We start from the raw sequence: 83823 nt of genomic DNA, 5'->3' as shown, positions 1-83823 counted from the left end.
GCCTCCGTACTCTCCTGAATTGAATCCAATCGAACAAGTTTGGCATTGGATGCGGGATAATGAAATCGCGAATAGATGCTTTGACGGTTATAACGATATTGTCAATAAATGTTGTGATGCTTGGAATCGCTTCAGTGAAGACAAAAATAGAGTCATCTCACAATGTTATAGAGACTGGACTAATCTGGAAACTTAATTATCGGAATTGGTATTATACCAATAGAATTAAATAAGTGATCAGAGATTGCGCAGGAAAAATTAACACTAATAAGGCGTGAGTTGTAGGGGATAGTTGTTCTCACTTCAAAACTCACAACGCAGTAGGGGTGATTTTAACCAGCAAGAATGATCACTTGGTATAACGATATTGTCAATAAATGTTGTGATGCTTGGAATCGCTTCAATGAAGACAAAAATAGAGTCATCTCACAATATTATAGAGACTGGACTAATCTGGAAACTTAATTACCGGAATTGGTATTGTTTTTCGAAATGAAACTTTTTAGCTGTATTGATTGTCTTATGTTGAATAGCAAAATTGACGAATTTTTAAAAAGTGAGTTTTAAATTTTTTTGTTCAAATTAATTACAGCTTTATATTTATCAATGACAGACTAATACGAATCACATTAATTAACTGATCTATTTTACTTGTTAAAAGAACTTATTTTTACGTTGTAAATTTCGTAAAGGGAACAATCATTCAGCTTAATTTACGCCTTAAACTAAGTCATTTTTTCTACGCAAAATTTAGATCACTTATTTAACGTAATCGGTATAACTTTGAATCGCATAAATATGATCTAAATTAACAAATATATCTTCTAGTAAGTCATAAACTTAACTTCAATAAATCGTTATTGCATTACTCCTAAAATTTGTGAACATAATAAAAGGAATTCTTATGAAAACATTAACGACTAAAATATCTGTCATTTCTTTTTTACTGCTATTTATTACTCTTCATAACCCTGCTATAGGGGCTCCAATAACAAGTATCGTTGATCAGGATTACACAACATCAACAATACTTAATGGGTCTAAAAATAATGATAAGCTTAAAAAGAGTGGATTTAAACAAGATGCTGAACTTATCCGCCGTACTTATGAAGCAAATTTATATACTTTACCTGCTTTCAAGTCTGGGCATTACGGACTAAGAATGTATAGGCAAACGCTAGATAATAAATATGCAGCCTCAGTATGGTCAGATATGGCACGTGTTGCTAGTCGGCTCAATATGATTACTAGTGAGATTTATACTGCAGAGGAAATAGATATTTATTCTAAAAAACGAATTATCGATTATCGAGATGAGGCGAATGAGCGCAAAGAGCTACGTTATCAAGCGACTATAGCTATGCCTGAGTATCTTTATCTTGGTGTTGGTTTATTAGGTTCAATGGCGCGTGCTGATGAATATGGACTTAAACATCGTGAAGATAAAAAATTACGAGAGGTTATTCGTCGTTATGATTTTACTAAGTATGTTACTGATGAAAAGATGGTAAAAGCGTGGGCTGCACAGTTAGCGAATCAAGTGTACTGGTTAAGGCAGTTAGGTGAACAAAATGTTGTTGAAGACTTTATTACTACGCTTAGGAAGGTTTATCCTGATAACAATGATAGTAAGCTTTCAGATCAACAATTTGGTAATAAAATTTATGGATTAACACATATTATATTTGCTGCATCTGGTTATTACCAACATCCTATTAATGAGCAAGATTACCAGTGGCTATATGATTATTATCGTAACAATATTGATATCATTATTGAGCGTGCTAAAGAAGACGTGATTGCAGAGGTTGGTATTAACTTTTTACTCGCTGGGTTAGACGATGATCCTGTTGTTTTAAAAACAAGAAAGGCTATTCAGAAAGCATTAAATAGAGAGCATGGTTTAGTTCCTTCAGTGACTGGAGAAGTAGATTTGAAAAAAGGTGAACATCGTAATGTATTAGCAATTATGTTACTTGATTGGAAAGGCATGCATGTGGCACCGACAATAACTAAACATCCTGAGGTATTCAATTCTATTCCTTATGGTTTAGTAGAAAAGTAGCTATTAATTTTCATTATGAAAAGTCGATTATATATAGCTAAAGATACTTTAGTTATATTGCTCAATTAATAAATATTTCGAACTCACGAACTCAGATACTCACGAATTTAGAGGTTTAGATAGTAAGGCATGTAATACTGAAACATTATATAACTACAAACGTAAGCCTATTAACTATATACCTTATTACAATAAGACTATTTATAATCGCTGAATACTAAGATTGTTAATCTAAAGCTTTCTAACGATAAATTTAAATTTCTGATCTTAATCTTTCTATTTTTTGTATATTATTAAGTAATACCAATCTGGATAAATAAATGCTCTATTTAGGCGTTAGGGAAAGTGTCTTAGTTTAAGACCTTCGAAGATTAATTTCATTATTCATCTGCCGAAGCATTAACATAAAATATGTTAATGCTTGTACCCTTTACGAAGTTTACAACGAAAAAATAAGTTGTTTTAACAAGTAAAATAGATCAGTTAATCAGTTAATTAATGTGATTGATATAATATATATTCTTTAAATTATGAATAAACAGTCCACTGTTTTTAATTAAAAATATCATTAAGGCTTATATGAAATACAGTTTTAATACTGAAGATGCTGGTCAGATTTTTGTAGGTGCATTTGCGCTTGCAGTACCTGTTTCATTCTCAGAGGAGGCTTGGAAGTTAGGTGAAACGTTACCTACGCAAAATCTCTTATTGTTGTTAACGTTATCAGTTATCTTTTTAACGTTATATACCTATCAAAGCGTTTTCCAGAAAGAAATTAAAAGTAGGAAAATGATATTTATATTGCGCATTGTTATTGCCTATTTAATGACGGCTTTTGTTGTTGCATTAGTCTTACTCTGTTTGAATAAGTTACCTTTTGTCGATGATCCATTAACCGCGTTAAAGCGGATTATAGTGATCAGCATGCCTGCTTCAATGGGGGCGATTGTCGTTGATAGCTTTGACAAAGAATAAAGTGTTAAATGTGTCCATTAAATTACTAGCTAAGCGATTTTAGCCTACAATCGTTTAGCTCAATAAGGCATTACCAAGGAATGGCTTTACCTTGCCAATCTAAGAAACTTGCCTCTCCATCAACTTTATTATCTTCCACTATTTGTAGCAGTTGTTTTGCAACAAACTCACTCGTAAATAGCTTATTTTCAGGTACGTTTTTCTGAAAAGGTTTAGAAAGTGGTGTATCCGTCGTTCCCGGATGAAAGGAAATAAGTTTAATATTTTTAGCCGTCCTTGAAAACTCCACTGCAGCAGATTTTAATAACATATTAATCGCTGCTTTTGATGCGCGGTAACTGTACCACCCCCCTATTTTATTATCTGAAATGCTGCCAACTCGCGCACTAAAAACAACGACTTTACAGGCTTGCTTACCTTTTAAAGTTGGCAGCAAGTTTTTTAGCCATAACATCGGGGTAATGGTATTCGCTGTTAATATTTCAGTGAATGATTCTGCTGAAAATTCTTGTAAGCGTTTTTCAGGGGTAATAACGTCGTTATGTAACAAACCATGACAAATGAATACTTGGCTTATTGATATTGCTTCATCTTCACCTATTGCTTGTACAACTGTTTTTATCGAAGACTCTTGATAATCTTTGATGCTAATAACTTTACAATGACTAAATTTTTCATGTTGATAGAAGCTAATATCACGTGTGACAACAATTAGGTGAGAGTCATTGTTGTCTATCACTTGTAACGCTAAGGCTTTAGCTATCGCGCTATTTGCCCCTATTATTAGTGTTGTTTGGTTTGTCATAACAAGTTCCTTCGTTGCATTGTTTTATACCGATTCCAAAACGCTTGTAAATAAACTGAGAAATAGGATAACGGTACTTGGCTAATTGTAGATACGCGAGGTGTGATAGAGGTTTGATGATTGGCCACTGTAATGGAGCGACCATCCATCCTTTTCCTACTAATGCCCAAGCTCGATGAGTTACATCTAAGCCTAATAACAACTTACCTTGGTATTCACCATGTAAAATGGCTAATGCTTTATCGACATTGATATGTGGATACTGCTCATCGAAGTTAGCTTGGTGTAAATCAATTAATAGAATATTTTGTTGATCATCCTTCTCCTTTAACCTTTGCATTTCTAAGCTACATAAAGGGCAGTTACCGTCATAGAAAATGGTTAGTTGATTGTCTGTCATTTTATTTCAACTTATGGTTTAAATCATGTGGGATAGTATTGGGTTTTGCATAGCTTAAACGTGATAAACGTTGGCTTGTATGGTAACTATCAAGTCCGGATACGCTCACCGTTTGTAATGACTCTATATCGATATAACCATCATCTTTAATTACCTCTTGATCACAAATAATATCGGTTATTTCACCAATAACAAACAAAGTATTATTGAGTGGAATAGGCAGTATTTCTTTTAATGTGACAGCGTATTTCAAACGGCTTTCTTTTACGAAGGGAGCATTGATCGAGTCTAAATGAAAAGTAGATAAACCAACTTCGTCAAATTCACTTTTTTCTCTTGGGTATCTTGCTGATGTCTGATGCGCTTTTTCATAAAAGTCTGCGGACACTTGGTTAATCGTATACTGCTTGCTCATACTAATATTATCAAGAGTATGTCGGTCGTTATTATCTGGGCGCATAATGAAACCAACTAAAGCGGGTGATGCTCCTAGATGCACCACTGAACTGAATATAGCAAGATTGGTTTGTCCATTTACATCTTGTGTTCCGATTAAATTAGCACTCTTAAAGCCAGATAAGCTATTAATGAAGTGAGCACGTTGTCTGGTTGGCATTGCTTCAACATCATGTTGAGTAAAATGTTTAATAGTAATAATAGACTCCTAGAATTTCACTTCATACTATTGTGTATGATGTTCAATACGCCAAGTTTAGTATTAAAGATCTATATTGTTCAAAAATAACCCCTATTTCATATTAGTTTAGATTTCATGTAAATTTATGATTTAACAACGCCGGTGAGAGCAATGAAAAAACGATTTCTATTAGGATTATTTATTTCGTTAAGTGCAATTGCTTATTCTAAATCAGATGATTATTTAACTTCACTTGATTATGTACAAGTTCAATATGTAGAGGCGACTCAATGTCAAAATGGTAGTTGGTGCTTTTCGACACAAGTAAAGCATAACGATCAAAGTTGGAAGCATTATGCTGACGAATGGCAAATAACAGATTTAGAAGGCAACGTGTTAGGTAAAAGAGTATTTTTACATCCTCACGATAACGAACAACCTTTTACACCAATCGCATTAATTAACTGATCTATTTTAACAAGAAAAATAAATCAGTTAATTAATGCGATTGGTTTGAATAGTATAAGTTTTATACTGTTTCTACGTGTTTTTATTTCAATCTCCAGTTAAAACAATTATTTATTAACTGGGTTAGTTGAGTCAATTAAACTACGTTAGTTTGCTTATTTAGGTCTTAATTATGATTTTAAAACTAAGTAATTCAGTAAAGTAAATATTCAATATATTAATGGATAGGTAATCATTTCTCTAAGGGCTTATGTTATTTCATTTAAAGTGATGAGTTTTAATCACTAATAATACAGTAAACATTAGGCTGGATAATATTGATTTTAAAGATCACTTTGGTTATGCTGCGCAGCTATTCTTCAGAGTACCTACTTTTTACAAGTGATTAGTATTAAGAAAAGTGTATTTCAATGTATATAGTGAATTTTGTAATAATTTATTATTAATCATTATCATTTGTTTTTTAACAACTTAATTATTATAGGTCTCATACATCTTTATATTTATGATAAAAACAAGTGTTTGAATGATATTAGTTGAAATCATTTTTATATAAATACTAAAATTTAGGTTATTTTACTGAAAATACCACTCAATGTAATGAAACGGCAATAGTTGTAATCATTGTATTTTAAAGCTTTTAACAATCACTATAATCCATACAGTAATGAATAATAATTATTATTGGTATTAGCCACTTTATATTAGGTAAGTAAATTATGTCAAAGCGCGTCATCACTTTTGGAACATTCGATGTTTTTCATGTAGGGCACATTAATATTCTTGAACGTTGCGCTAGTCTTGGTCACACTTTAATTGTTGGGGTATCCAGCGATGCTTTGAACTTCAGCAAAAAACAACGTAATCCTATTTACAACGAACAAGACCGTTTAAAAATAATCCAATCATTGTCTTTTGTTGATGAAGTCTTTGTAGAGCATTCGTTAGAAAAAAAACGTGAATACATTGAATACTACCGTGGTGATATATTAGCAATGGGTGATGACTGGAAAGGTCGTTTTGATGAGTTTTCAGATATTTGTGAAGTCGTTTATTTTCCTCGTACCCCTTCAATTTCTACATCAGAAATTATTGAAATTGCAAAAAATATCTAACTTCTACAGAATTGCTTTAACTAAAATGAAGCCTAAAATATTAAGGTGCTTTTTTGTAAAAAGAGTGTCTATTTTTTTGTTTTAAAAGCGCTTAAGTAAATTGATGTCTACTTAGAACAACGTAAGCAGGAAATAATTAAGCATAAGTTAAACGTCAAAAACATTATTTTACTTGTGATTAATATGTCAAGTATTTACCATTTTATAATGGAAAATGTTGGGCTGCAATAATGCATCAATAGTTTTGGGATTTATTTAAATATACTCTCTCCACGAGATATAAAGTTTTAAGTTAAAATAACTTTACCAGTAAATGTTGTAATCATTTTTTAGATACTAAGGTAATCGGTTATTACTTATCAATAGATGGTAATGAATAAATTTAATGATTAACGATGTAAGCCTATAAGCTTAATTAACTGGCATTTATTCACCATTTAATATGAGTATTAAGATACTCAGTTTTTACTGACCAAAATAAACAACTTCAGCAAAATACGAATTTAATGTGTACACTCATTAAAAATCATAAATATTAATATTTTTTAAAGATAAATTAATAGGTAACAACTTGAATACAAAAGCAATATCAAGAAATATGTATATCCTTTACACATTGGCACATTTAAAGAAAAAAGCAAATATTCGAGGTACCTTTTTAGGTTATCTATGGTGGATAATCGAACCTCTGATGTTAATTGCTTTATACAGTTATGTTGTCGGGGTTATTTTTGGACACAGTGGCGCAGACCAACTTTTAATGATTGCAATAGGGGTTACACTTTGGAAATGGTGGAGCTCTAGCATGTCTAGCGCAACAAAATCTTTTCGCCGTTATAAAGGTATAGTGTGCCAAGTAAAAATGCCGCTTCCCATTTTACCAACTTCCGAAGTGTTTGGTGAGTGTTACACGTTTTTCTTTGCTTATTTAATTTTGCAATCGATATTACTTTATTTAGGGTTTGTGCCTGATTTCTTTGCACTTGCTATTACATTCCTCACTTCTCTCGTTGCTGTGAGTGCATTATCTTTATTTTTAGCCGTATTGAATGTATTTGTAAAAGATACTGCATTTTTAGTTGGTTTTGGACTGAGAATTTTATTTTATCTCACGCCAATTATTTATCCAGCGGATAGAGTGCCTGAAAACTTTCGTTTCTTAGTTGATTTAAATCCGTTTGCTCATTTAATTAATTATTACAATAACGCACTAATTTATACGGACAAGGTGCAATATGAAAATATGCTTTACGGACTAGTCTTTTCATCATTTGCATTATTTATATTAATTAGAGTCTGTAAAAAGCTTACTCCTCAAATCATCAGGAATGTTTAATATGAGTAATGATAAAAACTTAGTCGTCGAACTTAATGATGTCACTTTAAAATATGCAAATAGTACGAGTTTTAACTTAAAGCGTTTATTCTTATCTAAACATGAAAGGCAACGTGTCGCCTCAAATTCGAACGCAAATAGAGAAGCTGCGTTAAACAACGTTTCTTTAAAGTTTTATGAAGGAGATATTGTTGGTATCGTTGGGCGTAATGGCGCAGGGAAATCAACTATTTGTAAGGTATTATCTGGAGTTCTCGAGCCAACGAGTGGTCAATTTTATTCAAAATTAGATGTTGGGTCTCTGCTGTCTCTTAATTCATTTTTTGCACGTGAACTAAGTGGATTAGATAATATTTATTTAGCTGGTGCTTTGCTTGGCCGAACAAAGAAAGAGATAGAAGATAAGATTAAAGATATTATAGATTTTTCAGAGCTTGATGATTCAATTAACAAGCCAATTGAAACGTATTCAAGTGGCATGGTCTCTCGATTAGCTTTTTCTATTGCAACAACATATCGTAGCGATATTTTGATTATTGATGAGGTATTGAGTGTTGGCGATAAATACTTTAAAGAGAAATGTAACAAACGAATGCGCGAGATAATGAAGTCATCAAGATTGATTATCATTGTTTCACATACAGATTCAGACATTAAAAGTATGTGTAATAGGGCTGTATATCTAGATAAAGGTAAAGTTATCTTAGATGGTACTGTCGATGAAGTTATGAATAAATATAAATAGTAATTAGGTATTTTATGTTTTCTAAAGTAAAAAAGTTTATTCGTTTAGTTCTAAAAAAAGAACAAAAAAAAGCTAAAATATATTATTCGATTGAATTTAAAAAACAAAATAAGATTAAAAATATAGCATTATTTGAGTCATATCATGGTAGTCAAATTGCTAGTAATGAATTTTACTTGTTGAAAGATCTCTATTCTAGGAAGGATAAAGATTTAAGTATTTATGTCGCTTGTAAAAAAACAACCAAGGCAAAAATTCAAGAAAGATTAAACTATTATGGGTTGAATGATGTTAATTTGATTGAAATTCATTCAAAAAAATATTGTGCTGTTCTTTGTATAGCAAAATACTTGATTAATAGTACAAGTTTCCCTGATTATTTTTTAAAAAAAGAAGGGCAAATTTATCTTAATACGTGGCATGGCACACCATTCAAAAATATGGGGAGGTCAGATATAGATGAACCTCATATGATAACAAATATACAAAGAAATTTTTTGATGTGTGATTATATATTATTCCCTAACGAGCATACAAAAAAAGTTATGGATAGAGATTATATGTTGACTAATCTATATAAAGGTCAATATGTTCTAGAAGGTTATCCTAGGAATGATGTTTTTTTTAGCGATAATGATGCATTAAGAAATGAGTTAGGATTGTCGGATAAAAAAATTATTGTTTATATGCCTACATGGAGAGGGAAGTTAGGTAGAAAGAACAATATGTTTACAATGTCACATGTCTATCTTTTTATTGAAGAGCTATCAAAATCTTTATCAGAAAATGAAGTGTTATATGTAAGTTTTCATTATTTAATGAAGAAAAATATAAGTTTAGATGATTTTTGTAATACTTATGAGCTTCCTGCCCATATAGAAACTTATGACTTTTTAAATCTGTCTGATGTCTTAATTACTGATTACTCTTCTGTTATGTTTGATTTTTCTAATTCAAATAAAAAAATTGCTCTTTATCAGTTTGATTATGAGGAGTATAAAGAATATCGAGGAATTACAATTAATGAAGAAGATATCCCATTTTATAAATCAAATGACATAAGTGAAATCATTAATTATGTAAAAGATGAGGGTACATGTCTATACGATAGAAATTCATTATCTTTTTCATCTTTGGAATCAGAAAATAGTGCTAAAAACCTGAATGATCTTCTGTTTTTTAATAAAAAAGACTCAGTTCGTTTAGACTCTCCATTAAATAATGGAAAAGAAAATATATTAATTTACCCTGGGAACCTTGCTAAAAATGGCATCACTACCTCCATAACAAGTCTATTAGGGAAAGTTGATAAATCAAAATTTAATATCTTTTTAACGTTTTCGCAATCTGCCGTTAAAGCTAATAAAAATACTATTCTAGAGCTGGATGAAAGTATAGGGTATCTTCCGTTTAGAGCTATGCTTAATTATACTTATTATGAAGCGTTAGTTTTATTCTTATATTTTAATATGAACGTATCTTTTTTAAGTCCTATTGTCTCTAAAATATACAATGGTAACTTTAAGAAGGCATATCCTAATTGTGATTTTGTACATTTACTGCAATTTAGTGGCTATGATCGTCATGTTATTAATTTATTTGCATCTTCGGATATAAAAAAGACTATTTATGTACACAATGATATGTGGAAAGAATATAAAATAAGAGGTTTTTGTCATAAACCTACGATGGATGTCGCATATAGTAGTTTTGATAATATTGCGTTAGTTAATGGCGTTCTTTCAGAGTGTTTTGGGGAATTTAAGGTAGATAAGTCTAAGTTAAGAGTTGTAGAGAACTTGCATCCTCATGATACTGTAGTTGTTAGAGCACATGAAAATATAGTTTTTAATCCAGAAACAAAATCAACAATAGAACTAGATAAACTTAATTTAATCTTAAATGATAATACGAAGAAAAAGTTTATTAGCATTGGTAGATTTTCACCTGAAAAAGGACATGATAGATTAATATCTGCTTTCGAAAGAGCTTGTATTAAAAATAATGATTTATATTTAATTATTATTGGTGGGCCTGGTAAAATCTACAAGGAAACACTTAAGTTAGCCCAAGAGTCTAAAGTTGCTGAAAAAATTATAATAATTAATTCGATAAGAAATCCTTTCCCTATTTTAAAGCATTGTGATTTATTTTTACTATCTTCTCATTATGAGGGGTTAGGGTTAGTAATGCTTGAGGCTATTTCTTTAGGCGTACCTGTTATTTCTACAGATATACCTGCACCAAAAGCATTTTTAGAGCAAGGCTATGGGACTATTGTCGATAACAATGAAAATGGTCTGTACCAAGGTATGTTAAATTTCATCGATGGCGGAATTAGCCCTGTTAATATTAATTGGGAAAAATATAATAAAAATGCACTTGAGCAATTCGAGGGGTTATTAAAATAAACAGACTAGGCATATCAAATCTATCTAATATTTATTGAGGTAAGTTTAATTAGGTAGTTATCCTTGATTATTGATGGGCGGGATATTGATACAAGTTTACTCTTGAATTTTTTATTTATAAAAATTACCGTTCTAATAAGTTATCAACTGTTCATAAGCTTAACTAAGTTAGTTAAGCTTATGAAAGAGTGATTTTAAGTGTTTTTATTCAACATATGTTCAACAAACCTCTTTGTATTGCATGCATCGTTATATTTAAAAAATAGTTTAGAAGGTTGAATTTTTTGTGTGCTGTCAATTTCAATCATCTTATTCAATGAAAATAATAACTGTGTAAAGTCATAAGATATCTCACCTGTTACTACTTCTTCTAACGGATAAATCATCCCTCTTTCATCATCATATTCTTGAGCATCAAACAAGTATAAGCAAATATTTTTAGATATTAATGAATAGTCTAGCCAAACGCTTGAATAGTCAGTAATTAATACTTGAGTATGTTTTAATAATGTATTGGTGATCATATACTTTTCTAAATTTACTAAAAGATTATTCTCTTCAAGTAAGAGTAAAGGTTGTAGCTTACTAAATTTGTGCGGGCGAACGCCTAGTACGGCATTATTCCTTTTTAAGAATTCACTCATAAGGACTTCTTCTTCATAGCTGAATGCAGTAATTTCATTAAGCTCTTCCCATGTACCGCGATAGGTCGGCATCCATGAAATCAACTTTCTGCCATTCAAGTCTTTAATCAATTCTTGTTCTTGGTGGTCTGTGAACCACTCTAGTCCATTTGACTCTAATAAATCAGCACGAGGTAAGCCTGAAAGAATACATTTAGATGTAGGTACGTTAAAGCAGGCTGCCATTACACCTTTATCTAAAGGTGAAGAGCAAACAAGACCAGTTAAATTTTGAGATTCAAAATCTAGAAAACCTCCTGTAAATCGTTTTTGGTCGAAATGACGAATTGTTTTTAATGGAATACCATGCCATACATTATAAATTTCACGTTTGTTATTGGTAATAAAGCGTGGAATCGCATGATCTACAATGACATAATAACTTGTAAAAAACGTATATAAAAAACAAATGATTTTTTGAGAATTATTTTTTATTTTCCCTTTTAATACAACAACTTTAATGTTTGGGTAGTAAAAGTATAAATAGGCTTTTACACATTCTAAATTTGCATCAAGCACGCCTGTTGAAGAATAAAGGACGACTTTATTTCTATTTTTTAATAATAGAGGATCAACTATTTTTCTTAAGATCAGAAGGGTTATATTATAGATTTTTTTTTTCATGGTAATTTTTATCTTTTTAAGAACAAACGTGCATTTAACTGCTTTTGTTTGTTTCATTTATGGGCGTTAATTACTAATATTACTTTTGAATTGTTATTTTTGATACTTCGCTTTTAAAAACACTTGCCTAGTTGATCTTATTCAAGAATATTTTACATCCAATTAGTGATTGTCCATGATTAATTGAATCTAAGTTTCACCATTGTAAGGGGTTATTGTATATTATTAAATTTTAAATCTAATAAGAAATTGAATAATAATATGACTTTTTCCTTCCTAAAAGAAGATGTTTTTAAATACCACATTTCATTTATCAATAACTTACTTTTAATCTAGTTTGTATTTTAGTTCTCTCTTCATGAGTAATTACACTAAATTATAGTGAGGCACTTTGACACTTAGCTCTTGAGTTGAAATAAAGGACGCAATATTAGTATGTGGTTATAGTTATGATGTTGGTTGAGCTTGACCATGATTATGCTATCAATTACTATCAGGCTCTATTTTTTGAATATATGATGACAACTTTTTTGGTTAAATTAATAGTTTAAAAAGCGAATGTTGATAAAATTATATCTACTCAATAATATAAAAATATTACCTTAAACTGTAACTAAAACGCATTCTCCATTTTACTAAACCTTTGCAAGAATGATGGTTTTAGTCATTGTTGTGGGTCTTTTATCAGTATATAGATTTTACTCATTACGGTGACTCGTTAATGAGATTAAAAGTAAAAACCTAAAGTCTTTACTCAATGACTGATGACGTGAAACCACTGGCTACCTTTCTAAATAGCGAATAATAATGATGCGCTTTATTGTATATTTAAAAACGTCTATTAAGACATTATTTGCTAAATCCCCTCTCTTGGATTATTTATCTAAAGTCATTTATGTTACTTTTAGTAGAGCAATTTATTTCCAAAAATATAAGAAAGCCTCTGTGGTAAGTAATTCTTTTTTATTTGAATGCTTTAGAGGGAAAATGGTTAATGACTCTCCCCTGGCAATATATGAAGCATTATTAAAACAAGATAATAATAATACTTATACTTGGGTGCTTTCTTCTAGTTCACATCCCTTGTATTCAACGCTACAGGAACACTCACAAACAAACGTTGTTTTGTATGGAAGTACGAATTATTACTTGGCTTATGCAACTCATCAATATTGGATTGTAAATTGTCGAATCCCTTTTTGTATCATAAAAAAAGTAGGTCAAGTCTTTACACAGTGCTGGCATGGGACGCCATTGAAAAGGATAGGCCTGGATATTAAAGGTGATAATAATGCATTGGCGAGTCAAAAGGGGACTCGATATCTATATCAGATAGAATCTAAAATGATTGACTACTTTATATCCCCTAGCCAATATGCCTCAAGTTGCTTTATTAGTAGCTTTGCTTTGAGACCATCGCAAGTGCTTGAGTTGGGGTACCCTAGAAACGATCAATTAGTCAAATATAGAGATAATTTCCACTATATTAATGCAATTAAAAAAAAGCTTAATATCGCCATTGGAATCAAAGTTATACTTTATGCGCCAACTTTTAGAGATAATATATTTTGTAATAAATCTAATTCTCATATTTTAACTAATCCTCTAGATTCTAAAGTATTTTTGGATTGTTTTGATGAGAGAATTATCTTTCTTTATCGAGGTCATTATTTTACATCCCGCGATAAAGAAGATAGTCAATTTATAGACGTCTCTGATTACGATAACGTCAATGATCTATTATTGATTTCAGATCTTTTGATAACGGATTATTCAAGTTTATTTTTTGATTATTCTATTTTAAATAAGCCTTCATTATTTTTTATGTATGACAGAGATACTTATGAAAATGAAACTAGAGGTTTTTATTTAAATATAAATCAACAGCTTCCAGGGGCAATCAGCTCTTTACCATCAACCTTAGCTAATGATATATTGCATGCCTTTAATCGAACGTCGGATATGAGTAAGTTTAATACTTTATACAATCCACATGAAGATGGTTTGTCGGCGGATCGTGTTATTAATACAGTCGTTGACAGCGGTAAATTAACGCTATAAAAACCATAATATTTGGCAACCTTATCTATTTCATATTGTCATATTAATATCTGATAAAGATGAGCTTTCTCTTTTTGATGAGAGTGCTTTTTACTCATCGTAAAAATTTTTATTCATCGGGAAAATATCGATGAAGTTGGATATTATAAAACGCATGTATTAATGATACCTGCGGGCTCTCTACTTTATACGTCACCTTTTTAATATTTAGAACAGATATTATTGTAATAGTAAAAAACGACTTAAATTAAAATAGCTTAACAATATTACCTTAGGTTTGTTTTTTAAACTGCCATAAATTAGGTCACGGATTTTCAAAAAACTATGAATAAAGATCGTTACCTCTTTCTGAGATTAAAGCTGTTAATCACAGGACTAATACCCTCCTTGTTATTTTTATTTATACCTAAGTTAAAAAATAGGGTGATTTTCTCATCAGAGTTTAATTTAACTTATAAGCATAATTCAAAATTTTTGTTTGAATATTTCATTAAACATTATCCTGAAAAAGAAACCAAGTTTGTCATTAATGATGCCAACTTAAGAAGCCAACTAACATCAGAAATCGGGGATTACTTTATAGAAAGTGAAAGCTTTTTAGGGATGTTATATGTGTTGAGAGCAAAAACGTGGGTGGTATCTTCTTTGGAAACTCCTGTTGGTGGTTTATTCTTAAATGTAAGGCGATATGTATATCACCTTGGACACGGTACACCAATCAAAAATATTGGACTACTTGAAAAATATACAAACGTTAAGAAAAAAATGTATTTAAAATTAATACGTAATAACTTCTCTTATTTCTTTTCAACTTCTGAAGCTTTTCGTTCTACTTGGGCAGGTTTTACTGGCGTAAAGCTTAATAAAGTGGTGATTATGGGGCAAGCAAGAAATGATGTTTTGTATACGCCAGATGAAGCTCTTTTTGATCGAGTAACTGGTGGTGGTTCGGGCAAACGAGTACTTTATGCTCCCACATGGCGTGCTTTTGGGGAAACGAATCTATTTCCGTTCGATGGGGTAGACATAAAGCGTTTATTTGCATTTTTACAACAAAATAATATTACTATTTTTTTGAGGTTACACCCTAATTTTGAAACCTCTGTCCCAAATGAGTTATTAACTTCAGATAGAGTTAAGCTACTTTCAAGTAAAGACGTTGTTGAAATAAATGATATTTTAGGCGCTTTTGATCTATTGATCTCTGATTATTCAAGCATCTATATTGACTTTTTGGTTACTCATAAACCGATACTTTTTTTACCTTATGATTATAGTAAGTATAAACAAGAGATTGGTTTTACTATTCCTTATCAACAATACACTCCTGGACCTAAACCGACGACTCAAGATGATTTTGAGTTTGAGTTAAAAAAATTGATTTTTAGTAGTGATTATTACCATCACCAGAGAGTACAAACAAATAATGAACTTAACCCTTTAGATGGGGATAACTGCCAACGTAATTCAGAGTTCATTGTTAATCACCTTCAATAAACACCTAGTATTATATTGAAAAGGGTGGCTATAGTGTCGAATATTAATGGGGAGGGGGAATTAAGATGAAAAAGGTTTTATTAACGGGTTATTCTGGCTTTATTGGAAAACATTTAGTGAGTAAGTTAAAAGATACTTATCTGCTAACTGGCTTGGGCCGTACACCTAGTCTAGATTTAGAGTATGTTAAAACTGAAATATCCGCCTCGACCTATTATGAACAGGTCCTTAATGGTATTGATGTGGTTATCCATGCAGCAGCAAGAGTCCAGGTAATGGGTGATAATGCAATTGACTCATTGTCAGAATTTAGAGGTATTAATCGTGACGGTACGTTAAATTTAGCTAAGCAAGCAGCCAAAGCAGGTGTTAAGCGCTTTATTTTTATTAGCACTATTAAGGTCAATGGTGAAAGCACGTCAAATAAAGAAGCCTTTACAGCAAAAGATGCCCCTCTGCCTCAAGATTCTTATGGAGTATCTAAAGCTGAGGCTGAAAAAGAGTTATTGGCTTTAGGTCAGCAAGGCGAAATGGAAGTTGTTATTATTCGTCCACCACTTGTTTACGGTGCAGGAGTTAAAGCAAATTTTTCAGCTTTAATGAAGTTAGTAAAAAAAGGCATTCCTTTGCCTTTTCATTTGATTAAATATAATCAACGAAGCTTAGTCTCAGTCTATAACTTGGTTGATCTGATCGGTGTTTGCATTACACATCCTAAGGCTGCGAATAAAATTTTTTTAGTGAGTGACGACCACGACCTATCTACGGCTGAAATGGTTGTACTTATGGCAAAGGTACAAAGTAAGCGCAATATTGCTTTACCTATCCCTAATTGGTGTTTTAAAGTCGTAGGCAATATATTAAATAAAAATGATGTAATCGAAAGACTGACAGGGTCTTTACAGTTAAATATTACTGATACTAAAAACACACTCAATTGGCAGCCACCATATTCAATAGAATACGGTTTTCTGCAAGCTGCGAAGTCAATTTCAATGGACAAAACATGATACGTTGTTTAGATATTTTTTTCTCTCTGTGTGGGCTTATATTCGCCTTCCCCTTCTTAGTTATTTTATTTGTTATTGGACTATTTGATACTGGTTCTCCAATATTTAAACAAAAACGTGTTGGGCGTTATCAAAAACCATTTACATTAGTTAAGTTTAGAACCATGTCTGTTGATACAAAATCGGTAGCAAGTCATTTAGCAAGTAGTGCATCTATTACTTCTTTTGGAAGCTTTTTACGTAAAACTAAGTTAGATGAATTACCACAACTATGGAATGTGCTTAAAGGGGAGATGAGTTTAGTTGGACCTCGGCCTGGTTTGTTCAATCAAATTGATTTAATTTCAGCGAGAGAGGAAAAAAATGTATTTTATGTTAGACCTGGCATAACTGGACTTGCTCAGGTTAACCAAATTGATATGTCAACACCGGAATTATTAGCTGAAATAGATCAGGAAATGATTAATAATTTTAATTTAAAAAATTACTTTACTTATATTCTACAAACAGTAATAGGGAAAGGTAGTGGCGATCGTATTAAATAATGTTTCAATCAACCAAAGGTTATCATCATTTATGGCCGTGCTATTCTTTAAAAAATTATACATTAATACTAACTACTAAACATGACTCATTACAGTAATTTTAATCTTCTAATAATTTTTTGTGTAAAAATAACAATAAATTATTAGAAGAATAAATGTTATTTGAACTATGGTTTAATTTCATCTAAAATTTTTTTTTTTGGTTGTGTTAAAATCAACTTGTCTATTGGTACTCAAAAATAGCTAAAAACTTCTTCAGTCCCACCTCTAATTGTAAGAAAAACATGAAATTTTTAAATTATATTTCCCAATTGTCTCGTCCTAAAAAACGTATTATTAGTTTGTTATTTGATTCAATTTTTATTTGTATTGCTTTTTATTTTTCTTTTGCTTTGCGTCTAGGGCAAATTGAATTATTTATGGACATTAAAAATGTTTATGTGCTGCTGGGGACTTTAGTTATCACTCTAGTTACCTTCGTTCGTTTAGGTTTATACCGTGCTATCTTACGCTACCTTACTTTTCATGCCTTATTTGTTATTTTTATTGGGGCGCTAATATCAGCAATGATGTTGGCTCTTTTATCTTTTTATTTACAAGCCTTTATGCCACGTACAGTACCTATTATTTATTTTGCTTTTTTGTCACTACTTTGTGGGAGCTCTCGCTTAATTGTGAAAAATTTGGTGGTTCAAGGTAAGAAAAAGGGACAGAAATGTATTTTGATTTATGGAGCAGGAGGAGCAGGGCGACAATTAGCTTTATCTTTGAAATCTTCTGAAGAATATCGACCCGCTGCCTTTATCGATACCGATAAAACATTAATTGGCACTGTCATACAAGGGTTATCTGTTTGTAATGCAAAAACTGCAGAGTCATTAATTACAAAATATAGCGTTAGTAAAATATTTCTAGCGGTACCAAATGTATCTCGTGCTAGTCGTAAAGAAATCATTGATTCATTAGTTCATCTACGTGTAGAGGTACTGAGTGTACCTTCGATGGAAGACATTGTTTCTGGTAAAGCGAAAATTGATCAATTAGGCGACGTTCCTATTGAAGATTTATTAGGACGAGATCCTGTCGCTCCTCAAAAAGTTTTGCTTGAAGCTGATATCAAAAATAAAGTGGTCATGGTGACAGGAGCTGGAGGTTCCATTGGTTCTGAGTTATGTAGACAAATTATTAAAGGTAAACCCTCGGATATAATCTTATTTGATCGCTCTGAGTTTTCATTATATGAAATTGAAAAAGAGTTAACGCAACTTATTGAAAAAATGGGAGGGATAACTAAGGTAGTACCTTTACTAGGCTCGGTACAACATATTAATCGATTAAAAATGGTAATGGGTACCTTTAAAGTGAATACAGTTTATCATGCTGCGGCCTATAAACATGTCCCATTGGTAGAGTTTAATGTGGTAGAAGGTATGTATAATAATGTATTTGGCACGTACAATACGGCGAAAGCTGCAATAGAAAGTAATGTTGGATCTTTTGTTTTAATTTCTACCGATAAAGCTGTACGCCCTACTAATGTAATGGGAGCAACGAAACGCCTTGCTGAGCTTGGATTACAGGCTTTAGCTGAAGAAGAAAACAAAAAGCTCAATGGAACACGCTTTTCTATGGTGCGTTTTGGCAATGTGTTAGGTTCATCTGGGTCTGTTATTCCTTTATTTAAAAAACAAATTACTGAAGGGGGACCATTAACGATCACTCACCCTGACATAACTCGTTATTTCATGACGATACCGGAGGCTGCACAATTAGTTATCCAAGCTGGAGCTATGGCTAAAGGCGGGGATGTGTTTGTATTAGATATGGGAGAGTCTGTAAAAATTACTGATCTAGCAAAAAATTTAATTCAATTATCCGGCCTTGAAGTAAAAAATGATAAAAATATTCATGGAGATATTGAATTGAAATTTACCGGATTAAGACCAGGTGAAAAACTTTATGAAGAATTACTTGTAGGAGAAAATGTTGATGATACTGCACATGAACGAATTATGACAGCCAATGAGTCATTTTTGCCATTAGTAGATTACATGGTTTTATTAGAGAAATTACATGTAGCATGTCAACATTTTGACCATAATTTGATCCGTGAAATATTGTTATTATCGCCTATTGGTTTTAATCCAACTGATAATATTGGTGATTTAGTATGGAATGCTAAGTTAGCATTCATAGGGACTATCGAGGAAAAAACCAGTTGAAGATATGAGCAATAATAAATAATAATATAGAAAGCTTTTAATTTGCTTGAATTCAAGTGATAAGTGCAATCGTTTATGCGGCAACCAGAATCTCTGATTGCCCCGTAAATAATTCGTGAGGGGTTTTATAGTCTCTCGTTTTTCTTGGACGGTGATTAAGCTTATATACCACGTCCTCTATTTCCTCTTCACTAAGTGTCATAAAGTCAGTTCCTTTAGGAAAATACCGCCTAAGTAATCCATTAGTATTCTCATTTATACCTCGTTCCCAAGAAGAATAAGGATGGGAAAAATAAACATCCGCGTTAAGCTTTTCCCCAATTTTTTCATGTTGAGCGAACTCTTTACCATTATCTAAGTAAGCGTCTAGCAAAGCACACCTAGTATCGATTTTCTGATTGTCTAAGAATACCTGCTCAATGATAAATTCGGAGCAGATAATGCAAACTTACAGAACAAGCGCACAGTGGCAACAACTCTTTCAACTACGTAGCCATTTCAGTGGCACTAATGTTGAATTCTGCCAACACCATCATGTCTCTATTGCCACTTATTATAAACAGCGCACTTTATTGACAGAGGGCTTGCCTAAAACACCTTTACCAACACAAACGCCAAGACCCACAGCATCACGCTTTGTCCAGGTAAAACAAACCACTGAAATCAGCGCTCAAACTCACCAAAACAACATACAGTTTGATATGCGTACAGGCCAACTTACCCTGCCAGTCGATTTAGCAACAACCGATATTGTGGCTATCGTTAAGGGGCTAGCAGTATGAGAATGTTTGTCGATGTGCCCACCGTTTATTTATGTGCCGATGCCGTCGATTTTCGTAAATCGATTAATGGCTTAGCGGCCTTGGTGGAAGCAGAGCTTGAATTACCTGTGCTCAGTGGGGCGCTATTTGTGTTTTGTAATAAAGGCCGTGACAAACTCAAACTACTTTATTGGGATAATACCGGCTTTGCACTCTGGTATAAGCGGTTAGATAAGCATAAGTTCAAATGGCCCAAACTTATATCTCCTACCATGACCTTAAGTCAGCAACAATTACATTGGTTATTATCGGGTTATGACGTCATCGGTCATCGTAATATTGATGTTACCGGTAAGCAAGTACTCTAATTAAAAGGATCAATTGATGATCATCAACACTTGTTCACTTAATACTGGAAAGCCTGTAGTGATGCCTTAATATAGGCGTCATGAAAAATGAACTTGCCCTTAAGCAGCGTATTGCTGAGCTTGAAAGTCTCCTCGACTATGAGCGACAATTATCTTTACAGAAAGATGCCCACATTGCGGCATTGGAAGAGCGCTGGCGTTTAGCCCAACAAAAGCAATTCGGCAAAAGTGCTGAAGGCTTTGTTGGCCAAGGTGAATTATTTAATGAAGTAGAAGAGATTGTTGAAGCCCTGAAGGCTGAGCAACAATCGGCTAACGCGCCCCGTAAAAAGCCTATACGTAAGCCGCTACCAACAGATTTACCGCGTGAACAAGTGATCCACGATATCGAGGATAAAACCTGTGGTTGCTGTGGCGGTGAGCTACATAAAATGGGTGAGGATAAGTCAGAAAAGCTTGAGTTTATCCCCGCTCAAATTAAAGTGATTGAACATATTCGTCCTAAATACGCCTGTCGTCACTGTGATAAATCGTCGACTCACACACCGATTAAACAAGCTGTCATGCCCGCGATGCCGATAAATAAAGGGATAGCAACAGCGAGTTTGTTAGCTCAACTTATTACTAGTAAATACCAATATGGTTTACCGCTTTATCGCCAAGAAGCGATGTTCAAGCAATACGGTATCGAGCTCAGTCGCCAAACCATGAGCAGTTGGATAGACAAATCAGCCACCCGCTTCGCCCCATTAGTTGAAAGACTGAAAGACGAGCTGCTAAAGCAGTCCACGCTGTTTGCCGATGAAACGCCATTAAAAGTGGTCAAATCTGATAAAGTGAATAGTTACATGTGGGTCTATTGCTCAGGGCAAGACTCACCAGTCCCGAATAATTCTATCCCTAATATCGTGCTTTACGACTTCCACAATAGTCGCGCAGCCACCTGCGTAGTCGATTATCTTAATGGTTATAAAGGCTACTTGCATGTTGATGGCTATCAAGCTTATGGTAAAACACAGGCTACCCTCGTAGGTTGTTGGGCGCATGCTAGACGTAAATTCATTGACGCGAAAAAGCTACAAGGTAAACATAAAGCAGGTAAAGCCGATGTAGTATTGAGTCTCATCCAGAAACTGTATGGCGTTGAATCCCGTATTAAAGATAAAAGTATCGATGAAAAATACACCGCAAGGCAAGCAGATAGTTTGCCTATTCTTAATAAGCTAAACACATGGCTTGAACAGAATCAGCGACAATTAGTCGGTAACAGCAAGCTAATAGAAGCGGCTAACTATCTAGCCAATCAATGGCACAAGCTGATACGCTACCTAGATGATGGTCGATTAAGTATTGATAACAATCGGGCAGAGCGTGCAGTAAAACCGTTTGTGATAGGACGAAAGAATTGGTTATTTAGCCAAACGACCAATGGTGCCCATGCTAGTGCGACACTTTACAGTATTGTAGAAACCGCCAAGGCAAATGGTCTGATCCCATTTGATTACGTCAATGCTTGCCTTGATGAACTGTGCAAACCAGAGCCCGATATCGATAGCTTGTTACCATGGAATGTTAAAAAGTAGGTGTGATTCGCTAGACGCTTACTTATCTAATGGTCAGAATATGCGATTGTAGAGGCTTCATACTGCTAATCAGTGCATCAGCCGTTATATCAGCATGTTTACTCTCAATACGTTTAACCACGGTAAATAATGTTTTTCTTGCAACCATAGTAACGAACGCATTCTTTCGACCTTTACCGATAACAGTATCACCTTCCCAATCACCAATACGGCTTTTGGTATCAACAATATCTGGGCGCTCATCAATACTGACGGGATTAACTAATTGCCCGTATTTATCATAACTACCATAACGCTTTTTATACTTCTTACAAGCACGTGTTAGTTTCTTGTATAGAGTGCCACCACTGGCTTTATCTTGATAGATATAGCGATACACACTCTCATGATGAAGCGTTATTTTTCCTTCTAGAGCCAGACGACCAACGATTTGCTCAGGCGTGAAGTCTTTCCATAATAAATCGTGGATCCACTTTTTAACATGGTCGGTTATTTTCACTGATTTAGCCGCTGTAACGCGTCTTTTAACTGCTAAACTTTGAGCTTGTTTAGGGCGATAACCTCTAAGGTCTTTATTACGTTTTAACTCTCTTGATATTGAAGACGCAGAGCGTCCAAGTATCTTAGCTATTTCTTTTTGATTATGATTTGCTTTAATCAACACGTAAATCTGGTATCGTTCTTCTTGTGTCAGCTGTTTATAATTCATTTGCAATTTCCTTTGGCGAGAAGATAGCAAACTATAACAGCTGACCACCTTTCTCAGAAATTGCACTTATTATGCGAATTTAGGGTTGTATATGAGAGGATTCTATTTCATTTACCATTATCCTTCGTTAAATCTATATTGAAATGGCTACGTAACAATACTTGAAATAAACTCAAAAAATCATCATATAAGATAAGTCACCTATTCTATTACGATCGAGTTTAACGTAGAGATTCTTATTATGTCTACATTCCATCTTTTAAGTATTAAATGTTAAGTCTGAGTTAAAGGTTTAACTGTAAATTTAAAAACTTAAGTATATGCTGCGCCGTAATAAAAGCCTCTACAATGGTATCTGTAAACTGTACGACACCTTAATTTTTTCTCATATCTAAGATACAGATCTTTATATTATGAGATAATGCCATGTACTCCGGTCTATTTAGTGAAAAATAATGGTCAGGGGAGAGAACTATAGGAATACTTGATTAGTAATTCACTTAGAGGTTAATGCATTAACAGTTCGTAAGCTTACAATTAAGATGACTATGAACAACCTTTTATACGTGGTGTATGTAATTTACACTAACTAAAATGTTAGTCAGTGTCTTAGTCAATGCTAAATGTAATCTACATGGAGTTGGCGGTATGGAGTTGGCGGTGAAAAAGTGATCATAGATTTAAGAAAATCTAAAGGTAAGAGATTTATAGTTAAGAAAGTAAACTGAGTTTGAAATAGTTTAGTAGAGTAGTGCAGAAATAGGTAGAAAGATGGTCTGATAAATACTTCGTTCATAAACTTAAAAAGCCGTGTTAGTAATATTAATGACTAATACGGCTTTTAACATTTCTTAACTATCTCCTTTTAAGGTGATAGTTAGTAGTTCATTATTGTTCTACTGCTTCAATCAGTAATTTACCGATATCAGTATGGTGAGATAATCGAGAAAATTTCTCAGAAAATGTTTTAGGACCGACAGCAACAACCGCTACTGGTGTATTTGTATGTGTTCCTGTTCCCCAAACAATATTTTGTTCCTGACCTAGTTCACGTCCAATTAAGTCACCACGAATATCTTGACCGTATACATAAAAGGCTTCGAAATCGTCAACTTTAGGGAACGTTTTAAGTTTTAGGTAAGTATTATCAGGATCATAAAACTTGTTTTCTTCAGTTTCTAAAATCTTTTTAGCTTGTGCTAAGTCGATTTTAAATTCACTGCTAGCGTTAACAATTTTTAATAATGATTCTGGCGTTTTATCTGTTTTATCGAACTCAGCTAGCATGTCGCCAAAGCTTTCTTTTTGTCCGTATAATCTATCTAAAGTCGGTAATGTACCGAAGTTAAAGTTTGGTTTATAGTCATGATCTTTAAATGTAGAACCGCTTAATTTTTTAGCTTCTGGTACATTAGCGCGTGAATAACTGAATCCAAAACCGCCTGTTTCGTGGTCGGCTGTTACAACTAATAATGTATCGTCACGATCTTTTATCCAATCATAAACATACTGAATTGCTTCATCAAATTTAAGCATTTCATGTAGTGCTGTACCTGCATCATTACTATGAGATGCCCAGTCAATTTGACCACCTTCAACCATTAAAAAGAAACCATCAGGATCTTTAGCAAGCACATCAAGTGCCTTCATCGTCATCTCTTTCAGACTTGGCATAGTACGATCAGCTGAGTCTTTAGTTTGGCTATAAGTAATACCATTTTGCATACCTGAATAAGCAAATAAACCAAGTACTTTATCGCCTTCAACATCAGCTAAACCATCACGAGTATAAGCAAGTGAATAACCTGCATCGCTAGCTTCTGCCAATAAATTTCTTTCATCTTTACGTTTAGATTTTATTTCAATTGTACCGCCAGTTTGCTCCATAAGTTGTTTATATAAAGCACCTTTTTCATTAACTGATTCTGGAATAAAATAGCGAATACCACCTGATAACATGACATCAGGGCCTGTTGCTAACATATCTGCAGCGATTTCATTTTCAAGTGAACGATGTCGTTGATGTGCAGCAAAAGCAGCCGGCGTTGCATGAGTTAAACGAGTATCAGAAACTAACCCTGTTGCTTTTCCGAGTTTTTTAGCAATTTCTAGTACTGTTTCAGCAGGGTTACCATCTTTATCGATACCAATACCTTCTGAAGGAGAATCAACACCAGTAGCAAGGTGTGATGCTGAAGCAGCTGAATCTACAACTAGGGCATTAAATGGGCTGTGCATTGACATGCCTAAAGCACCATTATCAATTATCGTTTTCATCGCGGTATCACGACCCTTGTAGATTGAATTCGGTGCCTTAGTTGCATATTCTTCTAATAAGCTCATTTGGCCAGGGCCCATACCATCGCCAATCATTAAAATAACATTTTTTATTTTAGATTCAGCGTAACTAAGATTGCTTACAAGTCCTAGTGATAACGCAATGGCTACTCTCGTAAGTCCTTTACTATTTTTCATTGTTATTTCCTTTTAATATAGATTAATCGTTTTGATATGGCTGGCATGCTAATACTGTAATGTGACAGTTTTATGACGGCATACTTTGCTTTATGGAAGCTAACACCTTTCTAAATATTCTTTTCATCTAACTCAATTATTTTGTGAGCTAGCTTTAAATACATTTAATGCTTTTGTGAGCCATCTTTCATTTTTGATGAGTGGGGTGCTCTCATTAATTAGATCTATGACTCATTTTTTATATCAAAGACAATGCTTACAACCAAAAAGGAGTAACAGATCTCCTTTTTTATAGTGACTAACGCAACTATCGCTATTAGGTTTTAAATTAAAACTGTTTAATAATCAGTTGTTTGTGTTTAGATAAATAGGGAGGAGGTGCAGGCTAACGAAAATACAACGATTACATTTTTGAATATATTTAATTATTACAGTGTGGCTAATTTTTTTATCTTTTATTTTCTCTCATTGACTTTACTCAATAAAAAGAAAGGTATTTCATTTTGCTGAGTTTATGAGTTTATGAGTTTATGAGTTGATTTTTACTTTGGGGCGCAGGCTTCAGCCTACAGGGGTGTATGTGTTGCTTTTGACTTCGGGGCGCAGGCTTCAGCCTGCAGGGGTTATGTGTTGATTTTTACTTTGGGGCGCAGGCTTCAGCCTGCAGGGGTTATGTGTTGATTTTTACTTTGAGGCGCTGGCTTCAGCCTGCAGGGAGTTATGTGTTGATTTTTACTTTGGGGGGCTGGCTTCAGCCTGCAGGGTGTTATGTGTTGATTTTTACTTTGGGGCGCTGGCTTCAGCCTGCAGGGGGTATATGTGCTTTTGAGTTTATGCTGAAAATATCAAAGACAAAACATCAACACAAAAAAGATCAGCAAGCTAAAAACAGGACTCGCAGAGCTCTTCCGCTCATTACACTAGGTTGTCGCCTAATTCGCCAAGCGCCCCGAATTCAAAACCTTCTGGTTTTCAGCAACTATTATCAGCCTTTGACTTCGGGGCGCTGGCTTCAACCTGCAGGGGGTTATGTGTTGCTTTTGACCTCGGAGCGCTGGCTTCAGCCTGCAGGGGGGGATGTGCTGCTTTTGACCTCGGGGCGCAGACTTCAGCCTGCAGGGGGGTATGTGTTGTTTTTGACCTCGGGGCGCAGACTTCAGCCTGCAGGGGAGGTATGTGTTGCTTTTGACCTCGGGGCGCAGACTTCAGCCTGCAGGGGGTTATGTGTTTTTTTTGACCTCGGTGCGCTGACTTCAGCCTGCAGGGGGTTATGTATTGTTTTTGACTTCGGGGCGCTGGCTTTAGCCTGCAGGGGTGTATGTGTTGCTTTTGACCTCGGGGCGCTGACTTTAGTCTGCAGGGGTGTATGTGTTGCTTTTGACCTCGGGGCGCTGGCTTCTGCCTGCAGGGGGTATGTGTTGCTTTTGATTTTGGCTTTGACTTTGAATTAGATAGTAGAAAATAGAAAAGGTAATATCGAAATACCTAGAACCCAACACACAAAAGATCTGCAAGCCAAAAATAGAATTAGCAGATCGCTTAAGCTCATAACACTAGGTTATGTTGCATGCACTCCAAATCACAATCTGTAACGTTCGACTGGGCAATTAGTTAAATTTCTTATTTATAGTTCAGATAGTTCAGATAGTTCAGATAGTTCAGAGGGCATCAAAAGAAAAAAGCCGTGACAGTTAATCTATCACGGCTTTAGTTTGTTCTGCTTAACTATAAACTTTAGTTATAAAAGTTTATCAAGTTGAGCTTGTTAATGTGTTGCAATAAAAGGTTCTACAATTGCGCCATCTAGACTATAAGCCATATTGATTTTTTTATTTCCATCGACCAAATAAAGGTCTTGAGTTGATGGGGTAATGCGTAATGTACCTGTTATTTTAATTGGCATATAAGGTGAGCCTGTTGCAATTGATTGTTTCGCTTTCACGTATATCAATTGATTTGCAGGCGGTACGGGTTTGTGTGAACAAGCACCAATAGTTGGTACTAATAAGAACTCAGAAACCTCGCCATTATCAAATTCAAGAGCAAGCATATAACCAGACATTTCTATTTCTCTATTTGCTAATAAGTCATTGGTTACTAAAGAAGCTTTTTTACGCTTTTCCATTATGATGTCACGTTGTGCAAACATTTCATCAATATCTACTTTTTCTTTTATCAATTGAGCTTTTGCATCTTCAGCTTCTTTAAGCATTGCATCTGTTATGTCATAAGAAGGAAATACTTTTTTCATTTCCGTTATTCGACCATAAACTGAAAGATTATAAAGTTGATCCTCTGTTAAATCACCAAAAGGGTCTTGGTAAGGTTCAACTTTTCCTTGCAAGTCTTGCCAATCAATTTTCATTGGTTGCGCTTGAGCCTGCATCGCGGATGTTAAACCTAATAATAAGATTAATAAGTACTTTTTCATGTTACTCCCTAAAACTTGATGCTCATGCCATCTGATAATGAGTACTTATAAATTAACCAACCAGGAATTAATGCTATCAATAATGCACTAATTTGAATAATTGCTAAAATAAGTAAATCATTAGACGTCAACATATTAATATCCAAATAAAACCCATAATACGATGCCAACGGTGACTGTAGTATGAGAAGGAGTAGGTAAAGTAATGCAATACCCAATAATATGCCAGCAAAACAAACAAAACCTGCTTCGCCAATAATCAAACTAAAGATATGTCCAGGTCTTGCTCCTACTGAGCGTAAAATTGCCATTTCTCGACGACGTTCATTCAAGCTCATTAGAATAATGCTTAACATTCCCAATAAGCCAACTAAGACAACAAATACGGTCACAATACTCAACGCAACTTCAGCAAGGCTAAAGAATTCCCATAATTCCTGAAGAGCGAGGGCAGGAATAATCGCAGATAAAGGCTCTTCTTGAAAATTATTAACATAACTTTGCATGCCTAACACTGCTTGAGGAGAGGTTAAACCAACAAAGATTGCATTAATTTTCTCTGGTTTTACCTTTAATAACCTAGCAACACGTTGATCTTGTGTCTCACGGTGACCTTCATGGGCTGCTTCGTGATCATGTTCATCATGCGCTGCTTCATCATGGTGTTCTTCATGATTTGCATCTTCATGATCATCGTGAGTGGCTTCGTCATGGTGTTCTTCATGATCATGTTCATCGTGCGCTGCTTCGTTATGATGTTGCTCATGATTTTCATCTTCGTGATCATGTTCATCGTGCGCTGCTTCGTTATGATGTTGCTCATGATTTTCACCTTCGTGATCATGTTCACCATGCGCTGCTTCATCATGGTGTTCTTCATGATTTGCATCTTCATGATCATGTTCATCGTGAGTGGCTTCGTCATGGTGTTCTTCGTGCTCATGTTTATCGTGCGCTGCTTCGTCATGGTGTTGCTCATGATCTGCATCTTCGTGCTCATGTTCATCATGCGCTGCTTCGTCATGGTGTTCTTCATGATTTGCATCTTCATGATCATGTTCATCGTGCGCTGCTTCGTCATGGTGTTGTTCGTGATCTGCATCTTCGTGATCATGTTCATCATGTGCTGCTTCGTTATGATGCTGCTCATGATCTGTATCTTCGTGCTCATGTTCATCATGCGCTGCTTCATCATGGTGCTGCTCATGATCTGCATCTTCGTGTTCATGTTCATCATGCGTTGCTTCGTCATGATGCTGCTCATGATTTTCATCTTCGTGATCATGTTCATCGTGATCTGCGTGATTGGCTGCTAGGGTTGTTTCTCCAGGCAATGCACCAAAATGGCCATGATTATCTGTATGCATCGCTTCCATTGCTTCCAATGAAATAATAAGAGATTGGTCTATAGCGGTAAAAGAAGGGGATAGGATTGCACTGATGAAGTAAGGAATATTATCATGATTATGTCCTTCTATTTCACCACCTCCATGCGTTACGATAACCTCATCGCCAATTTTATAATTTAATTTTTTAGCGACTTCTGAACCAATAACAACTGCGAACATATCGTCATCTATTTTTCCTGATTCAACCTTTAAATGTTGTTTATTAGCGTAACTAAAATAATCAAAGAAACTTAAGTCGGTTGCCATCACAGTATAGCCATGATGAGAATCACCTAATGAAATAGGGACTGCCCATTCAACCGCAGGTGATTGACTGATTTTTTGGTAAGTATCATATTTAATGGTATTAGTGGTATTACCGATATGAAAAACTGAGCTCAATAACAATTGTGAAGAAGCGCCTCGAGAACCAATAATTAAATCAGTACCAGAAATACTTTTCATAAAGCTATTGTTCGTTTCTGTTTTTAAGGTTTGAACACCTAGCAATAAAGTTACGCTGATTGCGATAGAAAAAAGAGTAATGAAAAAGGTCAGTTTACGGTTAAGTAAGCTTTTGAATGCTAATGATAAAATCGCCATTATATCGATTCCTTGAAGTTAACCTGATTGATCTGTTGTAAGTTAATACTATGCGTAAAGTGATGTTTTAAATCGGCATCGTGGCTGACAAAAATGAGGGTAATCTCTTCTTTTTGACATTCTTCGAATAGTATTTTAATAAAGCCTTGGCGGTGATCACTGTCTAATGCAGAGGTGGGTTCATCGGCAATAATGATTTCAGGGCTACCTAACATTGCCCTTGCTGCAGCAACACGTTGCTGTTGTCCAACACTCAGTTCATTAACACTACGCTGTAATAATTCTGAATCGTGTAAACCCAGTGCAGCTAGTAAACGAATGGCTTCTTCATTTAAGTTTTTACTGTGCTTTAACGCTTTTTCTTTTCGGGCTTTTGAGAAGGTGCAAGGTAAAGTGATGTTATCTAACACGCTTAAATAGGGGATCAAGTTAAACTGTTGGAATATAAAACCGATATGATTTGCTCTAAAACTATCTTTTTGACTTGAAGATAATGCATTTAAAGATTGACCAAGAATCGTAACATCGCCATTTTGTGGTGTTAAAACGCCCCCTAGTAAATTCAATAATGTACTTTTACCGCTTCCACTCGGGCCTTCAATAAATAGATGTTGGCCTTTTTTAATATTTAACGAACTAATATCAATAATGTCTTTTTTCTGCCAGGCAAAGCGTAAATTAGTTAGGTTAATCATGTTCTTCTCACCGATAAGTTTTTAGTATTAAATCATTACTTTGTTACAATATAACAAAACTTTTGTTACAACATAACAAAATAAAAAGATGAATACGAACTATAAAATACAGGTATTAGATCTTTTTTATAAATTTATCTTTATTGAATCTAATATTTAATATAAATAATTAAATGCCCTAAAGCTTAATAATTTATTGATTAATTTGTTTAAACTACGCTATTTTACAGTCTATTTATCAGTCTTTTTCTTTATAAGCTGTTGAATTATAGATCTCAGTCAAAATCACAGTGAAACAGCTAATAATCCCTTTGTTTGATGTTACAGGGCGTTTATACTGGTTTTTTATTGCTCAGGTTTTCATTTGCTTGTAGCGACCATAACCATAAATTTATCAAACAATTGTGAGAGTATTTTATGTCAACTACCCCTTTAACTAGTGAGCAAATCAGCGCGCTAGTAAATGCACTATCTAGTGCTCGTAAAGATGTTCGTATCCTAGACGGTTTCCCTGGCCCAATCCCAAGTACACTAGCTGAAGCTTACGTTGTTCAAGACGGTTCTATTGCGGCTTCTGATCAACCTATTGTTGGCTGGAAAGTAGGAATGGTACCGCCAGATCTACGTGATGAGCTTGGAGCTGCACGTATTTTAGGACCTGTATTCAAAGACGTATGCATTACTTTGACAGAGCAAGAATCAAAGGGACAAGCATTTGAATTACCTGTATTTGCTGGTGGTTTTATTGCGATTGAACCTGAATTAGTGTTTGAAACAAACCAAGAGATTGAGCCGGGTAGTATTAATACAGCAGACGGTGTTGAGCATCTAGTTAAAGCGGCTTATGCAGGAATTGAAATCGCAAGTAGCCCAGTTATTGATTTAAATGGCTATGGTCCAACGGCAATTGCTTCAGATATTGGTAATCAATACGGTGTAATTTTAGGCACATCTATTACTGATTGGAAAACGGCTATTACATCAATGGAAACAAGCACTACGATTAATGATGAGTTGATCAATACTGCTCCAACAGATGGCATTTTTAATGGCCCATTATCAGCATTTGCTTTCATGATCGACTGTTGTGCAGAACGTGGCATTACATTACCTGCAGGTTCTTTATGTAGTTCTGGCGCAATCACAGGTGTGCATGAAACACTAGTAGGTTCAACTTCAACAGTTAAGTTTGGTGATGTTTGTACAATGAACTTTACGTTAGTTGATAATAAAAAAGCTTAATAATAAAAGCTGATAAAATGTAAGTTATTCAAAACTGTTTGAATAACCTACTTCAAGTAATAAGCGATCAATTGATCGCTTATTTTGTTTTTAGATTACAGTTTTTATTTTCGGGGGCATGGCGAATTAGTCGACAGCCTAGTGTTATGAGCGGAAGAGCTCTGCGAGTCCTGTTTTTAGCTTGCAGATTTTAGTGTTTACATGTGTTGATTTTTCTTTTTACGTCGGGGCGCATGCTTCAGCTTGCAGATCTTTTTTTGTGTTGGGTTCTAGGTATTTTAAGATTACCTTTTCTATTTTCTATTATCAAAGTCTAATTCAAAGTCAAAAGCAACACATAACCCCCTGCAGGCTGAAAAAAGGAGTCGCAGAGCTCCTCCGCTCATTGCAAGAGACTGCGTCTCATTCGCCCAGCGCCCCAAAGTCAAAGGCTCATAATCGGAGCTGTAAAATTAAAGGGGAGAGCTCAGCTCCGAAGTCAAAGACTCATAATCGAAGCTGCAAAATTAAAGGGGGAGCTCAGCCCCAAAGCCAAAGGCTGATAATCGGAGCTGCAAAATTAGAGGGCTTTGACCTCAACGCCCCTAATTTAAAAGTAGATGACGCTAGTTGCATAACACACCAGTTACAAAGCTAGCTAAAAAACTATCCTTAAAGCTATGCCAGAAAGTTATATGAGAAAGTTATGTCAGCTAGTTATGCCAAAAACTATCCCTGCAAACTATCCTGAAAGCTATCCTGAAAACTAGGTAACAACCTAAGCAACAAATTCTTCGACTTCAATTCGCTGTGTTATATCTTCCATCTTATTGGCGAGTATTGATTCGACTTCAGGTAAACAGCTACCACAGCCTGTTCCTGCACCGGTGCATTGTTTGATGCTATCAAGTGTTTGACAACCTTCTTCTAAAATAGCGTCCGTAATAGTGTTGATACCGACTTGTTTACAAGCACAAATGATTTTACCTTGGGCTAGTTTTCCTTCAACAATGCCTGAAATCAGTGTGAGTTCGATACTGCTATCAAGCGGTAAATCTAATACGCTTTGTAACCAGTCTAATGACTGAGTGGTTAATTGCTCTGAGGTGATATAAGCATTATTAAGCTGTGCATTTTGTACAAAAGCATAGCGATGAATCATTTGTTGAGATTCATCTGTGCTTGAGAATTGTAGCGTTTTGCCTTGTTTATTCTGTAATAGGTTTTGTAATGCTTGCGATAGCTCTAAAGGTGAGCGGTTATCTGCAATACGATATAAATAACCTTTTTCAACTTTCTGTTTTACCCAATAATCAAATTCACTAAGCTCGATTGATTCTCGAGTTAATAACATGGCTTCACTGTGATAATGCCATTTTTTAACATTGACTTGAGTAGATTTAAAACCAGGTTGACCGGAAATAGGGTCGTTATCATCACTGACTAAATTACAAATATTAGCGCTTTTAGCGGTTTGGCTATTCCAATGAATTGGCGTAAAAATTTGCCCTTTATTTTGTTGTTTTGTGAGTAAAGCCCTTACTAACATCGCACCTTGAGGACTGTTGATCGCTACTAAGTTGTTTTCAGTGATCTGCAGTTTCTCAGCATCATTTGGATGTATTGCAACAAAAGGTTCAGTTATATGTGCACCTAATCGACTTGATAATCCGGTGCGAGTCATCGTATGCCAATGGTCTCGAATACGTCCACTATTTAAGATTAAAGGGTATTGAGATTGTTTAAGAGGTTCGCTTTTTACATTAATGCTCGTTGCTAACTGTGAAACTGCAATAAACTGTACTTTTTTAGAGGGCGTGAAAAATTGTTTATCAGCAAATAAGCGTTGATGTACATTGTCTGTTTGTAATTCAGTGACTGGCCATTGTTGAGGTGTTAATTGACTATATCCTTTTGCATCTAACGTCGTTAATCCAATTAAATTAAGGTCACGTGATAAACCATCTTCATTGTCTAACGTGGTCATTTTTGTAAATTCAGAGAAAACCTCTCCTTCATGAAGGAAGTTAAATGCTTTTGCAAAACCCATACATTTAGCAACTTCACTAATAATCCACCAATCAGGTTTAGCAACGCCTGGGCTAGGTAATAAACGGCGCTGTCTTGAAATACGTCTTTCAGAGTTGGTGACGGTACCTGATTTTTCACTCCAACCTTGGGCTGGCAATAATACATCTGCATATTCAGTTGTGGCTGTTTCTGCCATGCAATCTGACACAACCACCGTAGGGCATTTTTTTAATGCTTCAATGATTTTATTACTATTAGGTAAGCTCACTACAGGGTTGGTTGCCATGATCCAAACTGCTTTTATTTTACCTTCATTCATTGCTTCAAATAGGTCGACTGCTTTTAATCCTGGGCGGGTGGCTAGTTGCTCTGTTTCCCAGAAATCGCTAATCAGTTGATTGGCTTTCTGATCGCCAAATTCCATGTGCGCTGCCAAGGTATTCGCAAGTCCACCCACTTCGCGACCTCCCATTGCATTGGGTTGCCCTGTGATTGAGAAAGGGCCCATGCCGGGTTTGCCTATTCGGCCAGTGGCAATATGGCAGTTAATAATACTGTTTACTTTATTACTACCTTGCGTTGATTGGTTAACACCTTGAGAGTAAATTGTCAGTGTTTTCTCGGTGTTAGCAAAATGCGCGAAAAATGATATTAAGTCTTGCTCATTTAACGCTAAGTTCGTGGCTAATTGAGCCATGCTTGGCATATCTTCTTGTGCACTTTTTAGTGCAGCTTTAAATCCTTCACTATGTTGTTCAATGTAATCGTTATCAATTTTTTTATGTTCAACAAGGTAAGCCAGTAAACCGTTAAATAATGCGACGTCAGTTTCTGGCTGAATGGCTAAATGTAAATCGGCAATAGAGCAGGTATCTGTTTCACGAGGATCGATAACCACAATAAATAGATTGTCACGTTTGGCTTTTTCAGCTTTTAAGCGCTGAAATAAAACGGGATGACACCATGCGAGGTTAGACCCAGTGATAATAACTAATTCCGCCGTATCAAGATCTTCATAACAACCAGGCACCGTATCACTACCAAAAGCACGCTTATGGCCAACAACACTTGATGACATACATAGTCGTGAATTGGTATCGATATTACCGCTGCCAATAAACCCTTTCATCAGTTTATTCGCAACATAATAATCTTCAGTTAGCAGTTGCCCAGATACATAAAAAGCCACTGAATCTGGACCATGTTCTTCAATCGCTTGTGAGAATTTTGAAGCAACATGTTGTAACGCGTTAGGCCAGTCCGTTTCAATACCGTCAATTGAAGGGTGTAATAATCGACCTTCATGACTCACGGTTTCGCCTAGCGCTAATCCTTTAGAGCAGAGGTTTCCGTAGTTAGCCGGGTGTGATTGATCACCGCGAATGCTTAATTCACCTTTAGCACCGATACTTGCTTCAATGCCACAGCCCACACCACAATATGCGCAGGTTGATTTAGTCCATAAGCTTTTTTCTTGGGTCATGTTGTTCTCTCTACTCTTTGAATATCCATATCTATACCTATATATAGAGCAAAGAGCACACCAAGTAAGGGGGAATTATTGAAATAGATGAAAAAATATAAATTTTAACTTTAAAATCAATAAGTAAGATATTTAATTTGCAGGTGTAATAAATGAAATGAAATTATTATAGTGCACTAAATATAAAAAACTGCACCAAATAAGGGCAACATGCACTGTTTGTTTACATTTTAGTAACATTTGAAGCGGTTAATTTGTCTAGTGAAAAATAACTCTTTTGATTTATTCCTTGTAACTCTTTGAATTTTTATATGTATTTGTTTTTATTTGATAGTTTTCCGTTATTGGCTTCTGTCTTGCAACAGACACTTTAAGGCACTTATTAAGTAAGACTAAGTGAACACTACAAAATAGAAGTTAAAAGGAAATAACAATTATGAGTAAACAACGCATTGTTGTAGTTGGAAACGGCATGGTAGGCCATAAATTTATCGATACAATTATCGGTAATGATGAAACCAAATATGAGGTGATTACTTTTTCTGAAGAATCTCGCCTTGCTTACGACCGCGTCCAATTAAGTTATTTCTTTTCAGGCAAAACAGCTGAAGATCTCGCATTAACAGATGCTGCTTATTACGAAGAAAATGGCATCAAATTTGTCCTTAACGATAAAGTAGTCGATTTAGATTTTGATAACAGAAACGTTATCACGGCAAGTGGTCGCGTTGAAAGCTACGACAAACTAGTACTAGCGACAGGTTCTTACCCATTTGTTCCGCCTATTCCAGGTAATGACCAAGAACATTGTCATGTATATCGTACTATTGATGATTTAGAAGATATCACCAAATCAGGTGAAACGAGTAAAATTGGTGTTGTTATTGGTGGTGGTTTACTAGGGCTTGAAGCAGGTAACGCACTGGTTAATTTAGGTGTTGAAACACATATTGTTGAATTCGCACCCCGTTTAATGGCTGTGCAGTTAGATGATGGCGGCGGTTCATTACTAAAACGCAAAATTGAAGACTTAGGTGTGCATGTACATACTGAAAAAGCGACCACAGAAATCGTTGCAGGTACAACCTCTCGCTACAGAATGAATTTTGCTGATGGTTCACATTTAGAAACAGACATGATCATCTTTTCTGCGGGTATTCGCCCACAAGATGAACTAGCACGTAAAACAGGTATCCCAATTGGTGAGCGTGGCGGTATCGTCATTAACAACCATTGTGAAACAGGTGTTGAAGATGTTTACGCAATTGGTGAATGTGCGTTATGGGAAAACTTTATATTCGGTTTAGTCGCGCCTGGTTACCAAATGGCAAAAGTCGCTGCTGCACACATGCATGGAGATTCAGACACTGAGTTTACCGGTGCAGACATGAGTACTAAATTGAAGTTGTTAGGTATTGACGTAGCCAGTATTGGTGAAGTGCACGGTAAAACACCGGGGGCACAGTCGTATACTTATCACGATGAAATAGAACAAGTTTACAAACGTTTAATTGTTTCAGCTGATGGCACAAAAATGGTCGGCGCAGTATTGGTAGGTGATGTAGAAGCTTACGGTACATTATTACAATTAAAACTAAATGATATGAAACTACCTGCGAACCCAAGTGTGCTTATTTTACCGTCATCAGGTGGTGAAGAAGCCGCTGGAATGGGCGTTGATGCGTTACCAGATACAGCGGCAATTTGTTCGTGTTTTGATGTCTCTAAAGGTGACATTAAAAACGCGGTTGCAGCTGGTTGTTGTAACATGGGTGAACTTAAAGCATCAACTAAAGCAGCAACAGGCTGTGGTGGTTGTACTGCACTAGCAAAACAAGTGCTTGATAGTGAATTATTAAGTCTTGGTTTTGAAGTGAAAAAAGATATCTGTGAACATTTTGCTTATTCTCGTCAAGAACTCGCTGACATCATTCGTGTTAAAAAAATTAAAACATTCTCTGAATTATTAGTAGATTGCGGTTCAGGTCTTGGTTGTGAAACGTGTAAACCTGCCGTTGCTAACATTCTTGCTGCTTATTGGAACGAATATGTATTAGAAGATGCACATGTCGGTTTGCAAGATACTAATGATAACTACCTCGGTAACATGCAAAAAGATGGTACTTATTCGGTTGTTCCACGTATGCCTGGTGGTGAAGTAACGCCTGACGGGCTAATCGTGATTGGTCAAGTAGCAAAAGAGTTTAACCTTTATACCAAAGTAACGGGCGGCGCACGTGTCGATTTATTTGGTGCACAGTTGCATGAGTTACCTGTTATTTGGAAAAAATTAGTCGATGCAGGTTTTGAAACAGGACATGCCTACGGTAAATCGCTACGTACTGTTAAATCTTGTGTTGGTAATACTTGGTGTCGTTACGGTGTTAAAAACAGTATCGGTTTTGCGATTGATCTTGAAAATCGTTACAAAGGTTTACGCTCTCCTCATAAAGTGAAATTTGGTGTTTCTGGTTGTACGCGTGAATGTGCAGAAGCGCAAGGTAAAGACTTTGGTTTAATCGCAACAGAAGGTGGTTGGAATTTATACTTCGGTGGTAACGGTGGTATGCGTCCTCGTCATGGTGACTTATTTGCCTCTGATTTAACTGACGAACAAGTACGTACTTATGTTGATCGTATTTACATGTTCTATATCCGCACGGCAGATCGTTTGCAACGTACTTCAGTATGGTTAGAAAACTTAGAAGGTGGTATTGAATATCTACGTGAGGTCATTCTCAATGATTCACTCAACATTAATGCCGAGTTAGAAGCAGAAATGGAAAGTAACGTTGCAAATTACCAATGTGAATGGAAAACAACGATTGAGAGTCCTGAAAAACTGAAACGCTTTAAACACTTTATTAACAGTAAGGAAGTTGATACAGGTCTTGCGTTTAAAGTGATAAGGGGTCAACGCTTCCCTTTAGCAAAAGAAATTGAAATTACTGAATTAGTCGAATAGGAATAATAAAATGGACATTACATCAAGCAATACAACATGGACAGATATCTGCCCTATTAACGACTTAACACCAGATGCAGGTATTTGCGCGCTATACAATGAACAACAAGTCGCTATTTTCTTATGTAAACAAAGCAGCAACGTTTATGCCGTTGCTAACTTTGACCCATTTGGACATGCTAATGTTTTATCTCGCGGCATCATTGGCTCAACAGAAGATATTATTTATGTTGCATCGCCTTTGTATAAACAGCGTTTTAACTTAGCAACGGGCGAATGTTTAGATTCTGAAGAACATAAAATCAAAATCTTTAACGTGCGTATTGAAAATGAACAAGTTCAGCTTAAAGAAGCGAGCTAATCATCTATTACAGTAAACACATGACGCTAAGCCACTTTATGAATAAGCAATTCACAGCAAAAAAAGCGGCTTAATGTTCCTTTAAAAACAAGTTATTTCTAACCATGGAATAACTTGTTTTAGTAAATAAGATTGATTAGTTGTTAGGTGCTTGGGCATCCATCACGTTCGTTAATTTTGTATAAAGACAGGTAGGATATATATGAGTAAGGATTCTTTTAATATTTTTTCTTTTCAAGGGAAAATGAAAACACTGCATTTAAGTTGGATGGCCTTTTTTATCACGTTTGCCGTTTGGTTTAACTTTGCACCATTATTACAATCAGTAAAAGAAACATTGGGTTTAAGCACTGAAGAAATTAAAACACTGCTTATTCTTAACGTGGCAATGACAATTCCAGCGCGTGTTATTATTGGTTCATTAACCGATAAATACGGCCCAAGACTAGTTTATTCTGCTCTGCTTATTCTATGTTCAATCCCATGTTTTACTTTTGCTTTCTCTGAAAACTTCTTGCAAGCGGCTATCTCGCGTTTTGCTTTAGGTTTCATTGGTGCAGGTTTTGTTATTGGTATCCGTTTAGTCTCTGAATGGTTCCCACATAACGAGCTAGGAACTGCTGAAGGTATTTACGGTGGTTGGGGTAACTTCGGTAGTGCGGCTGCCGCGTTCAGCTTACCAACATTGGCATTACTATTTGGTGGCGAAGACGGATGGCGTTACGCAATGGTCGTAACGGGTCTACTAAGTTTAGTATTTGGTTTTATTTTTTACGCAAACGTAACAGATACACCTAAAGGTTCTACTTACTTCAAACCTGCTAACTTAACAGCAATGGAAGTAACATCAAAAGGTGACTTCTTCTTACTACTTATTATGAAGATCCCAATGTATGCGGCTTTAGCATTGCTAGCCTGGAAACTATCACCAGATAACGTAGGGATGATTTCTAACACCGTTTGTTATGTTATTTATGCATTACTATTTGCGCTATATCTTTACGAATGGTCACAGGTTTGGAAAGTTAACAAATCAATCTTTACAACACCAGTACCAGAACTACACCAATATAAATTCAAACAAGTAGCCGTATTAAACGTTCTTTATTTTGCTACGTTTGGTTCTGAATTAGCCGTTGTTTCAATGTTACCTTTATTTTTCCTAGAAACATTTGAATTAACACCGGTTGTTGCCGGTATGGTGGCATCAGCTTATGCCTTCATGAACTTAGTGTCTCGCCCAGGTGGCGGTTGGTTATCAGATAAGTTTGGTCGTAAATCTACCTTACTTATTTTAACGGCGGGTTTAGCGTTAGGTTACTTATTAATGGCGCAAATCGAAAGTAGCTGGACATTATGGGTTGCTGTTGTTGCTGCTATGATTTGTTCTTTCTTTGTACAAGCGGGTGAAGGTGCTGTATTTGCAACGGTTCCACTAATCAAACGTCGTATGACAGGACAAATTGCAGGTATGACCGGTGCTTACGGTAACGTGGGTGCAGTAGTTTACCTAACGGTGTTATCTTTTGTTAGTTACCAAATTTTCTTTTACGTGATTGCAGCAACTGCTTTCTTAGGGCTTTTAACATTATCGTTGATGACTGAACCTAAAGGTAAAATTGCAGAAGTAAACGAAGATGGTAGTGTTACCCTAATCGATGTAGGTGCTCACTAAGCTATATTTTCATCCCTCATTATAAAATGAGGGATGAAAAAATTAAGGTAAAAATATCAATGAATAAGAGTCAAACAGAACCAACATTAAAAGTCTGTATCGGTGGCTATTCCACGGCAGGTAAACGTTCTGTTAATCAAGATGCTTTTGCAGTAAAAGACCCGTATTCAGAGTCAGAAAAAAAGATGAAAGGCATTGTGGCCTGTGTTGCTGATGGCGTAAGTTGTAGCGATAAAGGACAACAAGCCAGCCACACCAGTGTTACCCAATTCATTGCTGATTATTACAGCACCAACAAAAGCTGGGATGTTAAACAATCCGCAAGCAAAGTCCTTAACTCCCTTAACAGTTGGTTATATCAACATAATCAAGATGATCTTCGACATAATGGTTTAATCACCACTTTCAGCAGTGTCGTTATTAAATCTACAACAGCCCATATTTTGCATATTGGTGATAGCCGCGTTTATCGTTATCAAGATGAAGAACTCAAACAACTATCACATGATCACAGTCGTGCTGTTTATAAACAAAACCCAGTATTAACACGTGCACTTGGCATGGATTGCCACCTTGATATTGACTATCAAACAATCCCATTACAAGTCGGTGACCTGTTCATGTTAAGCAGTGACGGTGTACATGACTATTTAACTAAAGAAAGCTTAAAGGCTTATTTAAGCCAATTAACAGAAGAGGCAACAACACAAGAATTTGAGCTACTGGCTAAAAAAATATGTGATGATGCTTTAACAGAAGGCAGCAGCGACAATATCAGTTGTTTATTGGTAAAAGTAACCTCATTACCTAGATCCAATTTAAACGAGTTATTTTCACATTTAAGCAGTTTAAATATCCCGCCAGCATTACAGGTAGGTAACGAAATTGATTGTTTTAAAATAGATAAAATATTGCATGAAGGGGCACGTAGCCATGTTTATCTAGCCACGGACAAAAGCACCCAAAACAAAGTGGTGCTGAAAATGCCATCACTCAATTTTGAAGAAGATGTAAATTACCTATTAGGCTTTTATAAAGAGCAGTGGGTAGGGCAGTCAATTAATCACCCCAATGTCATGTCGATTGCAGACAATATCAAAGGTTCAGTTTTTCTATATCATATATGTGAACATGTGGAAGGCATGCCATTAAGACAATGGATGCAAGAAAACCCTAAACCTGAGTTAGATCAAGCCTATGACATCATTAAAAAAATAGTGAATGCAGTCCGTGTCTTACAGCGTGCGGGTATGGTGCATAGAGATTTAAAACCTGAAAATATTATTATCTCAGGGCAAAATGAAGTTAAGTTAATCGACTTCGGTACCGTTAAAGTTAATGGTTTTGAAGAGATAGTAAAAGAACAACAAGAAGAACCCTTAGGAGCAGTAGATTACATCGCACCAGAATACTTAAACGATAACCAAAGCTCGTCGTTGTCAGACTTATTCTCCATTGCGGTTATTGCCTATGAGCTGTTATCGGGGTATTTACCTTATCCCGCCAACCAAGCACAATCATTAGACAGAGCAAGACAATACACTTGGATTTACCAACCCATCCAAACTCACCGCTCAGAGTTATCAAGCCGACTTGATAACGTATTACGACGCGCATTAGATCCAAAACCCAATAAACGCTATAGCACCATGAGCGAATTTATTGCAGAACTAACCGTCATCCAAAAAAGACAAACAATTCAAGAACCCAAAAAGTCACTCCTAGAAAGAGATCCAGTAAAATTCTGGCAATGCCTAGCCTTTATCTTCATCGGCATCAGTGCTGTAGAGCTCTTCATACTACTAAGCACTAGAGTGCTTTAGTTGTTGACCTTGGGACGTTTGGCGAATTAGGCGACTGCCTAGTGTTATGAGCGGAAGAGTTCTGCGAGTCCTGTTTTCAGCTTGCAGGAGTTAATGTTTACATGTGTTGATTTTGACTTGGTGCATGAGTTTTTTTATTTTAGGGGCGCTTGGCGAATTAGGCGCCAGCCTAGTGCCATGAGCGGAGGAGTTCTGCGAGTCCTGTTTTCAGCTTGCAGATTTTAATGTTTACATGTGTTGACTTTGATTTTGTACTTTTTAATTTAAAACCAAAAACAATGCACAAAATCCTCCAGACTAAAGTCAGCGCCCCGAAGTCAAAGTCTAACAATCACTAAGATAAAGCAATGTTTACTTTTTACTAAACTTCAAATTTTAAACTAAACTTAATCTCTAAAGCTAATTATCTGTCATAGCGATGAGGTAAAAATGAGTAGTAATTTATTCCACATAGATCAGAAAAATACTGTTCAGTTCGTAACATTTAGAACACATGAAAGTGTTACCTACTACCTCAAAAAACATAACAAGCAAATAATCGAAAGTACCGCTAAGCAACAGCATCAGTTAGATCAGTTTTTGGATACTAGCAGGGCAGGGGCAATATTAAATAATGAAACCATTCCTTTGCTTATTTCATTATTCAAATCTAAAGATAAATTAGATTACAACTTATTTGCAGTCTCTATTATGCCTAACCATGTACATCTACTTTTTCAACAAATCCAGCCGCTAAGCCTCATCATGCAAAATATTAAAGGAGGTAGCGCCTTTGTCATCAATAAATACAAAACTGAGTCAGGAAAATTATGGGAGAAAAGTTATTATGACAAAGCCATTCGAACTGAAAAGCAGTTTCAAATAACTTATCAATATATTAAAAATAATGCATATAAAGCAGAATTAAAAGATGCAAAAAAGCGGTTTTATGGGGTTTATGAAAGTGAGTGATTAAACCTATTGTCATGGGTGTAGGAGCTCTGCGAGTTCTGTTTTCAGGCTGCAGATTTTAATGTTTACATGTGTTGATTTTGACTTTGTGTGAAGTTAAAAGAAAAAACAACACACAACCCCTGCAAGCTAAAGCATGCGCCCCAGAGTCAAAGGCTCATAAACTTGTAGCAACAAGTCAAAACAACACATAATCTGCTGTTGACTGAAGCTAAAGGCTAAGAATAGTTGTAGAAAGCTAAAAGGTTTCGGTGTGTTGATTTTGAATTGAGGGCGCTTGGCGAATTAGGCGACAGCCTAGTATTATGAGCTGAGGAACTCTGTGAGTCCTGTTTTCAGCTTGCAGATCTTTTATGTGTTGGTTTTAGAATTTACGAGTTATGTTTTCAGTTTGTAGTTTTTTATTTTAGGGGCGCACGCTTTAGCTTGCAGATCTTTTGTGTGTTGATTTTTAGGGGGGGTGATATTGCCTTCCATACTTTCTATTATCCAACTTAAAGCCAAATCAACACATAACCCCCTGCAGGCTAAAGCTTCGTCTCATTCGCTCGAAGTCAATACCATTACAAAGTGTGTAAACTCCTTGAAGTCTACACACTAAAGTTAAAGCTACTGACTGTAAAGCAAACTAATCCTGCAAAACCAACAGCCTGTATTAACTGTCTATACTAACTCCCAGTAATAACTGTTCTCAATCCGTAATCTAATATTTTACCTGTTTGGCTTTTTACGCTTAGGGTGGTGACTTGTACTTTTTCGCCGTTACATAAATCACTGGTGATTTGACGAATACGTTCTGCATCTAGGCGAGGGGAATAAGTGTTGGCAATAATAAAACCACCTTTTGCGCGTAATGCTAAAGCTGCCTCTATTAACTCTGGGAATTTGTTTTCAATCTTCCAGCGTTCTTTCTTTGCACCAATACCAAAAGCAGGGGGATCCATTATCAAGCCTTGGTATTGTTTTCCGCGTTTTATTTCACGCTGAGCAAATTTCAATGCATCTTCTAAAACCCAATGCACATCTGTTAAACCAGAGGACTCCATGTTCTCTTTGCCCCATTTAATGATTTGCTTAACAGAATCACAATGTAGCACTTCAGCGCCCTGATCTCTTGCTACTAATGAAGCCACACCTGTATAAGCAAAGAGGTTCAAGAAACGGTCGCCAGATTGAAGGTTATCAGCAATAAAATCCCAATTAGCGCGTTGTTCTGGAAATAACCCAACATGTTTGAATTTAGTCAGATGCAAATTAATTGTGATGTTATTGAACTTAATTCGCCAATCATGCTCCAAATTACCTTGTAGTGTCTCCCATTCACCGGCACTACTACTACTTTCAATAAATTCAAAGTGTGCTTTAGCCAACCACTGTTTTTTTGATAGTACAGGCTCAAAGTAAGCATTCATTTCAGGGCGAATTGTATATACATTTCCCCAACGCTCAAGCTTTTGGTTATTACCGGCATCAATGAGTTCATAATCTTGCCAAGGAGTAGTAAAAGTGCGTTTGATCATAGGAATGTTAACTTTTATAGAATGTGAATAAGGCTTACAGGCTATCGTAAATGAATTTTTAACAAGCATCATTTTAAAATAAAGTACAAATAAAATTAGTTGATAAGATATTTTATATTAATGCGATCATGGTGTCACACTAGTCCTTAAAATATTGTACTAATTTTAAAAATATTATTGAGCCGCTTTTATTATAAAAATATTAATTTTTTAAAAGTGGAAAGATATTTTGTTGTTGTTTGATATTTTACTTAATATTTAGCTTTATTTTAAATTGAAATATGATGAATTGATTGTTAACAATATAAAAATAAATATAAAGGTTTATTTCTTAGGAACTTTTGAAAAAGAGAGTGTTTCAAGCATGCGCTTATAGATTGCTCAAATAGTACCTTTTTGTTATTATCCTCTTCTTTTTTTATAAAAATTATCTTTTTTTAGGTATTTAAAGAGCTTTAATTATGATTAATATTTTATCTTCTAAACATTATAAATACTTATTAGTGCCTGTTGTTCTAGCACTAACTGCATGTACCAGTAAACCGAGAGAAGTTTATGCTTCTATTCCTCTGGTCAGTGCTAATGAAGCAAAACCTAATCTAGAAGTATTACCTGCGACTTTTTCTACCATACTAAGTGACCCTTCTTCTACACGATTAACGCATGGAAGATATGACGTTAGTGTGATGCCTACTTATGTCTCTGCATTAGGTTATCCATGTCGTAAGATGATTTTCTCAGAATCTGGACTGTCGTCTAAAAAAAGAATTGCTTGTGAAATTACTTATAAAGAAAACACTATATTAGTTAAATCTTGGTTTTTAGAAAATGCGATTATCGAATCTGACGATAACATTATTTTATAAGACAATAGCCTTGCTCTATAAAACAATAACATTGTTCTATAAGCGATAACTTTACTCTATAAAGAGTTATCAATAGAGCACAAACGATTTACAGCTCCACAAACTTATTCAATATTGAGTTAAAAAATGAATTTATTAAAAATGGACTTACTAAAAATAGCGACGATGAGCATACTTTCAAGCTGTTTTTTATTGCCTAATGCATTTGCCGCTTTTGAGCCAAGCTCTATTGATCTGCAAAATGGAACAAGCAACGGCATACCGCAAATACAAGCAAGTGATAATGAAACAAGTTTAGAAACAGGATCTTACCAAAAGCAAAATCGCTCAGGTGTGTTACTACCAGGTGAAGTTGATGTTCGTGAATTATTACCTTCTTCAGGTGAAGATAACCCACCGCCATACGGCGCAAACTTGTTCGCTGGTGGATATGAAACAGAGCGAGTTGATGGCTTAAATGAAAACTACCTGATCGCAGCGGGCGATAAAATAAATATTTGGATCTGGGGCGCGGTCACTTACTCCAATGTTGCAACAGTTGATAGCCAAGGGAATATCTTTATTCCTAATATTGGCCCCATTAACGTATTAGATGTACCTGCGAGTAATATCAATAAACTCGTCCAATCAAAAATAACACAAACCTACACCAATAACGTCGAAGTTTATGTCAATCTACTAACAGCAACACCAGTTAGTGTTTACTTATCAGGGGCTATCATACGTCCTGGACAATATGCCGGTATGGCATCAGATAGCGTATTGTACTTTTTAAAACGTGCTGGTGGCATTGACTCTGATCGAGGAAGTTACCGCAGTATCCAAATTATTCGTAATAACAAAATACTGGAAGAGGTCGATTTATATACCTTCATTCAAACAGGAACATTACCGAATATTACGTTTAAAGATAAAGACGTTATTTTAGTTAAACCACAAAAATCGGCGGTTAATGTTGCGGGTGGTGTTAAAAACCCTTTCCGATTCGAACTAAAAAATATTCAAACTAAAGGTAGTGAGCTGGCTCAATTTGCCTTACCGCTTGCCAAAATAAGCCATGTGGGTGTGTTTGGTAATCGAGCAACAGGCCCTTTCTCTGTCTACTTAGAATATAAAGACTTCTTAAACTACACATTACAAGATGGTGACAGCTTAGTATTTAACGACGACTCTCACGCACAAGTCATCGATGTTCAAGTGTCAGGTAGTTATTTAGGCCCATCATATTTTGCCGTCAAAAAAAGTGCGCGTTTACATGATGTATTAAATGCGATTCCAATCGTACCCGAACTTACTGATAACAAATCTATTTATATCCTGCGTAAAAGCGTGGCTGAACGTCAAAAGACAATCTTAGATGATTCGTTAGACAGACTTGAACGAAGCGTATTTACTGCCCCAGCATCTTCAGATGGTGAAGCCTCTATTCGTGCAAAAGAAGCGGAAATGGTGATGCAATTTGTTGAAAAAGCAAGACAGGTTAAACCGCTAGGCAAGGTGATTGTTTCTGACAATGGCACCACCGCTAATATTTTATTAGAGAAAGGCGACCAAATTGTTATTCCGCATTACACAGACTTAATCAATATTGGTGGTGAAGTGCTAATGCCGCAAGCCGTTGTGTTTAACCCTAATGCAACGGTAGATGATTATATCGCTTGGGCTGGGGGCTTTACCGATAGAGCTGAAGATGAGCGTATTTCAATTGTTCGTGCTAATGGCATTGTTATTTTTGTGAGAGAAGGCGAAGAAGCCAAAAACATGAAAATTCAGCGCGGTGATCAAATTTTAGTGTTACCTAAAGTGGATACTAAAATTGTGCAAGCAGTGAAAGATATTACCCAAATAGTTTATCAAATTGCTATTGCAGCAAACGTGGCGATTCGATAATGAATGCTGATGTAATGCAATATTTCATAAGCCTATCTCAACCTATAACAATGAGATTGGTTTAATGGCATCAGTTAAAAAACGCTCAACCCTAAAAGTATGGGGTGATGTGATATTTGCTATCTTTTTAAGGGAAATTAAAAGTAATTTTAGTGATAAATTCGGCTTAAGTTGGGCTTTGGTTTCTCCGATGTTAATGGTCGTAGTTATGGTTGCTATTCGAGGTGCTTTAGATAGTGGCGAAACACACGGGATGCCTACTATTTATTTTATTGTTTATGGGGTTGTGTTGATACAGTTTTTTTTAGGGGTGTTAGAGAAAGTATCAAGATCAATTCAAAAAAATAAACCTCTGTATGCATTCAGACAGGTACAACCGATAAGTTCAATCATTGCGATTGCTGGCTTTGAATTATTAGTGAAAATATTTTTAGTTATTGTTTTAATGACAATCGCTTTTTTTGCTCATTTTGATTTGTATATGAATGACCCTATTGAAGTTATTTTTATTGTCTTAAGGGTTTGGTTAATTGCGATGTCGGTAGGAATGATATTATCTTTAGCAGGTTGTTATGTACCTGAAGTTAATAAATTGCAAGTATTTATAACACGGCCAGTATTCTTTATATCTGGAATATTTTTTAGTTTACAAGATATCCCTAGGGAGTATTGGCATTATTTAGATTGGAACCCTATTTTACATGCGGTGGAGTTAATTAGATATTCTGGATATCCAAATTATGGCGACATTGGTGTAAGTTTCTTTTATTTAGATATGGTCACATTGATAAGTGTTTTTTTTGCCCTAGCCTGTTATCACATTGCCTGGAAACAGGCGATAAGCCGGTAAATAATAATTGCTGGAAAACCGAAAGGTTGGAAAGTTCCTTTTTTATATTTAAGCCTTTAGGTTCATAGCCTATAGCCTTTATTTTGAATTATGCCTGAACAACGATTTTTAGCTTTACGAAAAAGACTTAAACCTGAAGAGTTTAATAGTATAGAGTTTTTAACAAATGAGGCAAAGGCTGTAGAAGAGTCTGATCCTCAACTGTCAAAGCGTATTTTAGTGCGAGTGAAACGTTTAGTAAGTCAAAGTAAACGCGAAGCAAAAAAAACAGTTAAAAGTGAAGGGAACGATGAGAATGCTACTCTTTTAAGCAATGAAAAAAACAAACTAAATACTGAGGCTTCTTCGATAAAAAGTTCAACTAACTCGGTTACTGATGACGTGAAAGCATCTATAAAAAATATTAAATTTAAAAAAATATTAGATCTTTCTCCATTTATTTTACTGGTTATTTTGCCCACCTTCTTATTTGCAGTTTATCAGACGTTATGGGCTACCGAAAGATTTGAGAGCCAATCTAAAGTGATTGTTCAACAACCAGATAGTGCCTCAACATTAGATTCCGGTATGGCCTTATTAACTGGACTAGGTGGTTCAGGTGGAGGCTCTGATCCTGATTTAGTGAAAGCTTACATCTATTCTAATGACATGATTGATTACTTAAACAATAAAATTGCATTAAGAGAACATTACTCTCAATCGTTTATTGATTACTTCAGTGGGATTCATGAGTCAGATTCAAGAGAAACGCTAGACCAATATTATCAAGAGCACCTTGACGTGATTATCGATGATAAATCAGGGGTTATCACCATTAGTGCACAGGCATTTGATAGTGAGTATGCACAATTGTTAGCGAATGCTGTGGTTGAACGAGCAGAATGGTTTATTAACTCAATAGGGCATCAATTAGCGAATGCACAGTTAAGCTTTATGCAAGGTGAGCATAAACTAATAGAACAACGTTTAGCTGATGCACAAAAAGATCTATTAACCTATCAGCAGAAATATAACCTACTTGATCCAACGGCTGAAGGGACTGCAAAGCAACAAATTACTTACACGCTTGAGAGTCAGATTGCCGTTAAACAAACAGAAATAAAAACGATTAGAGCGATCATGAGTGCAAATTCTCCACAAGTGAGAGGCCTGCAGAATGAGTTAAAAGCACTTAATGCACAATTGGAAATAGAAAGAGATAAATTATCACAGTCTGGGTTAGATGAGATTCCGATTAGTGAACTTTTATCTAAATTTACTGACTATAAAATCAAAATGGATTTGGCGTTACAGGCTTATACTTCTTCACAAATCTCATTAGAGAAATCAAGAATAGAAGCCTATCGTCAACTTAAATACTTGATCGTTGTTGAGCAAGCAACATTAAGTGAAGACAACAAGTATCCCGATGTGGTTTATAATATTTCGTTATTTTTACTGTTATTAAGCCTCGCATTTGGCATAGGGAAAATAATTGTCAGCACTATTCGCGAATTAAAATAAATTTGAATAAGTATCAAACTTTAAAGTAAATAAGAAAAGGAATTAACATGAATAATAACCCATTAAACCGCAAAGGAATTATCCTCGCTGGCGGTTCAGGCACAAGGCTTTATCCGTTAACAAAAGTAGTTAGTAAGCAATTAATGCCTGTTTATGACAAGCCTATGATCTATTATCCGCTGTCTAATTTATTCATGGCAGGTATTACTGAAATATTAGTTATTTCGACACCGTTAGAGCTACCTCGATTTAAAGAACTATTAAAAGATGGTTCTCAATGGGGTGTTAAAATTGAATATGTAGTACAACCAAGTCCAGATGGTTTAGCACAAGCATTTTTATTAGCCGAAGAGTTTTTAGATGGTAGTCCTGCTGCGTTAATCTTAGGCGACAACTTGTTCTATGGTCATGATTTAGCTAAATCATTACAAAGAGCCAATCAACAAGAAAAAGGCGCGACGGTATTTGGTTATTATGTTTCAAATCCAACGTCTTACGGTGTTGTAGAGTTTAATGATGCAGGGCAAGCTATTTCAATTGAAGAAAAGCCAGCGGAACCAAAGTCATCATACGCAGTACCAGGGTTATACTTTTTCGATGCTGATGTTGTTCAATATGCAAAAAATGTAAAACCATCACCACGCGGTGAATTAGAGATTACTGACATTATTGAGCAATATCTAACGAATGAAACGCTAAAAGTAGAAGTAATGGGCCGTGGCACTGCATGGTTAGATACAGGTACATTAGATGATCTTCTAGATGCCGCATTATACATCCGTGCTATCGAAAAACGCCAAGGCTTAAAAGTATGTTGCCCAGGTGAAATCGCTTTCCGTATGGGCTACATCGACGAGAAAGGTATCAGAAAGTTAGCAGAGCCATTGAAAAAATCAGGCTACGGCGAATACCTATTAAGCTTGCTAGAGCGCAGAATTCTACCAAGCACCTAGTTAACTATAACCTTAATAGTATGTTGATTTTAGTCTTTAGGTTTTGGTGTTGATTTTTGATATAACGTAATGACGAACAGCATTATAAGATACGATACATCTTGTAAGGGGCGCTGGCTTTAGCCTGCTTGTTTTGACCTTAATCTTTTGAGCTTTAAGTTTGAACCTAGTGCCATTTATGATTCGCTTTGCTCAGCGAAGCTAATCGTTGTATGCGATACATCTTGTAAGGGGCGCATGCTTTAGCTTGCAGATTTTAATGTTTACATGTGTTGATTTTTTGACTTTGTAGTTAACAATCAAAAAACAACACACAAACCCCTGCAGGCTAAAGCCAGCGCCCCAAGTTCAAAAGCTTGTAGTGTTTACATGTATTGATTTCGGTGTTTGGTTTTCGGGGCGCATGCTTCAGCTTGCAGTGTTTAATGTTTGTATGTGTTGATTTTGACTTTGTAGTTAACAATCAAAAAACAACACACAAAACCCTGCTGGCTTTAGCCTGCTTGTTTTGATTTTAGCCTTTAGGTGTTGGTTTTTGATATAACGTAATTGATGAACAACATTGTAAGATACGATACATCTTGTAAAGGGCGCATGCTTTAGCCTGCTTGTTTGGATTTTAGCCTTTAGGTGTTGGTGTTGATTTTTGATATAACGTAATTGACGAACAACATTGTAAGATACGATACATCTTGTAAGGGGCGCATGCTTTAGCTTGCAGATTTTAATGTTTACATGTGTTGATTTTTTGACTTTGTAGTTAACAATCAAAAAACAACACACAAAACCCTGCAGGCTAAAGCCAGCGCCCCGAATATCAAGCTACGCTTGATAGCTATCGCAATTATGTTGAGATGAGCGAGGGTGTTGATTTTTGATATAACGTAATTGATGAACAACATTGTAAGATACGATACATCTTGTAAGGGGCGCATGCTTTAGCCTGCTTGTTTTGACCTTAATCTTTTGAACTTGAAGTTTGAACCTAGTGTCATCTATGGTTTACTTTGTTCAGCGAAGCTAATCGTTGTATGCGATACATCTTGTAAGGGGCGCATGCTTTAGCTTGCAGATTTTAATGTTTACATGTGTTAGTTTTTTGACTTTGTAGTTAACAATCAAAAAACAATACACAAACCCCTGCAGGCTAAAGCCAGCGCCCCGAATATCAAGCTACGCTTGATAGCTATCGCAATTATGTTGAGATGAGGATGGTGTTGATTTTATGATATACCGTAATTGATGAACAACATTGTAAGATACGATACATCTTGTAAGGGGCGCATGCTTTAGCCTGCTTGTTTTGATTTTAGTCTTTAGTCTTTAGGTTTTGGGTTTTGGTTTGTTTTAGTCATTTATGATTCGCTTTGTTCAGCGAAGCTAATCGTCGTATGCGATAACTCGCATACTGGCAGGCTAAAGCCAGCGCCCCGAATATCAAGCTACGCTTGATAGCTATCGCAATTATGTTGAGATGAGCGATGGTGTTGATTTTTAATATTATTAAGTGTTATCTAATTTATAACTGAGTGTATATATGAAATTTATAGAAACAAATATTCCTGATGTAAAAATTGTTGAACCACAAGTGTTTGGTGACGAGCGTGGTTTCTTTATGGAGACATTCCGTACTTCATTATTCAACGAACAGTGTGGTGAGCGTGAATTCGTTCAAGAAAATCACAGTAAATCAAGTCACGGTATTTTACGTGGCCTACATTACCAAACAGAAAATACTCAGGGTAAATTAGTGCGTGTAACAAAAGGTGAAGTATTTGATGTTGCAGTTGATATGCGTAAAGACTCTCCTACATTTGGCGAATGGGTCGGTGTCTTATTATCAGCAGAAAATAAACGTCAACTTTGGGTACCAGAAGGCTTTGCACACGGCTTTTATGTAACAACAGATGAAGCAGAATTTGTATATAAATGTACAGATATCTACAATCCAAGTTCAGAAGTCTCAATTAAATGGGATGATCCTAAAATTAATATCGAATGGCCAATCAACCCTGATCAAAAACCACTATTATCTGCTAAAGATGAAAACGGTTTAAGCTTCTCTGACGCGCCGAAGCTGTAATTAATGCACATATTTATCTCAATAGTCTCCCATCGCCATCATGATGTGATTATCAATCTAGGCACCATTAAAACATTATCTAAATACGATGATATAACCGTAGTATGTAGGGACAATGACCCTGTTGGTAAGCTAAAAAAATATTGTGATAAATATGACACTCATTATATTGCAAATGGTAATGAACAAGGTTTTTCTGCGAATAACAATGCGAATTACATGCATTGTAAATTTGAACTGGGTATGGAAGAAGACGATTATTTCATCCTATTAAACCCAGATGTATTTATCACCAAGTCTAATATATTAACGTTAATTGAACATTTAAAAAAAGGCACGACAGGCTTAGGTGTCGCTAATCTCTACTTAGATAGAGAAGAGATGGTGCAAGACGATAATATTCGCCTATATCCTAAATTTTCTAGCTTCATAAAAACCTACCTACTCAATGACCGTTCTACCATGGTAAATCGTATAAAAGGCTTGTCACCAGATAAAGAGTATTGGGCAAGTTGCGCTTTTATGATTGTAAAAGCGGATGTTTATAATCAGCTTAATGGTTTAGATGAACGTTATTATATGTATTGCGAAGATATTGATTTTAGTTTTAGAGCTAATAAAGCAGGCTTTCCGCTGGAATATTTTGAGAATGTTAAAGCAGTCCATTTCAGACGCTGTTCAAGTAAACAGTTTTTAAGTAAATACTTCTTTTGGCATGTGCAAAGTGTCTTTAAATATTCATTTGGTAAAAAGGAAGAGTCTGCATTAAATTCTAGCCTTGAATATCAAAATCGTTATAAAAAATGATTGATATTGTATTAGCGACCTACAATGGTCAAGCCTTTTTGGCGGAACAAATAAGGTCAATACGAAACAATATCGGCTATCATAAATGGGTTCATAATATCATTGTCATAGATGATGGTTCAACGGATAACACTCAAAATATAGTCGCGACATTAGCCGAACAAGATAACAGAATATTCTGGATTGAAAATAATAGTGGAAAAAAAGGACCTAAAGATAACTTTGCCTTTGGATTAACTAAGAGCAAAGCAGATTACGTTATGCTATGTGACCAAGATGATATTTGGTTGCCTCATAAAATAGAACTCTCTATGCAACACCTAAAGCAAGCTGAAAGCACTTCTCCTCCACAAACACCCTTATTAATTTTTAGCGATAAACAAATCGTAGATGAAAATTTACAACCGATCTGCAGCAGCTATTTCAAACTAAAAAACATAAATAAAGAGTGGTATTTAAAGTTTAATCAACTATGCCAACAGAACGTTATTTCAGGTTGTACCATGTTATTTAACCGTGCATTAATTGATAAAGCGTTACCTATGCCAGAAAAGGCGTATATGCATGATTGGTGGTTAGCGTTGGTTGCACATCGTTGTGGTGAAATTGTGTTTATTGATCAAGCATTAATTCAATATCGTCAGCATCAATCAAATGTAATTGGAGCGAAAAAAAGAGGTTTGTTTTCTTTATGTTTTCAATTTTTTAAACATTTAAAAGCTTTTAAAAAAAGCCAACAAGCGATTATAAATCAAGCGATCGCTTTTAAAGCCTTCGAACAAAAAAATAAAATGATACCTGATGCAACAATTAGTGCATTAAGCAGTCTGAATTATCTACCGATTTACAAAAAAATATCTTTTTTTTGTAAAGGGAATGTGACTCGATCTCATTTTTTAGGTAGACTTGCGCTCTTGATATCACTTTTAACAAGTAAACGTCAACGGCATTAAAAACACACAATGAAAATGAGTAAGGTTGTTATGAAAGTATTAATTACAGGGAAAGGCGGGCAGTTAGCTTGGGAGTTAGAACAGCTAGCGCCTAAAAACGTACAACTACTCAGTTGCTCTGCACAAGATTTAGATATTACCGACGTAGATCAAGTTAATCATACGATTGAACAATTTCAGCCAAACATCGTCATCAACGCAGCTGCTTATACTGCAGTGGATAAAGCTGAAACCGACACAGAAACTGCCTATGCGGTTAATGATCTAGGCAGTGAATATCTCGCGTTGGCTTGTAAAAAGATATCAGCAAAATTAATTCATGTCTCAACGGATTTTGTTTTTGACGGTACTAAAACAACTCCCTATCAAACAAATGATCAAGTTAATCCTATCAATGTTTATGGCGCTTCAAAGCTTGCTGGTGATAGTAAAGTGAATGCTATTTTAGGTAACCAAGCGATCATTATTCGTACCGCTTGGGTATATTCTGTCAATGGTAATAATTTTGTCAAAACAATGTTGCGTTTAATGGCTGAAAAAGAGCAATTAGGTATTGTTTACGATCAAGTTGGCACGCCGACGTGGGCAAAAGGGTTAGCGACCATGATTTGGGCATTAGTGGAAAAAAACCAAAACACTGAATCAACATTAGATGCCGCTAAGATTTTACATTGGACAGATGCAGGTGTTTGTTCATGGTATGACTTTGCCGTAGCCATTCAAGAACTAGCGGTGGAAAAAGGCATGCTTGATAAAACCATTCCAGTGCGTCCAATACCAGCAAGTGCTTACCCTACACCAGCGCAACGTCCAAGCTTTAGCGTGATAGATAAACAGTCAGCTGAACAAGAAAGTGGTGTAGAAACAGTTCATTGGCGCCAACAGTTGTCGACTATGATGGATGAATTAAAAGCAAATTGAAGATTAAAAGATTTATCTAAATAAGTTAACAATAAGGTAAATTGAAACCTTAAATTGTAAAAAACAGCAGTTAATAAACCTTAGATAAGGAATTCTGCTCAATTTAATTAAACGTTGTGATACTAAAAAGTTAGAACCTGACAACGTTACAAATATTAACCCAAAAAGATGGAATAACGACATGAGAAATTTATTAGTAACAGGTGGTGCAGGTTTTATTGGTGCAAACTACGTTTTATATTGGCTTGCAAACAATCCTCAAGATAAAGTCGTGGTATTAGATGCATTAACCTACGCAGGTAATCGTAAAAGTTTAGCATCAGTTGAAAATAACCCAAATTTTGTATTTGCACAGGGTGATATTTGCGATACTGCTTTAGTAGAAACGTTATTAAAAGAGCATAGCATTGATACATTAGTGCACTTTGCTGCTGAATCACATGTTGACCGTTCAATCACTGGTCCAGATGCGTTTATTGAAACTAATATTATTGGTACTTACAGCTTACTTAAAGCCGCTAAAAAAGTGTGGATTGATGAGCCGAAAGCAAATGGTCAAGCACCGCTTAAACATCGCTTCCACCATGTCTCAACAGACGAAGTTTACGGTGAACTAGGACCAAACGATCCAGCTTTCACTGAAGAAACAGCTTATGCTCCAAATTCCCCTTATTCAGCGTCTAAAGCTGCCTCTGATCATCTAGTACGTGCTTATCACCATACGTATGGTTTAGAAGTAACAACGTCGAATTGTTCAAATAACTATGGTCCATATCATTTCCCTGAAAAATTGATCCCGTTGATTATTACTAATATTTTGTTTGATAAACCTTTACCTGTGTATGGCGATGGGCAACAAATTCGTGATTGGTTATATGTTGAGGATCATGCGCGTGGCATTGAACTTGTATTAAACAAAGGACGCCTAGGTGAGAACTATAATATTGGCGGTCACAATGAGTGGGCAAATATCGATATTGTTAAATTAGTTTGTAAGCTTTTAAATGAGCAGTTTAATAAAAATTCAAAACTAGCAGCTGACTATCCATTAGCTAAAGCTGCGTTAGATAACAAAGCAGAAGATCTCATTACTTTTGTAGAAGATCGTGCTGGGCATGATTGGCGTTACGCGATTGATGCAACTAAAACAAATAATGAATTAGGCTACAAACCAGCAGAGTCATTTGAAACGGGTATTCGTAAAACAATTGAATGGTATCTTGGCAGCGAAGATTGGTGGAAGGAACTTTTATAATGAAAGAAAAAACCACCTCGATTTGTTTGCTAGGAGCGACTGGCTTTTTAGGAAGTGCAATAGCTAAAGAACTAGATGATAGAAAAATTGATTGGGTTGGAATTTCAAGAGATGAAAGTGAAGACCCAAGAATTAAAAAGGTTGATTTAACGGATAAAGATGCTCTTTTGGATGTTTTTCGATGTTCATCTATTGTGATTAATGCCTTAGGCTCTGCAAAGCCCAAGGACTATGAAGAAAATCCCACTGATACACTTAATAATTTATGGCAAAATGCGATCAGTTTAAGTGAGTCATTAAAGCTTGGTAAGGTTGCTAAGTTAATTCATATATCTTCTGCAGGAACAGTGTATGGAGAACAAAATGATATTAGGCACACTGAAAAAAGCACAGTTAATCCTATTTCATGGTATGGAAAGGCAAAGGTTATTGAGGAACTCTATTTAGAGAAGCATTGTCAAATTAACGATTGTGATTACCTATGCTTAAGAGTTTCAAACCCTTATGGGAATAAGAAGAAAACGACGCATGGTTTTATCGATGTTTTAATTAACTCAGTACTTTCAGGTAATAAATTCTCTTTTTATGAAGACTGCAATCCAGTTCGAGATTTCATCTACGCTGAAGATATGGCCTTTTCAATTGTAGAATTAATTAAAGTCAATGCGACGGGTCTTTTTAATCTTGGAAGTGGTGAAAGTCATTCATTAAAGTCAATTACTGACTATATTATTAAAAAAATGAAAGGCGAACATTTCATTACAAGAGAATCGAATAAACCTGACTATGATGTGTTAGTGAATAAAATATGTGTTGATAAACTATATCAATATAGAGCAAAGCGTAACTCTATGGATGTTTATCAATATATAGATATAGCTTTAAATGAGAAAATTGGTTAACTATGATAAAAATAAATTCTGAATTAAAAGAAAAATCGTCATTACATATAGATTATGTATACCATGAAAGCGAATATATAGTTATATCGGGTTGGTTTCGTGATAAAAATATAGATTCTTTAGTCATTGAACCACAAAAAGATTATGGGGTAGCTATTAATGGCCAAGACTGTGATTTTGATTTAATAACATTCAGAAGAGGTGATTTAGAAAAAGAGTTCCTCCCTTATCTTTTTCCTGCTTGTTATGGTTTTACGATTAAAGTTGAATATCATGAAGAGGATATTTTTAATTTAGAATTAACGAATAAAAACATAAAGTATTCAATTGACGCATTTGAAAGCTATTTAATTACCGATATTAAATTATTTTCTCAACAAGCTATTTCACCAATGAGCGATAAAATAAGAAATTTTTTATCCGATGTTGTCACTGCTAATAAAAAAAATGCCATAAAAAATAGTGATGAAAAAATAGAGTTAAGTGAACAACTAAAACTACTCGCGATCGATTGGCGTTTATTTGCAAGTGAAAATAATATTCCTGAAAATGAAGACCCGATTAACTTCTATATTCAAAATAAATATTCAACAGAGTTTGTTATAGAAGATCAATTTTCAACCTCATATTATAAAAAAGCTTATCCTGGTGTTGTTGAAAACAACCTAGATCCTATTCTTCATTACTACCTTTGGGGGAAAGCTGAAGGACGCCAAGGTCATGAAGCTCCTATAAAGAATGATCATTTGGAAGAGTTAACATCTCAAATAGAGTCGTCGGAATTAGACTTTCAAATGGAGGCGTCAGATAAAGATTTTTATATCGATATACATGATCAAAATGCTGATAATGAGATATTGGTACCATTTACCTCAGATATCGAAGCAGTAGAGCAAAGCGTTGATATTGAAACGCCAGAACAACATACAGAAATGGTTGAAAGTAAATTAGCACCTTCAAATGAAGACGCTCAAGAAAAGAGCCTTTTGTATCGCCAGTTGAGCTCGTTGGACATCGATTGGGCACAATTTTCTTCAGATAATCATATACTCGATTCAGAAGATCCGATTGATTTTTATATTCAACATAAAGACGTACAAGACTTTATTGTTGGTGATGATTTGTCGACCGAGTTTTATAATAAAACGTATCCTGATATCACATTGCATGGTGTCGATTTGCTCTTGCATTACTTCACCAATGGGAAACAAGAAGGGCGCTTAGGAAGCTTTCAAGGGTTGATTAATACGCATTATATTGGCGGGAAAAAAGAATATAATCCTCTATTGCCTACTATCGTTATTGCATGCCATGAATCATCAGCAACAGGTGCACCTTTAGTTGGCCTAAACCTAGGCTTGTCTATATGTGAAGAATATAATGTTATCCATATTGTTTTGCATGAATCAACTTTACAAGACGATTTTGTAGATAACTCCGTTTTTACATTGACTCATTTACGCAACAAAGAAGCCACCATAAAAATATTATTAGAATGGCTACATGAACAATTTAAACTTGATTCAATTATCTGTAACTCTGTCGAAACCTACTCAGTACTTGAAAGTGCATCAGACTTAAATATTCCAGTCATAAGTTTACTCCATGAATTCAGTGAATATACACGACCAAGGGGCAAAATAACGAATACTGTGATTAATTCAGATAAAGTCATTGTTCCTGCAAGAATTATCGCTGAATCTGCCTATAAAGAAATGAAAGACTACTTTGGTATTAAAAACAAACCAAATAATATGGTTGTATTACCGCAGGGTAAATTGCCTTTTTTACCACAAAATAATGGTGTTAATTTATCTGTAGAGCAGCTAAGAGCGAAATTTAACATCAGCAAAACAGATAAAGTGATTGTCGGAGCGGGCTATGTTCAAACCCGTAAAGGGGTTGACTTATTTGTTGATGCGGCAGCAAAAATTAAAAAACACTATTCGAAAAGCTGTAAGTTTATCTGGGTTGGTGGTGGTTATGATCCCGAGCATGATATTGGTTGTTCAGTCTGGCTACAAAGTCAGTTACAAGAATTTGGCTTAGAGGGCGACTTTTATTTTTTAAACCACCAAAAAAGCTTAGATGATATTCTCGATTTAGCAGATGTTTACTTATTAACATCCCGACTAGACCCGTTTCCTAACGTCGTTATCGATGCGTTACAAGCGGATCTACCCGTTGTCTGTTTTGACCGTACAACAGGGTGTGCTGAATTTCTCTTAGAGAATAAATCAAATAGTGCAGTTGTCCCTTTTTTAGATACCACCGAAATGGCAAAAAAAGCAATAGGATTTTTAGGTGCTAAAAAGCAAAATCCAAATGTTAATCGTCGATTAGTTAAAAATAAACTAGATTTTAATAAATATGTTAAAAGCCTAATTTCAATTATCGAAGAAAGTAAAGCTGAAATAAAAAAACGCAATGAAATAGTAAAAGCGATTGCTGAATCAGGCCTGTTTAATCTCAGTTTTTATAATAAAGGTGATGATAACTCCGCTATTGAGTACTACGTAAAAACATCTCTAAAAGGGATTCATTCTACGTCACCAATGCCAGGGTTTTCGGTAGGGAAATGGTTTGAAGATAACAAACCAGAAAGTATTTACACAGTGCCACTTTATGAACAAATTAAGTCAAATAACCCTGTGGCTACACATAATTGTTTATTAGTAAATGGTGACTGTCAAAGTGTTTCTACCAAAAAAATAGCGGTTCACCTTCACCTTTACTATTTTGACCTTGCGGAACATTTTGCTACATACTTCTCTTGCTTACCAAGTGGTTTTGATTTGTTCGTCACTGTTTGTGAATCAGATATAGAAGATAAAGTGCAAGCGGCTTTTTCAAACATCGGTGCAAATAAAGTTGAAGTGATTGAAGTTGAAAATATTGGTCGTGATGTTGCCCCATTCTTTATCTCTTTAAGAAATAAAGTGTACAAGCAAGGCTATGATATTGTTGGTCATTTTCACAGTAAAAAATCGAATGATGTAGACCAAGGTACAGGCGACAGGTGGCGAGAGTACCTATTAACTAACCTAATTGGTTCAAAAGAAACTATTAATGATATTTTTAAACCTTTTGAAGATGACAACATTGGGCTTGTATTTGCTGAAGATTGTCATAATGTAGACTTTGGCAAAAATAAAACGTTTTCTGACACTCTATGTGATGCAATGAACATTGAGCATTTAGCCACCGCGACACTGTTCCCATTAGGCACTATGTTCTGGGCTAAACCGCAAGCGTTAGCTCCCTTATTTGAACTTGATCTGGAATCTTATCTGCAAAAAGAACCATTGCCTTACGATGGCTCTTATATGCATGCGTCTGAACGTTTAGTGTCGCATGTGGTGTCACAAAGTGGTTATCAACTACAAACTGTATATACAGAAGGTACAAAATGGTAGATATGAAAAAAAAATTAATCATCCATATTGGTACACCTAAAACGGGTACTAGCTTTTTACAAGAAGTCTGTATAAAAAATTACGATAAACTTTTAGCATCGGGGGTTTTATACCCTGGAGTTGAAAGTAATAGTTTTGTTAAAAAAGCTAATATTCCAATTAATGCTAGTCATATTTTAAGATATTTTTTTAATAAACTAGATAAAGAAAGTATATGTAATCTAATTAAAAATGATTTTATTTCATTATTCAACTTTAATGTAAATACTGTGTTAATTTCAGATGAAACACTCATTGCTTATAATGTACCTAATCAGGGGAATTTATTTATATTTGAGTGCTTAATTGAAGTTTGTAAAGTGTTAAATATTGAGCTTTCATTCGTCGCCTATTATAGAAAACCAAGTAAATATCTACCTTCTCATTGGGCACAGTTAGTAAAAAAACACCAAGAAACTCGCTCTTTAGTCGAATTTGTTGAACAAGAAAAAATTCCTTATTGGAGTAACTTAATCACCCTCTATAAATTTTATAATAAAGTTTCTATTTATTCATACGATCAAGAGGCTAAAACAAATAAAGGTATTTCAAAATCATTTTTTAATACCATTAATATTAATTGTGAAGAGTTAGAATCGCTGAATAATGATGAAGTAAATTCCTCTTTGTCTTTAAATGCATTGACAGCTTTACGCCTAATAAATGCTGAGTTTGAAAATGATGCCATTAATGAGGTAGAGAAAACGTTAACTAATGCGGTAGCTAAACATAAACTGAACAAGCCAGTTTTATCTGAACATATGGAATCGGTCGTTGATAAATTATATCAGAGTGAATTAGATGTATTAGCTTTAGCTTCATCGAATAATTAGGATTTTGAAGCTTTAAACTTAGTTAACTACCGATTAAAGAGATCAAATGCTTAAAAAATTATTTATACATTCAGGTACACCAAAAACAGGGAGTAGTTTTTTGCAATCTGTTTTTAATAAAAGCTCAAAGGAATTAAATGAGTGTGGCATTTTATATCCAGGTGTATATAAAAATACTTATCAGCCATCTTCAAATGTAGATATAAATGGTCAGTTATTAACTAGGCTGTTAATTTATAAAACAAGTAAGCAACTGCATGACGTTAAACATAAATTGATTGAAATGCTGACAGGTTTGTTTTCACTGGGGAAAAATAAAGTTTTTTTATCAGATGAGACACTAGGTATCGTCAATCCAGAAATTTGGAACATTATTAATGATGTTTGTTTATCACTTAATATTCATTTAGTTGTTTTTTCTTATTTTAGACAGCCAGAAAAATATTACCCGTCACATTGGGCACAAATAGTGCGTAATCATGGTGAAGTTAAATCACTAATTGACTTCTTAACTACTACCGACTTACAAGTCTGGAGAAACATATTAATTATCAATGATGTAGTTGATGATTCGTACAGTTTTTCATATGAGAATGAATTAGTTGGTGAGTTTGGCTTACTGTTATCTGCTGCTAAAGTATTAGATATCTCCCCTAAAGTGTTCATTGTAAATTCTATTAATAAACGTAATGTCAATCCATCTCTTAGTTTAAATGCTTTAACTGCAATACGGTTAATTAATGATGAATTTGGTGAAAAAGCAGGTAAAGAGCTAAATGTACAATTAACAAGCTTAGAGGCAACGAATAAAAAATCTAAACCCGCTCTTGATTCTGCTAAGCAAAGCTTTATACGCGGTAAACATTGTGTTGAGCTTGAAAAATACCAAAAAATATATCAAAGCAGTCGTGATAAATTAAATTTTATAAAAATATAGTTTATGAGAATATCTTGGTTATAAGATTATGTAATAAAGGAAAGTGTAATGACAGATGGAGTTAATGCTGTTCAAAGTGATATAGATGACCACCCAGATATTGAAGTACGTGATGGTGTGTTAAAAGTAAATGGGTGTTTATTTCTTCGTCAAAAAGGCGTAGCACAACAGCAATTTGATTATTTTCTAGGGAATAAAAAAATCCCAGATGAAAGTGTAAATAACTTTAAATGTAATATTAAGCATAACTTATCTTTAGCAAATGAGGTCGGTTTTAAATATTTACACATCATTTATCCTGCTAAACCTTGTGTATATAAAGAATCTTTTAAAGATATTGGTGTAGACATTAACTCTATTGTCACATCAGAGCATCTCATGCCTTCTGTCATATATGGAGAGTCGATAACTCGTCACTTCTACTTTGATGATACACATCACAACGATCAAGGTCTATATGAAATAATAAAACAAGGCCTTGTTGCTATAGGTGAAGATATCTCGAAGTTAGTTCCTATATACAAGCAAATGACTCGGCAAGGAGGATTAGGGAAGATGTATGGCTCAGAACCGCATATGTCGGAACACCTTGAATATTTTGAGGGGCATACCAAAGGTGTTATTCAAAGGTTTAGTCTCGCAGAATATCTTGCTGGTAACTCAGGTCATATTGATTTTAATTTCAATGGTAATGCTATCATTAAAAAACGAATTGTGTTGTTTGGTGATAGCTTTTTTAGAAACTCTTTGGATATTTTTAGTGAGATTTTCGAGGAAGTTATTTACTTTAGAAACCCTTATATATTTACAGATATCGTTAAAGTATTAACCCCCGACATTGTATTGACTGGTAATGCTGAGAGATATTTAGTCGATGTGCCTAACTCTGCACTGCCAAAGCCTTATTTTTTAAATTTTTTCGGTGAAAAGTTTCGTTCTGTAGATATTCCTTTTAACACTAAAAATATGTTTAGCATGCTTTTTTCTGGGCGAAATGATAAAGAATTCTTAGCTTGGAGAAGTATTAATCTATTAACTATCACTCGTGAAAAACAATTAGATCCGCTAAAAATTACTCTTGATGACTTTAAAACGGAAAAAGACTTTTATTTTTGTTATCAATTAGCTGTTTTTTGGGAAAGTAAGGATATTAATTATTCTTTCCATTTAATTAAACTAGCATTAAAAATTAGACCAAATGGTCCTGTATTAAAGAAAAAACATGATGAATATAAAGCTATTCTTGATACAAATAAATTCAAGAACTTATTAGGTAATAGTACTGTAGGAAATAAGAAACCCATTATTGTTAATTGGTTAAACACAGATTCGCTTCAAAAATTGGTTTCACTCTACCCAGATATTAATATCAATGTGTTGAAAGGGAATTTAAAAGAAATAATACATACTGATAATACTGCTATGTTTATTAAACAACTTTCACGTGGTTATTTAGAGTTAAAATGTCCAATACATAACAAAATTGCTAAATGCCAACACTCTTTAGCTTTTAATAATTCGAATGCTTTATATTTTAAAGGAGATGAGCCATTTTATTTACTGCAAGATGAGTTTTCCATCGACGCTTTTTATTATCCAAATTCCTCGGTTGTTATTTTATTAAATGGTAGCTTTAACTATAAAGTTAAAATTAACCACCTTACATCTCAGTTAAATGAAAACAAAGAAAAACTAAATAAATATTACGCTAACCCCACACATTCTTGGGGAATATATTGCTTTCATAAAAGTCCTTATCATTATTACTATTTTCAAGTGTCAAGTTTTTTACCTTTACTTGAAAAAGAAAAAAATCTCAACAATGTCATTGTTTATTCTTTAAAAGGAAGTTCTTATCTAGACTTGTCAAGAGTTTCAAATAAGATAAGTAAAGATATTATGTTAGATTCTCCATTTACTATAGAAGAGCAATTAAATTCTAACTCTTTTTATATTAAGTTTGGAGAGCACACTAATAAAATAAAGTTAGAACAATTCATCGCATGTGATGAGTTACTTAATAACTATTTAATAACTGAAATTTATAATAATAAAAAAATTAATAGAATTAAAGAATCTAAATCTCAATCTTATATTTTATGGTTAGGTATAGATTCAGGGAAAAGAACGTGGGTAGAGCAAGTTGATTCTTATAAGGAGCTTATTCGCGAATTAATTTTAGCAGGCCTCAGCGTTACAGTAATAATAGATGGCTGGACTAATGCTAAAGGTCTTGGTGAAAATATTTCATTATATTCAGGAGATAAGATCTTAGCTGATAAATTGATAAGCTATTTTGTCAATACGGAAGTAGTCTTCATTGACTTAATTGGTGAATATGCCGAAATTAAAGCTAAAATAGCTCTTGATGTTGATTTTTTTATTACAAGTCATAGTACAGCTTCTATATGGGTTTCTCGTTTTGCAGGTAAAAATGGCGTTACACATATTAGTAATGCTGCAAGAGCGACAGCTATTTCTGCACATGTTCACCCTAAAGCAGTATTAATACCTGAGAATTGCATTAATGATATTCATAGTGAAAGCCCATCGAGTACATTTCATGTGTCTTATAGCCTCAGCACAGAAAATTTTATGAAAATAACATTTCCTTTAGCTTTAGAGGCTTTCAGCAGAAAGGTTTAATTCTTTTATCGAAGGTGTTTTTTTTAGTTTATTGCTTATAGATATGAATTATTACAAATGAATATTTCTGTAGGGCAAGGCTATGAATTCAATAGAACGCAATTTATTCCAAACTTTTGAGTTTAAATTGTCAATTTTTCCATCATAATTGATGATATATTAGTTTGATATATTAGATGAAACACATATTTAAAAATAAGGTTTATAATGAAAATTTTAGATTGCACATTGCGCGATGGTGGCTATTACAACAATTGGGACTTCGAACCTACTGTTGTTGAAGCCTATTTAAAAGCAGTTAGCGCTGCCAATATTGATTATGTTGAGCTTGGTTTACGTAATTTTCCTAAAGCAGGATTTTTAGGGGCTTATGCATATACTACAGAAGCGCACCTTAATACACTGGATTTACCTGAGGGGCCTACTTATGGCGTGATGGTTGATGCTAAAACAATTTTAGAGTCTGAGTTGTCTGTTGAAGATGCGATCGATGCCTTATTTGTCCCTGCAAGTGAGAGTAAACTAAGCTTGGTGCGCGTTGCAGCACACTTTCCTGAAGTCGAACATTCTGGGCCTATCATAAAGCATTTGAAATCATTGGGTTATATTGTTGGTTATAACTTAATGCAAGCGGGTGGAAAACCGGATGAAGTGATTGCAGATAAAGCCCGTCAAGCTACTGAATGGGAAGGTTTAGATGTGCTGTATTTTGCTGATTCACTGGGGAACATGGACCATGATGAAGTTGAACGTATTGTTAAGGTGTTACGCACTCAATGGCAAGGTCCATTAGGTATTCATACGCATAATAATATGGCAAAAGGGTTGGATAATAGCTTGTCGGCTAAAAATGCAGGTGTAAGTTGGCTTGATGCGACGATTACTGGTATGGGACGTGGTGCGGGTAATACACAAACTGAGAGTTTATTGGCAGTATTAGATAAAGGAGACACTAAATATGTTTCTAAGCCTATCTATGAATTAGTGATTCGACACTTTGAACCAATGCAAAGAAAATACGGTTGGGGTAGTAACTTACTGTACTTTCTTGGGGCTCAAAATGATGTGCACCCGACTTACATTCAAAATTTATTGTCTAATACCCATTATGGGACAGATGAAGTAGTCGGTGCGATTGATTATTTAAGTAAACTAGAAAGTACTACGTCGTATAATGGAGCTGTGTTAGATACTGCTTTATCGTTTAATAGTAGTAAAACAGTCACGTCAGGTAGTGACGCAGTCAATGGTATTTTTAATAATAAAAATGTATTAATCATTACTAATGCACCTACTACTGAAAAGTATTTAAATGCAGTTCTATTGTACATAACACAATATAAACCAGTGGTTATATCCATTAACATTTCTAATGTTATACCTGCTGACATGATTGATTATTATGTTATCTCACATAATGCTAAATTTTTATCTGATGCTAATGGTTACAAAGAGCTTAACAAGCCTGTCGTTTTACCTGTACACCGTTTTTCTGCTGAAGAGCTTTCCCTTATCGACAACGTACAAAAGCTAGATTACGGTCTAGAAATTCAAGCTAATGTACTTACTTCAAATACAACGCATTGTATTATCCCTTCAGATATTACTGCTGGGTATGTGTTAAGTATGTTATTAGAGTCTCAACCAACATCGATTAAAACAGTCGGTTTTGATGGTTACGATATCAATGATTTACGTCAGCAAGAGATGGTTAAGATTCTAGAGTTATATAATAAAGACAAGCGTAGTTGTGACATTGTTTCTTTAACACCAACGACTTACCCGCTAACTAAAGGCTCTGTTTATGCACCACCTTGCTAATTATGATGTGTATATTTTTGATTGTGATGGTGTGATTTTAGACTCTAACCAGTTAAAAATTGATGCTATGCGTAATGCGCTTTTACCAATAGTAACGGATGCTAATAAAGTCAATGAATGTGTTGATTACTTTCGTAATAACTTTGGCCGCTCACGTTTTCATCATGTTGAGTTTTTTGTTGAAGCGTTATTACAGTTAAATGAAGACGCTAAGTTGTCGACTAGAGAAGCAATTTTGAAAGCTTATTCTGGTCAATGTAAAACGCTTTATTTATCTGCAAATTTGACGCCTGGTTTTATTGATTTTGTGAGTGGGTTAGACGGTAAAAAGTATATTGCTAGCGGCTCTGAGCAAGGTGAGTTACGGCAGGTTTTCAAAGAAAGAGGGTTAGATACTTACTTTAAGGGTATCTACGGCTCTCCTGCTAAAAAGTCTGATTTAGTGAGGGATGTACTGGCAACTAATACAACTAACAATGCAGTTATGTTCGGTGATGCGGTGTCTGACTTTGAAGCTGCGCAATTGAATAATATTGATTTTGTTGCTTATGTACCATTTTCAAATGTTAAAGACAAAATGACGGCGCTTTGTAAAGAAGCTAACACTGTTGTAATTCAATCGTGGGAAGAATTAAATGGAAAATAATATGAAGTATGCAGTTGTTATTCCTGCTCGGTTTCAATCTAGCCGGTTTCCTGGGAAACCTTTAGTTGATATTTGTGGCAAGACAATGATCCAACATGTTTGGGAAAAATGTTGTGCGGCGGTTGATCCTAAAGATGTTTACGTTGCTACCGATAGTGAGAAAATTGCTCATTGTGTTGAAGGTTTTGGTGGAAAGGTCGTGATGACTTCTTCTGATTGTTTGACAGGCACTGATAGGTTGGCTGAGGCCAACCTTACTTTAGATTGTGATTTTTTGATTAATGTACAAGGTGATGAACCTGTTATTGACCCTAATAATATTATTAAAATAATAGAGTCGTATAAAAGAACGGGTAATATTACCAATGCGTATTGCGAAATTAATTCAGAAGAAGAGTTTCGCTCTTTAACGGTTCCTAAAGTGGTGACAACCAAAGAGCAGAAGCTACTATACATGAGCCGTTCATCAATACCGCTTACTAAAAGTGGTAGTTATGTAAAGGCATATAAACAGGTTTGTGTTTATGCTTTTAGCAGAGAGCATTTATCATTTTTTACTTCTCATGCAGAAAAAACGCCATTAGAAGAAATTGAAGATATTGAAATATTACGCTTTTTAGAATCAGATATACAAGTTGACATGGTGGAAGTTGAAAGTGGTTCTCTCGCTGTTGATGTGCCTTCTGATGTAGATAAAGTAGTTGCTTATTTAAATACACTATAGCTGAGTTAGTTTTTATCACTGGCTAAGAATATTGCACTTTATTTAAACTGATAAAGTGCAATATTTACAATAAATACAATAAATACAATTTATCAATTGTATTCTTTTCACTCATTTAGTATTGGTAATAATAAGCACGGTTTATTATGTAAATACTTAAATACTCTTCGACTAACCAATTTTCTTTGCAATAGAATGTTAACTTCCGCTTTTCGGTACATCGTGCAATAAATTTATCTCACTATAACGTCGTTTGTCGCTTTATTTTTATGAGTGGTTGCTCAACAATGCATTTATTTGTTGTCACGGATCCGAATGCTTGGATATACCGATATGTATTAGATAGAACAATTGGGCTAGATAATTTACGTTTAAATTTTTTATTATATCAATTGTATTAAATTTTATGTAAAGCATAAGTTAATGTGAATGATTGTTTCATTTATGAAGCTTATAGCTAAGAAATAGGGCTAATTAGTAACATAGATCTGTAATTTATTATCATTAGTCTTATATTGCTTCAAAAAAATAACGATTTTAATAGTGAGATTCATTGGTGTCTACTGAACTGGTTTTTATGTGATGATTCTTTTATGTTGAAGTTGTTCTGATTATTTTTCTTTAGGTATTTTCTGATGTTATTTCAACTTTAAATAATAAATTCATATTATAGGCTATTGATGTTATGAAGTTAACTTTATATAACCTTAAACAGTTATGAATTATGGAATGATAAAAATTATAGCTAAGTGTCTACTTTATTTTGATATAGTAAGGTTTAAAGTGAACTAAATGTCTATCTCTGCGGTTCTGTATAGGTTAAATTTATTTGAAATAGTAAAAAATATTATGTGACAATTTAATACTTCTTTATAAAAATAACGGAGATATGACAACATGACTATTTCCTTCATAATACAATGTTTGTATTTTTGATATTAGGTTTTTAACGTGATTAACATAATAAGTATGTGTATGCCTTAATATAAAAAATTATTTTGATTTTTTATATTAATATTGAAAAACACTTTCTCATAAATTAGGTTTTTAATGTCTCAATCTAAAAAAATTGCTCTTATTTGTGCCGGTTTTCACCGCAGTGCGACCTCTGCTACTGCTAATTATTTATATGATGCAGGACTAAATCTAGGTGATAATCTTGTGCCTGGGCATATCAGTAATGCAAAAGGGCATTTCGAAGACTGGGATATGGTTAAGTTACATGATCAACAGTTAACGCTTTCAGGCACTAATTTACAGTTTCATGATCAATGTAAGCTACTTCATGATCCCATACCATTTAAACGCTACGCACAAGAACGATTTGATCATGCTGAACATTGGGGAGGTAAGGATCCTCGTGCTTGTCTTTTTTTAGATGATTGGGATGAGGTTTTGCAAGACAACGGTCGATACCTTTTTATTATAAGGCACTGGAGTTGTTGTATTGAATCTCTGTTGCACCGTCATAGTAGAGAATTAGCGCACCATTTACCTCAACCTAAGCCAGAGAATGAAGGGTTAAAGTTATGGTTGCAGCCGCAACTCGCGGCACAAATGTGGTTAACTTATAATAAGCGTATTTTAGACTTTGCAACTAAGTATAAAAGTAAAGTTTTATTGGTCTCTCAACGTGCTTTATTTGAAGGGGCACCAATATTATCAACGTTGAACTCTCGATTTGGTTTTAATTTAAATGAAAATACGGCTTCTCCTTTTCAGAACGAATTATTACGAGATGAAGCCTGCGTAGGTATTAGGGATTCACTTTCTTATTCTTTAAAGCATCAACTTGATGCTGTTTGGTCTGAACTATTAAGTTTATCTGATTATAAATCTCACAATGAGAAGCCTATTTATTTTGAAGCTCCTATTCTAGATAGTCAGTTATGGGTCTCTTATCAAAAAGCACTAGATAACAACGTTCAAGTAACTAGTACGCTAACTGCGCCAAATACTATTAATAATTTAGAAAATAATTGGTTAGATTCACTCTCTTTGATCAACGATCAAAAAGCATTAATTATTATGTTGAATTCTGCAACTCAAGCACAATTAACGCAGTTAGATATCAAAAAATTTCTGGAACTTTTTGAGGGCGCATACAGTCTAAATGGTGAACTTTTACTGGCTGTTGGAAAGTTATTAATGCGAATTTCAAGATCTGATTTAGCCATTAATTACTTCGAAAAAACGGTTACATTAGGTATTTATTTTCCTTATGTTGATATGCTGCTTGGAGACTGTTATCAAAAGCTTTCTAAATTTCATAAGTCTTTATATTTTTACGATAAAGCAATTAAGAATAATTCCAAACAGCCTCTTTTTTACACTCATAAAGCAACGTGTTTAATTCGCTTAAATAGAATGGACGAGGCTGAAGATGCTTTTAATAAAGGTTTAAAAATGGGAAGCGATAAACCTGAATGTGTACTGCCATATTGTGACTTTTTAGTCAATAATGAGAAAGAAAATGATGCGAAGCTTTTATTGGTAGACCTCATTAATAAGACTAACTCTTCTCTTGCTCGAGCTTTGTTAACACAAATAGAATTAAAAGCTGATTACAAACAGGGCGAAGCTTGCTATTTAGATACTATTAAAGAAAACATGAACAAAAAAGATACACAAAAATGGTTAGCAGATGCTTGCTCTTATATTACTTGTTCTGCTAGTGAAGCTGATTTTATTACCCGTATATACGGGCACTGGAAAGGAATCATTAAATAAGAGATGTATAAATTGCAATTTCTGATTTATAACTAAAATGGTTTTTTATGAAAAAAATAATAATATTAACAGCATTGAAACTTATACCTATAACTCTTCAAAGCAAAGCAATATGTAAAGCGTTAAATTACCTTTCTGAAGAGCACAATTTAACTCAGCTTGAATCTCAAGTCATTAAATTGAATGTGAGTGACCTTAAAAGAAATTGGTTTGTTATCTATGAAAAAAATTCTTTTAAGGCTACCAGAAGTCATAAAGCTAATGTAGAAGTCACAATGAAGCTTGAGGTTGCATTAAATTTTCAAGATAAAGTGTCTATCATTAATGCATTAGAGCAGGAAAAGGTTAAATTTAAAGGGGAAGATTCTAATATAAATACTATTAGTGATTGGTTGTACCATGTTGACGAATATCGTTTAATAAACCTGTCTAATCGTTTTTTTTCTTTCTTAAAAATAAAGTCTTCACAACCGCCAAGGCTTGATGTCGACACTGTTAGTTTAGAGGATTTGAAAAACAGCCTGGATATTGATTTTATTCGAGATGAAGCGGTTAAATTAGAAAAAGTTAACTTAGAAAAAGCATTGTCTTTAATGTCATTAGCATATCAAGCTCGACCTGGTGGTTTATTTATTGAAGAAAAAGTAATTGAGTATAAGAAAGCTTTAAATATTGAGCTCTAATTATATTTTTATATAATTATTTTGTTCGTAAATAACACAATCTGTTAATTTTACTATAAGATAAAGATTAATCATTAATATCAATAATTTATTATAGAGATCTCAAATGTCAATTACATCACTTCAACAGTTAGGAGCAACGCTGGTTGCCCCGATGTTTACTTTTTTTAATCACAAACTGACAAAAGAGATAAATACCCAAGAGCCGATCTTTTTTTTAGCAAGGGAAGGTTATTGGTTTAGTCGTTCGTATTGTGAGTATTGTCGTGTTAATGGACATGTTGATAATAGCCAGTATATGTTGGTGTCTAGAGCGTTCCTTTTCAAAATAGGGTTAACTGAGCCTAAGACCTTCCCACTGTCATTAGATTTTAAATTCGAAGGTAGCTTATATGAATTAATGCGATCTAGATTTATGCTAAGTGATATTAGTTTAAAAAATATATTTACAGAAAAACAGCAGCAAAAAACTATTACACTCCCTGAAAATATCGAAAAAATATCAACGTTATTGGAGCAAAAACAAGCGAAATTAAAAATTGCTATCGAACCTTCAAGAGTCGCTTATCAAGAGTACTTGACCTCTATTGGTTTTTTTAAAGTTGATACGGCTAATTTAGTTGATCTTGGCTATAGTGGTACCATTCAAACTTTATTGACGATTTTATTTAAAAAAAATACAAAAGGGCATTATCTTATCGCCTCGAAGCCAGGTGAACAGACGATTGAAAATAAAAAAGTGACGATGGTTGGGTATTTAAAAGAGGGTGTTAAAATGGGCGGTGGGTATATTCCACTGGACCGTTCTATGTTTTTGGAGTCTTTACTCACAGCGCCGGTCGGACAGTTTCAAGATATTCGTTTAAGTCCTTTGCCTGATAATACCTTTGATATTTATTATGGGCGTAAAGTGACTTCGCAACACCAGTTCCATTTACTTGAGCAGGTGTGCCAAGGCGCGATTAGACAAATGAACCAATATGTTGAACACGGCGTCTCTTTTTCAGAGGCAGAAGTAGAAACGCTCTATACTACATTTGTTACAAAGAAAGGTATGTTACCGAAACATAGCTGGCCTCTTTTTACGATTGATGATGACATTGCCAATGAAGGCACAGTTAATGGTTTAGACTTTTTTGGATTGAAATTATGAATTACAGAGCAATAATTAATCGCTTACCTTTGGTTGGAAGTGTGTTAAGAAGTAACCCAAAGCTAATGCAAACTGCAGTTAACATTGAAAATAAGTTAATAAAACGTGTAGAGGTCCCGGCAAATGAAATTCCAATACATGTACCTGTTCCTATTAATAACAGCCCCAATTTATTGAACGATGCAAAGAAGCATGGTCTTTTTAATTTTGCATGGTACTGTGATGTGCAAGATAAACCATTTGACTCAGAAGCCTCTGCTTTTAATGATTATTTAATGAAAAGCCGCTTTTCTAGCGTCAGTCCAAGTCCTGCTTTTAATAATTGGGATTATTTAAAAAACAATTTAGATGTATATCATTTTGGTTTAAGCCCACTTGAACATTATATTTCAACAGGTATTAAAGAAGGGCGCATTAATACGCCTTTTGCACCGAGATGGGAGCCTAAAGATAAATTATATGATGAAATAGATACTACACTTATTAAGAAACAAAAAATTGCAGTGTGCTTACACGTTTTTTATGAAGACTTTTTAGATTATTATCGACAATGTTTAGAGCATTTTCCAGTGAATGTGGATGTGTTTATTTCTGTCAGTGATATCGCTTTAAAAGATGTTGCGCTTGAAAAATTAGGATCGTTAATTACAGTCAATAATATTGAAGTAGTTGCTGTTCCCAACCGAGGTCGTAATTTTGGGCCTATGTTAGTTGAATATGGTCAAAAGCTGTTAAATTATGATCTTTTTTGCCATTTGCATTCTAAAAAGTCTCTCTATTCAGGTCGTCCACAAACACAATGGGCAGATTATTTAGGTGAGTTTTTATTAAATGATGCGAATGTTATTGCTAAGGCGATTACTCATATGGCAAAAGATAATGAGTGTGGTATTTATTACCCAACGTCTTTCATGATGATGCCTGATTGGGTTAATCATTGGCTTAAAAATAAGCCCTTTAAAAATAAGCTTTTTGATGAATGGCAGATTAAAGACCATTCTGAATTTCTTGCTTACCCTGTCGGTGGTATGTTTTGGGCTAAACCAAACGCTTTAAAACAGTTATTAGAGAAAGAATACAAATACGAAGACTTTCCTGCTGAGCCTTTACCTAATGATGGATCGGAATTACATGCATTAGAAAGAACGATTGGCCTATTAGCTGAACGTAATGGTTATAAGCAGCTATTTTATTACCCTGAATTAGGGCGTTTTACAAAAGATAAAAGCCATATTTTTGCTAATTATGTCTGTAGCCAAGAACAGCTTCTTCATAAAATTCAACCTTTTGATATCATTTCATTTGATGTGTTTGATACACTCGTTCGTCGTTCTCATTTTGTCCCTGATTATGCGAAACTGAAGTTAGGTCAATATTTAGTAGAGCAAGGCGAAGTAAAAGATGCGCATGCCTTTGTTAAATTGAGAAATGCTGCTGAGTTTACGGTTCGTAAGCAAAAGAATTTTAAAGGTGATGTTAAAATCGTTGAAACCTATCAGCAATTAGGCAAAGAGTTGAGCTGGGATGAAGAAAAGTCCCTGCATTATTCTGATATGGAGTTTGCGTACGACCTTGATATGATTGAAAGTAAAGATGAAGTCGTTGATATCTTGAATGCTTTAATTGGGCAAAGAAAGACCGTTTATATTATTTCTGATACTTATTACTCTGAGCACCAAATTGTATTAATGTTAAGAAAGGCAGGCGTGACAAATGGTTATCAATTATATGTGTCTTCAGAGTTAGACTTACGCAAAGATAGCGGTACTATGTGGGCATTTATGAAAGAGCACTTAGCTGATAAAGGATCTTTTGTACATGTGGGTGATAATGCGGTGGCTGATGCTCAAATACCAGGTGACTTTGGTTTGACTAACTTACATATTCTTAACCCGATGGACAAATGGCAAGCTGCAGGATGGGATAACCCATTCAATGAAGGCAATGAATTAAATGAACAACAAATTTTAAAATGGGGACCTCTGATTAGTCAGTTTGGTCGTTTCCCATTCTTAGGCGAGTAATTATAAAGTATGAGTATAAATCTAAATCAACCTAGAACAATCGTGTTTCACCCTGGCATCGGTAAAACGGCCACCAGTGCAATACAAAATGTGGGCTTTAAGTTACCTGCCAATCTTAGTGATCAGGCTTGTTTTTCTCCATATGGTGTTCATGGTGGTGCAAATAATGATCTTGCGTCCAATCACCCGAACTTTTCTATGGATAAATATCAAGAGCAATGGGCATTACTTTTGGAGTTTGCATTAAACCGAAATAGTAGCACTATCGTTTCTAGTGAGTTTCTTATCAGAGATAATCCTAAACATATTGCTACTATGCTTAAAGAAGCAAAAGAAAAAGGGTTAAATGTAAAAGTTATTGTCGCGGTTAGAAACTATACTGACTATCTAGTGTCTGCTTTTTTGCAAGCGGTTAAAGTCAACTGGGGAATTAAAACGAATGAAAATATATTTGAATTTTGTGAAAGAGAGTTAGCCTCTATAAAGATGCCTTTACTGGTTGATCAATGGGCTCGACATATTGGTGACGAAAATGTTTTTCTTTTAGATTACGATACCAAAAAAAATGGTTTTGTGAATTTGTTTTTTAATACCATTGGCATAAACTTACCAGTAGAAAACAAACAAGAAGCTAAGGTAAATACATCAATTAAATTAGCTACAGCACCAATGTTGCGTCATTTTGATCGAGTCGCTAATGATAAAAATGATAGGCAAGAATTTATTAATTTTTTAAATAAGTTAGATTATAAAAATGAGTATGAAGTTAGTATAAAGAAAAAGATTGAAAGTCAGATTGTAAAGAATGCATTTTCTAATGATAAAGAACGATTGACGACAAGATATACGTGGATTTAATGACTCGCTAGACTTTAAGTCATTCTAATAACTGGATTTTAATGATATACATAAACGATTTATTTGATTTTGATACATCTAAAGCTGAGACGTTTATTTCTCAGCTTTTAGATAATAAAACGATTTCAATCAAGCACCCATTGCTTGATATACCTACTTTTCCTAGAGTAAGTAAAGTGAAAGGAATGGCAAACGTTATTCTCTTTTCAGATGAATTACTAAATAATCATTGGTATTACATTCAAATTACTAAATTAATAGATGGTTATTATTTACCAAGCGGAGTCTTATTCAATCCTAGGAATATGCCTGATGTATCTACTGTAAAAAAAGCAATTGATGCGGGGAGTCTTAAATTTGATTTAACATCAAGTTCCACCAAAGTTGATGGTTTAATTTTTTCTCAAAAAAGGCCTTATCATTATTTTTACGATCAGTTTGTAAATTATTTTAAGTTATCAGCAGTAAAAAATATCGATGAATATTGCTTTACTGATAATACTTGTTTTTACTCAGATACCGAGTCAACTACCTTTAAGTTAATCGCTAAAAAAGGGTGCTATTTTTTTCCTTGTACTATGCCGGGCAACTATTTGGATAAAGATGCAGTGAAAATGCATTATTTTTTAAAAAATAACACTTCTAAAATGAAAGTTAAAAGTGAATTCACAATTTGGTTAGGTGTTACGGGGCAGAAACGATCATGGATTGAACAAGTGGATGGGTATGTTGAAATTATTAAAAATCTACATACTATTTACAAAAGCATTACTGTCATAGTTGATGGTTGGACAAACTACGAAAATGACGACTCTATTAATGTGGAAGATAATGATGTTTATGATCAAATTAAAAATGAATTTTCTTCCGTTACATCTATCGATTTTGTTAACTTAATCAACAATGATTATAAATCAAAAATCGCTTATGCAAATGTCTGCGATTTCTTTATCGCTAATAGTGGTACAGGCTGCATGGTCCCTTTTATGATATCTAATATAAAGGGTGTGATACACGGTAACGGTTTGTTAAATACTTTTATACACAGTTATGATGAAAGCGTTAAAGTGGTACCTAAAGAGAAAATAATATCAGAAAAGTCAAAAGCGATTATGAACAATTCTTACTCTATTGCATGGCAAACTATTTATAATTTGTTAATGGGGTTAATAGGTTCGACTGCGCGTTTAGATGAACCAATACTTAAGCTTAATAGTAAAATTGTTTTCAGTGAGCTAACCTTTTCAAATAAAACGCAACCAGCGGAAGCTTTAAGAGATATGGCTCTTTCCTTTGAAAAAATGGGAGATAGGAAAACCGCTTATACTCTTATGTGTAAAGCTCTGGAGCAAAGACCAAATGGTGTGTTTATTAAGAAAAAAGTGAATGAGTGGAAATGTTTATAAACTCAAAGATAGCCCTTTTAAATTCTGTTTTATGATGATAATTTTCATTTTTACTCTTCATAATAATTGATATGGTAATATCACTTAATTTATATATCAAGTTAGAGCTTACTTCTCTTAATATTAAATACTGAAATCAAGTCTAGTTTTAATTATTTACCTTCCTTTTCTCACTTAATATTAATAGCTATTAAATATGAAATATTTTTTTAATTTAAATACTACTTCAATTCGACAAACACTAAGACAGATTCCTTTTTTAGTTAACGTGTATCATTTTTTTTTTACTAATTTACCTTATGGCTTAAATAAGCCAGAACGCTTAGTTAAATCAACTCAAAATAAGCTGTTAAAAGCATTACCGATTAAAGATAATGAAATGCTCATTATTTTGGTATTAGATGATGATTTTTCTGTTTATAATATTTCCCAATACATACAAACCATTAATAGTTTATTACAACAAAGTTATGTTAACTGGTTATTGGTGGTTCCCAACGTTGTTCTAGAAGCATTAGGTTTAATTGATTCTCGTGTTATAAGTAGCGCTCCTATCAACAGTAATAGTGTATTTATAGGTGAAGTTTTCGTTGGTGATCGATTACATAAACATGCACTTAAAGCATTTGTTAATAAAATAACTGACGAAACTAATCTTATTTACTGTGATCACGATTTTATTGATGATATCGGTAAGCATTACTCTCCACAATATAAACCACAGTGGAATGATGAACTTGCTTATTCTACTTTTTATACTGAAAACTTGACGTTATATAGATTATGTAACTTTAATAGTCTCCAAGAATGGCTGGATTTTAAGTCACATTATCAACGTATATTATATTTACGTGAAGTAAGTAAAGGTCTATTCCAGCATATTGCTTATACCCTTTATCATGTTTCTAGAGAACAATTTGCTATTAATACATCTCATGTTTTTACTGATAAATCTGATTTAGAAGCTCTAAATATTTATTTAAAAGAAAAAGGGGCTTCTGCTGAAGTAGGTCTAATTGAAGGGAGTTATAAAGTTAATTGGAATCTACCTAATATACTACCTCTAGTTTCGATCATCATTCCTACAAAAAACGGTAAAAAGCTAGTTAAGCAATGCCTTGATACATTATATGAAAAAACAACATATACTAATTTCGAAATATTATTAGTTGATAATCAATCGGATCATGAGGATGCGATTAGTTATTTCGATAGTTTGGCGGAACAAAAAAAAATTCGTTTACTTCATTATAATTACCCCTTTAATTACTCTGCCATTAATAATTTTGCTGTCAAACAAGCTAATGGGACTTTACTCGTTTTACTCAATAATGATATTGAAGTTATTTCACCTGATTGGTTAACTGAAATAGTCTCTCAGTTAATGAGACCTTCTACTGGTTGTGTTGGGGCCAAGTTATATTTCCCAAATGATACAATACAACATGCAGGTGTGATCCTCAGCCTAGGCGGGTGTGCCGGACATGGGCATAAACACTATAAACGTACTGATACTGGTTATATGAATCGTTTGAAATTAGTTCAAAATTATGGTGCTGTCACAGGGGCTTGTTTAGGGATACGTAAAGATGTTTTTGAACAGGTTGATGGGCTAAATGAGAAGTCATTAGCCGTTGCCTATAATGATGTTGATTTATGCCTTAAAGTAAGAACAGCAGGGTACTTTAATATTTGGTCTCCTTATATTGAATTATACCATCATGAATCGGTTAGTCGCCCTTCTGATTTTGAATCTGATCAACACCAACGTTATTTATCAGAACTCGATTATATGAAAAAAACTTGGCAGTTATCGAATTACATAGATCCTGCTTATAGTCCATGGTTAACAATCTTAACTGAAAATTTTTCATATGAAAATCCAACTTATTTTTATGTTAAATAGTGCCTTGTAATGTGTTTAATAATTTATCCAGTATATTAATAACGATTCTATCTAACGTATTAAATTTATTAATTAATACGTATAATTGATTTTTAGTTACTAATATTTTTAAAAGTGAAAGTTCAATTGACGATGAATAAAATAGATAAAAGAGTCGTTATACACACGGGGCCAGGTAAAACTGGAACATCTGCTATTCAAGCTTGGTTAATCGAAGAGTTTGATTTTATATCAGCACATGGCATTTTATATCCTGAGTATAAATTAACAAAAGAGAAAATTAGCTCAGGTAATCGAGCACAAATATTAACTCAACGAGAAAATGGTGCTTGGGTAGTTGACTATCAAAAAGTTAAGGATCTATTAGCTCGCTTTAAAGAAAGTAAATATTCCATGTTGCTTTTATCATCTGAGTTCTTCTTCATGCATATTGCTGAGATAAGTAAGGCTATCCCAGAAGCTGAGTTTATCGCTTATATTCGTAATCCTATTGAGTTAATAGAGTCTAATTATAATCAAAGTATTAAACGCCACGGTAAAACCCAAAAATTTGTTCCTCCAAAAAATTTAGAAAACTATTTTTGGCCTTACTTGCACAAAGTATTTAATACACTTGATGTCTCTAAAATTCATTTAAGAGCTTACAACAAAGAGTTAATGATAAAGGGAAGTATTATTTCTGATTTACTCAGTGTTTTAGGGGTAGAGGCTGTTATTAAAGATAGGAATATTAATCCTTCTTTTACATTTGGAGCTCTAGAGTTTAAACGCCTTTGTAATTATTTTGAGTTAGGCGATTTAGATACTAAATTAGATGCTGTGTTACAAAGTTGTAATATAGGAACTCAACATTATTCATTAATGAATAAAGATACTTTTAATACTTTAAATAATGAAAGTTGTTTACAAATGAAGTTGTTTATCGAGGAGCATAAACAATTACACTTAATTCCGTTATTAAATAAATTTCAAAAAGGTGAGCAACGTGATTATCTTAGACAGGTTGCTGATTTTACTATTTTAAATTTAATTGCTGAACATGTAAAAAGTAAAAATAAAAGTTTATATAAAGACTTATACATTTTATTAAAAAATAATCCTAATCTAGTAGTCGATAATCCCTTTATCTATGATGTCTTTGGGGTTGAGCCTGTACCTCTCAATAAAAATAATCTAATTGATGATGCGCTATTAAAATATATTAATAAATTCATGATTCACCCTATGAAAAGAGGTGGAGTTTGTTTTCAGATGTCTTGTTATTTTGAAGAAATAGGTGATTTTGAATCAAGTTTTGCTTTTGCTAAAGCTGCATATTTTTTTAACCCCGGCCATGTTAATTTTATAGATCACTTAAACAAGTTACTTATTATATTTAATGAATCGTCTACTAATGGGACAAGAAAAATTAAATTACTTAATAAAATTAAACTTAGATTATTTTCTATATGATTCTTTTAACATTTTGTTATTCATTTTTTAATTTAAATGGTGAGTATTTATGAAAATTGTCGTTATTGGAACTTCAAATTCAGTAATGGGGGGGAATGGCTTTATTAAGGCATTAATGCTCGATCATGAAGTCATACAATTGTCTTCCGGTAGAGTCCCTTTTTTTTATCATATTAAAACAATTGAAAATAATAAGGCATTGATAGAGTCATCAGATTTACTTTTGATTGATCATTATATTAACGATGTAAATTTTTACTCAGAAGCCCTTGGTGAAGAGTACAATCAATTATGTGAAGATTTTTATTACTTATTAAGCTCTATTAATACTAGAATTATAAATGTTCTCTTTCCTATTAGAGATTTAAAAAAGAGAGATACCATAACTTACTATGAACAAATTAAAAAAAGTTCAAGATTGTATTCCTTGTGTGTATTAGACCTTAATGAGACACCATTCTCTAGACACCATTTTAGTGATAACATTCACATAACTCATGATGCTTCTTATGCACTTGGTATTGTGCTTGGTAAAGAGTTACTTGATTCAGATATTGGCCAAAAACCGCAGCAAGGTTATTGTAGAAACATGCCATTTAAAGTTATTAATATTGAAGATCTACCTTTAAAAAATAATAACGCTATAAAAACATTTAGTAATAGCTTGATGAGGCTTAAATATCTAGACGTTAAAGATACTTTTTTACTACAAAATTCTAGTACGGCTAAACTTTTATCTGTGGGTTACCTTCGAGTTAAAAATAAAGAAGGCCACTCAGGTATTATGATCAATGGCCACAAATTTAGCTTAAGTGGTTATGGTTACTTCCATGAAACTATCGATATCGATCTATTTGGTGATCTTGAGGTTAGCCCCGTTTTAAGTAACGATTTGACGTTATCGAACTTAATGGGGAGAGGTTTAGCTAAAGGTGTTTTTTCATATTGTTACCTTACTGAATTTTTCCTTTATGATAAAAATTCACCATTTCAAATACAAAGTGCAAGTCGAACTCCTTTTATCATCTCGTTACCAAAATTAATTGATGTTGTAGATAGAATTTGTTCAATAAAGGGATCTTTTCAATTTCCTGCATTAGAAGAAAAAACGATTAATTTATTACGAGAAATGGCGATTAAAAATGAGGGTGATAACCTTAAAGTTGCATTTGATTTAATGAACCTTGCTAATTTAGCAAGGCCTAAGGGGCCTGTAATTAAATCGAAACTAGAAGAGTATCGATTTAAGTTAAATAAAGAAATTGAATCTGAATCTGAACTAAAAAAGAGCACAATTTAAAGGCAATTAAACTAAGCATAAGTGAACCATTTCTCATATCATTTTCAAAAATAGGATTAAGATTAATGCTATTCGTAATCGATAGGAGGGGGTATGAAAATTCTTCATCATGGTGCGGTTAATGGGGTGACTGGTTCTTGTCATCAGTTGATTGTTGACGTTAATAATAGTTTGCTAGTTGATTGTGGTTTGTTTCAAGGTGCTGAAACGTCTGGCCGAGGTGACGATGATTTGTTATCTATCGAGTTTGATATTAGTACGGTTCAAGCTTTGTTAGTAACGCATTGTCACATTGACCATGTGGGGCGATTGCCATATTTATTAGCAGCAGGGTTTAACGGGCCGATCATCGCCACAGAAGCTACTGCGGCTTTGTTGCCGATGGTGATTGAAGATGCGCTGAAAGTAGGAGTCACACGTAATCAATCGATTATTAAAGCCTGCTTGGCTCGTTTAAAGGAGCAGTTGATTGCGGTGCCTTATCAACAATGGTTTGAGGTGACGCTAAAGGAGGCGAGTCGCACGAAAGTTAAGTTCCAACCTGCAGGACATATTCTTGGTTCTGCTTATATTGAAATAGACGTTAAGGCTGATGTTAAGGGCTCTGATCAGACTGCTAAACACGTTGTTTTTTCAGGGGATCTTGGCGCAACTTATTCTCCCTTACTCGCTTCTCCTAAAAGTCCTTATAAAGCGGATGTTGTCGTTATTGAAAGTACTTACGGTGATAAGAACCATCAAGGACGACGTGACCGAGCTAAGAGTTTAGAAAAGGTATTAATTAAAGCGATTAGTGATAATGGTGTGGTGATTATTCCTGCTTTTAGTATTGGTCGCACACAAGAGTTGCTTTATGAGTTAGAGCAGATCACCGCGAAGGCTAAGTTTAAGAAGCTGGCTGATATTGAAGTGATTGTCGATTCTCCGATGGCCGCTAAATTCACTGAGCATTATCAACATTTTCAGACGCTGTGGGATGCTGAAGCTAAAATGCGTGTAAAACAAGGGAGGCAACTTCTAAACTTTGATAGTTTGTATATGGTTGATACCCACCGAGGTCAAAGGCATGAACCTAAACACTAGAAAGTGTGCATCCGAAGTCAGAGCTATTTTTTATATTTTAGGTTTGTTACTTGGGGCGCACGCTTTAGCTTGCAGATGATTTTTGTGTTGATTGTGGTTGTTGTATTTAAATTCTATGTTCGATTACTCGGGGCGCACGCTTTAGCTTGCAGATGTTTTTTGTGTTGATTGTGGTTGTTGTATTTAAATTCTATGTTCGATTACTCGGGGCGCACGCTTTAGCTTGCAGATCTTTTGTGTGTTGATTGTGGTTGTTGTATTTAAATTCTATGTTCGATTACTCGGGGCGCACGCTTTAGCTTGCAGATCTTTTGTGTATTGGTTGTTTTGTGCTTTTTACTTTGATAACGAAGGTCAAAAGAATAAGGTCAAAGGATCAAACCTAACACCAGAATCCCTGCAAGCTGAAGCATGTGTAGTGGCATAATGAATTTGGCCATCTGATTAGAGGTGATAAACTCACTTTAACTAATCAGGTATTAATATGACAAAACAAACAAGACCAACTTATTCACCCGAATTTAAATTAGAAGTTGCACAA

Annotated in this window: 61 protein-coding genes and 2 pseudogenes; 51 read left to right on the top strand and 12 right to left on the bottom strand. The window is 34.6% G+C overall.

Features of this window, described 5'->3' with window-relative positions; translation table 11 throughout:
* The 3 genes from SP041_RS12440 to SP041_RS12430 form a co-directional block, all read left to right on the top strand.
* On the top strand, positions 1 to 196 hold a 196-nt coding region (locus SP041_RS12440), incomplete at its 5' end, for a transposase (RefSeq protein WP_170968549.1).
* Between the two features lie 708 nt (positions 197 to 904).
* Positions 905 to 2065: a DUF3541 domain-containing protein gene (locus SP041_RS12435; RefSeq protein WP_081695417.1), complete on the top strand. Its 1161-nt coding sequence runs from the start codon at positions 905 to 907 to the stop codon at positions 2063 to 2065.
* A 579-nt stretch (positions 2066 to 2644) separates the two neighbouring features.
* Positions 2645 to 3040 carry a DUF2391 family protein gene (locus SP041_RS12430; RefSeq protein WP_025565468.1) on the top strand — a complete coding sequence of 132 codons (396 nt, stop codon included), beginning with the start codon at positions 2645 to 2647 and terminating at the stop codon, positions 3038 to 3040.
* 70 nt (positions 3041 to 3110) lie between these two features.
* Here SP041_RS12430 and SP041_RS12425 read toward each other — a convergent pair whose 3' ends face one another.
* From SP041_RS12425 to SP041_RS12415, 3 genes are read right to left on the bottom strand one after another with little or no spacing between them, the layout of a single operon-like run.
* The gene (locus SP041_RS12425; RefSeq protein ID WP_025565466.1) at positions 3111 to 3845 is read right to left on the bottom strand and encodes an SDR family NAD(P)-dependent oxidoreductase; all 735 of its coding nucleotides are present in this window, start codon (positions 3843 to 3845) and stop codon (positions 3111 to 3113) included.
* Positions 3808 to 4245 (bottom strand): DUF393 domain-containing protein, encoded by a 438-nt coding sequence (locus SP041_RS12420; protein WP_025565465.1) that lies wholly within the window; start codon positions 4243 to 4245, stop codon positions 3808 to 3810. Before SP041_RS12420 ends, SP041_RS12425 begins: the two co-directional genes overlap by 38 nt.
* Before the next feature lies 1 nt (position 4246).
* Positions 4247 to 4861: a flavin reductase gene (locus tag SP041_RS12415; protein WP_051368616.1), complete on the bottom strand. Its 615-nt coding sequence runs from the start codon at positions 4859 to 4861 to the stop codon at positions 4247 to 4249.
* 192 nt (positions 4862 to 5053) lie between these two features.
* Here SP041_RS12415 and SP041_RS12410 point away from each other — a divergent pair, with 192 nt between their 5' ends.
* The 5 genes from SP041_RS12410 to SP041_RS12390 all read left to right on the top strand — a co-directional run bounded on the left by SP041_RS12410 (position 5054) and on the right by SP041_RS12390 (position 10957).
* Positions 5054 to 5350 carry a hypothetical protein gene (locus tag SP041_RS12410; protein WP_025565463.1) on the top strand — a complete coding sequence of 99 codons (297 nt, stop codon included), beginning with the start codon at positions 5054 to 5056 and terminating at the stop codon, positions 5348 to 5350.
* A 719-nt stretch (positions 5351 to 6069) separates the two neighbouring features.
* Positions 6070 to 6465 carry an adenylyltransferase/cytidyltransferase family protein gene (locus SP041_RS12405; RefSeq protein WP_025565462.1) on the top strand — a complete coding sequence of 132 codons (396 nt, stop codon included), beginning with the start codon at positions 6070 to 6072 and terminating at the stop codon, positions 6463 to 6465.
* 571 nt (positions 6466 to 7036) lie between these two features.
* Positions 7037 to 7801, top strand: coding sequence for an ABC transporter permease (locus SP041_RS12400; RefSeq protein WP_025565461.1), 765 nt, complete (start codon positions 7037 to 7039; stop codon positions 7799 to 7801).
* A 1-nt stretch (position 7802) separates the two neighbouring features.
* Entirely contained in the window at positions 7803 to 8546 is a 744-nt protein-coding gene (locus tag SP041_RS12395; RefSeq protein ID WP_025565460.1) for an ABC transporter ATP-binding protein, read from the top strand.
* 14 nt (positions 8547 to 8560) lie between these two features.
* Positions 8561 to 10957, top strand: coding sequence for a glycosyltransferase (locus SP041_RS12390; RefSeq protein WP_025565459.1), 2397 nt, complete (start codon positions 8561 to 8563; stop codon positions 10955 to 10957).
* Positions 10958 to 11151: 194 nt separating this feature from the next.
* Here SP041_RS12390 and SP041_RS12385 read toward each other — a convergent pair whose 3' ends face one another.
* Positions 11152 to 12264, bottom strand: coding sequence for a CDP-glycerol glycerophosphotransferase family protein (locus tag SP041_RS12385; RefSeq protein ID WP_025565458.1), 1113 nt, complete (start codon positions 12262 to 12264; stop codon positions 11152 to 11154).
* A gap of 807 nt (positions 12265 to 13071) precedes the next feature.
* On the opposite strand from SP041_RS12385, the gene SP041_RS12380 reads away from it, so the two are divergent.
* From SP041_RS12380 to SP041_RS12360, 5 genes are all read left to right on the top strand, one after another.
* Positions 13072 to 14325, top strand: a complete 1254-nt coding sequence (locus tag SP041_RS12380) for a CDP-glycerol glycerophosphotransferase family protein (RefSeq protein WP_025565457.1) — start codon at positions 13072 to 13074, stop codon at positions 14323 to 14325.
* Between the two features lie 324 nt (positions 14326 to 14649).
* Positions 14650 to 15822: a CDP-glycerol glycerophosphotransferase family protein gene (locus SP041_RS12375; RefSeq protein WP_081695416.1), complete on the top strand. Its 1173-nt coding sequence runs from the start codon at positions 14650 to 14652 to the stop codon at positions 15820 to 15822.
* A 65-nt stretch (positions 15823 to 15887) separates the two neighbouring features.
* Positions 15888 to 16832 carry an SDR family oxidoreductase gene (locus SP041_RS12370; protein WP_025565454.1) on the top strand — a complete coding sequence of 315 codons (945 nt, stop codon included), beginning with the start codon at positions 15888 to 15890 and terminating at the stop codon, positions 16830 to 16832.
* A complete protein-coding gene (locus SP041_RS12365) occupies positions 16829 to 17377 on the top strand; it encodes a sugar transferase (protein ID WP_025565453.1) in 549 nt (182 codons plus the stop codon). Before SP041_RS12370 ends, SP041_RS12365 begins: the two co-directional genes overlap by 4 nt.
* Positions 17378 to 17661: 284 nt before the next feature.
* The gene (locus SP041_RS12360; protein ID WP_025565452.1) at positions 17662 to 19599 is read left to right on the top strand and encodes a nucleoside-diphosphate sugar epimerase/dehydratase; all 1938 of its coding nucleotides are present in this window, start codon (positions 17662 to 17664) and stop codon (positions 19597 to 19599) included.
* Between the two features lie 73 nt (positions 19600 to 19672).
* Here the strand turns inward: SP041_RS12360 and SP041_RS12355 are convergent.
* A pseudogene (locus SP041_RS12355) lies at positions 19673 to 19954 on the bottom strand (IS30 family transposase); the annotation flags it as partial.
* Positions 19955 to 20039: 85 nt separating this feature from the next.
* Between SP041_RS12355 and SP041_RS12350 the strand changes: the two are divergent.
* From SP041_RS12350 to SP041_RS12340, 3 genes are all read left to right on the top strand, one after another.
* Positions 20040 to 20381 (top strand): hypothetical protein, encoded by a 342-nt coding sequence (locus SP041_RS12350; protein WP_025565449.1) that lies wholly within the window; start codon positions 20040 to 20042, stop codon positions 20379 to 20381.
* Positions 20378 to 20728, top strand: coding sequence for an IS66 family insertion sequence element accessory protein TnpB (gene tnpB, locus SP041_RS12345; RefSeq protein WP_025565448.1), 351 nt, complete (start codon positions 20378 to 20380; stop codon positions 20726 to 20728). The genes SP041_RS12350 and tnpB overlap by 4 nt, the downstream gene beginning before the upstream one ends.
* Before the next feature lie 80 nt (positions 20729 to 20808).
* The gene (locus SP041_RS12340; RefSeq protein ID WP_025565447.1) at positions 20809 to 22311 is read left to right on the top strand and encodes an IS66 family transposase; all 1503 of its coding nucleotides are present in this window, start codon (positions 20809 to 20811) and stop codon (positions 22309 to 22311) included.
* A gap of 22 nt (positions 22312 to 22333) precedes the next feature.
* Here SP041_RS12340 and SP041_RS12335 read toward each other — a convergent pair whose 3' ends face one another.
* Entirely contained in the window at positions 22334 to 23020 is a 687-nt protein-coding gene (locus tag SP041_RS12335; RefSeq protein WP_025565446.1) for an IS30 family transposase, read from the bottom strand.
* An 888-nt stretch (positions 23021 to 23908) separates the two neighbouring features.
* Complete coding sequence (locus tag SP041_RS12330) at positions 23909 to 25495, bottom strand: alkaline phosphatase (RefSeq protein WP_025565445.1); 1587 nt, start codon at positions 25493 to 25495, stop codon at positions 23909 to 23911.
* A gap of 674 nt (positions 25496 to 26169) precedes the next feature.
* On the opposite strand from SP041_RS12330, the gene SP041_RS12325 reads away from it, so the two are divergent.
* On the top strand, positions 26170 to 26946 hold the full coding sequence (locus SP041_RS12325) for a hypothetical protein (protein ID WP_137297869.1): 777 nt from the start codon (positions 26170 to 26172) through the stop codon (positions 26944 to 26946).
* Between the two features lie 314 nt (positions 26947 to 27260).
* Here the strand turns inward: SP041_RS12325 and SP041_RS12320 are convergent, their stop codons facing one another.
* The 3 genes from SP041_RS12320 to SP041_RS12310 are packed head-to-tail and all read right to left on the bottom strand — an operon-like array spanning position 27261 to position 30612.
* Positions 27261 to 27926 (bottom strand): DUF3299 domain-containing protein, encoded by a 666-nt coding sequence (locus SP041_RS12320; protein ID WP_025565935.1) that lies wholly within the window; start codon positions 27924 to 27926, stop codon positions 27261 to 27263.
* An 8-nt stretch (positions 27927 to 27934) separates the two neighbouring features.
* The gene (locus tag SP041_RS12315; protein ID WP_137297868.1) at positions 27935 to 29917 is read right to left on the bottom strand and encodes an ABC transporter permease; all 1983 of its coding nucleotides are present in this window, start codon (positions 29915 to 29917) and stop codon (positions 27935 to 27937) included.
* Positions 29917 to 30612, bottom strand: coding sequence for an ABC transporter ATP-binding protein (locus SP041_RS12310; RefSeq protein ID WP_025564013.1), 696 nt, complete (start codon positions 30610 to 30612; stop codon positions 29917 to 29919). The genes SP041_RS12315 and SP041_RS12310 overlap by 1 nt, the downstream gene beginning before the upstream one ends.
* Before the next feature lie 417 nt (positions 30613 to 31029).
* Between SP041_RS12310 and SP041_RS12305 the strand changes: the two genes are divergently transcribed.
* On the top strand, positions 31030 to 31854 hold the full coding sequence (locus SP041_RS12305; RefSeq protein ID WP_025564011.1) for a hypothetical protein: 825 nt from the start codon (positions 31030 to 31032) through the stop codon (positions 31852 to 31854).
* Between the two features lie 757 nt (positions 31855 to 32611).
* Here the strand turns inward: SP041_RS12305 and SP041_RS12300 are convergent.
* The gene (locus SP041_RS12300; protein ID WP_025564007.1) at positions 32612 to 35347 is read right to left on the bottom strand and encodes a nitrate reductase; all 2736 of its coding nucleotides are present in this window, start codon (positions 35345 to 35347) and stop codon (positions 32612 to 32614) included.
* A 436-nt stretch (positions 35348 to 35783) separates the two neighbouring features.
* Between SP041_RS12300 and nirB the strand changes: the two genes are divergently transcribed.
* The 5 genes from nirB (at position 35784) to SP041_RS12275 (ending at position 43122) form a co-directional block, all read left to right on the top strand.
* Positions 35784 to 38312, top strand: coding sequence for a nitrite reductase large subunit NirB (gene nirB / locus SP041_RS12295; protein WP_025564005.1), 2529 nt, complete (start codon positions 35784 to 35786; stop codon positions 38310 to 38312).
* 10 nt (positions 38313 to 38322) lie between these two features.
* Positions 38323 to 38673: a nitrite reductase small subunit NirD gene (nirD, locus tag SP041_RS12290; RefSeq protein ID WP_025564003.1), complete on the top strand. Its 351-nt coding sequence runs from the start codon at positions 38323 to 38325 to the stop codon at positions 38671 to 38673.
* 202 nt (positions 38674 to 38875) lie between these two features.
* Entirely contained in the window at positions 38876 to 40348 is a 1473-nt protein-coding gene (locus SP041_RS12285; RefSeq protein ID WP_025564001.1) for a NarK family nitrate/nitrite MFS transporter, read from the top strand.
* Between the two features lie 59 nt (positions 40349 to 40407).
* Positions 40408 to 42171 (top strand): bifunctional protein-serine/threonine kinase/phosphatase, encoded by a 1764-nt coding sequence (locus tag SP041_RS12280; protein ID WP_025563999.1) that lies wholly within the window; start codon positions 40408 to 40410, stop codon positions 42169 to 42171.
* A gap of 429 nt (positions 42172 to 42600) precedes the next feature.
* Positions 42601 to 43122, top strand: a complete 522-nt coding sequence (locus SP041_RS12275) for a transposase (protein ID WP_025563997.1) — start codon at positions 42601 to 42603, stop codon at positions 43120 to 43122.
* A gap of 668 nt (positions 43123 to 43790) precedes the next feature.
* On the opposite strand, the gene SP041_RS12270 is transcribed toward SP041_RS12275, so the two are convergent.
* The gene (locus SP041_RS12270; protein WP_025565867.1) at positions 43791 to 44642 is read right to left on the bottom strand and encodes a class I SAM-dependent methyltransferase; all 852 of its coding nucleotides are present in this window, start codon (positions 44640 to 44642) and stop codon (positions 43791 to 43793) included.
* A gap of 461 nt (positions 44643 to 45103) precedes the next feature.
* Here SP041_RS12270 and SP041_RS12265 point away from each other — a divergent pair, with 461 nt between their 5' ends.
* The 28 genes and pseudogenes from SP041_RS12265 to SP041_RS12130 all read left to right on the top strand — a co-directional run.
* Complete coding sequence (locus tag SP041_RS12265) at positions 45104 to 45508, top strand: hypothetical protein (protein ID WP_025565866.1); 405 nt, start codon at positions 45104 to 45106, stop codon at positions 45506 to 45508.
* Positions 45509 to 45634: 126 nt separating this feature from the next.
* On the top strand, positions 45635 to 47398 hold the full coding sequence (locus SP041_RS12260) for a polysaccharide biosynthesis/export family protein (RefSeq protein WP_025565864.1): 1764 nt from the start codon (positions 45635 to 45637) through the stop codon (positions 47396 to 47398).
* Positions 47399 to 47462: 64 nt separating this feature from the next.
* The gene (locus SP041_RS12255; protein ID WP_025565863.1) at positions 47463 to 48248 is read left to right on the top strand and encodes an ABC transporter permease; all 786 of its coding nucleotides are present in this window, start codon (positions 47463 to 47465) and stop codon (positions 48246 to 48248) included.
* A gap of 90 nt (positions 48249 to 48338) precedes the next feature.
* Positions 48339 to 49751: an LPS biosynthesis protein gene (locus SP041_RS12250; RefSeq protein ID WP_025565862.1), complete on the top strand. Its 1413-nt coding sequence runs from the start codon at positions 48339 to 48341 to the stop codon at positions 49749 to 49751.
* Positions 49752 to 49798: 47 nt separating this feature from the next.
* Positions 49799 to 50704 (top strand): glucose-1-phosphate thymidylyltransferase RfbA, encoded by a 906-nt coding sequence (gene rfbA / locus SP041_RS12245; RefSeq protein ID WP_025565861.1) that lies wholly within the window; start codon positions 49799 to 49801, stop codon positions 50702 to 50704.
* Positions 50705 to 52241: 1537 nt separating this feature from the next.
* On the top strand, positions 52242 to 52787 hold the full coding sequence (gene rfbC, locus SP041_RS12240; RefSeq protein ID WP_025564776.1) for a dTDP-4-dehydrorhamnose 3,5-epimerase: 546 nt from the start codon (positions 52242 to 52244) through the stop codon (positions 52785 to 52787).
* A gap of 3 nt (positions 52788 to 52790) precedes the next feature.
* Entirely contained in the window at positions 52791 to 53594 is an 804-nt protein-coding gene (locus SP041_RS12235; protein ID WP_025564775.1) for a glycosyltransferase, read from the top strand.
* A complete protein-coding gene (locus tag SP041_RS12230; protein ID WP_025564774.1) occupies positions 53591 to 54547 on the top strand; it encodes a glycosyltransferase family 2 protein in 957 nt (318 codons plus the stop codon). The genes SP041_RS12235 and SP041_RS12230 overlap by 4 nt, the downstream gene beginning before the upstream one ends.
* A gap of 30 nt (positions 54548 to 54577) precedes the next feature.
* A complete protein-coding gene (gene rfbD, locus SP041_RS12225; protein ID WP_025564773.1) occupies positions 54578 to 55468 on the top strand; it encodes a dTDP-4-dehydrorhamnose reductase in 891 nt (296 codons plus the stop codon).
* Between the two features lie 181 nt (positions 55469 to 55649).
* Positions 55650 to 56723: a dTDP-glucose 4,6-dehydratase gene (gene rfbB, locus SP041_RS12220; RefSeq protein WP_025564772.1), complete on the top strand. Its 1074-nt coding sequence runs from the start codon at positions 55650 to 55652 to the stop codon at positions 56721 to 56723.
* On the top strand, positions 56723 to 57625 hold the full coding sequence (locus SP041_RS12215; RefSeq protein WP_025564771.1) for an NAD-dependent epimerase/dehydratase family protein: 903 nt from the start codon (positions 56723 to 56725) through the stop codon (positions 57623 to 57625). Before rfbB ends, SP041_RS12215 begins: the two co-directional genes overlap by 1 nt.
* A 2-nt stretch (positions 57626 to 57627) precedes the next feature.
* Entirely contained in the window at positions 57628 to 61041 is a 3414-nt protein-coding gene (locus SP041_RS12210; RefSeq protein WP_025564770.1) for a rhamnan synthesis F family protein, read from the top strand.
* Positions 61035 to 61913, top strand: coding sequence for a hypothetical protein (locus SP041_RS12205; RefSeq protein ID WP_025564769.1), 879 nt, complete (start codon positions 61035 to 61037; stop codon positions 61911 to 61913). Before SP041_RS12210 ends, SP041_RS12205 begins: the two co-directional genes overlap by 7 nt.
* A gap of 46 nt (positions 61914 to 61959) precedes the next feature.
* Entirely contained in the window at positions 61960 to 62850 is an 891-nt protein-coding gene (locus tag SP041_RS12200) for a hypothetical protein (protein ID WP_025564768.1), read from the top strand.
* 48 nt (positions 62851 to 62898) lie between these two features.
* On the top strand, positions 62899 to 65496 hold the full coding sequence (locus tag SP041_RS12195) for a hypothetical protein (RefSeq protein ID WP_025564767.1): 2598 nt from the start codon (positions 62899 to 62901) through the stop codon (positions 65494 to 65496).
* A gap of 207 nt (positions 65497 to 65703) precedes the next feature.
* On the top strand, positions 65704 to 67317 hold the full coding sequence (locus tag SP041_RS12190; RefSeq protein ID WP_081695394.1) for an aldolase catalytic domain-containing protein: 1614 nt from the start codon (positions 65704 to 65706) through the stop codon (positions 67315 to 67317).
* Positions 67301 to 67963: an HAD hydrolase-like protein gene (locus SP041_RS12185; RefSeq protein ID WP_025564765.1), complete on the top strand. Its 663-nt coding sequence runs from the start codon at positions 67301 to 67303 to the stop codon at positions 67961 to 67963. Before SP041_RS12190 ends, SP041_RS12185 begins: the two co-directional genes overlap by 17 nt.
* A complete protein-coding gene (locus tag SP041_RS12180) occupies positions 67953 to 68687 on the top strand; it encodes a 3-deoxy-manno-octulosonate cytidylyltransferase (RefSeq protein WP_025564764.1) in 735 nt (244 codons plus the stop codon). Before SP041_RS12185 ends, SP041_RS12180 begins: the two co-directional genes overlap by 11 nt.
* Before the next feature lie 1050 nt (positions 68688 to 69737).
* Entirely contained in the window at positions 69738 to 71417 is a 1680-nt protein-coding gene (locus tag SP041_RS12175; protein WP_025564763.1) for a CDC27 family protein, read from the top strand.
* A 47-nt stretch (positions 71418 to 71464) separates the two neighbouring features.
* Complete coding sequence (locus tag SP041_RS12170; protein WP_025564762.1) at positions 71465 to 72100, top strand: SCP2 sterol-binding domain-containing protein; 636 nt, start codon at positions 71465 to 71467, stop codon at positions 72098 to 72100.
* Between the two features lie 106 nt (positions 72101 to 72206).
* Positions 72207 to 73253, top strand: coding sequence for a hypothetical protein (locus tag SP041_RS12165; protein WP_025564761.1), 1047 nt, complete (start codon positions 72207 to 72209; stop codon positions 73251 to 73253).
* Complete coding sequence (locus SP041_RS12160; RefSeq protein ID WP_025564760.1) at positions 73250 to 75277, top strand: rhamnan synthesis F family protein; 2028 nt, start codon at positions 73250 to 73252, stop codon at positions 75275 to 75277. The genes SP041_RS12165 and SP041_RS12160 overlap by 4 nt, the downstream gene beginning before the upstream one ends.
* 9 nt (positions 75278 to 75286) lie before the next feature.
* Entirely contained in the window at positions 75287 to 76135 is an 849-nt protein-coding gene (locus tag SP041_RS12155) for a hypothetical protein (protein WP_025564759.1), read from the top strand.
* Between the two features lie 41 nt (positions 76136 to 76176).
* The gene (locus SP041_RS12150; RefSeq protein WP_025564758.1) at positions 76177 to 77541 is read left to right on the top strand and encodes a hypothetical protein; all 1365 of its coding nucleotides are present in this window, start codon (positions 76177 to 76179) and stop codon (positions 77539 to 77541) included.
* Positions 77542 to 77737: 196 nt separating this feature from the next.
* A complete protein-coding gene (locus SP041_RS12145; RefSeq protein ID WP_025564757.1) occupies positions 77738 to 79447 on the top strand; it encodes a glycosyltransferase family 2 protein in 1710 nt (569 codons plus the stop codon).
* Between the two features lie 132 nt (positions 79448 to 79579).
* Complete coding sequence (locus SP041_RS12140) at positions 79580 to 80899, top strand: hypothetical protein (RefSeq protein WP_025564756.1); 1320 nt, start codon at positions 79580 to 79582, stop codon at positions 80897 to 80899.
* Positions 80900 to 80948: 49 nt separating this feature from the next.
* Entirely contained in the window at positions 80949 to 82199 is a 1251-nt protein-coding gene (locus tag SP041_RS12135; protein WP_025564755.1) for a hypothetical protein, read from the top strand.
* Positions 82200 to 82292: 93 nt separating this feature from the next.
* Positions 82293 to 83255 (top strand): annotated as a pseudogene (locus SP041_RS12130) (MBL fold metallo-hydrolase); the annotation flags it as partial.
* Between the last annotated feature and the right edge of the window lie 568 nt (positions 83256 to 83823).

The organism is Psychromonas sp. SP041, from assembly GCF_000470315.2.
Taxonomy (GTDB): Bacteria; Pseudomonadota; Gammaproteobacteria; order Enterobacterales; family Psychromonadaceae; genus Psychromonas.
Note: the sequence above shows the minus strand (reverse complement) of the source record. Positions and strands in the feature narration are given on the sequence as shown.

Excerpts from the sequence above, each read along its gene's own strand:
- SP041_RS12145 (WP_025564757.1), top strand. The coding sequence starts at position 77,738 with ATGAAATATTTTTTTAATTTAAATACTACTTCAATTCGACAAACACTA.
- SP041_RS12270 (WP_025565867.1), bottom strand. The coding sequence starts at position 44,642 with ATGATCAAACGCACTTTTACTACTCCTTGGCAAGATTATGAACTCATT.
- SP041_RS12410 (WP_025565463.1), top strand. The coding sequence starts at position 5,054 with ATGAAAAAACGATTTCTATTAGGATTATTTATTTCGTTAAGTGCAATT.
- SP041_RS12330 (WP_025565445.1), bottom strand. The coding sequence starts at position 25,495 with ATGAAAAATAGTAAAGGACTTACGAGAGTAGCCATTGCGTTATCACTA.
- rfbD (WP_025564773.1), top strand. The coding sequence starts at position 54,578 with ATGAAAGTATTAATTACAGGGAAAGGCGGGCAGTTAGCTTGGGAGTTA.
- SP041_RS12285 (WP_025564001.1), top strand. The coding sequence starts at position 38,876 with ATGAGTAAGGATTCTTTTAATATTTTTTCTTTTCAAGGGAAAATGAAA.
- SP041_RS12340 (WP_025565447.1), top strand. The coding sequence starts at position 20,809 with ATGAAAAATGAACTTGCCCTTAAGCAGCGTATTGCTGAGCTTGAAAGT.
- SP041_RS12310 (WP_025564013.1), bottom strand. The coding sequence starts at position 30,612 with ATGATTAACCTAACTAATTTACGCTTTGCCTGGCAGAAAAAAGACATT.
- SP041_RS12210 (WP_025564770.1), top strand. The coding sequence starts at position 57,628 with ATGATAAAAATAAATTCTGAATTAAAAGAAAAATCGTCATTACATATA.
- SP041_RS12380 (WP_025565457.1), top strand. The coding sequence starts at position 13,072 with ATGATGCGCTTTATTGTATATTTAAAAACGTCTATTAAGACATTATTT.
- SP041_RS12185 (WP_025564765.1), top strand. The coding sequence starts at position 67,301 with ATGCACCACCTTGCTAATTATGATGTGTATATTTTTGATTGTGATGGT.
- SP041_RS12350 (WP_025565449.1), top strand. The coding sequence starts at position 20,040 with ATGCAAACTTACAGAACAAGCGCACAGTGGCAACAACTCTTTCAACTA.
- SP041_RS12150 (WP_025564758.1), top strand. The coding sequence starts at position 76,177 with ATGATATACATAAACGATTTATTTGATTTTGATACATCTAAAGCTGAG.
- SP041_RS12390 (WP_025565459.1), top strand. The coding sequence starts at position 8,561 with ATGTTTTCTAAAGTAAAAAAGTTTATTCGTTTAGTTCTAAAAAAAGAA.
- SP041_RS12215 (WP_025564771.1), top strand. The coding sequence starts at position 56,723 with ATGAAAGAAAAAACCACCTCGATTTGTTTGCTAGGAGCGACTGGCTTT.
- SP041_RS12430 (WP_025565468.1), top strand. The coding sequence starts at position 2,645 with ATGAAATACAGTTTTAATACTGAAGATGCTGGTCAGATTTTTGTAGGT.
- SP041_RS12320 (WP_025565935.1), bottom strand. The coding sequence starts at position 27,926 with ATGAAAAAGTACTTATTAATCTTATTATTAGGTTTAACATCCGCGATG.
- SP041_RS12250 (WP_025565862.1), top strand. The coding sequence starts at position 48,339 with ATGCCTGAACAACGATTTTTAGCTTTACGAAAAAGACTTAAACCTGAA.
- SP041_RS12195 (WP_025564767.1), top strand. The coding sequence starts at position 62,899 with ATGACAGATGGAGTTAATGCTGTTCAAAGTGATATAGATGACCACCCA.
- SP041_RS12305 (WP_025564011.1), top strand. The coding sequence starts at position 31,030 with ATGTCAACTACCCCTTTAACTAGTGAGCAAATCAGCGCGCTAGTAAAT.
- SP041_RS12415 (WP_051368616.1), bottom strand. The coding sequence starts at position 4,861 with ATGCCAACCAGACAACGTGCTCACTTCATTAATAGCTTATCTGGCTTT.
- SP041_RS12140 (WP_025564756.1), top strand. The coding sequence starts at position 79,580 with ATGAATAAAATAGATAAAAGAGTCGTTATACACACGGGGCCAGGTAAA.
- rfbB (WP_025564772.1), top strand. The coding sequence starts at position 55,650 with ATGAGAAATTTATTAGTAACAGGTGGTGCAGGTTTTATTGGTGCAAAC.
- tnpB (WP_025565448.1), top strand. The coding sequence starts at position 20,378 with ATGAGAATGTTTGTCGATGTGCCCACCGTTTATTTATGTGCCGATGCC.
- SP041_RS12180 (WP_025564764.1), top strand. The coding sequence starts at position 67,953 with ATGGAAAATAATATGAAGTATGCAGTTGTTATTCCTGCTCGGTTTCAA.
- rfbC (WP_025564776.1), top strand. The coding sequence starts at position 52,242 with ATGAAATTTATAGAAACAAATATTCCTGATGTAAAAATTGTTGAACCA.
- SP041_RS12160 (WP_025564760.1), top strand. The coding sequence starts at position 73,250 with ATGAATTACAGAGCAATAATTAATCGCTTACCTTTGGTTGGAAGTGTG.
- nirD (WP_025564003.1), top strand. The coding sequence starts at position 38,323 with ATGGACATTACATCAAGCAATACAACATGGACAGATATCTGCCCTATT.
- SP041_RS12230 (WP_025564774.1), top strand. The coding sequence starts at position 53,591 with ATGATTGATATTGTATTAGCGACCTACAATGGTCAAGCCTTTTTGGCG.
- SP041_RS12155 (WP_025564759.1), top strand. The coding sequence starts at position 75,287 with ATGAGTATAAATCTAAATCAACCTAGAACAATCGTGTTTCACCCTGGC.
- SP041_RS12300 (WP_025564007.1), bottom strand. The coding sequence starts at position 35,347 with ATGACCCAAGAAAAAAGCTTATGGACTAAATCAACCTGCGCATATTGT.
- SP041_RS12275 (WP_025563997.1), top strand. The coding sequence starts at position 42,601 with ATGAGTAGTAATTTATTCCACATAGATCAGAAAAATACTGTTCAGTTC.
- SP041_RS12135 (WP_025564755.1), top strand. The coding sequence starts at position 80,949 with ATGAAAATTGTCGTTATTGGAACTTCAAATTCAGTAATGGGGGGGAAT.
- SP041_RS12425 (WP_025565466.1), bottom strand. The coding sequence starts at position 3,845 with ATGACAAACCAAACAACACTAATAATAGGGGCAAATAGCGCGATAGCT.
- SP041_RS12360 (WP_025565452.1), top strand. The coding sequence starts at position 17,662 with ATGAAATTTTTAAATTATATTTCCCAATTGTCTCGTCCTAAAAAACGT.
- SP041_RS12205 (WP_025564769.1), top strand. The coding sequence starts at position 61,035 with ATGGTAGATATGAAAAAAAAATTAATCATCCATATTGGTACACCTAAA.
- SP041_RS12170 (WP_025564762.1), top strand. The coding sequence starts at position 71,465 with ATGAAAAAAATAATAATATTAACAGCATTGAAACTTATACCTATAACT.
- SP041_RS12235 (WP_025564775.1), top strand. The coding sequence starts at position 52,791 with ATGCACATATTTATCTCAATAGTCTCCCATCGCCATCATGATGTGATT.
- SP041_RS12200 (WP_025564768.1), top strand. The coding sequence starts at position 61,960 with ATGCTTAAAAAATTATTTATACATTCAGGTACACCAAAAACAGGGAGT.
- SP041_RS12435 (WP_081695417.1), top strand. The coding sequence starts at position 905 with ATGAAAACATTAACGACTAAAATATCTGTCATTTCTTTTTTACTGCTA.
- SP041_RS12370 (WP_025565454.1), top strand. The coding sequence starts at position 15,888 with ATGAAAAAGGTTTTATTAACGGGTTATTCTGGCTTTATTGGAAAACAT.
- SP041_RS12190 (WP_081695394.1), top strand. The coding sequence starts at position 65,704 with ATGAAAATTTTAGATTGCACATTGCGCGATGGTGGCTATTACAACAAT.
- SP041_RS12335 (WP_025565446.1), bottom strand. The coding sequence starts at position 23,020 with ATGAATTATAAACAGCTGACACAAGAAGAACGATACCAGATTTACGTG.
- SP041_RS12255 (WP_025565863.1), top strand. The coding sequence starts at position 47,463 with ATGGCATCAGTTAAAAAACGCTCAACCCTAAAAGTATGGGGTGATGTG.
- SP041_RS12385 (WP_025565458.1), bottom strand. The coding sequence starts at position 12,264 with ATGAAAAAAAAAATCTATAATATAACCCTTCTGATCTTAAGAAAAATA.
- SP041_RS12260 (WP_025565864.1), top strand. The coding sequence starts at position 45,635 with ATGAATTTATTAAAAATGGACTTACTAAAAATAGCGACGATGAGCATA.
- SP041_RS12395 (WP_025565460.1), top strand. The coding sequence starts at position 7,803 with ATGAGTAATGATAAAAACTTAGTCGTCGAACTTAATGATGTCACTTTA.
- SP041_RS12375 (WP_081695416.1), top strand. The coding sequence starts at position 14,650 with ATGAATAAAGATCGTTACCTCTTTCTGAGATTAAAGCTGTTAATCACA.
- SP041_RS12420 (WP_025565465.1), bottom strand. The coding sequence starts at position 4,245 with ATGACAGACAATCAACTAACCATTTTCTATGACGGTAACTGCCCTTTA.
- SP041_RS12280 (WP_025563999.1), top strand. The coding sequence starts at position 40,408 with ATGAATAAGAGTCAAACAGAACCAACATTAAAAGTCTGTATCGGTGGC.
- SP041_RS12175 (WP_025564763.1), top strand. The coding sequence starts at position 69,738 with ATGTCTCAATCTAAAAAAATTGCTCTTATTTGTGCCGGTTTTCACCGC.
- SP041_RS12365 (WP_025565453.1), top strand. The coding sequence starts at position 16,829 with ATGATACGTTGTTTAGATATTTTTTTCTCTCTGTGTGGGCTTATATTC.
- nirB (WP_025564005.1), top strand. The coding sequence starts at position 35,784 with ATGAGTAAACAACGCATTGTTGTAGTTGGAAACGGCATGGTAGGCCAT.
- SP041_RS12315 (WP_137297868.1), bottom strand. The coding sequence starts at position 29,917 with ATGGCGATTTTATCATTAGCATTCAAAAGCTTACTTAACCGTAAACTG.
- SP041_RS12165 (WP_025564761.1), top strand. The coding sequence starts at position 72,207 with ATGTCAATTACATCACTTCAACAGTTAGGAGCAACGCTGGTTGCCCCG.
- rfbA (WP_025565861.1), top strand. The coding sequence starts at position 49,799 with ATGAATAATAACCCATTAAACCGCAAAGGAATTATCCTCGCTGGCGGT.
- SP041_RS12265 (WP_025565866.1), top strand. The coding sequence starts at position 45,104 with ATGATTAATATTTTATCTTCTAAACATTATAAATACTTATTAGTGCCT.
- SP041_RS12405 (WP_025565462.1), top strand. The coding sequence starts at position 6,070 with ATGTCAAAGCGCGTCATCACTTTTGGAACATTCGATGTTTTTCATGTA.